The organism is Agromyces terreus, assembly GCF_009749465.1.
Taxonomy (GTDB): Bacteria; Actinomycetota; Actinomycetes; order Actinomycetales; family Microbacteriaceae; genus Agromyces; species Agromyces terreus.
Genome location: NZ_WBIS01000006.1, coordinates 1 through 112,943 on the forward strand (window position 1 = coordinate 1; position 112,943 = coordinate 112,943).

At 71.8% G+C, this 112,943-nt stretch carries 104 protein-coding genes and 1 pseudogene (1 of these 105 running past the window's edge); 25 read left to right on the top strand and 80 right to left on the bottom strand.

Features of this window, described 5'->3' with window-relative positions:
* Positions 1-559: 559 nt before the first annotated feature.
* Positions 560-1,861 carry a tyrosine--tRNA ligase gene (gene tyrS, locus GQQ92_RS12085; protein WP_232057669.1) on the bottom strand — a complete coding sequence of 434 codons (1,302 nt, stop codon included), beginning with the start codon at positions 1,859-1,861 and terminating at the stop codon, positions 560-562.
* A 124-nt stretch (positions 1,862-1,985) separates the two neighbouring features.
* Between tyrS and GQQ92_RS12090 the strand changes: the two genes are divergently transcribed.
* The gene (locus tag GQQ92_RS12090; RefSeq protein ID WP_156999560.1) at positions 1,986-2,648 is read left to right on the top strand and encodes a DNA-binding protein; all 663 of its coding nucleotides are present in this window, start codon (positions 1,986-1,988) and stop codon (positions 2,646-2,648) included.
* A gap of 67 nt (positions 2,649-2,715) precedes the next feature.
* Complete coding sequence (locus GQQ92_RS16590; RefSeq protein ID WP_197738237.1) at positions 2,716-3,321, top strand: hypothetical protein; 606 nt, start codon at positions 2,716-2,718, stop codon at positions 3,319-3,321.
* Positions 3,322-3,373: 52 nt separating this feature from the next.
* Here the strand turns inward: GQQ92_RS16590 and GQQ92_RS12100 are convergent, their stop codons facing one another.
* The 12 genes from GQQ92_RS12100 to GQQ92_RS12155 all read right to left on the bottom strand — a co-directional run bounded on the left by GQQ92_RS12100 (position 3,374) and on the right by GQQ92_RS12155 (position 18,078).
* Positions 3,374-3,997 (bottom strand): DNA-3-methyladenine glycosylase, encoded by a 624-nt coding sequence (locus tag GQQ92_RS12100; protein WP_232057670.1) that lies wholly within the window; start codon positions 3,995-3,997, stop codon positions 3,374-3,376.
* 95 nt (positions 3,998-4,092) lie between these two features.
* Positions 4,093-5,550 (bottom strand): argininosuccinate lyase, encoded by a 1,458-nt coding sequence (gene argH, locus GQQ92_RS12105; protein ID WP_156999562.1) that lies wholly within the window; start codon positions 5,548-5,550, stop codon positions 4,093-4,095.
* On the bottom strand, positions 5,547-6,482 hold the full coding sequence (gene argF, locus GQQ92_RS12110; protein WP_156999563.1) for an ornithine carbamoyltransferase: 936 nt from the start codon (positions 6,480-6,482) through the stop codon (positions 5,547-5,549). Before argF ends, argH begins: the two co-directional genes overlap by 4 nt.
* A 103-nt stretch (positions 6,483-6,585) precedes the next feature.
* Positions 6,586-7,779 carry an acetylornithine transaminase gene (locus GQQ92_RS12115; RefSeq protein ID WP_156999564.1) on the bottom strand — a complete coding sequence of 398 codons (1,194 nt, stop codon included), beginning with the start codon at positions 7,777-7,779 and terminating at the stop codon, positions 6,586-6,588.
* The gene (gene argB, locus GQQ92_RS12120) at positions 7,776-8,687 is read right to left on the bottom strand and encodes an acetylglutamate kinase (protein WP_156999692.1); all 912 of its coding nucleotides are present in this window, start codon (positions 8,685-8,687) and stop codon (positions 7,776-7,778) included. The genes GQQ92_RS12115 and argB overlap by 4 nt, the downstream gene beginning before the upstream one ends.
* Positions 8,688-8,689: 2 nt before the next feature.
* Positions 8,690-9,841 (bottom strand): bifunctional glutamate N-acetyltransferase/amino-acid acetyltransferase ArgJ, encoded by a 1,152-nt coding sequence (gene argJ / locus GQQ92_RS12125; protein WP_156999565.1) that lies wholly within the window; start codon positions 9,839-9,841, stop codon positions 8,690-8,692.
* Positions 9,838-10,881: an N-acetyl-gamma-glutamyl-phosphate reductase gene (gene argC / locus GQQ92_RS12130; RefSeq protein ID WP_156999566.1), complete on the bottom strand. Its 1,044-nt coding sequence runs from the start codon at positions 10,879-10,881 to the stop codon at positions 9,838-9,840. Before argC ends, argJ begins: the two co-directional genes overlap by 4 nt.
* Positions 10,882-11,113: 232 nt before the next feature.
* A complete protein-coding gene (locus GQQ92_RS12135; RefSeq protein ID WP_156999567.1) occupies positions 11,114-12,787 on the bottom strand; it encodes a dipeptide ABC transporter ATP-binding protein in 1,674 nt (557 codons plus the stop codon).
* Positions 12,784-13,647: an ABC transporter permease gene (locus GQQ92_RS12140; RefSeq protein ID WP_156999568.1), complete on the bottom strand. Its 864-nt coding sequence runs from the start codon at positions 13,645-13,647 to the stop codon at positions 12,784-12,786. Before GQQ92_RS12140 ends, GQQ92_RS12135 begins: the two co-directional genes overlap by 4 nt.
* The gene (locus tag GQQ92_RS12145) at positions 13,644-14,651 is read right to left on the bottom strand and encodes an ABC transporter permease (RefSeq protein ID WP_197738238.1); all 1,008 of its coding nucleotides are present in this window, start codon (positions 14,649-14,651) and stop codon (positions 13,644-13,646) included. The genes GQQ92_RS12140 and GQQ92_RS12145 overlap by 4 nt, the downstream gene beginning before the upstream one ends.
* Before the next feature lie 10 nt (positions 14,652-14,661).
* The gene (locus GQQ92_RS12150) at positions 14,662-16,308 is read right to left on the bottom strand and encodes an ABC transporter substrate-binding protein (RefSeq protein WP_156999570.1); all 1,647 of its coding nucleotides are present in this window, start codon (positions 16,306-16,308) and stop codon (positions 14,662-14,664) included.
* Positions 16,309-16,320: 12 nt separating this feature from the next.
* Entirely contained in the window at positions 16,321-18,078 is a 1,758-nt protein-coding gene (locus GQQ92_RS12155) for an amidohydrolase (RefSeq protein ID WP_156999571.1), read from the bottom strand.
* Positions 18,079-18,262: 184 nt separating this feature from the next.
* Between GQQ92_RS12155 and GQQ92_RS12160 the strand changes: the two genes are divergently transcribed.
* Positions 18,263-18,964: a TetR/AcrR family transcriptional regulator gene (locus GQQ92_RS12160; protein WP_156999572.1), complete on the top strand. Its 702-nt coding sequence runs from the start codon at positions 18,263-18,265 to the stop codon at positions 18,962-18,964.
* A gap of 21 nt (positions 18,965-18,985) precedes the next feature.
* On the opposite strand, the gene GQQ92_RS12165 is transcribed toward GQQ92_RS12160, so the two are convergent.
* The 11 genes from GQQ92_RS12165 to infC form a co-directional block, all read right to left on the bottom strand.
* On the bottom strand, positions 18,986-19,390 hold the full coding sequence (locus tag GQQ92_RS12165) for a DUF1801 domain-containing protein (protein ID WP_156999573.1): 405 nt from the start codon (positions 19,388-19,390) through the stop codon (positions 18,986-18,988).
* A 59-nt stretch (positions 19,391-19,449) separates the two neighbouring features.
* Complete coding sequence (pheT, locus tag GQQ92_RS12170; RefSeq protein ID WP_156999574.1) at positions 19,450-21,972, bottom strand: phenylalanine--tRNA ligase subunit beta; 2,523 nt, start codon at positions 21,970-21,972, stop codon at positions 19,450-19,452.
* Between the two features lie 4 nt (positions 21,973-21,976).
* The gene (gene pheS / locus GQQ92_RS12175; RefSeq protein ID WP_156999575.1) at positions 21,977-23,017 is read right to left on the bottom strand and encodes a phenylalanine--tRNA ligase subunit alpha; all 1,041 of its coding nucleotides are present in this window, start codon (positions 23,015-23,017) and stop codon (positions 21,977-21,979) included.
* Between the two features lie 63 nt (positions 23,018-23,080).
* Positions 23,081-24,010 (bottom strand): amino acid ABC transporter permease, encoded by a 930-nt coding sequence (locus GQQ92_RS12180; protein WP_156999576.1) that lies wholly within the window; start codon positions 24,008-24,010, stop codon positions 23,081-23,083.
* A complete protein-coding gene (locus GQQ92_RS12185; RefSeq protein WP_156999577.1) occupies positions 24,007-24,657 on the bottom strand; it encodes an amino acid ABC transporter permease in 651 nt (216 codons plus the stop codon). Before GQQ92_RS12185 ends, GQQ92_RS12180 begins: the two co-directional genes overlap by 4 nt.
* Positions 24,658-24,719: 62 nt before the next feature.
* Entirely contained in the window at positions 24,720-25,580 is an 861-nt protein-coding gene (locus tag GQQ92_RS12190) for a glutamate ABC transporter substrate-binding protein (protein ID WP_156999578.1), read from the bottom strand.
* A gap of 50 nt (positions 25,581-25,630) precedes the next feature.
* The gene (locus GQQ92_RS12195; RefSeq protein ID WP_156999579.1) at positions 25,631-26,419 is read right to left on the bottom strand and encodes an amino acid ABC transporter ATP-binding protein; all 789 of its coding nucleotides are present in this window, start codon (positions 26,417-26,419) and stop codon (positions 25,631-25,633) included.
* An 82-nt stretch (positions 26,420-26,501) separates the two neighbouring features.
* Positions 26,502-27,305, bottom strand: coding sequence for a TrmH family RNA methyltransferase (locus GQQ92_RS12200; RefSeq protein WP_156999580.1), 804 nt, complete (start codon positions 27,303-27,305; stop codon positions 26,502-26,504).
* 127 nt (positions 27,306-27,432) lie between these two features.
* Positions 27,433-27,819 (bottom strand): 50S ribosomal protein L20, encoded by a 387-nt coding sequence (gene rplT, locus GQQ92_RS12205; protein ID WP_022890857.1) that lies wholly within the window; start codon positions 27,817-27,819, stop codon positions 27,433-27,435.
* A 32-nt stretch (positions 27,820-27,851) separates the two neighbouring features.
* A complete protein-coding gene (gene rpmI, locus GQQ92_RS12210; protein WP_092968518.1) occupies positions 27,852-28,046 on the bottom strand; it encodes a 50S ribosomal protein L35 in 195 nt (64 codons plus the stop codon).
* Positions 28,047-28,100: 54 nt separating this feature from the next.
* A complete protein-coding gene (infC, locus tag GQQ92_RS12215; RefSeq protein WP_156999581.1) occupies positions 28,101-28,718 on the bottom strand; it encodes a translation initiation factor IF-3 in 618 nt (205 codons plus the stop codon).
* Positions 28,719-28,996: 278 nt separating this feature from the next.
* Between infC and GQQ92_RS12220 the strand changes: the two genes are divergently transcribed.
* Positions 28,997-29,398 (top strand): DUF1844 domain-containing protein, encoded by a 402-nt coding sequence (locus GQQ92_RS12220; RefSeq protein WP_372493395.1) that lies wholly within the window; start codon positions 28,997-28,999, stop codon positions 29,396-29,398.
* A 39-nt stretch (positions 29,399-29,437) separates the two neighbouring features.
* On the opposite strand, the gene GQQ92_RS12225 is transcribed toward GQQ92_RS12220, so the two are convergent.
* The 9 genes from GQQ92_RS12225 to GQQ92_RS12265 form a co-directional block, all read right to left on the bottom strand.
* On the bottom strand, positions 29,438-30,217 hold the full coding sequence (locus tag GQQ92_RS12225) for a DNA-formamidopyrimidine glycosylase family protein (protein ID WP_156999583.1): 780 nt from the start codon (positions 30,215-30,217) through the stop codon (positions 29,438-29,440).
* Positions 30,204-34,769, bottom strand: coding sequence for an ATP-dependent helicase (locus tag GQQ92_RS12230; protein WP_156999584.1), 4,566 nt, complete (start codon positions 34,767-34,769; stop codon positions 30,204-30,206). Before GQQ92_RS12230 ends, GQQ92_RS12225 begins: the two co-directional genes overlap by 14 nt.
* 62 nt (positions 34,770-34,831) lie before the next feature.
* The gene (locus GQQ92_RS12235; RefSeq protein ID WP_156999585.1) at positions 34,832-36,211 is read right to left on the bottom strand and encodes a pyridoxal phosphate-dependent decarboxylase family protein; all 1,380 of its coding nucleotides are present in this window, start codon (positions 36,209-36,211) and stop codon (positions 34,832-34,834) included.
* A 79-nt stretch (positions 36,212-36,290) separates the two neighbouring features.
* On the bottom strand, positions 36,291-37,205 hold the full coding sequence (locus GQQ92_RS12240) for an SseB family protein (RefSeq protein ID WP_156999586.1): 915 nt from the start codon (positions 37,203-37,205) through the stop codon (positions 36,291-36,293).
* Positions 37,189-37,938 (bottom strand): bifunctional 1-(5-phosphoribosyl)-5-((5-phosphoribosylamino)methylideneamino)imidazole-4-carboxamide isomerase/phosphoribosylanthranilate isomerase PriA, encoded by a 750-nt coding sequence (gene priA, locus GQQ92_RS12245; RefSeq protein ID WP_156999587.1) that lies wholly within the window; start codon positions 37,936-37,938, stop codon positions 37,189-37,191. Before priA ends, GQQ92_RS12240 begins: the two co-directional genes overlap by 17 nt.
* 107 nt (positions 37,939-38,045) lie before the next feature.
* Positions 38,046-38,684 (bottom strand): imidazole glycerol phosphate synthase subunit HisH, encoded by a 639-nt coding sequence (gene hisH, locus GQQ92_RS12250; RefSeq protein WP_156999588.1) that lies wholly within the window; start codon positions 38,682-38,684, stop codon positions 38,046-38,048.
* Positions 38,681-39,295, bottom strand: a complete 615-nt coding sequence (gene hisB / locus GQQ92_RS12255) for an imidazoleglycerol-phosphate dehydratase HisB (protein ID WP_156999589.1) — start codon at positions 39,293-39,295, stop codon at positions 38,681-38,683. The genes hisH and hisB overlap by 4 nt, the downstream gene beginning before the upstream one ends.
* A complete protein-coding gene (locus tag GQQ92_RS12260) occupies positions 39,292-40,452 on the bottom strand; it encodes a histidinol-phosphate transaminase (RefSeq protein WP_156999590.1) in 1,161 nt (386 codons plus the stop codon). Before GQQ92_RS12260 ends, hisB begins: the two co-directional genes overlap by 4 nt.
* 61 nt (positions 40,453-40,513) lie before the next feature.
* A complete protein-coding gene (locus tag GQQ92_RS12265) occupies positions 40,514-40,921 on the bottom strand; it encodes a LysM peptidoglycan-binding domain-containing protein (protein ID WP_232057671.1) in 408 nt (135 codons plus the stop codon).
* Between the two features lie 253 nt (positions 40,922-41,174).
* Between GQQ92_RS12265 and lexA the strand changes: the two genes are divergently transcribed.
* Complete coding sequence (lexA, locus tag GQQ92_RS12270) at positions 41,175-41,864, top strand: transcriptional repressor LexA (protein ID WP_156999591.1); 690 nt, start codon at positions 41,175-41,177, stop codon at positions 41,862-41,864.
* Between the two features lie 122 nt (positions 41,865-41,986).
* On the opposite strand, the gene metE is transcribed toward lexA, so the two are convergent.
* From metE to hflX, 3 genes are all read right to left on the bottom strand, one after another.
* Entirely contained in the window at positions 41,987-44,332 is a 2,346-nt protein-coding gene (gene metE / locus GQQ92_RS12275; RefSeq protein ID WP_156999592.1) for a 5-methyltetrahydropteroyltriglutamate--homocysteine S-methyltransferase, read from the bottom strand.
* Positions 44,329-45,321 (bottom strand): methylenetetrahydrofolate reductase, encoded by a 993-nt coding sequence (locus GQQ92_RS12280; protein WP_156999593.1) that lies wholly within the window; start codon positions 45,319-45,321, stop codon positions 44,329-44,331. Before GQQ92_RS12280 ends, metE begins: the two co-directional genes overlap by 4 nt.
* A 263-nt stretch (positions 45,322-45,584) precedes the next feature.
* The gene (gene hflX, locus GQQ92_RS12285) at positions 45,585-47,105 is read right to left on the bottom strand and encodes a GTPase HflX (RefSeq protein WP_156999594.1); all 1,521 of its coding nucleotides are present in this window, start codon (positions 47,103-47,105) and stop codon (positions 45,585-45,587) included.
* 93 nt (positions 47,106-47,198) lie between these two features.
* Between hflX and GQQ92_RS12290 the strand changes: the two genes are divergently transcribed.
* The gene (locus GQQ92_RS12290) at positions 47,199-47,807 is read left to right on the top strand and encodes a class I SAM-dependent methyltransferase (protein WP_156999595.1); all 609 of its coding nucleotides are present in this window, start codon (positions 47,199-47,201) and stop codon (positions 47,805-47,807) included.
* Between the two features lie 82 nt (positions 47,808-47,889).
* Here GQQ92_RS12290 and dapF read toward each other — a convergent pair whose 3' ends face one another.
* The 17 genes from dapF to GQQ92_RS12370 form a co-directional block, all read right to left on the bottom strand.
* The gene (gene dapF, locus GQQ92_RS12295; RefSeq protein ID WP_156999596.1) at positions 47,890-48,771 is read right to left on the bottom strand and encodes a diaminopimelate epimerase; all 882 of its coding nucleotides are present in this window, start codon (positions 48,769-48,771) and stop codon (positions 47,890-47,892) included.
* Between the two features lie 4 nt (positions 48,772-48,775).
* Complete coding sequence (gene miaA, locus GQQ92_RS12300; RefSeq protein WP_156999597.1) at positions 48,776-49,696, bottom strand: tRNA (adenosine(37)-N6)-dimethylallyltransferase MiaA; 921 nt, start codon at positions 49,694-49,696, stop codon at positions 48,776-48,778.
* Between the two features lie 16 nt (positions 49,697-49,712).
* Complete coding sequence (gene miaB / locus GQQ92_RS12305; protein ID WP_156999598.1) at positions 49,713-51,326, bottom strand: tRNA (N6-isopentenyl adenosine(37)-C2)-methylthiotransferase MiaB; 1,614 nt, start codon at positions 51,324-51,326, stop codon at positions 49,713-49,715.
* 12 nt (positions 51,327-51,338) lie between these two features.
* Positions 51,339-52,019, bottom strand: a complete 681-nt coding sequence (locus tag GQQ92_RS12310; protein ID WP_156999599.1) for a regulatory protein RecX — start codon at positions 52,017-52,019, stop codon at positions 51,339-51,341.
* A 77-nt stretch (positions 52,020-52,096) separates the two neighbouring features.
* On the bottom strand, positions 52,097-53,170 hold the full coding sequence (gene recA, locus GQQ92_RS12315) for a recombinase RecA (protein ID WP_156999600.1): 1,074 nt from the start codon (positions 53,168-53,170) through the stop codon (positions 52,097-52,099).
* Positions 53,171-53,447: 277 nt separating this feature from the next.
* Complete coding sequence (locus GQQ92_RS12320; protein WP_156999601.1) at positions 53,448-53,693, bottom strand: DUF3046 domain-containing protein; 246 nt, start codon at positions 53,691-53,693, stop codon at positions 53,448-53,450.
* An 88-nt stretch (positions 53,694-53,781) separates the two neighbouring features.
* Entirely contained in the window at positions 53,782-54,090 is a 309-nt protein-coding gene (locus tag GQQ92_RS12325) for a helix-turn-helix domain-containing protein (protein ID WP_156999602.1), read from the bottom strand.
* A gap of 228 nt (positions 54,091-54,318) precedes the next feature.
* Entirely contained in the window at positions 54,319-54,828 is a 510-nt protein-coding gene (locus tag GQQ92_RS12330; RefSeq protein ID WP_232057672.1) for a CinA family protein, read from the bottom strand.
* A 2-nt stretch (positions 54,829-54,830) separates the two neighbouring features.
* Complete coding sequence (gene pgsA / locus GQQ92_RS12335) at positions 54,831-55,433, bottom strand: CDP-diacylglycerol--glycerol-3-phosphate 3-phosphatidyltransferase (protein ID WP_156999604.1); 603 nt, start codon at positions 55,431-55,433, stop codon at positions 54,831-54,833.
* Between the two features lie 95 nt (positions 55,434-55,528).
* Complete coding sequence (locus GQQ92_RS12340) at positions 55,529-58,480, bottom strand: FtsK/SpoIIIE family DNA translocase (protein WP_156999605.1); 2,952 nt, start codon at positions 58,478-58,480, stop codon at positions 55,529-55,531.
* 78 nt (positions 58,481-58,558) lie between these two features.
* The gene (locus GQQ92_RS12345; RefSeq protein WP_156999606.1) at positions 58,559-59,050 is read right to left on the bottom strand and encodes a GNAT family N-acetyltransferase; all 492 of its coding nucleotides are present in this window, start codon (positions 59,048-59,050) and stop codon (positions 58,559-58,561) included.
* Positions 59,051-59,128: 78 nt separating this feature from the next.
* Positions 59,129-60,805: a ribonuclease J gene (locus tag GQQ92_RS12350; RefSeq protein ID WP_156999607.1), complete on the bottom strand. Its 1,677-nt coding sequence runs from the start codon at positions 60,803-60,805 to the stop codon at positions 59,129-59,131.
* A gap of 107 nt (positions 60,806-60,912) precedes the next feature.
* A complete protein-coding gene (gene dapA / locus GQQ92_RS12355) occupies positions 60,913-61,887 on the bottom strand; it encodes a 4-hydroxy-tetrahydrodipicolinate synthase (RefSeq protein WP_156999608.1) in 975 nt (324 codons plus the stop codon).
* Positions 61,888-62,082: 195 nt separating this feature from the next.
* Complete coding sequence (locus GQQ92_RS16595; protein ID WP_197738239.1) at positions 62,083-62,367, bottom strand: endonuclease domain-containing protein; 285 nt, start codon at positions 62,365-62,367, stop codon at positions 62,083-62,085.
* Positions 62,319-62,978, bottom strand: a complete 660-nt coding sequence (locus tag GQQ92_RS16600) for a hypothetical protein (RefSeq protein WP_197738240.1) — start codon at positions 62,976-62,978, stop codon at positions 62,319-62,321. Before GQQ92_RS16600 ends, GQQ92_RS16595 begins: the two co-directional genes overlap by 49 nt.
* A 203-nt stretch (positions 62,979-63,181) precedes the next feature.
* Positions 63,182-63,781 carry a dihydrofolate reductase gene (locus GQQ92_RS12365; protein ID WP_156999610.1) on the bottom strand — a complete coding sequence of 200 codons (600 nt, stop codon included), beginning with the start codon at positions 63,779-63,781 and terminating at the stop codon, positions 63,182-63,184.
* 13 nt (positions 63,782-63,794) lie between these two features.
* Positions 63,795-64,604 carry a thymidylate synthase gene (locus GQQ92_RS12370; protein ID WP_156999611.1) on the bottom strand — a complete coding sequence of 270 codons (810 nt, stop codon included), beginning with the start codon at positions 64,602-64,604 and terminating at the stop codon, positions 63,795-63,797.
* A gap of 143 nt (positions 64,605-64,747) precedes the next feature.
* Between GQQ92_RS12370 and GQQ92_RS12375 the strand changes: the two genes are divergently transcribed.
* Together GQQ92_RS12375 and GQQ92_RS12380 are read left to right on the top strand one after the other, a co-directional pair.
* Entirely contained in the window at positions 64,748-65,173 is a 426-nt protein-coding gene (locus GQQ92_RS12375) for an OsmC family peroxiredoxin (RefSeq protein WP_156999612.1), read from the top strand.
* 1 nt (position 65,174) lies between these two features.
* Positions 65,175-66,077 carry a TIGR01777 family oxidoreductase gene (locus tag GQQ92_RS12380; RefSeq protein WP_156999613.1) on the top strand — a complete coding sequence of 301 codons (903 nt, stop codon included), beginning with the start codon at positions 65,175-65,177 and terminating at the stop codon, positions 66,075-66,077.
* Here GQQ92_RS12380 and GQQ92_RS12385 read toward each other — a convergent pair.
* Together GQQ92_RS12385 and dapB are read right to left on the bottom strand one after the other, a co-directional pair.
* On the bottom strand, positions 66,052-66,489 hold the full coding sequence (locus GQQ92_RS12385) for a hypothetical protein (protein WP_156999614.1): 438 nt from the start codon (positions 66,487-66,489) through the stop codon (positions 66,052-66,054). The genes GQQ92_RS12380 and GQQ92_RS12385 overlap by 26 nt on opposite strands.
* Positions 66,490-66,525: 36 nt before the next feature.
* Positions 66,526-67,336: pseudogene (gene dapB / locus GQQ92_RS12390) on the bottom strand (4-hydroxy-tetrahydrodipicolinate reductase); the annotation flags it as partial.
* Between the two features lie 38 nt (positions 67,337-67,374).
* On the opposite strand from dapB, the gene GQQ92_RS12395 reads away from it, so the two are divergent.
* The gene (locus tag GQQ92_RS12395; protein WP_156999616.1) at positions 67,375-67,890 is read left to right on the top strand and encodes a GNAT family N-acetyltransferase; all 516 of its coding nucleotides are present in this window, start codon (positions 67,375-67,377) and stop codon (positions 67,888-67,890) included.
* Between the two features lie 65 nt (positions 67,891-67,955).
* On the opposite strand, the gene GQQ92_RS12400 is transcribed toward GQQ92_RS12395, so the two are convergent.
* The 8 genes from GQQ92_RS12400 to GQQ92_RS12435 all read right to left on the bottom strand — a co-directional run bounded on the left by GQQ92_RS12400 (position 67,956) and on the right by GQQ92_RS12435 (position 77,036).
* Entirely contained in the window at positions 67,956-68,558 is a 603-nt protein-coding gene (locus GQQ92_RS12400) for a histidine phosphatase family protein (RefSeq protein WP_156999617.1), read from the bottom strand.
* A 44-nt stretch (positions 68,559-68,602) separates the two neighbouring features.
* Positions 68,603-69,985 carry a M16 family metallopeptidase gene (locus GQQ92_RS12405; RefSeq protein WP_156999618.1) on the bottom strand — a complete coding sequence of 461 codons (1,383 nt, stop codon included), beginning with the start codon at positions 69,983-69,985 and terminating at the stop codon, positions 68,603-68,605.
* Positions 69,986-70,129: 144 nt separating this feature from the next.
* Entirely contained in the window at positions 70,130-71,248 is a 1,119-nt protein-coding gene (locus GQQ92_RS12410; RefSeq protein ID WP_232057673.1) for an aldo/keto reductase, read from the bottom strand.
* A gap of 224 nt (positions 71,249-71,472) precedes the next feature.
* Entirely contained in the window at positions 71,473-72,309 is an 837-nt protein-coding gene (locus tag GQQ92_RS12415; RefSeq protein WP_156999619.1) for an HpcH/HpaI aldolase/citrate lyase family protein, read from the bottom strand.
* Positions 72,306-72,875: a MaoC family dehydratase gene (locus GQQ92_RS12420; RefSeq protein ID WP_197738241.1), complete on the bottom strand. Its 570-nt coding sequence runs from the start codon at positions 72,873-72,875 to the stop codon at positions 72,306-72,308. Before GQQ92_RS12420 ends, GQQ92_RS12415 begins: the two co-directional genes overlap by 4 nt.
* A gap of 28 nt (positions 72,876-72,903) precedes the next feature.
* Entirely contained in the window at positions 72,904-74,070 is a 1,167-nt protein-coding gene (locus GQQ92_RS12425) for an acyl-CoA dehydrogenase family protein (RefSeq protein ID WP_156999620.1), read from the bottom strand.
* Positions 74,051-76,279 carry an ATP-binding protein gene (locus GQQ92_RS12430; RefSeq protein ID WP_156999621.1) on the bottom strand — a complete coding sequence of 743 codons (2,229 nt, stop codon included), beginning with the start codon at positions 76,277-76,279 and terminating at the stop codon, positions 74,051-74,053. The genes GQQ92_RS12425 and GQQ92_RS12430 overlap by 20 nt, the downstream gene beginning before the upstream one ends.
* Before the next feature lie 124 nt (positions 76,280-76,403).
* Positions 76,404-77,036 (bottom strand): TetR-like C-terminal domain-containing protein, encoded by a 633-nt coding sequence (locus GQQ92_RS12435; RefSeq protein ID WP_156999622.1) that lies wholly within the window; start codon positions 77,034-77,036, stop codon positions 76,404-76,406.
* A 172-nt stretch (positions 77,037-77,208) separates the two neighbouring features.
* Here GQQ92_RS12435 and GQQ92_RS12440 point away from each other — a divergent pair, with 172 nt between their 5' ends.
* A complete protein-coding gene (locus GQQ92_RS12440; RefSeq protein ID WP_156999623.1) occupies positions 77,209-77,934 on the top strand; it encodes an MBL fold metallo-hydrolase in 726 nt (241 codons plus the stop codon).
* 37 nt (positions 77,935-77,971) lie between these two features.
* Here the strand turns inward: GQQ92_RS12440 and GQQ92_RS12445 are convergent, their stop codons facing one another.
* The 3 genes from GQQ92_RS12445 to GQQ92_RS12455 all read right to left on the bottom strand — a co-directional run bounded on the left by GQQ92_RS12445 (position 77,972) and on the right by GQQ92_RS12455 (position 82,031).
* Positions 77,972-78,643: a GAP family protein gene (locus GQQ92_RS12445; protein ID WP_156999624.1), complete on the bottom strand. Its 672-nt coding sequence runs from the start codon at positions 78,641-78,643 to the stop codon at positions 77,972-77,974.
* Positions 78,640-80,322 (bottom strand): SulP family inorganic anion transporter, encoded by a 1,683-nt coding sequence (locus tag GQQ92_RS12450; protein ID WP_156999625.1) that lies wholly within the window; start codon positions 80,320-80,322, stop codon positions 78,640-78,642. Before GQQ92_RS12450 ends, GQQ92_RS12445 begins: the two co-directional genes overlap by 4 nt.
* Before the next feature lie 101 nt (positions 80,323-80,423).
* Entirely contained in the window at positions 80,424-82,031 is a 1,608-nt protein-coding gene (locus tag GQQ92_RS12455; protein ID WP_156999626.1) for a carboxyl transferase domain-containing protein, read from the bottom strand.
* 97 nt (positions 82,032-82,128) lie between these two features.
* On the opposite strand from GQQ92_RS12455, the gene GQQ92_RS12460 reads away from it, so the two are divergent.
* Together GQQ92_RS12460 and GQQ92_RS12465 are read left to right on the top strand one after the other, a co-directional pair.
* Positions 82,129-82,773 (top strand): TetR/AcrR family transcriptional regulator, encoded by a 645-nt coding sequence (locus GQQ92_RS12460; RefSeq protein ID WP_156999627.1) that lies wholly within the window; start codon positions 82,129-82,131, stop codon positions 82,771-82,773.
* Complete coding sequence (locus tag GQQ92_RS12465; protein ID WP_156999628.1) at positions 82,752-83,126, top strand: hypothetical protein; 375 nt, start codon at positions 82,752-82,754, stop codon at positions 83,124-83,126. The genes GQQ92_RS12460 and GQQ92_RS12465 overlap by 22 nt, the downstream gene beginning before the upstream one ends.
* Positions 83,127-83,206: 80 nt before the next feature.
* Here GQQ92_RS12465 and GQQ92_RS12470 read toward each other — a convergent pair whose 3' ends face one another.
* The 3 genes from GQQ92_RS12470 to pdhA are packed head-to-tail and all read right to left on the bottom strand — an operon-like array spanning position 83,207 to position 86,741.
* Entirely contained in the window at positions 83,207-84,613 is a 1,407-nt protein-coding gene (locus GQQ92_RS12470; protein ID WP_156999696.1) for a dihydrolipoamide acetyltransferase family protein, read from the bottom strand.
* A gap of 2 nt (positions 84,614-84,615) precedes the next feature.
* Positions 84,616-85,626: an alpha-ketoacid dehydrogenase subunit beta gene (locus tag GQQ92_RS12475; RefSeq protein WP_156999629.1), complete on the bottom strand. Its 1,011-nt coding sequence runs from the start codon at positions 85,624-85,626 to the stop codon at positions 84,616-84,618.
* Positions 85,623-86,741 (bottom strand): pyruvate dehydrogenase (acetyl-transferring) E1 component subunit alpha, encoded by a 1,119-nt coding sequence (gene pdhA / locus GQQ92_RS12480; RefSeq protein WP_232057683.1) that lies wholly within the window; start codon positions 86,739-86,741, stop codon positions 85,623-85,625. The genes GQQ92_RS12475 and pdhA overlap by 4 nt, the downstream gene beginning before the upstream one ends.
* Positions 86,742-86,920: 179 nt before the next feature.
* On the opposite strand from pdhA, the gene GQQ92_RS12485 reads away from it, so the two are divergent.
* The 3 genes from GQQ92_RS12485 to GQQ92_RS12495 all read left to right on the top strand — a co-directional run bounded on the left by GQQ92_RS12485 (position 86,921) and on the right by GQQ92_RS12495 (position 88,347).
* Complete coding sequence (locus tag GQQ92_RS12485) at positions 86,921-87,379, top strand: Lrp/AsnC family transcriptional regulator (protein WP_156999631.1); 459 nt, start codon at positions 86,921-86,923, stop codon at positions 87,377-87,379.
* Between the two features lie 64 nt (positions 87,380-87,443).
* A complete protein-coding gene (locus GQQ92_RS16605) occupies positions 87,444-88,133 on the top strand; it encodes an ArsR/SmtB family transcription factor (RefSeq protein ID WP_197738242.1) in 690 nt (229 codons plus the stop codon).
* A gap of 1 nt (position 88,134) precedes the next feature.
* Complete coding sequence (locus GQQ92_RS12495; protein ID WP_156999632.1) at positions 88,135-88,347, top strand: hypothetical protein; 213 nt, start codon at positions 88,135-88,137, stop codon at positions 88,345-88,347.
* Between the two features lie 127 nt (positions 88,348-88,474).
* On the opposite strand, the gene GQQ92_RS12500 is transcribed toward GQQ92_RS12495, so the two are convergent.
* The 3 genes from GQQ92_RS12500 to GQQ92_RS12510 form a co-directional block, all read right to left on the bottom strand.
* Entirely contained in the window at positions 88,475-89,371 is an 897-nt protein-coding gene (locus GQQ92_RS12500) for an SGNH/GDSL hydrolase family protein (RefSeq protein WP_156999633.1), read from the bottom strand.
* 114 nt (positions 89,372-89,485) lie between these two features.
* The gene (locus tag GQQ92_RS12505; RefSeq protein ID WP_156999634.1) at positions 89,486-91,768 is read right to left on the bottom strand and encodes a polyribonucleotide nucleotidyltransferase; all 2,283 of its coding nucleotides are present in this window, start codon (positions 91,766-91,768) and stop codon (positions 89,486-89,488) included.
* A gap of 273 nt (positions 91,769-92,041) precedes the next feature.
* Positions 92,042-94,096, bottom strand: coding sequence for a glycosyltransferase (locus GQQ92_RS12510; RefSeq protein ID WP_156999635.1), 2,055 nt, complete (start codon positions 94,094-94,096; stop codon positions 92,042-92,044).
* Positions 94,097-94,220: 124 nt separating this feature from the next.
* Here GQQ92_RS12510 and GQQ92_RS12515 point away from each other — a divergent pair, with 124 nt between their 5' ends.
* The 4 genes from GQQ92_RS12515 to GQQ92_RS12530 are packed head-to-tail and all read left to right on the top strand — an operon-like array spanning position 94,221 to position 97,822.
* Positions 94,221-94,904, top strand: a complete 684-nt coding sequence (locus GQQ92_RS12515; RefSeq protein ID WP_197738243.1) for a TetR/AcrR family transcriptional regulator — start codon at positions 94,221-94,223, stop codon at positions 94,902-94,904.
* 41 nt (positions 94,905-94,945) lie between these two features.
* A complete protein-coding gene (locus GQQ92_RS12520; protein WP_156999636.1) occupies positions 94,946-95,881 on the top strand; it encodes an ABC transporter ATP-binding protein in 936 nt (311 codons plus the stop codon).
* On the top strand, positions 95,878-97,536 hold the full coding sequence (locus tag GQQ92_RS12525; protein ID WP_156999637.1) for an ABC transporter permease: 1,659 nt from the start codon (positions 95,878-95,880) through the stop codon (positions 97,534-97,536). The genes GQQ92_RS12520 and GQQ92_RS12525 overlap by 4 nt, the downstream gene beginning before the upstream one ends.
* A 55-nt stretch (positions 97,537-97,591) precedes the next feature.
* Entirely contained in the window at positions 97,592-97,822 is a 231-nt protein-coding gene (locus GQQ92_RS12530) for a DUF5302 domain-containing protein (protein WP_156999638.1), read from the top strand.
* A gap of 42 nt (positions 97,823-97,864) precedes the next feature.
* On the opposite strand, the gene GQQ92_RS12535 is transcribed toward GQQ92_RS12530, so the two are convergent.
* The 3 genes from GQQ92_RS12535 to GQQ92_RS12545 form a co-directional block, all read right to left on the bottom strand.
* Positions 97,865-98,509, bottom strand: coding sequence for a CE1759 family FMN reductase (locus tag GQQ92_RS12535; RefSeq protein WP_156999639.1), 645 nt, complete (start codon positions 98,507-98,509; stop codon positions 97,865-97,867).
* 24 nt (positions 98,510-98,533) lie between these two features.
* Positions 98,534-99,766, bottom strand: a complete 1,233-nt coding sequence (locus tag GQQ92_RS12540) for an LLM class flavin-dependent oxidoreductase (RefSeq protein ID WP_156999640.1) — start codon at positions 99,764-99,766, stop codon at positions 98,534-98,536.
* 165 nt (positions 99,767-99,931) lie between these two features.
* On the bottom strand, positions 99,932-101,548 hold the full coding sequence (locus GQQ92_RS12545; RefSeq protein ID WP_232057674.1) for a M28 family metallopeptidase: 1,617 nt from the start codon (positions 101,546-101,548) through the stop codon (positions 99,932-99,934).
* 176 nt (positions 101,549-101,724) lie between these two features.
* Between GQQ92_RS12545 and GQQ92_RS12550 the strand changes: the two genes are divergently transcribed.
* On the top strand, positions 101,725-102,111 hold the full coding sequence (locus GQQ92_RS12550) for a thioredoxin family protein (RefSeq protein WP_156999641.1): 387 nt from the start codon (positions 101,725-101,727) through the stop codon (positions 102,109-102,111).
* Positions 102,112-102,114: 3 nt separating this feature from the next.
* Here the strand turns inward: GQQ92_RS12550 and GQQ92_RS12555 are convergent, their stop codons facing one another.
* From GQQ92_RS12555 to GQQ92_RS12565, 3 genes are all read right to left on the bottom strand, one after another.
* On the bottom strand, positions 102,115-102,726 hold the full coding sequence (locus GQQ92_RS12555) for a hypothetical protein (protein ID WP_156999642.1): 612 nt from the start codon (positions 102,724-102,726) through the stop codon (positions 102,115-102,117).
* A gap of 62 nt (positions 102,727-102,788) precedes the next feature.
* Entirely contained in the window at positions 102,789-103,691 is a 903-nt protein-coding gene (locus GQQ92_RS12560) for an LLM class flavin-dependent oxidoreductase (RefSeq protein ID WP_156999643.1), read from the bottom strand.
* Between the two features lie 9 nt (positions 103,692-103,700).
* A complete protein-coding gene (locus tag GQQ92_RS12565; RefSeq protein ID WP_156999644.1) occupies positions 103,701-104,735 on the bottom strand; it encodes an EamA family transporter in 1,035 nt (344 codons plus the stop codon).
* 94 nt (positions 104,736-104,829) lie between these two features.
* On the opposite strand from GQQ92_RS12565, the gene GQQ92_RS12570 reads away from it, so the two are divergent.
* Positions 104,830-105,378, top strand: a complete 549-nt coding sequence (locus GQQ92_RS12570; RefSeq protein WP_156999645.1) for a CGNR zinc finger domain-containing protein — start codon at positions 104,830-104,832, stop codon at positions 105,376-105,378.
* Positions 105,379-105,409: 31 nt separating this feature from the next.
* On the opposite strand, the gene GQQ92_RS12575 is transcribed toward GQQ92_RS12570, so the two are convergent.
* Positions 105,410-106,135 (bottom strand): HNH endonuclease family protein, encoded by a 726-nt coding sequence (locus tag GQQ92_RS12575; RefSeq protein WP_156999646.1) that lies wholly within the window; start codon positions 106,133-106,135, stop codon positions 105,410-105,412.
* Positions 106,136-106,223: 88 nt separating this feature from the next.
* Here GQQ92_RS12575 and GQQ92_RS12580 point away from each other — a divergent pair, with 88 nt between their 5' ends.
* Together GQQ92_RS12580 and GQQ92_RS12585 are read left to right on the top strand one after the other, a co-directional pair.
* The gene (locus GQQ92_RS12580; protein ID WP_156999647.1) at positions 106,224-109,262 is read left to right on the top strand and encodes a hypothetical protein; all 3,039 of its coding nucleotides are present in this window, start codon (positions 106,224-106,226) and stop codon (positions 109,260-109,262) included.
* Entirely contained in the window at positions 109,259-110,032 is a 774-nt protein-coding gene (locus GQQ92_RS12585; RefSeq protein WP_156999648.1) for a hypothetical protein, read from the top strand. The genes GQQ92_RS12580 and GQQ92_RS12585 overlap by 4 nt, the downstream gene beginning before the upstream one ends.
* Before the next feature lie 132 nt (positions 110,033-110,164).
* Here GQQ92_RS12585 and rpsO read toward each other — a convergent pair whose 3' ends face one another.
* On the bottom strand, positions 110,165-110,434 hold the full coding sequence (gene rpsO / locus GQQ92_RS12590; protein ID WP_056658110.1) for a 30S ribosomal protein S15: 270 nt from the start codon (positions 110,432-110,434) through the stop codon (positions 110,165-110,167).
* Between the two features lie 202 nt (positions 110,435-110,636).
* Here rpsO and GQQ92_RS16935 point away from each other — a divergent pair, with 202 nt between their 5' ends.
* Together GQQ92_RS16935 and GQQ92_RS12600 are read left to right on the top strand one after the other, a co-directional pair.
* Positions 110,637-111,806 carry a DUF4190 domain-containing protein gene (locus tag GQQ92_RS16935; protein ID WP_156999649.1) on the top strand — a complete coding sequence of 390 codons (1,170 nt, stop codon included), beginning with the start codon at positions 110,637-110,639 and terminating at the stop codon, positions 111,804-111,806.
* A gap of 80 nt (positions 111,807-111,886) precedes the next feature.
* Positions 111,887-112,943, top strand: the 5' portion of a protein-coding gene (locus GQQ92_RS12600; protein ID WP_156999650.1) for an HNH endonuclease signature motif containing protein. 248 nt of this gene lie beyond the right edge of the window; only the first 1,057 of its 1,305 coding nucleotides appear in the window; the start codon lies at positions 111,887-111,889; its stop codon lies beyond the right edge, outside the window.

Consider the following 112,943-nt stretch of genomic DNA (forward strand, 5'->3'; position numbering starts at 1 on the left):
TTCCGCTTCTCCCTGACCGCCGCGGCGACAAGTAAGAATCTACAAGCCCCCACCCCCACCACACAAATCCACCCCACATCCCGGGCGTGTCGCACCAACCCCACCACCACAAAACCCAGACCAACGGCCCAAAACCCCCAAACCGCCTCCCTCCGCGGTATATGCGCCACCGACCCTCCACACAGCAGCCGCCGGCATGCGGCCGTCGGCACTGATCGATGGAATGACGCCCGACGGTGCGGGAGAGTCAGAGCAGCCGCGGATCTTCACGCCGGCCCGGTCGAAGGGCATGGGCAGCGAGTCGGAGCATCGAGATGCTCCGTCCCGTGACGGGAGAGCTCTTCGATCAGCAGCAGCACGGAGGCGCACGTTCCGCTCACCGGGAGACGCAAGAGTCTGCTCTCTTCGCCTCGAGCTCGGGCCCCTCCTCGGCTCGGCGATCGCCGCAGGGCGCGCTGCGCGTCGACGATGCGCCGGCCGGTTGCGGTGAACGCGACAACGACCCCGCTCCCCTGCCGGATGCAGGTGAACGGGGTCGCCCTCGAGAATTGTCGGATCGCTACACGACGAAGACGCCGGCAAGCGTCTTCTTGCCGCGACGGAGCACGGCCATGCCGCCGGGCGACACACGCCCCTCGATCGTCGCGGTCTCGTCCTCGATCTTGACGTTGTCGAGCGAGACGCCGCCCTGGGCGATCGCGCGGCGGCCCTCGCTCACGGACTTCACGAGGCCGGTGTCGACGAGCAGCTGCGCGATCGGCGCGTCGGGCGAGGTCGTCGTGTTCGGCAGCTCGCGCAACGCCGACTCGAGCGTCGTCTCGTCGAGCGCCGACAGGTCGCCCTGTCCGAAGAGCGCTTCGGACGCCGCGATGACGGCGGCCGTGGCATCCGCCCCATGCACCAGCGTGGTGACCTCGTTCGCCAGCGTTCGCTGGGCCTCACGCCGGAAGGGCTCGCTCTCGACGAGCGCCTCGAGCTCTTCGATGCGCGCGCGGGAGAGGAACGTGAACACCTTGAGCCGCGAGATCACGTCGGCGTCGTCGGTGTTGAGCCAGAACTGGTAGAAGCGGTACGGGCTGCACATCTCGGCGTCGAGCCAGATGGCGTTGCCCTCGCTCTTGCCGAACTTCGTGCCGTCGGAGTTCGTGATCAGCGGCGTGCCGATGGCGTGCACGCTGCGACCCTCGACGCGGTGGATCAGGTCGGTGCCGCTCGTGAGGTTGCCCCACTGATCGCTGCCGCCGGTCTGGAGCACGCAATCGTACTGGCGGAAGAGCTCGAGGTAGTCGAAGCCCTGCAGGATCTGGTAGCTGAACTCGGTGTAGCTGATGCCGGCGTCGGAGTTCAGGCGCGAGGCGACCGCGTCCTTCTTCAGCATGGTGCCGACGCGGTAGTGCTTGCCGATCTCGCGCAGGAAGTCGATGGCGCTGAGCCCGCCGGTCCAGTCGAGGTTGTTGACGAGGCGCACCGCGTTCTCACCCTCGGCAGAGAGGAAGCGGCCGACCTGGCCCTGGAGTCGACCGACCCACTCGACGACGGTCTCCTTGGTGTTCAAGGTGCGCTCCGCGGTCGGTCTCGGATCGCCGATGAGCCCGGTGGAACCGCCGACGAGACCGAGCGGCTTGTGGCCCGCGAGCTGGAGCCGTCGCATGGTGAGCAGCTGCACCAGGTTGCCGAGGTGCAGGCTCGGCGCGGTCGGATCGAATCCGCAGTAGTACGTGATCGGATCGCCGGCGAGGAGTGCCTTCAAGGCGGCTTCGTCGGTCGACACATGCACGAGGCCGCGCCAATGCAGCTCCTCCCAGACGTCTGCGAACGCGTCGTCGTTGTGCTGGGATGCGAGGATCACGGGGGCTGACACCTGAGCAAGGCTACCAGCGCCGTGCCGCCGGTGCGATGAAGCCTGGAGCATTGAGATCAACGGATTAATGTTGTAGCGTTGATTCAACGAGTTCAATGCCAGAGGCTTCAGCGAGAGGGCGACAATGTACGTGATCACCGCAGACCAGGTGTCCAGCCGTCATCAGCCCGACCGCGCCGCGACGCTCATCGAGACGCTGACGTCACGACACGGCCACGCGCTCGTCCTGCCTGCCGACCAGACGGCGGGAGACGAGGTCCAGCTGATCACCGCCTCGGCGCCGACCGCGCTCGCGATCGTGCTCGACGCGACGCGAGACGGCAGTTGGAGCGTCGGACTGGGCATCGGCGAGGTGCGCACCCCCCTCCCCGAGGCCGCGCGCAAGGCCAGCGGGACGGCCTTCATCGCCGCCCGCGAGGCCGTGCAGGCGGCCAAGCGGGCCGACGGGCGGTTCGCGCTGCGCGCGGCATCCGACGTCCAGGACGACGGCGGGCGACGAGAGGGCCTCGATGCCGACGGGGTCGAGGCCCTGGTCCGTCTTCTCGTCCTCCTGCGCGAGCGTCGCACCGACCTCGGGTGGGAGGTCGTGGACCTCGCAGATGCCGGCCACCTGCAGAAGGACATCGCGGCCGTGCTCGGCGTGAGCCCCGCGGCGGTGAGCGCCCGCCTGAAGTCCGCCATGTGGCGTGCCGAAGTCGAGACGTTGCCCGCACTCGAACGCCTGCTCGCCGCGCTCGACGCCGACACCGGCACCGGACGCGAACCCGGACGCGCCGAGCCGACCTGAGCGCCGCGCGTCGGTCGTCCTCGCTACGCTGATCGAGTCCGCCCTGCCGGTCTCGCGAAGGAGCACCGTGTTCGATCTGACCACCGTCGCCGACACCATCGCGTCGATCGCGCTCGTGATCTCCCTCGCGGGTGCATGCGCGATCTCGGTGATCGCCTACCTCCGACCTCGGGCGCTCTTCGTCTGGATCGCCGCAGGCTCCCTCGCGATCGCGCTGATGTGCGCGTCCGCGCTCTCGACGCCGATCGCATCCGGCTTCGCACCGCTGCTCACGGCGCTCGCCCTCGCGGTCGCCGTCTTCGGCGGCAGCCCGGCCGCGGGCACCGCGCTGCGCCTCGCCATGGGGACGAGCGTCTCGCCCGGCATCCACGGCGGCATCCTCATCGCCTCGAAGCCCGTGACCGACGCCGAACGACAGGGCCTCGTCGCCGCCCCGAGGCAGGAAGTGCTACGCGGCGGGCTCGTCATCGGCATCCTCGAACGCATCGCCACGACGGGTGCGATCGTGGCCGGCTTCCCCGAGGCGATCGCCATCATCGTGGCGGTCAAGGGCGTCGGCCGGTTCACCGAGCTCGAAGCAGCCGAAGCACGGGAGCGGTTCATCATCGGCACGCTCGCCAGCCTGATCTGGGCGTGTGCAGCCGGCCTGGTCGTGCACCTCGCCGCGCGCTGAGCGACGAAGTCGCGGTCGTCGTGCCCGACCCTGCAGGCGGGTGAGTGCACGGTCAGGCGTGAGATCGCGCGTGGCGACGGTAGGGCGAGACGCCCGGATCGCCCGGAATCCAGAACCGCCACGGGTACGCCGCTCCCCCGCCGGCGCCGCTGATTCCGGTGCGCGGGCCTGATGAGAACGGCACCGGCGTCTGCACGACGCGAATCGAGAACGGGGCCGACAGGAGATCGGCGCCGCTCGCCGCGAGCGGGACACCGAGGGCGCGGGCGAGGCGGGCCGGACCGCGGGCGAGGTCGCGATCGGATGCCGCGGGGCGGCGGCTCCGCGCGAGCTCGAGTCCCTCGACGACGGTGCCCCCGCGCAGGAGCACGCCCGACGCCGTCCCCTCGTGGCCCGCGACGATGTTGAGGCACGTGTGCATGCCGTAGGTGAAGTAGGCGTAGAGATGCGCCGCCTCGCCGAACATCACCGACGTGCGCGGCGTCCGGCCGCGGAAGGCGTGCGAACCGGGGTCCTCGCCGACTCCCCGATACGCCTCGACCTCCGAGAGGCGGACGGCGACGCTCCCGTCCTCGGCGTCGAACGAGAGCACCGCGCCGAGGAGCAGCGGCGCGAGCTCGACCGGGTCTCGCGCGAAGAACTCCCGTCCGGCCGCGACGACCGTGGGCGCGGCCACGCCCGGTTCGGACCCGGCAGCCGACGGGGCGGGCTCGGGCGGCCGGTCGCCGGGCGGCCGGCCGCGATCGGGGTCGGGTCGCGGCATCCGCTCGCTCAGTCCGCGGTCGGAAGCCCGGCGACGAGGTGCCGCACGCGATCGGCGAGCTTCGAGAACTGCTCGGCGACCCGGTCGGGCGCCGTCCCGCTCACGCCGTCGCGGCTCGCCACCGAACCCTCGACCGTGAGCACTTCGCGCACCTCGGGTGTCAGATGCGGCGAGATCGAGGCGAGCGCGGCGTCGTCGACCTCGTCGAGCTCGATCGAGTGCTCCTCGGCGTGGCGGACGAGCGCCCCGGTGATCTCGTGCGCGTCGCGGAACGGCACGTGCCGCTTGACGAGCCACTCGGCGACGTCGGTCGCCAACGAGAATCCGGCGGGCGCGAGCGCGGCCATACGCTCGGTGTGGAAGGTGAGCGTCGCGATCATTCCGGTGAACGCCGGCAACAGAACCTCGAGCGTCTCGACCGAGTCGAAGACCGGCTCCTTGTCTTCTTGGAGGTCGCGGTTGTACGCCAGCGGCAGCGCCTTGAGCGTCGCGAGCAGCCCCGTGAGGTTGCCGATGAGCCGCCCCGACTTGCCGCGGGCGAGCTCCGCGATGTCGGGATTCTTCTTCTGCGGCATGATCGACGAGCCCGTCGAGTAGCCGTCGTGCAGGGTGACGAAGCCGAACTCCCGCGTGTTCCAGAGGATGATCTCTTCAGCGATACGCGAGAGGTCGATGCCGATCATCGCGGTCACGAACGCGAACTCGGCGACGACGTCGCGGCTCGCGGTGCCGTCGATGGAGTTCTCGCTCGGCGCGGCCAGGCCGAGGTCGCGGGCGACGGATGCCGCGTCGAGGCCGAGCGTCGACCCGGCGAGCGCGCCGCCGCCGTAGGGCGAGACATCCGCTCGCCTCGTCCAGTCGACGAGCCGGTCGAGATCGCGCGAGAGCGCCCAGCCGTGGGCGAGCAGGTGGTGGGCGAGGAGCACGGGCTGTGCATGCTGGAGATGCGTACGGCCCGGCATGATCGCGGTGCGGTGCGCGTCGGCCTGCGATGCGAGCGCGTCGATGAGGTGCACGAGCAGTTGCCCGATGTTCGCCGCGTGGTCCTTGAGATAGAGCCGGACGAGCGTGGCGATCTGATCGTTGCGACTGCGACCGGCACGCAGCTTGCCGCCGAGCTCGGCGCCGACGATGCCGATGAGCGCGGACTCGAGGGCGCCGTGCACGTCCTCGTCGGTGTGGGCCGCCACGATCTCGCCGCTCGCGACCCTCGACTCGAGCGTGTCGAGGCCCGCGAGCATCGCGGCGAGCTCGTCGGCGTCGAGGTATCCGGCGGCCGAGAGCGCACGGGCGTGGGCCCTCGAGCCGGCGATGTCATAGGGGGCCAGCTGCCAATCGAAGTGGGTCGACTTCGAGAGGGCCTGCAGCTCGGGCGACGGACCGCTCGCGAAGCGCGCCCCCCAGAGCGAGCCCTCGTTCGTGCCGTGCGGCTCGGTCACGGCCGCGGGGGCGGTCTCGTCGGTCATCGTGCGTCCTCCTTGTGGGCGAGCAGCCAGGCGAGCAGCGCCTTCTGCGCGTGGAGTCGGTTCTCGGCCTCGTCCCACACGACCGACCGGGGACCGTCGATGACGGAGGCCTCGACCTCGTAGCCCCGATAGGCGGGCAGGCAGTGCAGGAAGATCGCGTCGGCGGATGCCTCGGCCATGAGCGCGTCGTCGACGCCGAAGCCGCCGAACACGGCGATGCGCTCGGCCTTCTCGCCTTCTTGGCCCATGGAGATCCAGGTGTCGGTGACGACGACGTCCGCGCCGCGCGCGGCCGTTCGGGGATCGGTCGTCACGAGCACGGATCCGCCGGTCTCGGCGGCGATGCGACGCGCGTCCTCGACGATGTCGGCGCGCGGCGCGTAGTCGGCGGGTGAACCGATGCGCACGTGCATGCCGGCGGTGGCGCCGGCGAGCAGGTACGAGTGGGCCATGTTGTTCGCTCCGTCGCCCACGTAGACCAAGGAGCGCCCGGCGAGCTCGCCGAAGCGTTCCTTCACCGTCATGAGGTCGGCGAGCAGCTGGCACGGGTGGAAGTCGTCGGAGAGCGCGTTGACGACGGGCACGGTCGTGCCGACCGCCATCTCTTCGAGGCCCGACTGGGCGAAGGTGCGCCAGACGATCGCGGCGACCATGCGCTCGAGCACGCGGGCCGTGTCGGCGACGGACTCCTTGGCCCCGAGCTGGCTGTCGCCCGATGAGGTGATCAGTGGCACGCCCCCGAGATCGGCGATGCCGACGGCGAAGGAGACCCGGGTGCGGGTCGAGGTCTTGTCGAAGAACACGGCGACCGTCTGGGGGCCCTCGAGCGGGCGCTCGGCGAAGCGGTCCGACTTGAGCCGGAGGGCGAGGTCGAGCACCTCGGCCTGTTCGGCGGGCGACAGGTCGTCGTCGCGGAGGAAGTGGCGGGTCATATGTCTTTCCGTTCGGTGGGTCGGGGATGCCGACGCTTCGGTTCGGGGCTTGGTCGCGGCCGCCTCGGCGCTCGGTTTCGGTCGAGTGCGGCCCCGATTTCGGTCAGTCGGTCGCGCGCACCAAGTCGTCGAGCGAGGCGGCGAGTCGTTCGGCGAAGAGCTCGATCTCGGCGTCGCCGATGTTGAGCGGGGGCGCGAGCCGGATCGTCACGTCGTTCGCGGCGTTGACGATCAGGCCGTGCTCGAGCGCCGCTTCGACGACGCGGCCGGCGACGGGCCGGGTGAGTGCGACGCCGATGAGCAGGCCGCGGCCGCGCGTGCCCGCGACGAGCGGCGAACCGAGGCCCTCGATGCGCTCGCGCACCTGGGGTCCGCGTCGTGCCGCGTTCGCGACGAGCTCGGCACGCTCGATCTCGCCGAGCACGGCGTTCGCGACCGCCGTGGCGAGCGGGTTTCCGCCGAAGGTCGAGCCGTGCTGCCCCTTGGAGTACAGGTCGGATGCGGCACCGAAGGTGATGAGTCCGCCGATGGGGATGCCGCCGCCGATGCCCTTCGCGACGGTGATCGCATCGGGCTCGATGCCCGCGTGCTGGAAGCCGAACCACGCGCCGGTGCGCCCGGCGCCGGTCTGGATCTCGTCGACGATGAGCAGCGCGCCGTGCCGGCGGGTGAGCTCGCGTGCCGCCTCGAGATAGCCGGCGGGAAGCTCGACGACGCCGGCCTCGCCCTGGATGGGCTCCACGATGAGGGCTGCCACGGTGCCGTCGATGGCGGCCTCGAGCGCCTCGATCGTCGCGGGAATGTGCTCGACCCCGCCGGCGAGCGGCTCGAACGCCTCGCGCATGTGCGGTTTGCCGGTGAGGGCGAGCGAGCCCATGGTGCGGCCGTGGAACGCGTCGACGAGGGCGAGCACCCGCGTGCGCGCGCCTCCGGAGTTGTTGAGCCTCGCGAGCTTGAACGCGGCCTCGTTGGCCTCGGCGCCGGAGTTGCCGAACCAGGCGCGACCGTGCTCGCCGGCGCCCGAGAGTCGCACGAGACGCTCCGCGAGTTCGAGGGCGGGCTCGGTCGTGAAGTAGTTCGAGACGTGCGCGAGCGTCGCGGCCTGACGGCTCACGGCCTCGACGAACACCGGGTGCGCGTGGCCGAGGGAGTTGACGGCGATGCCGGCGAGGAAGTCGAGGTACTCGCGTCCCTCGTCGTCCCAGACGTGCGCACCGTCGCCCCGTTCGAGCTTCAGGAGCGGCATGCCGATGGAACGCATGATGCGACGGTCGAATCGCTGCTGCCAGTCGTTCATGCCGCCACCACCTCGGTGCCGATGCCCGCGGGCGTGAAGATCTCGAGCAGGATCGAGTGCGGGATGCGGCCGTCGATGATCGCGGCCTTCGCGACGCCGCCTTCGACCGCCTCGAGACAGGCGGTCATCTTGGGGATCATGCCCGACTCGAGCCGGGGCAGGAGATCGGCGAGTTCTCTCGAGTCGATCTGCGAGACGAGCGAGTCGCGGTTCGGCCAGTCGTGGTAGAGCCCGGCGACATCGGTCAGCACGACCAGTTTGGCCGCACCGAGCGCGATCGCGAGCGACGCGGCCGCGGAATCGGCGTTGACGTTGAGCGACTGCCCCGGTTGATCGGCGTCGGGCGCTATGGAGGAGACGACCGGGATGCGCCCCGCCTCGAGCTGCGCGATGACCGCTGCCGGATCCACTTCGACGACGTCGCCCACCTGCCCCAGGTCGAGCTCTTCGCCGTCGACCACGACCCCGCGCCGACGACCGCGGAAGAGGCCCGCGTCCTCTCCGGAGAGTCCGATGGCGAGGGGCCCGTGCTCGTTCACGAGCGAGACGAGCTCGCGGTTCACCTGGCCGGAGAGCACCATGCGCACCACGTCCATCGCCTCCGGCGTGGTGACGCGGTATCCGCCGCGGAACTCGCTGGCGATGCCGAGGCGCTCGAGCATCGACGAGATCTGGGGGCCGCCGCCGTGCACGACGACGGGCTTGATGCCGGCGTACCGGAGGTAGACCATGTCTTCGGCGAACGCCCGCTGCAGTTCGGGGCTCACCATGGCGTTGCCGCCGAACTTCACGACCACGGTCTCGCCGTGGAACCGCTTCAGCCACGGCAGTGCGTCGATGAGGACGTGGGCCTTCGCGGAAGCCGACGATTCCGCGTCGAGGGTCTCGGTCTGTGCGCGCGTCTGCATCATCAGCTCGCGTACGCGCTGTTCTCATGCACGTAGTCGTGCGTGAGGTCGTTGGTGAGGATGGTGGCGGATGCCTCGCCCGCGTGCAGCTCGACGAGCACGTGCGTGGCGCGGGGCGTCAGGTCGACCTCGTCGCGGGCGGCGTCGGGTCGGCCGGCGTGGCACACGCGCACCCCGTTCATCGACACGTCGACGAGGTAGGGGTCGAAGGGCGCCTGCGTCGTGCCGATCGCCGCGAGCACGCGGCCCCAGTTGGGATCGTTGCCGAAGATCGCCGCCTTGAAGAGGTTGTTGCGGGCGACCGAACGGCCCACCTCGACCGCGTCGTCTTCGGTGACGGCACCGCGCACCTCGATGGCGATGTCGTGGCTCGCTCCCTCGGCGTCGGCCTGGAGCTGCTCGGCGAGCGAGCGGCAGGCCGCGGTGAGCGCCGCGCGGAACGCCGCGGCGTCGGGCACGATTCCGGAGGCGCCCGAAGCGAGCAGGGTCACCTGGTCGTTCGTCGACATGCAGCCGTCGGAGTCGAGCCGGTCGAAGGTGACTCGGGTCGCCTCGCGCAGCGCCGCATCGAGCTCGCCGCTCGGCAGGTCGGCGTCGGTGGTGAGCACGACGAGCATGGTCGCGAGCCCGGGCGCGAGCATGCCCGCCCCCTTCGCCATGCCGCCGATGCGCCAGCCGTCGCCGTCGACGACGACCGTCTTCGGCTTCGTGTCGGTCGTCATGATCGCCCGTGCGGCGTCGCCGCCGCCGTCGGCCGAGAGCCGGGCAGCGGCGGAGAGCACGCCCTCTTCGAGCACCTCGCCGTCGAGCTGGTCGCCGATGAGGCCGGTCGAGCAGACGAGCACGTCGCCGGCGGCGATGCCCAGAGCGGATGCCGCGGCCTCGGCCGTGCGATGCGTGACCTGGAACCCCTCGGGGCCCGTGAAGCAGTTCGCGCCGCCCGAGTTGAGGACGATCGCCGACACGACGCCGTCGAGGATCACCTGCTGCGACCAGAGGATCGGGTTCGCCTTGGCGCGGTTGGAGGTGAACACCGCCGCCGCGGCAGCGGACGGACCGCGGTTGACGACGACGGCGAGGTCGAGCGCGCCCGACCGCTTGATGCCGGCGGCGATTCCGGCGGCGTCGAATCCGGCGGGAGAGGTGACGGTCACGGTGCGACTCCATTCAGCGGAAGGCCGGTCGATTCGGCGAGGCCGAGCGCGATGTTCGCCGACTGGATCGCGGCGCCCGCGGTGCCCTTGACGAGGTTGTCGACGGCGGCGACGACGACGACGCGACCGGCGGCCTCGTCGATCGCGAGCCCGATGAGCGCCGTGTTCGCGCCCTGCACGTCGGCGGTGCGCGGGAACTGCCCCTCGGGCAGGAGCTGCACGAACAGCTCGCCGGCGTAGGCGTCCTCCCAGGCGGCCCGCACCGTCGCGGCATCCGTGCCGGGGACGATGCGCGCCGCCGACGTGGCCAGGATGCCGCGGCTCATCGGCACCAGCACGGGCGTGAACGAGATCGTGGGGGCCGCGGCGCCGGCCCAGCGCAGCGCCTGCTGGATCTCGGGGATGTGCCGATGCGTGCCCCCGACGGCGTAGGGATTGGCCGATCCGAGGATCTCGGACGCGAGCAGGTTCGTGCGCAGGCTCTTGCCGGCGCCCGAGGGGCCGACCGCGAGCACGGAGACCAGGTCGACGTCTTCGATGACGCCCGCGCGGATGCCGGGGGCCAGCGAGAGCGCGACCGTCGAGGCGTTGCAGCCGGGAGCGGCGATGCGGCGAGCGCCGGTGAGCCGCTCGCGCTGGGTACCGGAGAGGCGGGGAAGCTCCGGCACTCCGTACGCCCAGGCGCCGTGGTGCTCGCCGCCGTAGAACGAGGCCCAGGCTTCGGAGGACTCGAGGCGGTGGTCGGCGCCGCAGTCGATGACGAGCGTGTCGGCGGACAGCTCGGCGGCCACGGCGCCCGAGGTACCGTGCGGCAGGGCGAGGAAGACGAGGTCGTGGCCCGCGAGGGTCTCGGCGTTCGTCTCGCGGAGCGTGAGGTGCGTGTAGGAACGCAGATGCGGCTGCACGGCGACGAGGGACTGGCCGGCGTTCGAATGCGCGGTGACCGTGCGCACCTCGAACTCGGGATGATCGGCGAGGAGGCGGAGGATCTCTCCTCCGGCATAGCCGGACGCGCCGGAGACGGCGACGGAGTACGTCATGGAAACCACCTTATGGTCTGAACGAGCGGGGCGATGTTCCGGCGACGCCCCGCGTCAGGCCTCAGGCCTTCGCAGGGGTCGCCGACATTCGGCGCTCGCCACGACGTCGGTTGCGCACGACCGAGACACGCGTGACGCGTGCGGCGGCGACGAACCCGATGGCGGACATGCGTCGACCATATCGGCGGCGCGGCGCCGATCGCAAACCGGGGGCCGCCCGACCGACCCGACCTCAGCGCGGGGCGACCACCGAGTCCGCCGGCGCCGCGGGCCGCGGCACCGAGTCGAGGAGCAGCCGGGTGTACGGATGCCGCGGCGCGTCGAGGAGTTCGGCCGTGGCACCCCGCTCGACGACCTCGCCGCGTCGCATGACGAGCGTCTGCTCGCACACCCGCCGCACGACCGCGAGATCGTGGCTGATGAAGAGCAGCGTCAGCCCGCGTTCGCGCCGGAGCCCGGCGACGAGGTCGAGCACCTGCGCCTGCACCGAGACGTCGAGCGCGCTCGTCGCCTCGTCCATGACGAGCACCTCGGGCTCGATCGCGAGGGCACGTGCGATCGCCACGCGCTGTCGCTGTCCGCCCGACAGGGTGCGCGGTCGGGCGGCGGCGTGCTCCGCCGTGAGGCCGACGCGCTCGAGCAGTTCGACCGCCCGGTTGCGCGCCGCTGCGCGCGGCATCCGGGTGTGCAGTCGCAGGGCCTCCTCGATCGACCGGCCGGCCGTGACGCGGGGGTCGAGCGAGAGGTACGGGTCCTGGAACACCATCTGCACGCTGCGGGCGCGCTCGAGCCGCTCGGCTCGGCCGCGTGGGCCCGCCGCGCGGTCGCGCCCGCCGATCGACAGGGTGCCGCCGTCGCTCGGCTCGAGGCCGACGATCATGCGGGCGAGCGTCGACTTGCCGGATCCGGACTCCCCCACCACGGCGAGCGCGCCGCCGCGCTCCAGCTCGAAGGAGGCGTCGGCGACCGCGATGACGGGCGGCCTCCCCCGCGGACGGTAGGTCTTCGACAGGCCCGTCACCGACAGTGCGGGGGCGGGTGCGGCCGACGGCGCATCCGACGATCCGGGGCCCGAGCCGGCCGGAGCGGAGGCGGTGGGCGCTTCGGGAGGCTCGGCGGAGGCAGCCGGGCCGGCGGCGAGCGTCGGCGTCGCCGCGACCAGGCGGCGGGTGTAGTCGGCCTCGGGGGCGACGAGCACGCGCATCGCGGACCCCTCCTCCTCGACGCGGCCGGCGCGCATCACCACGAGGCGGTCGCAGACGGATGCCGCGAGTGCGAGGTCGTGCGTGATGAGCAGCATGCCCATGCCCCGCCCCTCTCGCTGCTCGACGAGCACGCGCATGATCTCGGCCTGCGTCGTGACATCCAACGCCGTCGTCGGCTCGTCGCACACGAGCAGCTTCGGCGCACTCGTGAGCGCGCCCGCGATCATGACCCGCTGCAGCATGCCGCCGGAGAACTCGTGCGGGTACTGGGTCAGATGATCGGCCGGGCGAGGCAGCCGCACGGCGGCGAGCAGGTCGAGCGCGCGCGCCTCGGCGTCGGCGGCCGGAAGCCCGTCGCAGAGCCGGAGCGTCTCGGTCAGGTGGTCGCCGAGGGTGCGCATCGGGTTGATGCCGGCGCGCGGATCCTGGAAGATCATGGCCGCCGAGTGCCGGCGCAGGGCGCGCACCTCGCGCGCGGCCGCGCCGAGCACCTCGTGCCCGTCGAGCATCACGCTGCCGTCGAGCCGCGAACCGGTCGGCGTGAGGCCGAGCACCGCGCGAGCGGTCAGCGACTTGCCCGAGCCGGACTCGCCGACGAGGCCGACGGTCTCGCCCTCGGCGACCCCGAGCGAGATGCCGTGCAGCAGCCTGCGGCCGTCGGCGAGGTCGATTGTCAGGTTGCGGATGTCGAGCAGGCTCATGCCGGCGCACCTCCTCCGATGCGGTCGGAGAGCTCTTCTCCGATGATGTTGACGGCCACGACCGCGATCACCACGGCGACCGCGGGCACGATGGCCGGCAGGAAATGCCCGCCGACGATGCCGGCCTGGGCCTCGTTGATCATGGCGCCCCAGTCCGGCGTCGGGGGCTGCACGCCGAGACCGAGGAACGACAGGCCGGCGAGCTCGGCGAGCACGTAGCCGAAGTTGAGGGTCGACTGGGCGCCGACGATCGGGGTGACGTTGGGGAGCACGCTGCGGAACGCGATGAACGCTCCGCCGAATCCCGCCACCCGGTAGGCGGCGACGTACGGGCGGGTGCGCTCGGCCTTCACGAGCGAGCGCGTCAGCCTGGCGACGAACGGCGCGTAGGCGATGCTCATGGCGATCACCGGGGCGACGAGGCCCTTGCCGAAGAGGGCGACGGCCATGATGGCCAGCAGCAGCGACGGAAACGCGAAGAGCACGTCGAACACCCGGCCGAGGGCGGCGTCGATCCAGCCGCCGCGCCAGCCCGCCAGGAGGCCGAGCAGCATGCCGACGGCCGTCGAGCCGATGACCACGAGCAACGGGCCGAGCAGCGCGGTGCGGGCGCCGTAGAGGAGCCTGCTCAGGAGATCGCGGCCGAGGCCGTCGGTGCCGAGCCAGTGCGCGGGGCTCGGGGGTGCGTTGACCGCGAGGAAGTCGGGGGCGTCGGGCGGGTACGGGGCGATGGCGGGCGCGAACACGGCCCCGAGCGTCATCGCGGCGAGCACGAGGACCGCGACCGTGAAGGTCGGCCGGCCGATGAACGATGCGCGGGGCGCGCGGAGCACGCGCATCGCGAGGGTCGGGGTGGTCATCTGGCACCAGCTCCTGCGGCGGATCGGGGGTCGATCACGGGTTCGAGGACGTCGACGACCGCGTTCACCACGACGAAGGCGGTGACGACGAACATCACGATGGCCTGCACGACCGGGAAGTCGAGCCGGTCGACCGACTGCACGAGCAACGACCCGATGCCCGAGAGACCGAACGCGGCCTCGACGATCGTGCTGGCCACGATGAGTCCGGCGACGAGCACGCCGCTGACCGTGAGGATCGGGCCGAGCGCGTTGCGGAACACGTGCCGGCGGATCACGGTGCCGCGCTTCAGCCCGCGGCTCGTGGCGACCTCGACGTGCTCACGGCCGAGCTGCTCGACCATCGAGGAGCGCGTGACCTTGCCGACGAGCACGACGAACACGATCGCGAGCGCGATCGACGGCAGCACCAGGTGGTACACCATGTCGCCGAACCCGTCCCCGGAACCGAAGGTCGGGAACCAGCCCAGTTGCACCGCGAACACCGAGATGAGCACGATCGAGCCGACGAACGAGGGGATCGCCGAGAGCACGGTGAGCCCGATCAGCGTGACCCGATCGAGCGCCTTCCCCCTGTTGAGCGCCGCGACGATGCCGGCGCCGACCCCGACGACCGCGATGCCGATCCCGGCCATGACGACGAGCATGAGCGTGACCGGCAGCCGGTCGCCGATGACGGTCGCGACATCCTGCCGGAACTGCAGCGACCGGCCGAAATCGCCGTGCAAGGCGCCGACGACCCAGTCGAGGTACTGCTGCCACGGCGGCAGATCGAGCCCGTACTGCGCGGTCACCTGGGCAACGGCCTCGGCACTGGGCTTCCGGCCGCGCAGGAGGAAGCTCACCGGATCGCCTGGCACGAGGAACCGGGAGAAGAACACGAGCAGGGACGCCAGGAACAGGGTGAGCGCGAGACCGCCGAGCTTGCCGGCCACCCTGCGCAACCCGGCGCCGGTGAATCGGCCGTGCGCGCCGGAGCCCGCGGCCGCCTGCGCGGCGGCCACGGCGGTGCGGCTATCGAGCGCCAATGGTCGCAGCCCACGGGAAGTAGAGGAAGGCGATCGACGGTGCGACACCGGTGATGCGCTCGCCCTGGTAGACGGTCGTGGGGCTCGAGGAGAGCGGCAGCCAGGGCAGCTCCTCGTTCGCGATGTGCTGGAGCCGGTCGGCCAGCTTCGCACGGGCCTCGGGGTCCGCGGTGCCGACCGCCTCGGTCGCGATGTCGTCGAACTCGGCGTCGCTCCATCCGCCGTAATTGCTGAACTCCCCCGTGCGGAGCACCGCGAACATCTCGAGCGGGTCGGGGCTGGAGAGGTACCACGTCGTGAAGAAGAGGTCGACGCCCTCGCGCGCGCTCGGGTCGGAGAACAGCGCAGTGTACGCGCTCGGCGTCACGGTCTCGATCTCGGCCTCGAGGCCGATCGATTTCGCCGCGGCGACGGTGGCCTGGGACACCACGGTGAACTCGTTCGTGATCGGCGCCGTGGCGATGACGATCTTCTGCCCGGTCGCACCGGCCTCCTCGATGAGGCGCTTCGCGGCCTCGACATCGTGCGGATACTCCTCGAGCCCGCTGAACGCGTCTTCACGGGTGGCGTCGGATGCCCCGCCCCAGACGGACGGCGTCGTCAGCGCGTTCGACACCTCGCCGTAGCCTCCGGCGCCGGCCGAGAGGATGCCCTCGCGGTCGAGCGCCATGAGCAGCGCCCTGCGCACGCGCACGTCGCCGAGCGGGCCCTCGAGGTTCGAGACGACGAGGTCGTTGACCGCCGTGGTGAGCCCGAACGACACCTCGCCGCCGGTGGCCTGCAGTTGCGGGATGCCGTCGACCGGCAGCATCCAACCGCCGTCGACGTCGCCCGACGTCATCGCGTTGATGCGGGCCGTCGGGTCGCCGAGGAAGACGAACCGCACCTCGCCGGCCTTCGCCTGGAGGGACGGATCCCAGTAGTCGTCGAAGCGGGTCAGCGTGATGGACTCCCCCGACGTCCAGTCGCTGAGCTCGAACGGCCCGGTGCAGTCGACCAGCCCGGTCGAGTTGCCGTAGTCGGCGCCGGCCGCGGCGAGCGCCGCCGCCGACTCGATCACGCCGGCCGCACCGCCGAGGCCCTGGTTGAACTGGCTGTCGGGCACCGCGGTCGTGACGGTCACCTCGAGGTCGCCCGTCTGCTCGATCGACGTGACGTTCTGGTACACCGAGTACCAGAACGAGCCGACGGCCGGGTCGAGGTGGCGCTGCATCGAGGCGACGACGTCGGCCGCGGTGAGCGGCGCGCCGTCGTGGAAGGTCACTCCGGGGCGGATCTCATAGACCCACGTGGTCGGCGTCGGGTTGGCGAAGGACTCCGCGAGCCCGGGCGACAGCGAGTAGTCGGGGTTCAGCCGCAGCAACGACTCGCACACGTTCGACAGGATCTGGTTGTCGGCGTAGTCGAACGCGTAGGCGTAGTCGAGCGAGTACGGCTCGGCGTAGGTCGCCCAGGTGAACGAGTCGATGTCGCCCGAGGGCTCGGTCGTCTGGCTCGTGAGCTCGAACTCGGGGGCAGTGCCCGACGTCTCGGGGGCGGCCGTGCACGCGGTCAGCACGAGCGCGCCGGCGGCGAGCGCTGCCGGGAGCAGGGCCCCGCGGCGTCGGCCGCGGCGGGAACGGATGTCGGTCATGGGCGGGTCTCCTCAGGATGCGGTGGCGGCGGCCGGTTCGGCCGATTCGGACGGATGGTCTCGGGGCGTTCGCCGCTCGGCGTCGGACGTTTCGGCGACACGGACCTCGCCGCCGCGCACGTACACGGGCTCGCCCTCGATCCAGGTCGAGGCGACGGCGGCGGTGTGGATCGCCGCGGCCGGCAGGTCGAACGGATTCGGTTCGACGACGACGAGGTTCGCGAGGTAGCCCTCGCGGACGTGGCCGGTGTCGTGGTCGCGGTGATTCACCCACGCGCTGCCCGAGGTGTAGGCGGCGAAGGCGGTCTCGAGGTCGAGTCGCTGGTGGACACCGCCGAGCGGTTCGGTGCCGGCATCGGCGTCCGGGGCGATGCGCGTCACGGCGATGTGGATCGCGGCGAGCGGGTCGGCCGACGAGACCGGCCAGTCGCTGCCCGCCGCGAGCCGGGCGCCGCCGCGCACGAGGTCGCCGAACGGATACTGCCTGGCCTCGGCACCATCCTCGAGGAACGGAAGGGTGAGCTCGTCGAGCTGCGCCTCATGGGCCGCCCAGAGCGCCTGCAGGTTGGCCGCGGCGTCGAGCGGGGCGAAGCGCGCGGCATCCGACTCGGCGACGATCTGCAGGTGCGCGAGATGGTGCCGGCCGTCGGTCGGACCGTTCGCCGCGCGCGCCGCCTCGACGGCGTCGAGGGCCTCGCGGACGGCGCGGTCGCCGAGGGCGTGGAAGTGCACCTGCATGCCCGCGGCGTCGAGGGCGGCGACCGCCTGCCGCAGCACATCGGGGTCGAGGAAGGAGAGCCCGCGATTGCCGGTGGCGTGCCCGTGGGCGTCACGGTACGGGGCGAGCATCGCGGCCGTCTGGTTCTCGGCCACGCCGTCGACCATGATCTTCGCGGTGCCGAGCGAGAGGCGACGGGGGTCGACGACGGCCGCGACCGCGTCGCGGCGGCGCAGCATGGCGTCGACCTGCTCGAGTCCGGCGGAGCGTTCCCACCACTGCGCGCCGACGACGTGCCCCCGGAGCGTGCCCTCCTCCACCGCCCGCAGGTACGCCGCGGTCGGGTCGGGCGTGGCCGCCGACTCCACAGCGACCATCGCGTCCTGCCAGCCCGTCACGCCGAGCGAGAGCAGCAGCTCCTGCGCACGCAGCAGGCCGCGGTACTTCAGGTCGTCGTCGATCTCGGGCCGCACGCCCGCGAACAGGTCGCCGGCCCCCTCGTGGAACGTGCCCGCCGGGCGCCCGTCGTGCTCGCGCTCGATGCGCCCATCGGACGGGTCGGGCGTGTCCGCGTCGATCCCCGCGAGCCGGATCGCCGCGGAATTCGCCCACGTGCTGTGGTGGTCGCGGCTCATGAGCAGCACCGGACGGTCGGGCACGACCGCGTCGAGCAGGCCCCGCACGGGCGACCCTCCCGGGAAGTCGTGCATCGACCAGCCCCCGCCGAGCACCCAGGGCTCGTCGGGGTGCTCCAGCGCGTACGCGAGGACTCTCGCGACCGCGTCGGCGGCATCCGTCGCACCGGTGAGGTCGCACTGGAGCAGTTCGACGCCGCCGCCGACGGGGTGGATGTGAGCGTCCTGGAACCCAGGGGCGAGCAGTGCGCCGGCGAGGTCGATCACTCGGGTGTCCGCTCCGACGAGGCTCGCGGCCCGCGACTCGGGGACGAGCGCGACGATGCGGCCGTCGCGCACGCCGACGGCGTGACCGTGCACTGGCGAACCGGTGCCGGTGAAGACCGGGCCGCCGGTGAAGAGGATGTCGACCGTCACAGCCGCCTCCGTTCTGAATCGATGTGGAGGCGACAGTACGTCGGTTCGAACAGTGCTGTCAACACTGTTGACAGCACTGTTGTCCAAGTTGTTATCATCGAGGCGACGGCACTCCGGCCATCGCGCGTCCCCCAGCCTCGTCGCGTGGCAGGATGGTGCCACCACGAGCAAGGGAGAGCGCACGATGACGACCGCCACCGGACGCTCCGCGAAGCCCCGCGACGGCGGCAAGGTGCGCCTGGACCGCGAGACGATCGTGGCCGCCGGCCTCGAGCTCGCCGCGGCATCCGGCACCACCGCGCTCTCGGTGCGCGACCTCGGAGCCCGCCTCGGCACCGACCCGACCGCGATCTACCGGCACTTCCGCAACAAGGAGCAGCTCATGCAGGCGCTCCTCGACGAGCTCAACGTCCAGGCCGTCGCCGCCGTCACCGCCGAACCCGCCGACTGGCGCGCACGCCTGCGACAGCTCGCGAGCGCCACGCTCAGCGGATTCACCGCGCACCCCGCGATCGCGGTCGAGGCCGTCGTGCTCACCACGCACGGGCCCGGCGAGCTCGATGCCGTCGAGCTCATGCTCGACGCCTTCTCACGCGCGGGCCTCTCCGACGACGACGTCGTGCATCATTACGCGCTCCTCGCCGGCCACACCCTCTCGACCGCGGCGGGCATCGCCCGCAGCCGAAGCGCCCGGCCCGCCCCCGTCGACGGCACGAGCCCCTGGTTCGACGGCCCCATCCTGGCCGACCCGCGAACTCACCCGCGCATCGCCGCACTCGGCGTGCAGATCACCGAACTCGACGACCGCGACCTGTTCATGCTCGGCGTCGAGTCGATCATCCAGTCGGCGGAACGCACGGCGACCGCCCCGACCGATCGCCCCTGAGCGCGACCGGATGCCGCGGACTCAGCCCCGCGCGTGGATCCAGGAACGGTCGATCAACGACGCGAGCACATCGAGGTCGACCGTCGACAGGCGGCCGACCCACAGGCATTCGGCACCCAGCTTGACCTTGCCGAGACGCTCGACCAGCGCCTCGCCGCCCGGGATCTGCAGCCCGTAGAGCGCCACGTTCGCCTTGCGCGGCGAGAACCCCAGGATGGGCCAATCGCCCTCGCGCCCCGATGCGTAGCGGTACCGCCGCACCCCGTAGCCGACGATCGACGGGCCCCACATGACCGCGTCGGTATCGGTCACGCGATCGAAGAGCTCCCGCAGGATGAGGCCGTCTTCGCGCCGACCGGCCGGCTCGACGGCATCGAGGAAGTCGGCGACGGATGCCCCGGTCGGAACGGTCTTCGGTTCGGCCATGGTTCAGGGTATCGCCGGGCCGCGGCATCCGACAGCCCCGACCCGGCGCCCCCGGCGTCCTACTCGCGGATCGCGGCGCCCGTGCGCTCCCCGGCCAGCGCGGCGCCGGCGAGCTTGGCCTCGCTGGCCTCGGCCGCGGTGAGCGTGCGGTCGGGAGCCCGGAAGCGCAGCGCGAACGTGAGGCTCTTCGACCCGTCGGGCACACCGTGGCCGCGATAGTCGTCGACCAGGTGCAGCTCCTCGAGGAGGTCGCCGGCGCCGTCGCGGACCGCGGCCGCGACCGCCGCGGCCGGCGCCCCTGCGTCGACGACGAGCGAGAGGTCCTGCGTCGCGGCCGGGAACGTGCCGATCGACCGCGCCTCGGGCTGCGGGTCTGCGAGCTCGACGACGGCATCGAGGTCGAGCTCGAGCACGGCGACCACACGGGGCAGGTCGGCCGCCTCGGCGACCGAGGGCAGCAGTTCGCCCGCGAAGCCGACGGCACGGCCGCCGACCCGCAGTTCGGCCGTGCGCCCCGGATGCATCGCGTGATGCGACCCCTGGACGATCTCGAAGTCGGCCCCGGTCGCGAGGCCGATGCGGCGGACCGCGTCGAGCGCGTCGACGATGCCGGCGGGAACGGCGGACTGCCCCGGCTGCTTCGTGACCGCATCGCCCACGAACAGCGCCGCGACGTGGCGGGGCTGCGGCGGGATGCCCGCGTTCAGGACGGCGAGCTCGGCGTCGTCGGGCAGCACGCCGCCGGCCGGCAGCGAACCCGTGCCGTAGTCGCGGCCGATCTCGGGCAGGAAGACGAGCCCGAGCTCGAACAGGGCGAGATCGACGAGTCCGCGCGAACGGTTGCGCTTCGCGGCGCCGAGCAGGCCCGGCAGCAGCGAGCGTCGTAGGAGCGCGTTCGAGGCGTCGAGCGCGTTCGCGAGCCGGACGGATGCCACGGGGCCGCCGTCTGCGCTGCCGTACCGAGCGTTGTCGTCGGCGTTCGCGAACGGGAAGGAGAGAACCTCGGTGGCGCCGCCCGCGGCGAGCACCTCGGCGACCCGGCGGCGGATGCGCTGCGAACGCGTGAGCCCGCGCCCGGGAGGCGCCACGGGCAGCACCGACGGGATGCGCTCGTAGCCGCCGAGCCGGGCGACCTCTTCGACGAGTTCTTCGCGACCCGTGAGGTCGGGCCGCCACGACGGCGGGACGACGGCGAGCCCGCCGTCGACCTCGGTGATCGTGCCGCCGATCTCGGCGAGCGCGTCGTGCACCTCGGCGTCGGAGTAGTCGACGCCGATGACCTTCGAGACGTACCGGTGCGGCAGCACGATGGCATCCCGCTCGTCGACGTCGCGGATCTCGGCGACGCCCTCGGCGACGCCTCCGGCGAGGTCGACCATGAGCTGGGCGACCCGAGCCGACGCAGCCGCCGCGATCGCCGGGTCCACGCCGCGCTCGTTGCGCTTGGACGCCTCGCTCGGGAGCTTGTGCCGTCGTGCCGAGCGGGCGATGGTGACGGGGTCGAAGTTCGCGGCCTCGATGAGCACGTTCGTCGTGGCATCCGACATCTCGGTGTCGGCACCGCCCATGACGCCCGCGATGCCGATGCCGCCGCGGTCGTCGGCGATGAGCAGGTCTTCGACGTGGAGCGTGCGCACCTTCTCGTCGAGCGTCGTGATCGTCTCGCCCTCGACCGCGCGCCGGACCACGATGCCGCCCCGGAGCTTGTCGAGGTCGTACCCGTGGGTCGGCTGACCGAGCTCGAGCATGACGTAGTTGGTGATGTCGACGAGCAGGGAGACCGAACGGATGCCGGCGAGCTTCAGCCGGGCGATCATCCAGGCGGGCGTCGGACGGGTCGCGTCGACGCCGCGCACGATCTGCGTCGTGAACACGGAGGCGCCGGCGCGGTCGCGCACGGGAGCCTCGTCTCGGATCTCGACGGGGAACGGTGCCGACGCGGCATCCGTCACCGGCACGGCCGCGACCGGATCGCGGAACGCGGCGCCCGTCGCGTGGGCGTACTCGCGCGCGACGCCTCGGATCGAGAACGCGTACCCGCGGTCGGGCGTGACGTTCAGCTCGACGGCCGTGTCGTCGAGGCCGAGGAGCTTGATCGCGTCGGTGCCGACCGGCGCATCGATGCCGAGCGTCGAGAGCCGGAGGATGCCGTCGTGGTCTTCGCCGAGGCCGAGTTCGCGCGCCGACGCGATCATGCCGTCGGAGACGTGGCCGTAGGTCTTGCGCGCCGCGATCGGGAACGGGCCGGGCAGCACCGCGCCAGGCAGGGTCACGACGACCTTGTCGCCGACGAAGAAGTTGCGGGCGCCGCAGACGATGCCGTGCACCGCGTCGCCCCCGTCGGCCGCGCGTTCACCCTCGGGCGCGACGCGCACCTGGCACCAGCGGATGGTCTTGCCGTTCGTCTGCGGCTCCTCGACGAACTCGAGCACCTCGCCGACGACGATCGGGCCGACCAGGTCGAACGTGTGCACGTCCTCCTCTTCGAGACCGATCTCGACGAGGGCGGCGTGCACCTGCTCGGGCGTCGTCCCGGGGACGAGCTCGACGTACTCGGCGAGCCAACTCAGCGGCACTCGCATGTCTTCAGACCACCATTCCGAACTGCTGGGAGAAGCGGATGTCTCCCTCGACCATTTCGCGCATGTCCTGCACGTCGTTGCGGAGCATCAGGCCGCGCTCGATGCCCATGCCGAACGCGAACCCCGAGTAGACGTCGGGGTCGATGCCCGCCGAACGCAGCACGTTCGGGTGCACCATGCCGCAGCCGCCCCACTCGATCCAGCGCGGGCCGGACTTGAACGTGGGATGCCAGAAGTCGAGCTCGGCCGACGGCTCGGTGAACGGGAAGTAGCTGGGCCGCAGCCGCACCTTCGCCTCGTCGCCGAAGATCGACTTCACGAAGTGGTCGAGGGTGCCCTTGAGGTGCGCCATGGTGAGGCCCTTGTCGACGGCGAGCCCCTCGAACTGCATGAACACCGGCAGGTGGGTCGCGTCGAACTCGTCGGTGCGGTAGACGCGGCCGGGTGCGAGCACGTAGATCGGCACCTCGCGGTCGAGCATCGAGCGCACCTGCACGGGGCTCGTGTGCGTGCGCATCACGAGGTGCGCCTCGGGCGGGTCGACGAAGAAGGTGTCCTGCATGGCGCGCGCGGGGTGGTCGGCGTCGAAGTTCAGCGCGTCGAAGTTGAACCACTCGCTCTCGACCTCGGGCCCCTCGGCGATCTCCCAGCCCATGCCGGTGAACACATCGCAGACGCGGTCTTCGAGCAGCGAGAGCGGATGCCGCGACCCGACGGCGCCGCGCGACGGCAGCGCCGTGACGTCGACCGCCTCGGCCTCGAGCTGCGCGGCCGCCTCGGCGGCGACGATCTCGGACTCGCGCGCCGCGAACGCCTGATTGACGCGCCCGCGCGCGCCGCCGACCAGTTTGCCGAGCGCGGCCTTCTGGTCGTTGGGGACGTTGCGGAGTTCGGCGTTCAGCTGGGCGAGTTCGCTCTTCTCGCCGGTGTGCTCGGCGCGGACGGCCTTCAGCGCGGCGGAATCGCCGGCCGAGGCGATCGCGGCGAGCGCCGCGGCGACGGCGGACTCGACGGACTGCTCGGTGATTTCACGGGGCTCGGACACGAGAACCGAGTCTACCGGTCGCCCGCGGGCCTCAGCCGCGCGGCGGGGAGCCCCGTCGAGGAGTCAGGGCCTCCTGCCCTCGGCCTCCCGCGCCGCAGCCGTCGCGTCGGCGACGAGCAGCGCCTGATTCGGGTCCTCGTCGGGCTCGGGTGCGGCCTTCGCCGGGTGGAAGCGGCGGTCGGTGCGCTTGGCCAGCCAACGGGCGAACCACGAGAGGGAGAGGTTCATCGCGAGGTACAGCACGAACGCGATGCACCAGAGGGTGAACAGGTAGCGGTTGCCGTAGTAGCTGCCGAGGTTGTTGAGCGTGACGCGCAGCAGTTCGGGATATCCGACGATGTAGGCGAGCGACGTGTCCTTCAGGAGCACGACGAGTTGGGCGACGATGATCGGCAGCATCTGGCGGAACGCCTGCGGGAACTCCACGAGCATCTTCGACTGGAGCGGCCGCATGCCGACGCTGAGCGCCGCCTCGCGCTGGCCCCGCGGCAGTGCGACGAGGCCGGCGCGCAGCGCCTCGCCGATGAGGGCGCCGTTGTAGATCGCGAGGGCGGAGACCACGGCCCAGTACTGGCCGGTGCCCGCGACGAGGAGGATGAAGAGCATCATCAGCAGCACGGGCATGCCGCGGAAGAACTCGATCAGCACGGCCGTCGGGACGCGGATCCAGGCGATCTCGGAACTGCGCAGGAGCGAGAGCACGATGCCGATCGCGATCGCGAGCACCGCGGCGACGGCTGCCGCGCGCAACGTGCCCCACACACCGACGCCGATGATGAAGCCCCACATCTCGGGGTCGAGCACGATGTCCCAGCGGCTCGGATCGAACATGCCCGGCAACGTGATGCCGCCGGACTCGCGGGGGGTGTTCAGCGTGACGATGACCCAGCCGAGACCGGCGACGACGAGGACGGCCGTGACGACCGAGAGGATCCGGGACAGTCGCCGGGCGCGCGGGCCGGGCGCGTCGAACAGCACGCTGGCGTTGCTCATCGCTGCACCACCCACTTCCGTTCGAGTTGGGTCGCGAGCAGGCCGAGCGGCACGGTCACGACGAGGTAGAAGAAGGCGACGCCGATGAGGATCGCGATCACGGCGTCGCCGTGCGCGTTCGCGAGCGTGCGCCCGACGCCGAAGAGCTCGCTCACGAAGCCGACGCCGCCGACGACCGAGGTGTTCTTCGTGAGGGCGATGAAGACGTTGATGAGCGGCGGGATGGTCATGCGGAACGCCTGCGGCAGCACGATCAGCGAGACGGTCTGCGTGAAGCCGAACCCGAGGCTGCGGGCGGCCTCCGCCTGACCGATCGGGACGCCGTTGATGCCGGAGCGCAGCGCCTCGGCGATGAACGGCGCCGTGTAGACCGCGAGCGCGATCATGCCGGCGATGATGAACGGGAGCCGCGAGCCGAGGATCGGCACGATCACGGCGCAGAAGAGGACGACGAGGGTCAGCGGCGTGTTGCGGACGATCTCGGTGTAGACGGTCGCGATCACGCGGAGCGTGGAGATGGGCGAGATGCGCATCGCCGCGATGACCGTGCCGAGCACCAGCGCGCCCGCCCCGCCGACGGCGAGGAGCAGCAGCGTGACGCTGAAGCCCTGCAGGTAGAGCGGGAGATTCGCGATGACGACGTCCACGCGGTTCCTCTCGGGTGGAAGGGAGGTGGACCCGGGCCCCGAGGGGCCCGGATCCGTTCGGATCAGTAGCGGTCGACCGCGGGCGGGTCGACGAACGGCAGCACCGTGCCGGCCGTCGAGTTCCAGGCCTCCTCGTAGCGTCCGTCCTCGTAGGACTCCTCGAGCACGTCGTTGATGAACATGCGGAATTCGGTGTCGTCGAGCTTCACGCCGATGCCGTACGGCTCCTCGGTGAAGGGCTCGCCGACGACCTTGAACTCGCCCTCGTTCTGCGCGGCGAGGCCGGCGAGGATCACGTTGTCGGTCGAGACCGCGACGACGGCGCCGTTGCGGAGCGGCTCGAGGCAGTTCGAGTACGTGTCGGTCTCGAGCACGTCGGCGCCGAGCTCCTTGAGGTTCGCCGCGGGCGTCGAACCCGTGACGGAGCAGACCGGCTGGCCGACGAGGTCGTCCTCGCTCGTGATGTCGTCGTTGTCGGCGAGCACGAGGATCGACTGACCGGCCATGTAGTACGGACCGGCGAACGAGATGACCTTCTTGCGGTCGTCGTTGATCGTGTACGTCGCGACGACCAGGTCGACCTGGCCGTTCTCGATGAACGGCTCACGGTTGGCCGACACGGTCTCGACCCACTTGATGTCGCCCTCGTCGATGCCGAGCTCGGAGGCGATGATCTTGCCGATCTCGACGTCGAAGCCCTCGGGCTCGCCCGACGGCCCGGCCAGGCCGAACAGCGGCTGGTCGAACTTGGTGCCGATCGTGATCGTGCCGGCCTCCTGGAGCGCGGCCATGGTGGTGCCGGCCTCGAAACTGGCTGCGGGCTCGTCGGATGCGTCGTCGCTGCCGCCGTCGCTGGTGCAGCCGGCGAGTGCGATCATCGTGGCCGCCGCTGCGGCGACCAGCGCGATTCTCCTGCGTGTCATGTTCCTGCCTCTTTCTCTTGTGGTTGCCTGCCCGCTCGTGGCGGACGCGGCTAGTGGTCGAGGATCTTGGAGAGGAAGTCCTTCGCGCGATCGGACTTCGGGTGGTCGAAGAAGTCGGCGGGCGTCGCCTCCTCGACGATCTTGCCGTCGGCCATGAACAGCACCCGGTCGGCCGCCTTGCGCGCGAAGCCCATCTCGTGCGTGACGACGATCATCGTCATGCCGTCCTTCGCCAGGCCGACCATGACGTCGAGCACCTCGTTGATCATCTCGGGATCGAGGGCGCTCGTCGGCTCGTCCATGAGGATGAGCTTCGGATTCATCGCGAGCGATCGGGCGATGGCGACGCGCTGCTGCTGCCCGCCCGAGAGCTGGGCCGGGAGCTTCTTCGCCTGGTTGGCCACGCCCACGCGCTCGAGCAGCGTCATCGCCTCGGCCTCGGCCTGCTTGCGCGGCATCCGCTTGACCTTCATCGGCGCGAGCGTGATGTTCTCGAGCACCGTCTTGTGCGCGAACAGGTTGAAGGACTGGAAGACCATGCCGACGTCGGCACGCAGCTTCGCGAGCGCGGCGCCCTCTTCTGGAAGCCGTTGGCCGTCGATGCTGATGGAGCCCGAATCGATCGTCTCGAGCCGGTTGATCGCCCGGCACAGCGTGGACTTGCCCGACCCGCTCGGCCCGATGACCACGACGACCTCGCCGCGATTGACGACCGTGTTGATGTCGTTCAGCACATGGAGTTCGCCGAAATGCTTCTCGACATGCTCGATGACGACGAGCGGCTCGCCCCGACGCACCGAGATGTTGGACGTCGGCGGTGCAGGCTGGGTGGGCTCCATACCCCCAAAACTAGGGTGTGCGGACCTCGCCGCGCGCGGGACGCGGCCTGTTGGTTACCGTTTCGTAACCCGCGAGGAGCCCTCAGCTGCTGCGTTGGGCGAACGCGCTCTCGTACAGGCAGACGGATGCCGCGGTCGCGAGGTTCATCGACTCCGCGTGCCCATAGATCGGCACCGTGACCACCCGATCGGCGAGTTCGAGCTGCTCGTCGAGCAGACCGCGGGCCTCGTTCCCGAACACCCACGCCGTCGGACGGCCGAGCACGCCGTCGGTGCGCAGCTGCAGGAGATCGTCGCCCTTGACGTCGGCGGCGAGCACCGTGAGCCCGGCGGCGCGTGCGCGCCCGAGCACGTCTTCGAGGTCGGCCCCGACCGCGACGGGGACGTGGAAGATGGAGCCCGTCGAGCTGCGCACGACCTTGGGGTTGTACAGGTCGACCGCACGGCCCGTGAAGACGACCGCGTCGGCGCCCGCGGCATCCGCAGCCCTGACGATGGTGCCCGCGTTGCCGGGGTCGCGCACCTCCTCGAGGATCGCGACGAGCTTCGGCGACGACGCGAACACCTCCTTCACGGCCGTCGGGAACTGCCGGCAGACCGCGACGAAGCCCTGCGGGGTGACCGTGTCGGCCATCGCGTCGAGCACCTCCTCGGTCACGTACTCGAGCTCGACGTCGACGCCCTCGGCGGCCTCGGCGATCTCGGGGTGGCGTTCGAGCGCGGTCGGGGTCGCGAACAGCTCGAGCACGAGCTCGGGGCGGAACCGCAACGCCTCGGACACGGCCTGCGGACCCTCGAGCAGGAACAGGCCGCTCTCGGAGCGCGACGCCTTCTTCGCGAGTTTCGCGACGGATCGCACGCGGGGGGAACGGGGGTTCTCGAGCATGCGGCAAGTCTACGGGCGGGGCGCGGTCCTGCCGCGGACCTCCGCGCCGGCCGGCATCGACTGCCGAGGACGCAGAACGGCCCGGCACCACTGGGGTACCGGGCCGTTCAGGGGATCGAGCAGCTGCTTACGCGGCCGTCTTCGGGGCCGAGGTGTCGGCCGGGAGCGCCTTCTTGGCGGACTCGACGAGCGCCGCGAACGTCGCGGGCTCGTTGACCGCGAGCTCCGCGAGGATGCGGCGGTCGACCTCGATGCCCGCAAGGCCGAGGCCCTGGATCAGGCGGTTGTAGGTGAGGCCGTTCGCACGCGAGGCCGCGTTGATCCGCTGGATCCAGAGACGACGGAAGTCGCCCTTCTTCTTGCGGCGGTCGTTGTACGAGTAGACGAGGGAGTGGGTGACCTGCTCCTTGGCCTTGCGGTACAGACGCGAACGCTGGCCGCGGTAACCCTCGGCGCGCTCGAGGATGACCCGGCGCTTCTTGTGGGCGTTGACCGCCCGCTTCACTCTTGCCATGACTCTGTCTCTTCCTTAACGGGTCTCGCGGCTCAGTGGCCGAGAAGCTTCTTGATGACCTTGGCGTCGGGGGCCGACACGACCTTGTCCTGGTTCAGACGGGCCTTGCGCTTGGAGGCCTTGACCTCGAGGTTGTGGCGCATTCCGGCCTGCTGCTTCTTGATCTTGCCGCTGCCGGTGATCTTGAAGCGCTTCTTGGACCCGGAGTGGGTCTTCTGCTTCGGCATCTCGTGTGTCTCCTTGGTTCTGCCGCCAACTCGTGGCGGACGTGGGGGTCTGGCCTACGCCTCTGCGGCGTCGGCCGTCTGCGCCTCTGGCTCGCCGGCGGATTCCGCCGGCCGCGCCTTCGCCGCAGCACGCTGTGCATTCGCCTCGGCCTTGGCCTCGGACTTGTTCTTGAGAGGGGCGATCACCATGACCATGTTGCGACCGTCGATGGTGGGGTTGTGCTCGACCGTGCCGTACTCGGCGACGTCTTCGGCGAACCGGCGCAGGAGGCGCACGCCCATCTCGGGGCGCGACTGCTCGCGGCCGCGGAACAGGATCATGGCCTTGACCTTGTCGCCGGTCTTCAGGAAGCCGATCGCGCGCTTCATCTTGGTCTCGTAGTCGTGCTTGTCGATCTTGAGACGGAACCGGACCTCTTTGAGGATCGTGTTCGCCTGGTTGCGCCGGGCCTCTTTCGCCTTCTGCGCAGCCTCGTACTTGAACTTGCCGTAGTCCATGATCTTGGCCACCGGCGGCTTGGAGTTCGGAGCGACCTCGACGAGGTCGAGATCGGCTTCCTGCGCGAGCCGCAGGGCCACCTCGATCTTCACGACGCCGACCTGCTCTCCGCCAGGACCCACGAGGCGGACCTCGGGAACGCGGATACGGTCATTGGTACGGGGATCGCTGATGCGGGTACTCCTCTACTCAAGCTTCTTCACTCGATGGGAGACCGGATGCCGCCCATCGTTCCGAGAGCGAAGATCCACGCACGCCGCACGGAATCACACCGTGCAACTCTGCGGCCCCCTGTCTACCTCGCGGCCCTGACGGGCGAAGAGGCGGAGGGCGTTCAACCCGGTAACCTTGATGAAGCGGTATGCGCGGGTGGGAGAATCTCCACTTTCGTTGCCGGAACAAATCCCGGCAGACCGGAGCATTGCTCCGGACCGAACGAGTCTAGCAGAGGATGTCTGTGACCAGCAATTCAGGCGAGGCCACCCCGACCGGAGCGCACGAGGGCGAGCACGACGCCCCGCATCACGCGGTCGACGAGGCCACCCGCGACATCGCCGAGGTGCCGGCGGTCGAGATCATCACCACGGCCTCGGTGCACCTCATGAGCGCCGCCGCGGTCAAGGTCGGCCTCGCCGACGACCCGGCGCAGCAGATCGACCTCGACGAGGCCCGAAAGCTCATCAACGCGCTCGCGGGACTCATCACGGCCGGGGCGCCCGAGATCAGCGACATGCACGCGCGCTCCCTGCGCGACGGGCTCCGCTCGCTGCAGCTCGCCTTCCGCGAGGCATCCGTGATCCCCGACCCGATCGGCCAGGGCCCCGGCGAGAAGTGGACCGGCCCGGTCAACTGAGCGCCGCGGCGGCGCGGTCGCCGAGGCATCCGCCCGGCCTCAGCGCTGGCAGTTCGGGCACCAGAACGTGACCCGTTCCTCGAGTTCCGTACGGCCCAGCTCGCCCCGATCGATGCGGGTTCCGCACCGCCGGCACGGCTCGCCCGCGCGGCCGTAGACCCAGAGCCGCTGCCCACGGCGGTCGACGCCGGTGGTGACCCTGGCGGGGCGGTCGCGGTTCGCGACGATCAGCCGGCGCCCGAGGTCGACCGCGGCGGCGAGGTCGGGCACGTCGTTCACGAGGCGCTGCGGTCGGATGCCGCGGAGGAAGCACAGCTCGTTGACGTACACGTTGCCGAGGCCGGCGAGGTTGCGCTGATCGAGCAGGGCGACCCCGATCGCCACGTCCGGCTCGGCCGCGAGGCGACGCTCGGCGGCCGCGGCATCCCAGTCGGGCCCGAGCAGGTCTGGTCCGAGGTGCCCCACCGCCTCGTCTTCGCCCTGCCTCGGCACGACCTCGACCAAGCCGAGCTCGAACCCGACCGCGACGGAATCGGGCGACTCGAGCACCGCGCGAGCCAGATGGGCCGGGCGGTTCCAGCGCTCCCCCGGGCTGAACACGCGCCAACTCCCCTCCATCTTGAGGTGGGAGTGGATCGTCGTCTCGCCGACCCGGATCAGCAGATGCTTGCCCCTCGAGAGCACCTCGTCGACCGTGCCGCCGGCGAGGTCGACCGTCGCGTAGCGCGGCACCCGGAAGTCGGTGCGCGTCAACTGCCGCCCTTCGAGGGCCCGGCGAAGCCGACCGGCCGTCTGGTAGACGGTGTCACCCTCGGGCATCGAGCCGCAGCCCCTTCGGCGTCTCGCCGAACCCGGCGGCCTTCAACGCCGCGCCGAGCGGCGTCGAGAGCACGAACGCGCCGTTGACGGCCTCGACCGCGAGCCGGCGGACCCGACCGCCGCGCACGAGCCCGGCGACCGCTTCGGCCGCGGTGCCGAGCACCTCCGGATCGTCGGCGTACGCCAGCATCGTCTTGCCGCCGCGCTCGACGTAGAGCACCAGTTCGCCGTCGACCAGCACGACCAGCGCGCCGGCCTTGCGAGCCGCACGGTGCGAGCTCTCCCCGGGCGGCTCGGGCCACGGCAGGGCGGCGCCGTAGGCGTTCGCCGGGTCGGTCGCGGCGAGCGCGAGCACCGAGCGCCCACCCGTCGTGCCGTCGGAGCGATCGGCGCGATCGGAATGGGTGCGCAGCCGGTCGACGGCGCCCGTCGCGGCGAACTGCGCCGCACCGAGCCGCTCGATGAAGTATCCGCGCCGCGAACGCCCGGAGTCCTCGAAGCCGCGGAGGGTGCGATAGGCGAGGGCGAATCCGCCGACCACGCCCTCGGCGACCACCGCCCCGCGGGTGACGACGCCGTAGCGGTCGAGCAGCATCTCGCCGAGCGCATGCGCCCGTCGGGTCGCGTCGTCGTCGGGGACGGGCAGGATCGACCATCGGCCGGCCACCGACGGCGGACCGGATCGCATCACGGCCGACGAGGCGCGCGGCAGCGCTGCCCGGCCGCGGAGCATCCGCGACCTCGGCGCCGAGCGTGGGGCGCGGTGTGCGCTGCGGCCGCCGGCGAGCAGCGCCCGAACGGGAGCGAACGTGTCGTTCGTGACGAGCCCCGCCCACACCAACCCCCAGAGGGCCTCGGCGAGTTCGTCGTCGGCGACCGGCTGGTCGAGTTCACCGAATCGCCCGACGGCATCGGCGAGCTGACGGAAGAAGTACGCGCCGCCCGAGCCGAGCGCGACGAGCACCTCGCGCTGGAGCGGCGTGGTCTCCACCCCCGGCGGCGGGTCGAGCGTGAGGGGCGCGGTGTCGGCCAGGTGCAGCGTGATCCAGCCGTCGTCGCCCGCGAGGGCCGCGGCACCGGACCAGACGACCTCTCCGGTGGCCATCAGCTCGTCGAGCATCGCCGGGCTGTAGTCGGCGACGCGCGCCGGCAGCACCAACGACTCCCATGCCGACGCGGGGATGCGTGCGCCCTCGAGCTGCTCGACCGCCGCGAGCACGCCGTCGATGCCGCGCAGCGGCCTGCCGAGATGCTGCCACTCGGGCAGGAACCTCGCGTAGGCCCGTTGCGGCACCGGCTCGACCTCGTGACGGAGCGCCGCGAGCGAACGACGACGAAGGCGTCGGAGCACGTCGGCGTCGCACCACTCGGTCGCGGTGCCGTTCGGACGGAACTCCCCCTCGACGACGCGGCGTTCGTCGGCGAGCCGACGCAGCGCCGCCTTCGCGACGGCGACGCCGATGCCGTAGCGCTGCGCCGCCTCCTCGGCCGAGAACGGCCCGTGGGTGCGTGCATAGCGCCCGACGAGGTCGCCGAGGGGATCGCCGACCTGCTCGGCGAACGCGACCGCGACGCCCGGCGGCACGGGGACGCCCAGCGCGTCGCGGAGGCGCCCGACGTCTTCGACCGCGGCCAGATGGGCTCGGCCCGCGAACGTGAGCCGGACTGCCCGTCGTGCCGCGACGAGCTCATCGGCCGCCGCGGCGGCGTCGGTGCCCTCGGCGACGCGCGCGACCAGCTCGTCGTCGGTGAGCGGGCCGAGCAACCGCAGGAGATCGGCGACGCCCTCGACGCCGCGGACCCGCCAGTCGTCGGCGAGCCGCTGCAGCTCGCGCTCGGTCGTGTCGATGACGCCCGGATCGAGGAGCTCGCGCAGCTCGACCCGCCCGAGGAGTTCCCCGAGCAGGGTCGCATCGATCGCGAGCGCCGCAGCGCGGCGCTCGGCGAGCGGCGAATCGCCCTCGTACATGAACGCGCCGACGTACCCGAAGAGCAGCGAGCTCGCGAACGGGCTCGGCGACTCGGTCGTCGTCTCGACGAGGCGCACCCGACGTGCCGCGACGTCTCGTGCGAGCTCGACGAGGGACGGCACGTCGTAGACGTCCTGGAGCACCTCGCGGACCGTCTCGAGGATGATCGGGAAGGTCGGGAACGCACTCGCGACCTCGAGGAGCTGGGCCGATCGCTGACGCTGCTGCCACAGCGGCGAGCGGCGCCCCGGCCGATAGTTCGGCAGGAGCAGCGCACGTGCCGCGCACTCGCGGAACCGGCTGGCGAACAAGGCGGATCCGCCGACCTCCTCGGTGACGAGCTGCTCGAGCTCGTCGGCTTCGAAGACGAAGAGCTCCGCTCCGGGCGGGTCGATGCCGGTGTCGGGGACGCGCACGATGATGCCGTCGTCGGCCGCCACCGCAGCGCCGTCGACGCCGAGTCGTTCACGCACCCGCGCCGCGACGGCGAGCGCCCACGGCGCGTGCACCGGCATGCCGAACGGGGAATGCAGGATGACCCGCCAGTCGCCGAGTTCGTCGCGGGTTCGCTCCACGACGAGCGTGCGATCGGAGGGGACATGCCCGGTCGCCTTCGCCTGGTCGGCGAGGAAGGCGATCAGGTTGCTCGCCGCGAACGTGTCGAGCCCGGCGCCGGTGATGCGCGTGCGCGCATCGGACTCGGGCGCCGCCGCGATCTCGCGCATGAAGGCGCCGAGCGCGCGGCCGAGCTCTGCGGGGCGGCCGAGGCCGTCGCCCTTCCAGAACGGGACCCGGCCCGGCTGGCCGAACGCCGGGACGACGTTCACGCGGTCGAAGGTGATCTCCTGGATGCGCCAGCTCGTCGCGCCGAGTGCGAACACGTCGCCGACACGGGACTCGTAGACCATCTCCTCGTCGAGCTCGCCGACTCGCCGCCCGCCTGCCTCGTCGCCGACGAGGAACACGCCGAACATGCCGCGGTCGGGGATCGTGCCGCCGCTCGTGACGGCGAGCCGTTGCGCTCCGGGCCTGCCGACGATCGTGCCGGCCTCACGGTCCCAGACGACGCGCGGCCGGAGCTCGCCGAACCGATCGGACGGGTACCGGCCGGCGAGCAGGTCGAGGGTCGCGTCGAACGCCGAACGCGGGAGGCCGCCGAACGGGGCCGCCCGGCGGACGGCGTCGAACCATTTGTCGACGTCGAGCGGTTCGAGCGCGGCCGCGGCGATGGTCTGCTGCGCCAGGATGTCGAGCGGGTTCGCGGGCACGCGCATGGTCTCGATCGCGCCCGCTAGCATGCGCTCGCTCGTCACCGCCGCATGCACGAGATCGGCCCGCTGCTTCGGGAAGATGACCCCGCGCGAGACCTCGCCGACCTGGTGGCCCGCGCGCCCGAGCCGCTGCAGCCCGCTCGAGACCGACGGCGGCGACTCGACCTGCACGACGAGATCGACGGCGCCCATGTCGATGCCGAGCTCGAGGCTCGACGTGGCCACGACGCACCGCAGCCGGCCGCTCTTGAGGTCGTCTTCGATCTCGGCGCGCTGTTCCTTGCTCACCGAACCGTGGTGCGCGCGCGCGAGCACCGCCGGCGCGCCCGCGGTCTGCCCGGACTGCGCCATCACGGCCGCGGGCGGACCGCCCGCCGCGGCCGCCACGACGAGCGCCTCGCGTTCGGACGCCTCGAGCGAGAGCTCGTTGAGCCGTGCCGTCAGCCGCTCGGCGAGCCGCCGCGAGTTCGCGAACACGATCGACGAGCGGTGCGCGAGCACCTGGTCGAGGATGGCCTCCTCGACGTGCGGCCAGATCGAGCCGGTCGCGTCGTCGCTCGCGGGCAGCTGCGCCATGTCTTCGACGGGCACCACGACGCGCAGGTCGAACCGCTTCTCGCTCGGAGGGGCGACGATCTCGACCGGTGCGCTCGCGCAGAGGAACCGCGCCACCTCTTCGACGGGGCGGACGGTCGCCGAGAGCCCGATGCGCTGCGCCGGTTTCGGCAGGAGCGCGTCGAGCCGCTCGAGCGAGAGGGCGAGATGCGCGCCGCGCTTCGTCGCGGCGACCGCGTGGATCTCGTCGACGATGACCGTCTCGACCGCGCGGAGCGTGTCGCGAGCCTGCGAGGTGAGCATGAGGAAGAGCGACTCGGGCGTCGTGATGAGGATGTCGGGCGGCGTGCGCAGGAGTGCACGGCGATCGGCGGCCGGCGTGTCGCCCGAACGGACGCCGACGCTCACCCTCGGCGGCTCGACGCCGAGGCGCTCGGAGACCCGGGCGATGCCCGTGAGCGGGGCCCGCAGGTTGCGTTCGACGTCGACGCCGAGCGCCTTCAGCGGCGAGAGGTAGAGCACGCGTGTTCCAGCGGGAGGCGGCTCGGACCCGGCGGCCGTCGGAGCCGCGTGGAGCCGGTCGATCGCCGAGAGGAACGCCGAGAGCGTCTTGCCCGAGCCGGTGGGCGCGACGACGAGCGCGTGCGCACCGCGCCCGATCGCCTGCCACGCGGCCGCCTGCACGGCCGTGGGCGCGCGGAAGGACTCCGCGAACCAGGTTCGCGTGGCTTCGGAGAAGGCATCGAGCGCGGCCACGTCTCCATCCTGCCGCCACCGACCGACATCCGGGCCGGATGGCCGGGAATCGGGCCGGCGGATCAGCCGAGCGCGCGGCGCACGGCGTCGAGGGCCGTCTCGACGGCCGCGGCATCTGTCGAGCGATTGCTGACGGAGAATCGCAGCACGTCCCGGCCGTGCCAGCGCGACGGATGCGCGAGCGCGGCGCCGTCGGCGTCGAGGGCACGTGCGATCTCGGCCGCCTCCCGGCCGTGGAAGGCCGCGCACACCTGCGTGAAGCAGACCTCGTTGAGCACCTCCACCCCCGGCATCGCCCGGAGCCCGTCGGCCAGCGCCGCCGCGGCGTCGGCGAGTCCGTCGACGAGCGCGACCACGCCGTCGCGGCCGAGCGCGCGCAGGGCCGCGTAGCTCGGCACGCCCCGTGCACGACGCGAGAGCTCCAGCACGCGGTCGGCCGGGTCGACGCCCGACTCCGCGGCCGGGAGGTACGCGGCGTGCATCGTCATCGCCGCCACGAGATGCGAGGGCTCGGCGACCGCGACGATGCCGGCGTCGTACGGCACGTTGAGGGTCTTGTGCGCGTCGGTGGCCCAGGAATCGGCCCGCTCCACCCCCTCGACCAGGCGGCGCAGACGCGGGCTCGCCGCCGCCCACAGTCCGAACGCCCCGTCGACGTGCACCCAGGCGCTCGCGGCGCGGGCGAGGTCGATGGACGCCTCGAACGGGTCGGACGCCCCGGAGTGGATGTTCCCCGCCTGGAGGCAGACGATCGCGGGGCCGTCGACGTCCGCGAGCGCCGCCTCGAGCGCCTCGGGGACCATGCGCCCCTCGGCATCGGCCGCGACGTCGACGGGACGCCCGAGCCCGAGCACCCGCAGGGCGACGTCGACCGAGGGGTGGTGCTCCTCCCCCGCGAGCACCCGGATGCGCGGCGCCCCCTGGATGCCCTCGACCGCGTCGTCCCAGCCGACCCCTGCGAGCACCGCATGACGCGCCGCCGCGAGCGCGACGAGGTTCGCGGTCGTCGCACCGGTCGTGAAGCCCGCGACCGTGCCGCCCGGAAGCCCGAGCAGCTGGCAGACCCACTCGCCCGCGAGTTCCTCGGCCGCGTTCACGCCGGGCGTCACCTCCCGGAGCGCCGCGTTCTGGTCCCACGCGCTCACGAGCCAGTCCGCCGCGAGCGCGGCCGGCGCGGTGCCGCCGATGACCCAGCCGAAGAACCGGGACGACTGCATCGTCATGAGCCCCGGCTCGATCGCCGCCGCGAGCGCTGCGACGACCTCGTCGGCATCGGCGCCGGTCCCGGGCAGTTCGCGCCCGAGGGCGTCCTTGACCGCCTCGATGTCGGACTCGGGCACGATCGCACGCGCCGCCACGCCGTCGAGCCAGGCGCGGGAGAGCGTCGCCGCGGTCTCGAGCGGCGCGCGGTACTCGTCGTCCGATCCGGATGCCCCGCCCATGCGTTCCTCCGGGCGAGAGTCTGCACCCGTGCCGGCGAGGCGGCAACCCCACCAGACGGCCGGGCGCCTCGCGAACGCCTCAGCCCGACGCGGGCGCGGCGCGCAGGCGGACCTTCAACGAGTCGACGCCCGTCGCGATCGCGTCGTCGGCGGCCCAGCGGCGAGCCAGACGCGCGAGCACGATGTCGAGCTCGGATCGGTCGAGCCCCGCGACGAGCGAGAGCTCCACGATCAGCTCGGGCCCCGCGAGCCGCGCTTCGGGATCGCCGGCCTCGAGTTCGAAGCCGAGCACGGCGAGCTCGGTCGACACGGAACGGGCGAAGGCCATGCGCACCTCGGCCGATTCGAACGGCGGATGCCACTGATGCGACTGCGCGACGGCCCAGACGGCCGGCCGGCGAAGCACGAACTCCGTCGGCGAGCCCGGGTCGAGCACGACGAGATCGGTGCCGTCGTCGGCGGCGGCCAGCGCGACGCGGATGCCGTCGGCGGGCACCGGCCGGGCCACGGGGTTCCACGACGACATCGCGTCGACGGAGGCGAACACCGGAAGCACCCGGCGCCCGTCGGGGCCCTCGACGGTCACGATCGAGAGCTCCTGGCTCTTCTCGATCGGGAGCCCGTGCTCGCCGATCTCGGTGCCGCCGGACCCCGCTGAGCCGGAAGGGTCGCCGAGCTCGGCGAGCAAGGGGATCAGCAGGCGGGAGCCGCCGAATTCGGCGACGACCTCGGCCTGACCGCCGCTGCCGTCCCGGAACGCCGCGAGCGCGGCCGCGAGCGGTGCGGGCGCCCGGCCGTCGTCGGCCGAATGCGGGTTCGGCGCGAAGGATCGCCCGGCCCAGGGCACGCCCGCGGAATCGGTGCGGCCGCCGGCCTCGTCGTGCTGCCCGGGCCCGGAACCGGTCGCCGCGTCGGACCCCTGCCCGCCCGCGGCATCCGCTGGACCGGGACGGCCGTGCCCGACGCCGTCGCCGGGGTCAGTGCGACGCGACATCCAGCGCCTCGGGCAGCGTGAACGCGCCCGCGTAGAGCGCCTTGCCCACGATCGCGCCCTCGAGGCCGAGCGGCACGAGCTCGCGGAGCGCCGCGATGTCGTCGAGGTTCGAGATGCCGCCGGATGCCACCACGGGGCGGTGGGTGCGGTCCATGACCTGGCGCAGCAGTTCGAGGTTCGGGCCCTGGAGCGTGCCGTCCTTCGTGACGTCGGTGACGACGTAGCGCGCGGCGCCGGCCTCTTCGAGACGGTCCATGACCTGCCACAGGTCGCCGCCGTCCTTCGTCCAGCCGCGAGCCGCGAGCGTCGTGCCGCGCACGTCGAGCCCGACCGCGATGGCCTCCCCGTACTGGGCGATGACGGATGCCGCCCACTCGGGGTTCTCGAGCGCTGCCGTGCCGAGGTTGATGCGCTTCGCCCCGATCGCGAGCGCGTGCTCGAGCGACTCGTCGTCGCGGATGCCGCCGGACAGCTCGATGTTCACCCGGCCGCGGACCTGTCGGATCGCCTTCTTCAGGATCCCGCCGTTCGACCCGCGCCCGAAGGCCGCGTCGAGGTCGACGAGGTGGATCCACTCGGCGCCCTGATCGGCCCAGTCGACCGCCGCGTCGATCGGGTCGCCGTAATTGGTCTCGGTACCGGCTTCGCCCTTGGTCAGGCGAACGGCCTTGCCGCCCGCCACGTCGACCGCGGGGAGCAGCACGAGGCGGGGGGTCTTGTTGAACTCACTCATCACTGTCCTCGGGAATTCGGATGCCGCAGAACCGCGGCATCGGCACAGTCACAGCATCCTAGTCCGAGGCGGCCGTCGTTCCCGGACCGTGTGACGCGACGGGTCGGTCACCCGAGCGAGCGGATCCAGTTCGACAGCAGCCGGATGCCGGCCTCCGCGGACTTCTCGGGGTGGAACTGGGTGGCCGAGAGCGGCCCGTTCTCGACCGCGGCGAGGAAGGGGGCTCCGTGCTCGGCCCACGTGAGCCGGGGCCGCGGGAACGGCGGCGAGACGTCGAGCGTCCACGACTGGGCGGCGAACGAGTGCACGAAGTAGAACCGCTCGTCGGCGATGCCCTCGAAGAGCACCGAGCCCTCGTCGGGGCGCACCGTGTTCCAGCCCATGTGCGGGAGGACCGGGGCCGGCAGCTCGGAGACGACTCCCGGCCATTCGCCGAGCCCCTCGGTGTCGTTGCCGCGTTCGACGCCGTGCTCGAAGAGCACCTGCATGCCCACGCAGATGCCGAGCACGTGGCGACCGCCCGCCAGCCGGCGGTCGATGATCTCGTCGCCGCGGACCGCCCTCAACCGGTCGGCGACGGCCTGGAAGGCGCCGACGCCGGGCACGAGCAGCCCATCGGCCTCGAGCGCGGCACCGCGGTCGGCGGTGACCTCGACCTCGGCGCCAGCGCGCTCGAGCGCCTTCGCCGCCGAGTGCACGTTGCCCGAGCCGTAGTCGAGCACGACGACGCGTGGGCGACGCGTCACAGCGCGCCCTTGGTGGACGGGATGCCCGACACCAGCGGGTCGAATGCCTTCGCCTGACGGAACGCGCGCGCGAACGCCTTGAACTCGGCCTCGGCGATGTGGTGCGCGTCGCGCCCGCCGAGGACGTTCACGTGCACGGTGAGCCCGGCGTTGTACGTGATCGCCTCGAAGACGTGCCGCACCATCGACCCCGTGAAGTGGCCGCCGATCAGGTGGTACTCGAAGCCCGCAGGCTCACCGGCGTGCACCAGGTAGGGGCGCCCCGAGATGTCGACCACCGCCTGCACGAGCGCCTCGTCGAGCGGAACGAGCGCGTCGCCGTAGCGGGAGATGCCGCGCTTGTCGCCGAGGGCCTGGCGAATCGCCTGACCGAGCACGATGCCGACGTCTTCGACCGTGTGGTGCACGTCGATGTGGGTGTCGCCCGTGGCGCGAACCGTGAGGTCGGTCAACGAGTGCTTGGCGAACGCCGTGAGCAGGTGGTCGTAGAACGGCACCGAGGTCTCGATGTCGCTCGAGCCGGTTCCGTCGAGGTCGATCGAGAGGTCGATGCTGGACTCGCTCGTCTCGCGCTGCACTCGCGCCGTGCGCGGTGCGGTCGAAGTCGTCATGCGTCCATCCTATTCGCGGGTCGATCGGTCGCATCGGGCACCGACGCGGCGCCCGATGCGATCTTCGACGCGTCGTCTCCTCGGGGCGCGAACTCGGCGATCGCCTCGAGGAACGCCGTCGTCTCGGCCTCGGTGCCGGCCGTCACGCGAAGGCATCCGGGCAGCCCGATGTCGCGGATCAGGATGCCGCGGGCGAGCAGCGCCTCGAACACCCGGTGGGGCTCGTCGACGCCGCCGAAGAGCACGAAGTTCGCACCGCTGCGGTACGGGTGGAACCCGAGTCGCGAGAGCTCGTCGGAGATGCGCTCCCGCTGCCCGCGGATGTCGTCGACCATCGCGAGCATCTCGGCGCTGTGGTCGAGCGCCGCGAGCGCCGCCGCCTGCGTGAGCGCCGACAGGTGGTAGGGCAGGCGGACGAGCCGGAGCGCGTCGACGACCGCGGGGTCCGCGGCGAGGTAGCCGACCCGGGCGCCGGCGAACGCGAACGCCTTGCTCATCGTGCGCGACACGATGAGCCGGGGCCGGCCTTCGAGCAGCTCGAGCGCGCTCGGCGTGCCGGGATCGGCGAACTCGTGGTACGCCTCGTCGACCACGACGATGCCGCGGGCGGCGTCGACGACGGCCGCGATCGTCTCGTGCGAGAGCGGGGTGCCGGTGGGGTTGTTCGGCGAGCAGAGCAGCACGAGGTCGGGATCGTGCTCGCGGATCGCGGCGACGGCCGTCTCGGGGCCGAGCTCGAACTCCGCGTCGCGGGGCGCCTCGACCCAGGCGGTGCCGGTGCCGGAGGAGAGCAGCCCGTACATCGAGTAGGTGGGCCCGAAGCCGAGCGCGGTGCGCCCTGGGCCGCCGAACGCCTGCAACACGTGCTGGAGCACCTCGTTGGAGCCGTTGGCCGCCCAGATCTGGGCCGCCCGGAGGTCGTGACCGAGATAGCCGGCGAACGCCGCGCGCAGTTCGGAGAACTCGCGATCGGGGTAGCGGTTCAGCTGGAGGATCGCGGCCGCGACGCGTGCGACGATGTCGTGCGCCACCGCCTCGGGAATCGGATGCGTGTTCTCGTTGACGTTGAGCGCGACGGGAACGGCCTTCTGCGGCGCTCCGTACGGGCTTCTGCCGCGAAGATCATCGCGGATGGGCAGGTCGTCGAGAGTGGTCACCCGATCAATGCTAGCGAGCCGCGGCGCGGCGACTCGGCGCCCACGACACCGGACGACACCTCTACGGCACGGCCGGGAGCGCGAGCCGTTGACCCGGCTGGACGGTCGAGTCTCGGAGCCCGTTGAGCCGCATGATCTCGGAGATGACCTCGCGCGGGTCGCTCGCGGGCGCGATCGACTCGGCGATGGCCCACAACGACTCGCCGTCGGCGACGGTGAGGTAGGAGAGCCCGACGTTCGAGGGCGAATCCATCTCGGCCGCGGCTCCCCCGCTGCCGAGCACGAGGGAGAGGGCGAACACCGTGATGGGAACGGCGGCGAGCGCCGTCAGCACGACGCGCCCGCGCCTGGTGAGGCGGAGCCGGCTGTGCACGGCCCCTCGCAGCGCCTGCGCGTCGAAGCCGGCGGGCACGGAGTCGGTCGCGGGCGAACCGCCGACCATCACGGGACTGACCATCACTGCGCTCATCTCGCACCTCCTGTAGCGAGTCGCATCCGGCCCTCGGCCGGGAGGGCCGGATGCGAAACTCTGTTCCGAATATATCTTCGAATGTCGAAGACCGCAAGAGGATCGACCGAGAAGAAATCGCGGCCGGATCTCGCGACACACTCGAACGGATGTTTGCCGCGCCACTGCGGTGCGGATACAGTTTCGAATGTCCGACGACAGTCGATCAGACACCACCGACATTCGTTCGGCGGATCTACCCCGAGGAGCGACGATGAGCACCGAACTCGACGACCTGCGCGAGTCCGGTCGCAGCCGACGCCGCAAGAGCCTCAGCGCCAAGCAGATCTCGATCCTCGAGGCGATCCAGCGTTCGGTCTCCGATCGCGGGTACCCGCCGAGCATGCGCGAGATCGGCGACGCCGTTGGGCTCTCGTCGCTGTCGAGCGTGACCCACCAGCTCAATCAGCTCGAGCTCGCGGGCTACCTGCGACGCGACCCCAATCGGCCCCGTGCACTCGAGGTGCTCATCGAGCTCCCCGGCGTCGAGCCGCGCCTCCCGTCCGCGGGCGATCCCGCCCCTGTCGGCGACGCCGCCATGGTGCCGCTCGTCGGGCGCATCGCCGCCGGCGTGCCCATCACGGCCGAGCAGCAGGTCGACGAGGTCTTCCCGCTCCCCCGGCAGCTCGTCGGCAAGGGCGAGCTGTTCATGCTGAAGGTCGTCGGCGACTCCATGATCGACGCCGCCATCTGCGACGGCGACTGGGTGGTCGTGCGCTCGCAGCGCACCGCCGAGAACGGCGAGATCGTCGCGGCGATGCTCGACGGCGAGGCGACCGTCAAGGTCTTCCGTCAGCGCGACGGCCACACCTGGCTGCTCCCCCGCAACAGCGCGTTCGAGCCGATCCTGGGCGACGCCGCCGAGGTGCTCGGCAAGATCGTGGCGGTGCTCAGGTCGGTCTGAGCCCCACACCGCAGCGCCTGCGCCAGCGCCAGCGCCAGCGCCAGCGCCAGAGGCACGATCCCTCCGAATGCGGAACGGCGGGCGACGCACGATGCGTCGCCCGCCGTCCGGCGTGAGATCTCCTAGGCCGAGACCGGTTCCCGGACGGCCGAAGCTCGAACCTCGTTCGTCGCGGCGACGAGGTTCTCGAGCGAGGACACCGTCTCCTCGTAGCCGCGGGTCTTCAGGCCGCAGTCGGGATTGACCCAGAGACGCGTCGCGGGGATGCCGCCGACGGCGCGCTCGAGCAGCGCGGTGACCTCGTCGACGCTCGGCACCCTGGGCGAGTGGATGTCGTACACGCCGGGGCCGATGCCGTGGTCGAACCCGCTCGCGGCGAGGTCGTCGACCACCTCCATGCGGCTCCGGGCCGCCTCGATGGAGGTGACATCCGCGTCGAGATCGCGGATCGCGTCGATGACGACCCCGAACTCGGAGTAGCAGAGGTGCGTGTGGATCTGCGTCGCCGGGTGCGCGCCGGCCGTCGCGAGACGGAACGAGCCCACGGACCAGTCGAGGTAGGCCGCCTGGTCGGCCAGCTTCAACGGCAGGAGCTCGCGCAGCGCGGGCTCGTCGACCTGGATGATGCGGATGCCCGCCGACTCGAGGTCGCCGATCTCGTCGCGCAGCGCGAGGGCCACCTGGCGTGCGGTGTCGGCGAGCGGCTGGTCGTCGCGCACGAACGACCAGGCGAGGATCGTCACGGGGCCGGTGAGCATGCCCTTGACGGACTTCTCGGTCAGCGACTGCGCGTAGGCCGCCCACTCGACCGTCATGGGTTCGGGGCGCGAGACGTCGCCCCAGAGGATCGAGGGGCGCGTGCACCGCGACCCGTACGACTGGACCCAGCCGTTCACGGTCACGGCGAAGCCGTCGAGGAGCTCGGCGAAGTACTGCACCATGTCGTTGCGTTCGGGTTCGCCGTGCACGAGCACGTCGAGGCCGATGCGCTCCTGCAGCCGGATGACCCGCTCGATCTCCTCGCGCATCTGCGCGCGGTACCCCTCGGCCGAGACGGCGCCGCTCAGGAGGCCAGCCCGTGCGCGGCGGATCTCAGCGGTCTGGGGGAACGAGCCGATGGTCGTCGTCGGAAGCTCCGGGAGGTCGAGGGAGGCCTGCGCCGCGACCCGCTCCTCGTACGCGGTGCGCGAGAAGTCGGCGTCCTCGAGCGCCGCGAGACGGTCGCGAACACGCGGAATGCGCACGCCGGGCGCCTGCACGCGGTCACGGAGCGCCGCGGATGCCGCGTCGAGGTCGGCCTCGACGGCCGCGCGCCCCTCGGCGAGGCCGCGCGCGAGCACCGTGACCTGCGCCACCTTCTGGTCGGCGAACGCGAGCCAGCTCGCGAGCCGGGGGTCGAGCTGCGGCTCGTCGGCCACGTCGTGCGGCACGTGCAGCAGCGAGGTCGAGGTCGACACCGCGACCGAACCTGCGAGCGAGCGCACCGCCTCGACGCGCGCGAACGCGTCGGCCAGGTCGCCGCGCCAGATGTTGTGGCCGTCGACGACGCCCGCGACGAGCGTCTTCGCGGCGAGCGACTCGGCGGTGGCGGGATCGAACGCGTCGGGCAGCGATCCTCGCACGAGGTCGAGCCCGATGGCCTCGACCGGTGTCGCGGCGAGGGCGGGCAGCGCCTCGTCGAGCGAGCCGTAGGGCGCGGCGACGAAGATCGAGGGCCGGGCGTCGAGCGCGCCGAGCGCCCCGTAGACGCCGCCCACGGCAGCGACGAGGCGCGCGCGCGGCTCGTCGAGGCTCTCGCTGACGAGCGCGGGCTCGTCGAGCTGCACCCATTCGGCCCCGGCCTCGGCGAGCTGCTCGAACAGCCCGGCGTAGACGGGCACGAGGTCGTCGAGCCGATCGAGCGGGCGGAAGCCCTCGGGAGCGCCGTCGGCCGGCTTCGCGAGCGCGAGGAAGGTGATCGGGCCGACGATCACGGGGCGCGTGAGGTACCCGGCTTCGCGTGCCTCGAGGAAGCCCGCGACGATGCGCTCGGCGTGCAGCGAGAACGCGGTCGTCGGCGAGATCTCGGGAACGAGGTAGTGGTAGTTCGAGTCGAACCACTTCGTCATCTCGAGCGGTGCGTGCTCGCCTTCGCCCCGCGCGACGGTGAAGAGGCCCGCGAGGTCGACGCGGCCGTCGGCGTCGACGAGATGCGCGAACCTCGGCGGAACGGCGCCGACCGCGATCGCGGCGTCGAGCACCTGGTCGTAGAACGAGAACGACTCGGGGATCGAGGAGTCCTCGCGGCCGAGCCCGAGACCCGCGAGGCGTTCGCGCGTCGCGGCCCGCAGGTCCGCGGCGACGGATTCGAGCTCGCCGGCATCGATGCGGCCGGCCCAGAACGCCTCGACGGCGCGCTTGAGCTCTCGGCGTCGCCCGATCCGCGGGTACCCGATGATCGTTCCGGTGGGGAAGGTGCGTGCGGTCATCGTCTCGTGACGTTCCTCTCGTTGGCGGTCTGGGTCTTCGGCATCAGCCCGAGCCGGTCGACGACGTCGAGCACGGCCTCGTGGCGGTTGTACGTGTAGAGGTGCAGGCCCGGCGCCCCGCCCGCGAGCACCTCGGCCGCGAGGTCCGTCGCGAACGAGATGCCGATGTCGGTCTGACCGGCGGCATCCGGTTCGATCTCGAGCGCGATCGAGTACTCCGCGGGCGGTTCGACGCCGGTGAGCTCGGTGAGCTTCGCCAGCCGGGCGGGCGTCGTGGTCGGCATGATGCCCGGAAGGATGGGGATGCTCACCCCGGCCGCGCGAGCGCGCTCGACGAAGGACAGGTAGTCGTCGGCCTCCCAGAACAGCTGGGTGATCGCGAGGTTCGCTCCCGAGACCTCCTTCGCGAGCAGCACGTCGACGTCGCGGGCGGCGTCCTTGGAACGAGGGTGGCCGGTCGGGAAGGCCGCGACGGCGACCCGCGTGCGGTCGGCACGCTTCCGGATGCGGCGCGCACCCGGGTTGCCCGGGACCGCCACCTGCGCGAACGGCTCGCGTTCCTGCTGCACCCGGTGGATGAGCTGGACGAGCTCCGCCGCGGTCGCCAGGTCGCCGAGCGGCGCATCCTCACCGGCGCCGGCGGGCGGGTCGCCGCGGAGCGCGAGGAAGCTGCGGATGCCGGCGTCGAGGAAACGGCGCACGAGCTCGTTCGCCTCGGCGTGGGAGGAGCCGACGCAGGTGAGGTGGGCCATCGGCTCGATGTCGGTGTTCTCGAGGATGTAGCGGAGCACGGTCAGCGAGCGGTCGCGCGAGGACCCGCCGGCGCCGAAGGTCACCGAGATGAACGCCGGATCGACCTGCGCGAGGCGGTCGATGGTGCGGCCGAGCGCGATCGCGGCGGCGTCGGTTCGCGGCGGGTAGAGCTCGAACGACACCGGCGTCTGCGGTGCACCGCTCGATGCGGTCGTCTCGTCTCGGTGCTGCGCCATGCTCTGCTCCCCGGTGGACACCGTGGGGCGGGGCGGGCACACAGGCCGCGCACCCCGGCCGTCACGGCTGGTGGTCTCGCGGGCGGGTGCCGGGCTCGGCTGTCGCTCCAGGTGTTCGGCATCGGGCCGCACACGTTTCGATCAAGATCAGACCATACGCGGATGTCGCGGACCACCGCACGGGATGTGACGCACTTTGACGCCGGACGACGTGATGCGTCGGACGAGCACCCCGTGCGGCGCGGGAAGTCGCGGTCGGTTTCTCAGGAGGCCGATGCGGCGGAGAAGACGTCGAGCTGGGCGGCCTGCTCGGGTGAGACGAGCGCCCGCACCCTCGTGCCGTCTTCGGCGTAGTCGACCGAGACGACCCGGGCCGACTCGTGCAGCGTCGAGACGACGTCGCCGCGGTCGTACGGCACGAGGAGGTCGATCTCGACCGACGGGTCGGGCAGCATGCGCGTGATCGCGGCGAGCACCTCGTCGACGCCCTCGCCCGTGCGCGCCGAGGCGAAGACCGCGTCGGCGGCGAGCCCGCGCAGCACGAGACGCTCCTCGGGCCCGACGAGGTCCGCCTTGTTGAAGACGATGAGCTCGGGGATGTCGCGGGCGCCGACATCGCCGATGACGTCGCGGACCGTGGCGATCTGGCCTGCGGGGTCGGGGTGCGCGGCGTCGACGACGTGGACGATCAGGTCGGCGTCGCCGACCTCTTCGAGCGTCGACCGGAACGCCTCGACGAGCTGGTGCGGGAGGTTGCGGACGAACCCGACGGTGTCGGCGATCGTGTAGACGCGGCCGTCGGCGGTCGTGTTGCGTCGCACGGTCGCGTCGAGCGTCGCGAAGAGGGCGTTCTCGACGAGCAGCCCCGCACCCGTGATGCGGTTGAGCAGGCTCGACTTGCCCGCGTTCGTGTATCCCGCGATCGCGACCGACGGCACGGCGTTGCGACGCCGGTTGGCGCGCTTCGCGTCGCGCGCGGGCTTCATGCCGACGATCTGCTTGCGCAGCTTCGCCATGCGCGAGTGGATGCGGCGGCGATCGAGTTCGATCTTCGTCTCGCCCGGACCGCGGGAGCCCATGCCCGCGCCGGCGCCGCCGACCTGGCCGCCGGCCTGACGCGACATCGACTCGCCCCAGCCGCGGAGGCGAGGGAGCAGGTACTCGAGCTGCGCGAGCTCGACCTGGGCCTTGCCCTCACGGCTCTTGGCGTGCTGGCTGAAGATGTCGAGGATCACGGCCGTGCGGTCGATGACCTTGACCTTCACCACGTCTTCGAGCGCACGCCGCTGACTCGGTGCGAGCTCGGTGTCGGCGATGACCGTGTCGGCGCCGACGGCGGCGACGACGTGGCGCAGCTCTTCGGCCTTGCCTCGCCCGAGGTAGGTGCTGGGGTCGGGGTGCGGCCGGCGCTGCAGGAGCCCGTCGAGCACCCGGGCGCCGGCGGTCTCGGCGAGGGCCGCGAGCTCGCGCATCGAGTTCTCGGCGTCCTCTTGGGAGCCCTGCGAGTACACGCCGATGAGCACGACGTTCTCGAGGCGCAGCTGGCGGTACTCGACCTCGGTGACGTCCTCGAGCTCGGTCGACAGGCCCGCCACGCGCCGCAGCGCCGCACGGTCTTCGCGCTCGAACTGGTCGCCGTCGGTCGTGGAGCGGCTCGCGGCATCCGTTCGCATGATGGCGGATGCCTCGCCCGCGCCGAACCGCGCCACGCTCGCGGTCGGCTCCGCGTTGCGCAGCACCCGGTCGACGGCGTCGTCGGTGGGGCGGTCTTCGGCTTCGTTCATTCTGTCAACCCTACTTCGCTCTCGGTTCCCGGTCGGCCTGCGGTCCCGGTTCGCTCACGGCCCGTGTCGATCACGGTGCGCTACCGTGCTGCCATGGGCTCCGACCACTACTTCTCCGCATCCCCCCGGAGCGACTCGCGCACCCGGACCATCCGCGTGCACCTCGCCGGTCGCGACGTCGACCTCGCGACCGCCGCCGGAGTGTTCAGCCCCGACCATCTCGATCAGGGCACCCGCGTGCTCCTCGAGGCCGTGCCGGCGCCGCCCGCCTCCGGGCATCTGCTCGACCTCGGCGCCGGGTGGGGCCCCATCGCGCTCGCGATGGCGCTCCAGGCTCCGGATGCCACGGTGTGGGCGGTCGACGTCAACGAGCGCGCCCTCGAACTCGTGCGAGCCAACGCGGCGCGCCTCGGCCTCGACAACGTCAACGCGGTGCTGCCCTCGGATGTTCCCGACGACCTCGCGTTCGCGACGATCTGGTCGAACCCGCCGATCCGCGTCGGAAAGCAGGAGCTGCACGCGATGCTCTCGACCTGGCTCCCCCGGCTCGACGAGGACGCGGCCGCGTGGCTCGTCGTCGCCAAGCACCTCGGCGCGGAGTCGCTGCAGCGGTGGCTCGCCGAAGAGCTCTCGTTCGACGTCGAACGCGCCCAGACGTCGAAGGGCTTCCGCGTGCTCGCCGCCGCGCGGCCCGTCGGCTGACGCCGGCGACGGAGGATTCCGGTCGGCCCGCGGCGACCGCCCAGCGCGCGCCGGAGCGACGATCAGGCGAGCGCCGAAGCCTTCACGCGAGCGCCAGGACGCCGTCGAACACGAGCTCGGCCGGACCCGAGAGCGCCACGTGCTCGCCGTCGGCGCCGTCGAACATGCGCACGCCGACGATGCCCCCCGGCACCTGCACGCGCCAGTCGTTCGGCGCCCCCGCCCCGGCCCAGTGCCGCACGGCGAGCGCCGAGGCCACCGCCCCGGTGCCGCACGAGAGCGTCTCGCCCGAGCCGCGTTCGTGGACGCGCATGCGGATGCGACCGACGCCCGCCTCGACGAGCGGCTCGGCCGGAACCACGAACTCGACGTTCGCGCCGGCCGAAGGGGCGGGATCGAGGATCGGCAGGTACCCGAGGTCGAGGCCCGCGAGCTCGTCGTCGTCGGCGAGGGCCACGACGACGTGCGGATTGCCCACATCGATGCCGAGACCCGGACGCGCGACCGGAAGGCCCTTGGCACGCACGAGCGGCTCGGCCCCGTCGAGCCGCCAGGCGCCCATGTCGACCTCGAATCCATGCTCGGAACGGCTCACCCGACGAACTCCCGCGCGCGTGCCGATCGCGATCGACCCGCCGGGCGCGAGCTCGACGAGCCCCTGATCGAGCAGGAACCGGGTGAACACCCGGACGCCGTTGCCGCACATCTCGGACGCGGAGCCGTCGGCATTCCAGTAGTCCATGAACCAGACCGCGTCGGGGGCTTCGGCCACGATCGAGGCACCCGCTGCGAGCTTCGTCGAGCGCACCGCGCGGATGAACCCGTCTGCGCCGACGCCGAAGTGACGGTCGCACACCGCGGCGATCTGCGTCGGCGTGAGCTCGGTGCCGCCCTCGGGGTCGGCGAACAGCACGAAGTCGTTGCCGGTGCCGTGGCCCTTGGTGAAGCGCAGGTCGAAGGACATCTGCTCAGTCTAGGGCCGTCAGCCGCGCCAGTTCCCGGGCGCGGGCGGCGCCGTCGGCGGCGTCGAGGTCGGCCGCAGCGCGGTATCGGCGGAACCACCCGACCTGTCGGCGGGCGTAGGTGCGCGTGAGCTGCTGGGTCTCTGCGACGGCCTCGGCGCGCGACATCCGCCCCTCGAGTTCTGCGAGCGCCTGCGCGTAGCCGATCGCCCGGCGCGCCGTCACCCCCGACTCCAGGCCGAGCGGCAGCAGCGCGCGCACCTCGTCGACGAGCCCGACGTCGAACATCCGGGCGGCGCGGGCGTCGAGACGGCCGATCAGCTCGGCGCGGTCGCTCCGCAGGTGCACGATGCGGTGCGCGCGCCACGGAACCGGCTCGTCGGGCAGGCGCGCGGCCTTCGGCTCGCCCGTGAGCTCGATGACCTCGAGCGCCCGCACGAGCCGACGCCCGTTCGACGGGTCGACCGCCTGCGCCGTCTCGGCGTCGATCTCGCGCAGGCGGGCGTGCAGCAGGCCGGGGCCCAGCTCGGCGAGATCGGCCTCGAGACGCGCGCGCACCGCGGCATCCGTTCCCGGGAACCGGAAATCGTGGATCACCGACGACACGTACAGACCGGAGCCCCCGACGAGCAGCGCCACGTCGCCGCGATCGACGATCTCGTCGACCGCGCGTCTCGCGTCCCGCTGGTACGCCGCGACGGATGCCTCGTCGGCGACCTCGAGCACGTCGAGCAGGTGATGCGGGATACCGCGCCGCTCGTCGGGCGCGAGCTTGGCCGTGCCGATGTCCATGCCGCGGTAGAGCTGCATGGCATCGGCGTTGACCACCTCGGCCGATCGACCGGCGCGGGCGAAGGATTCGGCGAGGTCGAGCGCGAAGTCCGACTTGCCGGTGCCGGTCGCGCCGACGACCGCGATGAGCGTCATGCGATGCCCTCCGCGATCAGCGGAGGTCGTCGTCGAGGTCGTAGATGGGGAAGGTTCCGAAGCCGGGCTTGATGAGCGGCTCGGCCGTCGAGGGCAGCACGCGCACCGTCGGAAGCCCGAGCGAGACGCGGGCGCCGCCCCCGCCCGAAGCGTCTGCGCCGGGAGAGGCGGGAACGCCGCAGCTCTCGGCCTGCGAGCGATCCCATGCGTCGCCCGAGCGCGTGCGGCGGATGCGCAGGGGCGCACCGGCGGGTGCGTCGGCGATGAGGTGGAACGGCGCCGCCTGCGTGATGACCACGGACACCACGTCGCCCGGACGAGGCATCGCGGAGCCGTTCGGCACCTCGAAGTGCACGAGCCTGCTGTCTTCGGCGCGGCCGCTCAGGCGGTGCGTCTCGGCGTCCTTCTTGCCCTCGCCCGTGGACACGAGCACCTCGACCGCACGCCCCACGAGCTTCTGGTTCTCCTCCCAGGAGATGCGCTCCTGCAGCGCGGTGAGACGCTCGTAGCGCTCTTGCACGACCTCTTTCGGGATCTGGTCGTCCATGGTCGCGGCGGGCGTGCCGGGGCGGATGGAGTACTGGAACGTGAAGGCGGAGGCGAACCGCGCCGCCTCGACCACGCGCATGGTCTCGAGGAAGTCCTCCTCGGTCTCGCCGGGGAACCCGACGATGATGTCGGTCGAGATGGCCGCGTTCGGGATCTTCGCACGCACCCGGTCGAGGATGCCGAGGAACTTCTCGGAGCGGTACGACCGGCGCATCGCCTTCAGGACGCGGTCGGATCCGGACTGCAACGGCATGTGCAGCTGCGGCATGACGGCGGGGGTCTCGGCCATCGCGTCGATGACGTCGTCGGTGAAGGCGGCCGGATGCGGGCTGGTGAACCGGATGCGCTCGAGGCCCTCGATCCGGCCGGCCGCCCGCAGCAGCTTGCCGAACGCCTGACGGTCGCCGAACTCGACGCCGTAGGAGTTCACGTTCTGCCCCAGGAGCGTGACCTCCATCGCGCCGTCGTCGACGAGCGCCTGCACCTCGGCGAGCACGTCGCCCGGTCGACGGTCCTTCTCCTTGCCGCGCAGCGACGGCACGATGCAGAACGTGCAGGTGTTGTTGCAGCCGACCGAGATCGACACCCAGCCGCTGTAGGTCGAGTCGCGCTTGGTCGGCAGCGTGGACGGGAACACCTCGAGGGCGTCGAGGATCTCGAGCTGGGCCTCGTCGTTGTGGCGCGCCCGTTCGAGCAGGCTCGGCAGCGAGCCCATGTTGTGCGTGCCGAACACGACATCGACCCAGGGTGCCTTCTCGAGGATGACGTTCTTGTCCTTCTGGGCGAGGCAGCCGCCGACGGCGATCTGCATGCCCGCGTGACGCCGCTTGACCCCGGCGAGGTGGCCGAGGTTGCCGTAGAGCTTGTTGTCGGCGTTCTCGCGGACCGCGCAGGTGTTGATGACGACGATGTCGGCCTCGGCGCCGTCGGCCGGGACGTAGCCCGCCGCCTCGAGCGACCCCGAGAGGCGTTCGGAATCGTGCACGTTCATCTGGCAGCCGAAGGTGCGCACCTCGTAGGTGCGGGGTGCGGGCGCGGCGCCGTGGGCCTCGGCGACCGAGACGTCGTCAGTGATGCTCATGATGACTCCAGTTTACGAGCCCTCGGCTGCGAGCGCCTGCGTCACCGCCTGACGGACGACCTCGCCCGAGTACCCGCGGCGCTGGAGGAAGGCGGAGAGGCGGCGCTCGGCCACCTGGTGCTCGAGCCCCCGCAACTGGCGCACGCGACGCTCGGCCACCGCGAGCGCGTTCTCGAACTCGGTCTCGGGGTCGAGGCCGTCGAGCGCGGCCCGGGCCGCCTCGGCGTCCACGCCGCGACGAGAGAGCTCTTGGAGAATGGCGCCGCTGCCCTTGCCCCGCCGACCCGCGTTGACGTGCACGAGCTGCTCGGCGAGGCGTGCGTCGTCGAGGTACCCGAAGCGCTCGTACCGCTCGATCCACTCCTCGATCTCGGCCGCGTCGAGCCCGTGCTCGACGAGGGCCGAACGCACCTCGGCGACGGACAGCGACGACCGGCGCAGTCGCGCGACGATGATGCGATCGATGCGCTCGTCGCGCTCGGGCCCGGTCTCGCGGTCGACGTCGGGATCGGCCTCGTCGTCGCGCTCGGGCCCGGGGTCGACCGCCGTCATGACCGGCCGGCGTCGGCCGCCCGAGCGGGAACCCCCGACCCGGGCAGCCGGGGCCGCAGGGGCAGCGCCCTCGGACTCGCGCCCGGGTTTCGCCCAGGGCAGGTACGAGACCGGTGCGATGTGCTCTGCTTCGTCGTTCATCGACGCTCCCCCGGTCTCGTACCCGATCCGCCGGCATGCCGGTCGGCCATGATCGTCACCGCACTGCGGCGGTTCGCTCAGGCGCCCTTGCGCCCGAGCTTCGGCGCGATCGGCTCGACGTTGACGGGCGCCGCGGCGGCACCGGCCGCGCCGGCAGCACCGATGCCGAGCTTGACGAGGATCTTCGTCTCGATGTCGGCCGCGATGTCGGGGTTGGACAACAGGAAGTTGCGGGCGTTCTCTTTGCCCTGGCCCAGCTGATCGCCGTCGTAGGTGTACCACGCGCCCGACTTCTTGACGATGCCCTGATCGACGCCGTAGTCGATGAGACTGCCCTCTCGCGAGATGCCGACGCCGTACAGGATGTCGAACTCGGCCTGCTTGAACGGCGGCGCCATCTTGTTCTTGACGACCTTGACGCGCGTGCGGTTGCCGACCGCGTCGGTGCCGTCCTTCAGCGTCTCGATACGACGGATGTCGAGCCGGACCGAGGCGTAGAACTTGAGCGCCTTGCCGCCCGCCGTCGTCTCGGGGCTGCCGAAGAAGACGCCGATCTTCTCACGCAGCTGGTTGATGAAGATCATCGTGGTGTTGGTCTGGTTGAGCCCGCCCGTGAGCTTGCGAAGCGCCTGCGACATGAGGCGCGCCTGCAGGCCGACGTGCGAGTCGCCCATCTCGCCCTCGATCTCGGCACGCGGCACGAGTGCCGCGACGGAGTCGATCACGATGAGGTCGATCGACCCCGACCGCACGAGCATGTCGGCGATCTCGAGCGCCTGCTCGCCCGTGTCGGGCTGCGACACCAGCAGCGCGTCGATGTCGACGCCGAGCTTCTTGGCGTATTCGGGGTCGAGCGCGTGCTCGGCGTCGACGAACGCGGCGATGCCGCCCGCGCGCTGGGCGTTGGCGATCGCGTGGAGCGTGAGCGTGGTCTTGCCCGAGGACTCGGGACCGTAGATCTCGATGATGCGGCCGCGGGGCAGGCCGCCGACGCCGAGCGCGACGTCGAGCGCGATCGAACCCGTGGGGATCACCTCGACGGGGGCACGGTCTTCGCTGCCGAGGCGCATCACCGAGCCCTTGCCGAACTGGCGGTCGATCTGGGCGAGTGCGGTCTCGAGTGCTTTCTCGCGGTCTACTGCTGATGGCATGATTGGCTCCTTCGTGGGCGATGCGGCTGCCTCTAGGCTGTCGTTGCTCGGGTGGGTCGTGACCCGCGCCGTGCGGCGACAAGGCGGTTGCGGTGTGTTCCGACGTCAGAACCGTATGGCCGACCACCGACATCCGTCGGGCGAACCGTCGAGATGTGGAGAGTCGCGTCGAAGCTCCTGCTGTTGAGGAGCGTATCGGATCGACCGAACAGATGTTCGATCGCCGCCCCGCGTGTCGAACATGCCTTCGGCGCACGTTCGATCGGAGATCGTCGCCTCAGCGCGTGCCGTGCGCGCCCGACGCCCCCGGCGTCGGTCTGCCGACGCCGTGCCGGCGCTCCTCCGGCACATCCGCCGCATCGCAGAGGGCGAACCACACCGTGCGCGCCGGCACCCCGGCCGCGAGCGCCTCGCGCGCCGTGCGCCCGCCGACGCCCGCCAGCGCCAGGTCGGCGACCACCACGGCGCCGTACCCCGCGCCGAACTCGTGATCGACGGCGAACCGGAACTCGCTCAACTTCACTGGGACTCCTGTGGACGAGACGGGCGGGAGACGAACGATCGGCCGGTCGAAGGACCGGCCGATCGTTGATCGTGAGACGTGTGGGAGCTCAGCGCACCATCATGCCCGCGTCGAACTCGGCGACGAGCTCGTCGGGCAGGCTGTCGGGCACGACCGAGAGGCTCTCGAGCACGGCGAGCCGATCGCCGACCTCGTGCATGATCACCGAGATGGGCGTGTCGAGCGCTTCTGCGACCGATGCGAGGATCTCGGAGGAGGCCTCTTTCTGACCGCGCTCCACCTCGCTCAGATAGCCGAGCGCGACGCTCGCCTTGGACGCGACCTGACGAAGGGTACGACCCTTCTGCAGTCGGAAGTCCCTCAGAACATCGCCGATCTCCTGTCGAACCAGAACCATCGGGAACCTCCTTCGTACTGCCTGCGACTCCGCCGGAGCCGGAAACGGGAGCGTCAGTCTACCTGAAACTCGGTGCTTCCAATCTAGCGTCGCACACTGGGGCTTTCGTGTGAACCTGGCAGATGTAACAGGGTCTTCACGATCGGTATTCCGCGGTTCGCGAGACCGATCCGAAGTGCGGTCGGATGCCGCGGCGCAGCCGGTCGATCGACCGATGCGGGTCGATGGTCAGAGTCGCTCGAGCACGGCCGACAGGGCCGCGGCCACCGTCGCCCGCCGGATGCCGGCGCGATCGCCGTGCAGGCCGAGCTCGATCGCCTCCACCCGGTCGCCCGCGGCGACGGCCACGAAGACCGTGCCCGGCGGCTTGCCGTCCTGCGGATCCGGTCCGGCGACGCCGGTGGTCGCGACGCCGAGGTCGGCGGGCCGCCCGTCGATCGCGAGCGCACGCCGCACCCCGACGGCCATCTGGCGCGCCACCTCGGGATGCACCGCGCCCTCCTGTTCGAGGAGCGCGGCCGAGACGCCGAGCAACGAACGCTTCACGGCCGAGTCGTAGGCCACGACTCCCCCGTTGAGCACGGCGGAGGCGCCGGGGACATCCGCGATCCGAGCCGCGACGAGGCCGCCCGTCAACGACTCGGCGACCGCGATGCGCAGGCCCCGCCGCGCCAACTCGGCGACCAGCCGGGTGGCGTCCGGATCCACCTCGTCGGGCCGCGGCATCCGCTCGACCATGCTCAGGACGCGGGCCGGTCGCTGCGGGCCAACCGCACCGCGTCACGCACGTAGAGCAGACCCGACCAGAGCGTCAGCACGACGGCCGCGGTCATGAGCACGAGGTTCACCCAGTGCACCCACTCGCCGAACACGGTCCAGAGCGGAACGAGGGCGAACGAGATCGCGACGGCCTGGACGAGGGTCTTCAGCTTGCCGCCCGAGGAGGCGGGCACGACGTTGCCGCGTCGCAGCTCGACGAACCGCCAGACCGTGATGCCGACCTCGCGCACGACGATGAGCGCGGTCACCCACCACGGCAGCTCGCCGAGGATCGACAGGCACACGAGCGCGCCGCTCGTGAGCAGCTTGTCGGCGATCGGGTCGAGGAGCTTGCCGAGATCGGTGACGAGGCCCCGCGAGCGGGCGATGTGGCCGTCGATGCCGTCGGTCGCGATGGCGATGATGAAGAGGGCCGCGGCGGCCCAGCGGAGCCATCCGTCGGCGCCGTCGTCGGCGAGCAGCATCCAGAAGAAGACCGGAGCGAGCAGGATGCGGACGATCGTGATCGCGTTCGGGAGGTTCCAGTTCGCCGATCGCCCTGGGCTTGCGGCGGAGGAGGTCATGCTCGAAAGGATACCGGCCCGACGCGGCCCGGGCGCGACATCAGCCCGCGCGCGGCAACGGAGCGGGAGAACCGGCCGTCACGCACCGACCGGGCTCAATCGCGGCCGGTGAGGCCCCACGCGTCTTCATCGTCGTCGCCCTCGACCTCGGGCAGGCCCTGCGTGGCCCTCGCGACCGGGTCGTCGTCATAGCGGTCGTCGGGCGCGCCGTAGCCGTCGGCCGGCGACGTCGGCTGCGACGAGGTCGCGCCGACCGGCGCTGCGCCCTGGACCGCCTGCGCCGGCTGCGGCGCCGGTGCGGTTGCGGCCGGTGCGCCCGGCTCGCCGCGCAGCCGCGCGAGCACGCCGGGGAGCTGTTCGGCGGTGACGAGCACGTCGCGCGCCTTGGAGCCCTCGGACGGGCCGACGATCTCGCGGGACTCGAGCAGGTCCATCAGGCGGCCCGCCTTGGCGAAGCCGACCCGGAGCTTCCGCTGCAGCATCGACGTCGAACCGAACTGGGTCGACACGACGAGCTCGGCCGCCGCGAGCAGCAGTTCGAGGTCGTCGCCGATGTCGGCGTCGATCTCCTTCTTCTCGACCGACGCCGCGACATCCTGCCGATACTCGGGCCGAGCCTGCCGAGTGACGTGCTTGACGACCTTCTCGATCTCGGTCTCGCTCACCCATGCGCCCTGCACGCGCACCGGCTTGGAGGCGCCCATCGGGAGGAACAGTCCGTCGCCCTGCCCGATGAGCTTGTCGGCGCCGGGCTGGTCGAGGATGACCCTGGAGTCGGTGACGCTCGTGACCGCGAAGGCCAGACGCGAGGGCACGTTCGCCTTGATGAGCCCCGTCACGACGTCGACCGACGGCCGCTGCGTGGCGAGCACGAGATGGATGCCCGACGCACGGGCCAACTGCGTGATGCGGACGATCGAATCCTCGACGTCGCGGGGGGCGACCATCATGAGGTCGGCGAGCTCGTCGACGACGACCAGGAGGTAGGGGTACGGCTTCAGCTGGCGCTCACTGCCGGCGGGGAGCACGATCTCGTCGTTCACGACGGCCTTGTTGAAGTCGTCGATGTGCCGGAACCCGAACGACGCCAGGTCGTCGTAGCGCATGTCCATCTCTTTCACGACCCACTGCAGCGCCTCGGCCGCCTTCTTGGGGTTCGTGATGATGGGCGTGATCAGGTGCGGGACGCCCGCGTAGGGCGCGAGCTCGACGCGCTTGGGGTCGATGAGCACCATGCGCACGTCGGCCGGCTTGGCGCGCATGAGCAACGAGGTGATCATCGAGTTCACGAAGCTCGACTTGCCGGAACCGGTCGAGCCGGCGACGAGCAGGTGGGGCATCTTCGCGAGGTTGGCGACGACGTGCCCGCCGCCCACGTCTTTGCCGACGCCGATCGTCATCGGATGCTTCGCGTTCACGGCGGCCGTGGAGCGGAGGATGTCGCCGAGCGTCACGATCTCGCGGTCGGCGTTCGGGATCTCGACGCCGATCGCGCTCTTGCCGGGGATCGGCGAGAGGATGCGCACCTCGTTGGACGCGACGGCGTACGCGAGGTTCTTCGACAGGGCGATGACGCGCTCGACCTTGACGCCCGGCCCGAGCTCGATCTCGTACTGCGTGACGGTGGGGCCGCGCGAGAACCCGGTGACCTTCGCGTCGACGCCGAACTGGTCGAGCACGCCCGTGATCTGGCGCACGACCTCGTCGTTCGCCGCCGAACGCGACTTCGCGGGCGCTCCGGCCGCGAGCGTGGACGACGCGGGCAGATTGTAGGGCCGGTCGGGCTCGGGTTCTGCGGGAAGGCCCGCACCGGGGAGCGGCGCTCCGGCCGCGCCGCCCGCCGCGAGGTCTGCCGCGGCCGCGTCGTCGAAGACGTCGAACGCGCCGGTCGCACCCGCGTCGTCGCCGCGGAGCCCGGTGCCGCCGTGCTGCACGTCGCCCGTGAACCGCTGCAGGGCCGACTCGGCCCGCTCGAGGTCGCCGACCACCTCGGCGCCGTACCCCGCCGCCCCGCCGACGCCCTCGATGGGCGACTCGAAACTGCCTTCGGCCGACCCAGCGCCGAACACGGCCGTGATGCCGTCTGCGCCGGGCGCCGCGAACTCGGGATCGACCTCGCGGTTGGAATCGTTGCGCCGCCACCACGGCAGCATGCCGCCCTTGCCGGGCGCCTCGTCGTCGCCCGACGCCTCGAGCGCGTCGATGCCGTCGAGTTCGACCGGCACCGACTTGCGACCGTGCTTGGGCTTCTCGGCCTTCGCCGGGGTATCGGACGCGTCGACGTGCTCGGGCTCGCCGAACAGCCAGGCGTACAGTTCGCGGAACCGTGCCGGGATGCGGTTCGGCGGGGTCTTCGTGATGATGAGCAGCGACAGCAGCAGCAGCACGATGACGACCGCCGTGGCTCCGACCGGGGTGATGAGCAGCGCGAGGGGCTCGGCGAGCATCCACCCGAGGATGCCGCCCGCGCGCGCGAGCACCGGCATGCCTTCGCTGGGCGCCGGACGACCGCCGAAGAGATGGCAGAGGCCCGACACGGTCAGGAGCAGGATGGCCAGGCCGATGCCGATGCGCGTGTTGTCGTGCACCGAACTCGGGTGGCGGAACAGCCACACCGCGAAGAGCACCATGATGACGGGCAGCGCGAACGCGACGCGACCGACGAGCAGCCCGAAGGTCCAGGAGTCGAGGTTCTGGGCGAACGGCTCGTTGATGAAGAACCACTCGACCACGGCGCCCGCGATCGCGAGGAGCACGAGGAAGAACGGCAATCCGTCGCGACGCTCCTCTTTCGAGAGCGACTCGGGCCCGAGGGCGCGGGCGGCGCCGCCCGTGACGTGGGCCATGCCCATCCACATGCGGACGAGCACGTTCGGACGATCGGATGCCGCGGGGCTCGACTTCGTCGAAGCGCCCCGCGTCGTGGCGGCCGGCAGCTTCTTCGTCGGCGTCGTCCTGGACGCCGCCGTCTTCGACGTCGACGTCTTCGAACCACCGCGCGCGGATGCGCTCGGGGCGCGCCCGTTCGACCTGGTGCTCGTAGCCATACCCACTACGTTAGGGCCGACGGCCGACAGCGGGCCGCTGATCCCCGCGAGTGTCCGCGATCGTCGGCGGGCGGGGGCCTACCCCAGGCGGCGGACCATGGTGTCTCGTCCGCCGCGCGACGCGACCACGGCGAACCCCTCGCTGCGATACAGGCTCTCGGCATGGTTGCCGTGCTCCACGCTCAGCGCGATCCGCGAGAATCCCGCCGCGTGCGCGGCATCCGTCAGCGCCTGGAGGAGCGCGCGGCCGACGCCCTGCGCACGCCAGACCGGCGTCACGCCGATGATGAGCTCCGGCACGCCCGCCGCCACGAACCCGTGCGCCGGCACGTCGGCCGCGAGCAGGCGATACCAGGCCGCTCCCACCGGCCGCTGCTGCGGGTCGTCGGCGACGAATCCGCGATCGGCCGGGCGCGGCCACCCCGCGATGTAGTTGCGGTACACGGGATCGCTCAGCACCGCCGGCCTCGGACGCGTCGAGGTGCCGTGCCAGTTCGCCGCCTCGACCACCATGTCGGCGAGGAAGGACCCATCGCCGACACCGGCCGGGCGGATCGTGAAGTCCGCCATGGCCGGAGGATACGCCACGACGGTTTCGGCGGTGTTTCGCCGCTGCCGCCGACGCCGCTGCCGCCGACGCCGCCGGTGTTACGCCTCGATGACGAGCGGCACGAGCATCGGACGCCGGCGCAGGCGACGGCTCACCCACGTTCCGACCGTGCGGCGCACGATCTGCTGGAGCGTGTGCGCGTCGCGGGTGCCGTTCTGCGCGGCCTCGAGCAACGCCGCCGAGATCTTCGGCTTCACGTCCTCGAAGACCGAGTCGTCTTCGGCGAACCCGCGGGCGTGGATCTCGGGACCGACGATGATGCGCCCGGTCGCGGCATCCACCACGATGATGATCGAGATGAAGCCCTCTTCACCCAGGATGCGGCGGTCCTTGAGGTCGGCGTCGGTGATCTCGCCCACCGTGGAGCCGTCGACGTAGACGAACCCGAGATCGAGTTGGCCCGCGACCTTCATGTCGCCGTCGAGCAGGTCGTAGACCGTGCCGTTCTCGCCGATGAACGTGTTCGCCTCGGGGATGCCCGTGTCGTGCGCGAGCTTCGCGTTCGCGAACAGGTGACGGTACTCGCCGTGGATCGGCAGCACGTTGCGCGGCTTGAGGATGTTGTAGCAGTAGAGGAGCTCGCCCGCGGCCGCGTGGCCCGAGACGTGCACCTTCGCGTTGCCCTTGTGCACGACGTTCGCGCCGAGCTTCGTGAGCCCGTCGATCACGCGGTACACGGCGTTCTCGTTGCCCGGGATCAGGCTCGACGCGAGGATCACGGTGTCGCCCTCGCCCACCTCGATCTGGTGGTCGCGGTTCGCCATGCGGCTGAGCACCGCCATCGGCTCGCCCTGCGAACCCGTCGACATGTAGACGATCTCGTCGTCGGGGATGTCGCCCGCCTTCTTGTAGTCGACGAGCACGCCCTCGGGCACCTTGAGGTAGCCGAGATCGGCGGCGATGGTCATGTTGCGCACCATGCTGCGCCCGAGCAGGGCCACCCGCCGCCCGTTCTGGTGCGCCGCGTCGAGCACCTGCTGCACGCGGTGCACGTGGCTCGAGAAGCTCGCCACGATCACCCGACGCGGGGCGCGGGCGATGACCTCGTCGAGCACGGGGCCGATCGCGCGCTCGAGCGGCGTGAAGCCCGGGACATCCGCATTGGTCGAATCGACCATGAACAGGTCGACGCCCTCCTCGCCGAGGCGGGCGAACTCGCGCAGGTCGGTCAGGCGGCCGTCGAGCGGCAGCTGGTCCATCTTGAAGTCGCCCGTCGCGAGCACCGTGCCCGCATCGGTGTGGATCGCGACGGCCAGCGCATCGGGGATCGAGTGGTTGACCGCGACGAATTCGAGGTCGAACGGGCCGATCTGCTCGTCTTGGCCCTCTCGCACCGTGAGGCTGTACGGCTGGATGCGGTGCTCCTTGAGCTTCGCCTCGACCAGCGCGAGCGTCAGCTGCGACCCGATCAGCGGGATGTCGGCGCGCATGCGCAGCAGGTACGGCACGCCGCCGATGTGGTCCTCGTGGCCGTGGGTGAGCACGACGCCGACGATGTCGTCGACGCGATCGCGCAGGAACCCGAAGTCGGGCAGGATCAGGTCGACGCCCGGCTGGTGCTCCTCGGGGAAGAGCACGCCGCAGTCGACGATGAGGATCTTGCCGTCGATCTCGTAGCTCGTCATGTTGCGGCCGACCTCGCCGAGGCCGCCGATCGGGATGATGCGAAGGGTTCCGGGGGTCAGCGGGGCAGGATCGATGATGGCGTCGGGCATGGGCCCTCCTTCGGTTCGGTGTTCAGTTCGGTGCCGGCCCTGTGACCGGCGGATGTCTCGGGGCGGATGCCTGCGCGCACGGCGGCGCGCCGCGGCATCCGCTCGTCTTATCTGGTGGTGCCTGCGACCTTCGGCAGCGCACCGCCGGCGGCCGCGTTGCGGTCGGGCCGGAAGTTGCGGAAGTCGACGCCCGGGATGCCCCGCACGTGATCGATCTCGTCTTCGATGAGCGCCGCCTCCCACTCTTCGGGACCGACGAGCGGCAGACGCACGCGCGGGCTCGAGATGCGGCCGAGGCCGTGCAGGATGTACTTGGCCGCGACCGTGCCCGGCACGTGCGTCATGACGGCGCGCACGAGCGGCTCGAGCTGCTGGTGGGCGGCCGTCGCCGCGGCCAGGTCGCCGCGGTTCACGGCGTCGACGATGGTGCGGTACGGCGCCGGCGCGATGTTCGCGGTGACGCCGATGAGCCCCGTCGCCCCGATCGACAGGTGCGGCAGCGCGTTCGCGTCGTCGCCCGAGAAGTACATGAGGTCGGTCTGGTTGAGCACCCGGCTGACCTCGGAGAAGTCGCCCTTCGCGTCTTTGACGGCGAGGATGTTCGGATGCTTCGCGAGCCGCAGGATCGTCTCGTACTTGATCGGCACGCCCGTGCGGCCCGGGATGTCGTAGAGGATGACCGGCAGGTCGGTCGCGTCGGCGACCATGCGGAAGTGGGTGAGGATGCCCGCCTGCGTCGGCTTGTTGTAGTACGGCGTGACGATCATGATGCCGTCGGCGCCCGCCTGCTCGGAGTGCTTGTAGAGCTCGATGGCGTGCGCGGTCTCGTTCGAACCGCCGCCCGTGATGATCTTCGCGCGCCCCGCGGCCACCTCTTTGCCGACCTCGACGAGGCGGATCTTCTCGGGGTCGGTCAGGGTCGACGTCTCGCCCGTGGTGCCCGTGACGACGATGCCGTCGGCACCGCCCTCGATCAGGTGGTCGATGTGCTTCTCGACCCCGGGCCAGTCGACTTCGCCGTCAGCCGTGAACGGGGTGACGAGCGCGACGAGTACCTGTCCGAAGGGGTTTTCCTGAGTCACGCCTTACAGGCTATCGGGTCGGGCGGATGTCGCGGGGCACGGTCGCACGAGGGCAGGGGCGTCGTCGTGCTCCCGATGCCTGTCGGTGTCTGTGTCGGTGTCGGCTGGCCGCGGGCGCGGCTCGCCGACCGGGTGCCCGGCACAATCGGCGTGTCGGCCGCGGGGCCAGCCCTCACCAACCAGATGTCGACGGCGTCACACGCTCAGGTGCAGGCCGCGGTCGAGCGCCGCGAGCACCGCCGCCTCCACGAGCGGCCAATCGTGCAGGATCTGGGCGGTGTCGAACCGGAGCGTCACGAAGCCGAGCGCCATCGCCGTCGCATCGCGCACCCGGTCTCGGTGACGTCCGTCGCCGTCGTGCGTGCCGCCGTCGGCCTCGAGGATCAGGCAGTCGCCGATGACGAAGTCGACCCGGCCCACGCCGCCGATCGTCACCTGGCAGCGCACGCCGATGCCGAGCCTGCGCAGACGGAACCGCACCACGGATTCGAGGCGCGCTCCGCATCGGCCCGGGCGAAGTCGACCAGCCGCCGCGCATTCGCCGGGAGCGACGCCCGCAACCGCTCGCGATCGTGCGGGCCGAGCATCCGCTGCCGGAGCGCCGACTCGAGTGCGGCGACGAACGCCTCGTCGCCCTTGCATGAACGGATGGCCGCGAGCGCGTCGACCACGCCCACCGACATCCGCCCGGCCGGCTCGATCATGCGGTGGCGGTGCGAGACGCAGCGGCATCCGGATTCCCCGTCGTCGTTCGCGACGCACACGGCTCGGCGGTCCCCCACACGCGCATTCCGGGAGGACGGGATCCGGACGTGGACCGGTTCGGCCGCACCCTCGTCGAGCGTCCAGAGGCCGTGCAGCCGTGCAGCCGAGACGCAGTCGAGCACACCGCGGTGCGCCGACGCGGCGGCGACCCCGTCGGGTGCGTCCGCCACCACGAACACGCCCTCCCTCGACCGGAGCAGCGTTCCCGCGACGACCGCGGCCCTGAGGCTCCTCGCGGTCTCCCCCGCGGCCAGCAGTTCGGCGGTGGTGGCGACCCCGCCCAGGGTCCGGCAGTGCTCGGCGGCGCGCATCGGCGAAGGTGGCATGCCACGAGGGTGCCGGAACGGGGCGGTCCGGTCCGGGAATCGGGGCCCGTTCGGGCACGGGTTTTGGGGAGCGGTCGGCGTGGAGGAGGAGTCGACGGTCAGCCTGGGCTGGGATTCAGGCGACACGCCGCGCCACGATGCGGCCCGTGCGCGTGTCGGCCGGATACGCAGCCCTCACCGACGGCCGCGTTGCGGTTCGCCGCTCAGGAGCGGGTGTACGCCACGAAGCGGTAGCGGATGCCGCCGGCCGACGCCTGCTCGGGTCCGCGCACGGCCTCGAACCCGGGCCCGACGTTCGGCGCGAGCACGTCGCCCGGCCGCGACGCGAAGCCGTCGGGGTGGCGCAGCTCGGTGACCTCGAGCCGATCGGCGAGGTCGAGCGTCGCGCGGAACAGCTCGGACCCGCCGATGACCCACACGCGCTCGACATCGCCGGCGAGCGCGAGCGCCGCGTCGACGGATGCCGCGACCTCGGCGCCGTCGGCCGACCACTCGGGCTGCCGGGTGACGACGATGTTGCGGCGACCCGGCAGCGGACGGAAGCGCGGGTTCAGCGAGTCCCACGTCTTGCGGCCCATCACGACGGGTGCGCCGAGCGTGACCTGCTTGAAGTGCGCGAGGTCCTCGGGCACATGCCAGGGCATGCCGCCGTCGCGGCCGATCACGCCGCCCTCGGCCTGGGCCCAGATGAGCCCGATCCTCGGACGGGATGCCTCGCCGGCGGTGCTGCCCGCGTCGCCGTCGCCGGTCGCACCCGGAGCGGGAACGGGATCGGGCTCGCCCGCGGCATCCGCCCGGCTCATGATGCGGGTCCGTTCATACGGCGACGGCGCCGCGGATGGCGGGGTGATGCCGGTAGTCCTCGACGACGAAGTCCTCGTACTCGTAGTCGAAGACCGAGTCGGGTGTGCGCGCGAGCCGCAGCGTCGGAGCCGGGAAGGGCTCGCGCTCGAGCTGGGTGCGCACCTGCTCGACGTGGTTGTCGTAGATGTGGCAGTCGCCGCCCGTCCACACGAAGTCGCCGACCTCGAGCCCGGTCTGCGCGGCGATCATGTGGGTGAGCAGCGCGTAGGAGGCGATGTTGAACGGCACGCCGAGGAAGAGATCGGCGCTGCGCTGGTAGAGCTGGCAGCTGAGCCGGCCGTCGGCGACGTAGAACTGGAAGAGCGCGTGGCACGGGGCGAGCGCCATGTCGGGGATGTCGGCCGGGTTCCAGGCCGAGACGATGAGGCGACGCGAATCGGGCGTCGTGCGGATCTGCTCGATCACGTCGCTGATCTGGTCGACGACCTCGCCCGACGGGGTGGGCCACGAGCGCCACTGCACGCCGTACACCGGGCCGAGCTCGCCGTCGGCGTCGGCCCATTCGTCCCAGATGGTGACGCCGTGCTCGCGCAGCCAACCGACGTTCGACGAGCCCCGGAGGAACCACAGCAGCTCGTAGGCGATCGACTTGAAGTGCACGCGCTTGGTCGTGATGAGCGGGAACCCCTCGGACAGGTCGAACCGCAGCTGGCGACCGAACACGCTCGTCGTGCCCGTGCCGGTGCGGTCGGTCTTGCGCGTGCCGTGCTCGAGCACGTCGCGCAGCAGGTCTTCGTATGGGGTCGCAATCGTCTCGGACATCGGTTCGATGCTAACCCCGGCCCCGGACATCGGGCGGATGCCGCGACGCGGCGATTCCCGGTTCCCGCGCGGATCCCGCGGCGGGCCTGTCAGCCGGCCGCCGTCGCGGCTAGGCTGGAAATCCGGCTCGACGAGGAGGACCCATGGCCGTCACGAGTGAATCGACCACCGTCTGGACCGGCACCCTCGCGGGCGGCTCGGGCACGACCAAGCTGGACTCGTCGGGCGTCGCCGAGTTCCCCGTGAACTGGAAGGCGCGTTCCGAGGGCGAGGCCGGCACGACCAACCCCGAGGAGCTCCTCGGAGCGTCGCATTCGGCGTGCTACTCGATGGCGCTGGCGCACGCGCTCACCGGGGCCGGGCACGCGCCCGAGTCGATCCAGACCACGGCCGCCATCACGTTCGAGGCGGGGCGCGGCGTGCTCGGCAGCCACCTGCTCGTGAGCGCCAGGGTCCCCGGGCTCTCCGAGGAGGAGTTCGAGACGTTCGCCGAGGACGCGAAGGCGAACTGCCCGATCTCGCAGGCACTCGCCGGCATCCCGATCACGATCGAAGCCGAACTCGCCTGACGTGCGGGTGCTCATCGCCGGGGCATCCGGATTCATCGGCACCGCCCTCGTCGATCGCCTGACGGGCGACGGGCACGAGGTGACGAAGCTCGTCCGGCGGCGGGCGCAGTCGGACGACGAGGTCGCCTGGTCGCCGGCGGCGGGCATCATCGACTTCACCGTCATGGACCGCGTCGACGCGGTCGTGAACCTCTCGGGCGCCTCGCTCGCGCATCTGCCGTGGACGAAGGGGTACCGGACCGAGATCCTCGAGTCCCGCGTGAGCGCGACCCGCACGCTGGCCGACGCCATGCGCAAGGCGCGCACTCCCCCGGCGGTGTTCCTCAGCGGGTCGGCCGTGGGCTTCTACGGCGACCGGCCGGGCGAACTGCTCGCCGAGTCGTCGCCCGTCGGCTCCGGGTTCCTCGCCGAGGTGGTGCAGAAGTGGGAGCACGCGGCGCGGCTGGCGCCGTCCGAGACGCGCACGGTCGAGTTCCGCACGGGCCTCGTGATCGGCGACGGCGGGGCGATGCGACGCGTCGGCACGCTCACGAAGCTGGGCGTCTCCGCCCGCCTCGGAACCGGCGGCCAGCACTGGCCGTGGGTGGCCCTCGACGACGAGGTCGGCGCGATCGTGCACCTGCTCGACTCCGAGCTCACAGGGCCGGTGAACCTCGTCGGCCCGACGCCGGCGACCGCCGACCGGGTCATGCGCGCGATGGCCGAGCGGATGCATCGTCCGTACGCGCTCGCGGTGCCCGAGCGGGTGCTCGAGCTCGCGTTGGGCCAGGCGGCCGAGGAGCTGCTGCTCGCGAGCCAGAAGGTGACCTCGCAGCGCCTCGTCGACGACGGGTTCGCGTTCGCCCACACGAGCGTCGAGTCGGCCGTCGACGCGATGCTCAGCCGGCCCGTTCCAGTTCGATAGCGCGACGCACGGCCGACCGCGCGCGCCGGCGATCGCCGGCGGCGTCGTAGGCCATGCCGAGACGGAGCCATGCCCGCCAGGAGTCGGGTTCGGCCTCGGCCTCGGCACGGAACCGCGCGAACTCCGCATCGGCCGAGGCGCGGTCGGCGCGCCCGCTCTCGCGGGTCTCGATGCCGAGATCGGTGCCGCCCTCGGCCTCGAGCCGTTTGACGAGCGCCTGCGAGCGGATGCCGAACGCGAGTTCGCGCCAGATGGCCCAGACCGCGATGACCGGCATGACGAGCAACGCGATGCCGATGCCGATCGCGATGGGCTGCCCGGTGCCGAGGAACTGGACGGCCCGCCAGCCGACGAGCGCCACGTAGATGACGAGGAGCACCGCCATGGCGAGCGCGCCGATCTTCGCGCTCATCGGATGCCTCGGCGGCACGCCGCCATGACCGGGGCGCGTCGGGCTGCCCTCGCTCCGGAGGCCGGGCGGTGCGCCGCCGCGCGTGCGATCACTCGCCGCCGCCGGCGGTCGGGAGGTCGAGCCCGATGAGCGTGCCGAGCCCGACGGTGACGCCGACGGCCTCGGGGGCGTGGCGCAGCGCGAGCAGGATGCCGGCCTCGTACGAGCTCGGGGAGAGCGTGGAGTGGGCGATCGTGAGGGTCTCGCCGTCGCCGCCGAGCACGACGCGCTGCTCGGCGAGCAGGCCGCTCATGCGCAGGCTGTGCACCGGGATGCCGGAGACGAGCTGCCCTCGAGCGCGCTGGTCGGCGTGCGGGGCCGCCACCGGCCCCTTGCCGGCGCGCGCCTCGCCGACGAGCTCCGCGGTGCGGACGGCGGTGCCCGACGGCGAGTCGACCTTGCCGGCGTGGTGGGCCTCGACGATCTCGATGGAGTCGAACCAGGGTGCGGCCAGTGCGGCGAAGGCGGTGCCGAGCACGCTGCCGATCGAGAAGTTCGGGATGAAGAGCACGGCGCCCGCCTCTTCGTGGTCGCGGACGAAGCGCTCGATGTCGGCGATGCGCTCGGAGGACCAGCCGGAGGTGCCCACGACGATGGGGATGCCGGCGCCCGCGGAGAACTCGACGATGCCGGCGCTGGCGGCGGGGTGGGAGACGTCGAGGGCGACGTCGGCGCCCAGCATCTCGTCGAGCTCCGACTTCGACGAGAGCGCCGCGTGCAGCTCGAGATCGTCGGATGCCTCGATGAGGTCGAGTGCCAGCCTGCCCATCTTGCCGGTGGCCCCGGCCACGGCGACCCGTATCGTCACGGGATTCACCCTAGCAAGCCGCGTTTAGGCTGGATGCCATGCGGTTCAGGACGGCACAGGTCTCGGGCGCCGAGGCGCACGGCATGCTCACGGCGTACTTCGCCGAACGCGCGGCCGGGTTCCCGGCCGAGCAGGGCGAGTACCGCCCGACGTTCCCGGTCGATGCCGCCTTCACCCCGCCCGACGGCGTGTTCCTCATCGTCGAGGCAGAGGCAGAGTCGGAGGCAGAGGCGGAGGGCGAGGGCGAGGCGCCGCCGATCGGGTGCGGCGGCATCCGCCGCATCTCCGCGGACCCCGAGACCGGGCTCGTCCGCTTCGAGGTCAAGCACCTGTGGCTGACGGATGCCGCCCGCGGGCGCGGCACGGGTCGGGCGCTGCTCGACGAGCTCGAACGCCGCGCGCGCGGGTTCGGCGCCGAAGAGCTCGTCCTCGACACGAACGCCAGCCTCGCGGCCGCGGGCGGCCTCTACCGCTCGAGCGGGTTCGTCGAGATCGCCCCCTACAACGACAACCCGAACGCGACGACCTGGTTCGCGAAGCGGCTGACGGGCTGACATCCGGGCGCGCCGACCTCCGTGCACGGCGCCGCGCCGCGGCATCCGCTCGCGTGAGGAGCGACTCAGACCGCGTAGGGCTCGGGAAGCCCGGTGCGCAGTTCGAACGGCAGATGCCCGAGGTCGTTGTGCACGACGAGGTTCCACGGACGACCCGACTTCTGCGTCAGCACCGTGAGGCCGCAGTTGGCCTGATTGATCGACAGCCAGCGCCAGTCGGGCGCGCCGAGCACCTCGCGCACGAACCATCCGATGACGAAGTTGTGCGTGATGAGCAGGTCGTGACGGTCGTCGCGATGCGAGCGGAGGAACTCCGCCGCGGCGTCCTCCATCTGCGCGGTGCCGGCCTCGATCTCGGCCTCGGTCACCGATCCGAAGAAGGCGTCGTACGCCTTCGGCGTCGCGGGCGCGGGCCCCGACGGCACGCAGTCGAAGAGCAGCGCCGAGGGCTCGGGCGAGAGCGACGGCATCTTCGCCGCGATGATCTCGGCCGTCTCGGTGGCGCGTTGCAGGGGGGAATGCCAAGCGTTGTCGAACGGGATGCCGCCGAGGCGTTCGCCGAGCAGCTCGGCCTGCCGCCTGCCACGCGGGGACAGCGGGCCGTCGCCCATGCCGTGCTCGGCATCGAGCTGTTCGCCGTGGCGGACGAGGTACAGATGATGTGGCACGGTGTGCATCCCTCGAGAGGTCGGAGCGGTCTGGGCGGCGGCGGTCAGGCCGCGTCGGATCGGGGCGGGCCGTTGACGAGCCCCTCGAAGTCGGATTCCTCGCTCGCGCCGACGGCGACGAGCGAGAACGGGCGGGACGCGAGGTCTGCGGCGAGCGCACGGACGTCGTCGGCGCTCACCCGGGCGATGCGCCGCAGCGCCTCGTCGAGGTCGACGAACTCGCCGAGGGTGAGCTCGGCCCGTCCGAGTCGCGACATGCGGGTGTCGGAGTCTTCGAGCGCGAGGGCGGATGCCCCGGCGAGCTGGCCGCTCGCGCGTCGGAGCTCGTCTTCGGTGACGCCGTCGCGCGCGACGCGGTCGAGCTCGGACCGCATGAGCTCGGCGACCGTCGGGGCCTTCGAGGGCGCGCACCCCGCGTACATGCCGAAGAGGCCGGCGTCGGAGTAGGAGGGCGAGAACGAGTAGACCGCGTACGCGAGCCCTCGGCGCTCGCGCACCTCTTGGAAGAGGCGCGACGACATGCCCGACCCGAACACGGTGTTCAGCACGCTCATGGTGGACCGGCGGGCATCGGTCGCGACGAGGCCCGGAACGCCGAGCAGCAGGTTGACCTGCTCGATCGGCCGCTGCACGACCGTGAGTTCCCGGGTGGGGGCCAGCGGTGCGGGCGCGTTCGCGCGGCGCTCGACCGGGGCGGCCTCGAGCGCCGGGTTCCACCCGCCCGCGGCGAGCGCGCGCTCGAGCCCCGCGACGAGCTCGTCGTGGTCGAGCGCGCCCGCGGCCGTGACGACGAGGTCGTTCGGCCGATAGTTCGCGACGTAGTGCTCGTGCACGGCTTCGCGGGTGGCCTGGTTGATGGTGTCGGCGCTGCCACCGATGGGCCGCCCGAGCGGATGCTCGCCGAGGATCGCCTCGAAGAAGCGCTCGTTCGCGACGTCGCCGGGGTCGTCGCCGGCCATCGAGAGCTCCTCGAGGATGACGCCGCGCTCGTTGTCGAACTCGACCGGGTCGAGCAGCGACGAGGTGAACATGTCGGCGAGCACCTCGACGGCCATGGGCAGGTCGCGATCCTGCACCTTGGCGTAGTAGCAGGTGTACTCCTTCGCGGTGAGCGCGTTGTGCTCGCCGCCGACGGCGTCGAAGGAGATCGCGATGTCGAGGGCCGTGCGCGTCGGGGTGCCCTTGAAGAGCAGGTGCTCGAGGAAGTGCGTCGACCCGAAGGTGGACGGGCGGGTCGCGTCGGCCGCGGCCTCGTCGCGGGAGCCGACCGCGACCCAGAACCCGACGGTCGCGCTCCGGCTGCCCGGCACCTGCTCGGTGAGCACCCGCACGCCGGACGGAAGGATGCTGCGTCGCACCCTGGCCTCACCGGCGGCGGTGAAGGAGAGTTCGGCAGCGCCGAGGGGAAGTTCGACGGCACCGTTCATCCTGACCACCCTATGCCAAGGGCCGCGGCGATGGGGCGGCGCGTGGCGGGAACCGACCGGCGAGGTCGGCGCGAACGACCGGCCGTCCCGCGTCACTGCGAGGCTCGGCGTCAGTGCGAGCTCGGCGTCAGTGCGAGCTCGGCGTCAGTGCGAGGCCCGGTCGAGCTCCACGAGCTCGGAACGATGCAGCTCGAGCGAGGCCGACGCGATGAGCGCGTCGAGCTGTTCGGGCGTCGAGGCGCTCGCGACGGGGGCGATCACGGACGGCTTCGCGAGCAGCCACGCCAGGGCCACCGTCGCCGGCGCGACCTGGTGGGCGCGGGCGATGCCGTCGAGCACGGCGAGCACCTTCGTGCCGCGGCGCCCGAGGTGCGCGGCCGCGCGTTCGCCTCTCGCGTCGTGGCGCACGTCGGCGCGGCGTCGGATGCCGCCGCCGAGGAAGCCGTTGGCGAGCGGGAAGTAGGGCAGCACCGCGAGCCCCTGCGCGTGCGCGACGAGTTCGGTGGCGCCCTCGAACCCGCTCCGTTCCATGAGGCTGTACCGGGTCGTGAGCGCCTGGAACCGCGGGAGGCCGTTCGCGGCGAGCACGCGCGCCTCGATGAGCCGCTCGGGACTGAAGTCGCTCGCGCCGATCGCGCGCACCTTGCCCGCCGCCACGAGGGCGCCGATCGCGCCGAGCGATTCTTCGAGCGGCACCTCGGGGTCTTCGCCGTGGAGGAAGAGCACGTCGATGCGATCGGTGCCCAACCGTTGCAGGCTGCCGTCCACGGCGGCGACGATCGCCTCGGGCGAGAGACCGGGGTGCTCGACCGAGCGGCCGACCTTGGTCATCACGTGCATGCGGTCGCGCGTCTTGCGAGAGGCCATCCAGGAGCCGATGATCGACTCACTGCGGCCCGAGGCGTAGCTGTCGGCGGTGTCGACGAGGTCGCCGCCCGTGCCGGCGAAGCGGTCGAGCACGGCGAAGGCGTCATCGTCCCCGAGGGTCCACCCGAAGGTGCTCGAGCCGAGCGCGAGCGGGTGCACGAGCATGTCGGTGTCGCCGAGTCGGGCGCGGAAGGGCACGAGGATGGGGCCGGAGAACGTGTTCGACGGGATGGTCTCGGCGAGGTGCGCGGGCGTCGTGCGCGCCGCGCGATCCGCGATGCCCGAAGCATCCGCGCTCGGGAATGCGTTGTTCGCACCGCGTTCGGGCTCGCGTTCGGCGAGAGCCACCCTCGTGTCGCCGGCTTCGCGAACGCCCGCCATGTGTCGTCGTGCCACGTCCGTCCTCCTCCCCAGGATTGAATCGACCATACGATGCCGCCGACGTCGGATTGATGCCGCCACGGGAATTCCGAATGAACTGTTACCCAATCGTTTCGCCGCGACCCCCGAATGAGGGCTGATCGGCCGGTTTCGAAGGTGATTCGGTGCGGAGGCGCGATCGGATGGGTCCGGATGCCGCGACCTTCCGCCCGTGCGCCGAGCGCGTCGCCGTGGGTCCGTCAGCCGTTCGCGTCGGCGCGCCGCGCGATCGCCTCCGCCTGCCGGAGCAGCGGCGCGTCGATCATGCGACCGCGGAACGCGAACACCCCCGGCCCCCCGGTCGCCTCGGCGAGCACGGCGTGCGCCCAATCGACCTGCTCGGCCGTCGGCCGGTACGCGGCCCGCACCTCGTCGACCTGCGACGGGTGGATGCACGCGGTGGCGGCGAACCCGAGCGCCGCGGCGTCGCGCGCCTCGGCGGACAGGCCGGCGAGGTCGCCGAGGTCGAGGTGCACCGCGTCGATCGCGGCGACGCCGTGGGCTGCCGCGGCGAGCTGCACGTGCGCCCGTGCATACCCGGCGACGCCGCGGTAGACGCCGTCGTCGTCGCGGCTGGAGGACCCGCCGAGCGAGGCGACGAGGTCTTCGGCGCCCCACATCAGCGCCATGACGTCGGGGATCGCGGCGATCGCCGGCGCGGCGAGCACGCCCCGCGCCGTCTCGCAGAGCGCGATGACCTCCAGGCCGACGAGGTCGATCAGGTCGGCGGTGCCCTCGCACTTCGCGAGCATGACGGTGCGGTACGCCGTCTCGCCGAGCATGGCGACGTCGGCCGCGAACTCGGGAGACGATGCGGGGTTGACCCGCACGATCACACGCCCGGGGTCGAGCGCGCCGGGTCCGGACGCGGATGCCGCGACGGCACGCCGTGCGTCGGCCTTCGCCTCGGGCGCGACGGCGTCCTCGAGGTCGAGGATCACGGCGTCGGCACGTTCGACGGCCTTGGCGAACCGGTCGGGCCGGTCGGCCGGGCAGAAGAGGAGCGCAGGACCGAAGCGGAACGTCGGATGCGTCATCCGCTCGCTCCCGGTTCGGCCGCCCGCTCCGCCGCGGCGCGTTCCCCCGCCTCGCGCGTGAGCACGAGCATGCTGCGGGAGGCCGTCGCGACGACGACCCCCGCCTCGTTGCGGGCCGTGTGCTCGAGGACCACGATGCCCTCGCCCGGCCGCGAGGACGAGCGGCGCTTGGAGGCCACCACGCTCTCGCCGTACAGCGTGTCCCCCACGAAGACCGGGTTCGGGAACGCGACCTCGCCGAATCCCAGGTTCGCGACGAGCGTCCCCTGCGTGAGCTGGCCGACCGACTGGCCCACGAGGGTCGACAGGGTGAACAGCGAGTTCACGAGGATGCGGCCGAACGGCTGCGTCGCCGCGAACGCCGCATCGAGGTGCAGCGGCTGCGGGTTCATCGTGAGCGTCGTGAAGAGCACGTTGTCGGCCTCGGTGACCGTGCGGCCCGGGCGGTGCAGGTAGCGCACGCCCTCCTCGAACTCCTCGAACCAGAGGCCGCGCTGCACGACCTCGCGCATCGGGGCGGCCTCCCCCGCGGCATCCGTCGTCGGCCCCGTCGTGGCATCCGTCATCTGCTGCTGCTCCCCCTCGGCCCGCCGGTTACGCGACGAGGCCGAGCTCGCGCGTGATGATCATGAGCTGCACCTCGGTCGTGCCCTCGCCGATCTCGAGGATCTTCGAGTCGCGGTAGTGGCGGGCGACGGCGTTCTCGTTCATGAAGCCGTAGCCGCCGAAGATCTGCGTCGCGTCGCGTGCGTTGTCCATGGCCGCCTCCCCCGAGACCATCTTCGCGATGGATGCCTCGAGTGTGAAGGGCTTGCCCGCGTCGAGCTTGCGCGCCGCGTCGTGCCACGCGAGCCGGGCCTGGTGCACGCGCGCCTGCATCCTCGCGATCTTGAAGGCGATGTGCTGGTTCGAGCCGATGTTCGTGCCGAACACCTTGCGCTCCTTCGAGTAGCGCAGCGCCTCCTCGAGGCATCCCTGCGCAGCACCCGTCGCGAGCGCCGCGAACGCGACCCGTCCCTCGTTGAGCGTGCGGAGGAAGTTCGCGTACCCCCGGCCTCGTTCGCCGAGCAGGTTCGTCTCGGGCACGCGCACATCGCGGAGGGTCAGCGGATGCGTGTCGGAGGTGTGCCAGCCCACCTTGTCGTAGCTCGGCTCGACCGTGAAGCCCGGAGTGTCGTTCGGCACGATGATCGTCGAGAGCTCGGGCTTCGTGCCGCCGTCGGCGCCCGTGCGCCGCCCCGTGACCGCGGTGATCGTCACGAAACGGGTGATCGGCGTGCCCGAGTTGGTGATGAACTGCTTCGAGCCGTTGATCACCCACTCGCCGCCGTCGAGTTCGGCCGTCGTGGCCGTGGCGCCCGCGTCGCTGCCCGCGCCCGCCTCGGTGAGGCCGAAGCCCGCCAGCGCGCGCCCCGTGACGAGGTCCGGCAGGTACTCGGCCTGCTGCTCGGGCGTGCCGTGGCGGTAGATCGGCATGACGCCGAGCCCCACGCCCGCCTCGAGGGTCACGCCGATCGACTGGTCGACCCGGCCCAGCGCCTCGACCGCGAGGCAGAGTTCGAAGTAGCTGCGGCCCTGACCGCCGACCTCCTTCGGGAACGGCAGGCCGAAGAGTCCCATGTCGCCCATCTGCGCGATGATCTCCATCGGCAGCCGCCGCTCGGTGTCGTACTCGTACGCGGCGGGCGCGACGACGCGGTCGGCGAAGTCCGCGACGTCGTCGGAGAGGCGCTGCTCGGCGTCACTGAGGTCGTACTGCATGCGGGTGCTCCTGTTCGTCGGCGGCCCGGGTCACGGGCCGCTCGGGGTGGGCGCGGGCGGCCGGGTCGCTGGTGGCGACCGGTTCGGCCTGGTCGGGTTCAGGATCGGCCGCGAGCTCGATGCGCGCCACGGCCTGGTCGCGCGAGACCAGGTCGCCGACGGATGCCGCGAGGTGCACGATGCCGTCGGAGGTCGCCGTGATGCGGTGCTCCATCTTCATGGCCTCGACGGCGAGGACCGGGTCGCCGGCCGCGACGGCGCCTCCGTCGACGACGAACACGGCCGTGACGGTGCCCGGCATGGGCGCCCGCAGGTCGAGGTTCGCCGCGGCGCCGCCACGTTCCGCGAGGGCACGGCGGGCCTCGGCGGCCGCACGACGGTCGACGACGACGAAGGCCGCGGTGCCGGATGCGTCGTGCACCCAGATCGTGCCGTCGGCGGCGTCACGGACGGCTGACGGATGCGGCGACACTCCGTCGGCGGCGGGATGGGGCGGCGTGTCGGGGCGATCGTCAGCCCGGACGGACACACCTTGCGGTGCAGAGGAGGGGACGGGGGAGGGGACGGGTGTGGGGGTGTCGGTAGGGACGGGGGTGAGGACGTCGGTGGGGACTGGGGTGAGGATGTCGGTGGGGACGGCGACGGGCACGACCGAGGCCGGGTCGTCGCGGGGGGCGAGCAGCACCGTCGGCGGGCGGTGCGCGCCGAGGCGCCAACCCGCGGCATCCGACCAGGCGGCCGGTCCCCCGTCGGTCGCATCGCGGCGGGCCCGTGCGAGATCGGCGAGCACGACGGATGCCGCGGCGGCGAGCTGCCCGGCCGACGGGGTCGCGGCGGCGGGCTGCGGCATCCGCCCGATGAGGCCGGTGTCGAGCGCGCCGGAGCGCACGTCGGGTTCGGCGAGGAGGCGCCCGAGGAATCCGAGGTTCGTGTCGACGCCGAGCACCACGGTCTCGGCGAGCGCGGCGTCGAGCCGTTCGAGCGCCTCGGCACGGTCTGCTCCGTAGGCGATGATCTTCGCGAGCATGGGGTCGTAGTCGGCGGTGACGACCTGCCCCGTGCGGATGCCGGCATCGACGCGCACCCCGTCGCCGGTCGGCGGCGCCCAGGCCAGCACCTCGCCCGTCGAGGGCAGGAACCCGCGCTCGGGCGACTCAGCGTAGACGCGCGCCTCGATCGCATGGCCGGTGAGGCGCACGTCGGGCTGCCCGAAGCCGAGCGGCTGCCCGGCGGCGATGCGCAACTGCTGCTCGACGAGGTCGATGCCCGTGACGAGTTCGGTCACGGGGTGCTCGACCTGGAGCCGGGTGTTCATCTCGATGAAGAAGAACTCGTCTGGCGCGGCATCCGACACGAGGAATTCGACCGTGCCGGCACCCAGGTAGTCGACGCTTCGGGCGGCGTCGCACGCGGCCCGGCCGATGCGCTCGCGGGTCGCCTCGTCGAGCAGCGGCGACGGCGCCTCTTCGACGACCTTCTGGTGGCGACGCTGCAGCGAGCACTCGCGCTCGCCGAGGTGCAGGACCGCGCCGAACGCGTCGGCGAGTACCTGCACCTCGATATGGCGGGGTCGTTCGATGAGGCGCTCGAGCAGCAGCGTGTCGTCGCCGAACGAGGTGCGCGCCACCCGGCGGGCGGCCGGCACGGCCTCGGCGAGCTCGGCGCGGTCGCGCGCGATCTGCATGCCCTTGCCGCCGCCGCCCGCCGACGGCTTGACGAGGAGCGGGAATCCGACCTGCTCCCCCGCGGCCACCAGCGCGGCGTCGTCGAGGTCGGGGTCTGAGACGCCCGGCACCACGGGTACGCCGGATGCCGCGACATGCCGCTTCGCCCGGATCTTGTCGCCCATGACGGCCAGCGCCTCGTCGCCCGGCCCGATGAACACGATGCCGGCGGCGCGGCAGGCCGCGGCGAAGCCCGCGTGCTCGGAGAGGAACCCGTAGCCGGGGTGCACGGCCTGCGCGCCGGTCTCGAGGGCCGCGGCGACGAGCCGGTCGGGGTCGAGGTAGCTCTGGGCGGCCGGCGCGGGGCCGACGCGCACCGCCTCGTCGGCGAGGCGCACGTGCGGGGCATCGGCATCGGCGTCGGAGAAGACGGCGATCGAGCGGATGCCGAGCCGGCGCAGCGTGCGGATGACGCGCACGGCGATCTCGCCGCGGTTGGCGACGAGCACGCGCTCGAAGGGTCGGATGCCGGCGGTCGTGCCCATCTCTCGCGTCATCCGCCTCTCTGCGGGTTCCGCGCGCACCATCTCGGTTAACGCGCACTAACTGGATCTGATGTTAGTGAGTGTTAACTGAAACCGCAAGGACGCCCGCGGTCGCGGTTCGCGTTCAGATGCCGGCCGACCCGGCGCCGGCCGACCCGGCGCCGGCCGACCCGGCGACCGTCGACCCGGCGACCGTCGACCCGGCGACGGCTCCGACGAGCGCCTCGACCCCGAACTCGAACGCCCGGTCGACATCGCCCCCGAGCCGGAAGGCGCCGGCGAGCTCCATGCCGATGAAGCCGTTCGCCCAGGCCGTGAAGGTGCGCGCCGCGTCGAGCGCATGATCCGCGCCGGCGAGCTCGGCCGTCGCCGCGAGCACTGGCGCGGCCGCGGCCTCGAGTCGCTCGGGGGCGAGGCGGAGCTCGGAGCCGGGTGCGAACACGAGGCCGAATGCGGCCGGGCGGTCGCGGGCGAACGCGCGCACCGCGCGGGCCAGCGCACGCAGGCGATCGCGAGGATCCGCGCCGGCGGCGTCGGCGGCCCGTTGCACGACCGCGGCGAGGTCGCGGAGCGTCGCGTCGGCCACCAGCGCGATGAGCGCTTCCCGACCGGTCACCCGCTTGTAGAGCGACGGCGCTCGCACGCCGACCCGCGCGGCGACGGCCTGCATCGTGAGCCCGTCGAGGCCCCCGAGCTCGAGCAGTTCGCGGCCCGCGCCGACGATCTCGGGGAGGGAGGTTCGATCGGGTGTCGGCATCTGGGCTCCTCGGCTGATCGAACGGATGCCCGCTCGTGATGGCTATTGACGTTCGCCATCATAGCTATGTAACGTAGCCATCGCCAACCGCACCCCGCCGACCGCCGACCGCCGACCCCGACCGCCGACCCGGCTCCCCGCGAAGGCCCGAGACGAAGGACCCGTGCTCATCATGCAGCTCGCACCCTCACTGCACCGCATCGGCAACGAAATAGTCGCCGCCTACCTCGTCGAGGCGCCCGACGGCGTCACCGTGATCGATGCCGGACTCGCCGGCCAGTGGACGGAGCTCGTCGCCGAGCTCGAGGCGATGGGCCGGACGCTCGACGACGTCCGGGGCGTCGTGCTCACCCACGGCGACGGCGACCACATCGGCTTCGCCGAGCGCCTGCGCCGCGAGCACGCCGTGCCCGTGCACGTGCACGAGGCCGATGCGGCCCGCGCCCGCGGGGAGGTGTCGAGCAGGCCCGCGTGGGGACGCATGCGGATCGGCGCGACGGCGAGCTTCCTCTGGTACGCGCTGCGGAAGAACGGCCTGCGCACGACCCCGCTCAGCGAGGTCGTCACCGTGCGCGACGGCGAGGTGCTCGACCTTCCGGGCTCCCCCGAGATCATCGGCCTGCCCGGGCACTCCCCCGGCAGCATCGCGATCCACGTGCCGTCGGTCGACGCGGTCTTCGTCGGCGACGGGCTCACGACCCGGCATGTGCTCACGGGCGTCGAGGGTCCGCAGCCCGCACCGTTCACCGACGATCCGGCCGAGGCGCTCGCGTCGCTGCGTCGCATCTCGGGGCTCGGCGCCGCGTGGGTGCTTCCGGGGCACGGGGCGCCCTGGCACGGCGGGGTCGAGCGAGCCGTCGCCGAGGTCGAGCGCGCGGCCGCGGCATCCGGCGCCTGACGCCCCGAACCGGCGGCCCGGGGGCCGCCCGCCGAACTCAGAAGCTGCCGATGCCCTTGCCGAGCATCGAGACGCCGATCACCAGCAGCAGCACGGCCATGATGAGCGCGTTCTCCTGCGCGAGCCACACGCGCAGGGCGTCGAGCGGGCCGCGCAGCTTGTCGGCCGCGATGAGGTACGCGATCACGGGAATCGCCACCGTGCTGGCCGCGATGACGACGTAGATCGCGATCACGAGCACGATGCCGCCGCCCGTCAGTTGCGCCGCGCCGATCGCGGTGCCGGCCCCTGCGGCCATGATCAGGTTCTTCGGGTTCAGCGCCGAGAGCAGGAACCCGAGTCCGAAGGCCCCGAAGAAGCTGATCTTGTCGATCGCCTGCATCCACTTCGGCAGCACGGGCTCCTCGCCCTTCTTCGGGCGCTTGCGCCACTGCCCCACCGCGAGCACGAGCAGCAGGAGGCCGAGTACGAGCTGGATGACGCCCTGGATCGGCTTCGACGCACCGGGGTCCTCTTCGGGGAGGACCGCCGCGAGCGCCGTGAACACGGACACGGCGACGATGATGCCGACGAGCCAGCCGAGCAGGAATCCCACGCTCGTCACTCGCGCCTTCGGGGAGAGCAGCATGAGGATCGCCGCGATGATCGGGACCGGGCTGATCGCGACGCCGAGTGCGAGTGGGAGGATGCCGCCGATGGCGCCGTTCATGGAGTGCTCTTCTCTGTGGGGGTGGTCTCGTTCGGTTCGCCGGACTGCAGTGCGATGATCGCGGCGCGGTTGGTCTCGAAGATCTTCGCATCGCCGAGCAGCCCCAGCTTCTGCATGCGCAGGCGTGCCGGTTCGCGCATGCGGCTGAAGGACAGCCGTACGCCGTTGCCGGCGAGCCACACGCGAAGGGCCTCGAACTCCTCGGCGCCGGTGACGTCGATGTCGGTCACGGCCTCCATGTCGATGACCACGTCGTGCACCGGCTCGCCTTCGACCGAGGTCACGGCGCGCTCGACGGCGGAGGTGAACACGCTGCCGTTCGCGAAGAACAGGGGTGCCGCGAGTCGGACGACGACGACGCCGGGCACCGTGGTCGAACCCGCGGGAACGTCTTCGAGCAGCGACTCGCCGGGATCGCCAGAGCCCTCGAGCACGTCGATCGCGGGATTCGCTGCTCGCTTGGCCATGTTGATGAGGGCGAGGGTGAACGCGAGGACGATGCCGGGAATCGCGCCGATGAAGAGCGTCGCCAGGAAGCAGGAAGCGCCGACCACGAACTCGAAGCGGTCCTTGCGCCAGAGATCGGCGAAGTCGCGGAAGCCCAGCAGCGGGATGATCGCGACGCCGACGACGGCGCCGATGGCCGGCGAGGGAATGTCGGCGAGCAGCGCGGTGCCGAAGACGAGGAGCAGCAGGGTGCCCACGGCCAGGACCAGCGAGGGCAGCTGGGTGCGCGAGCGCGCCTGGTCCATCGCGGCGGTGCGCGAGGTCGAGGAGCCGACCGCGAAGCTGCCCTGCGCGCCCGCGGCGATGTTCGAGAGGCCGAACGCCATGAGGTCGCGGTTCGCGTGGAACGGATAGCGGTGCTTCTCGGAGTACGAGCGCGAGACGAGCAGGCCCTCGGCCGTGGTCACGAGGGTGAGCGCCATCGCCGAGGGGATGAGGGCGAGCCAGACGGTCCAGTCGAGCATCGGCCAGGTCAGCGCGGGCGGACCGGCGGGCACCTCGCCGAGCACGTCGACGCCCGCGTCGTCGAGGTTCGCCGCCACCACGACGATCGTGGTGACCACGAGCACGACGAGCGCCCAGGGCACGGCCCCGAGGAACCGCTTGCCGAGCAGGAGCACGGCGACCGAGCCCGCCGAGATCGCGAGCGACCAGAGATTCGTGGTGCCGAGGCCGCTCAGCAGCCCGCCGAGCTTGTCGACGAACTCGCCGCCCGAGTCGATCTTCACGCCGAGCATCTTCGCGATCTGGCTGACCATGATGTCGAGCGCGAGGCCGCCGACGAAGCCGATGAGGATCGGCTTGGAGAGGAAGTTCGCGAGGAACCCGAGCTTGAACACCGCGAGCAGCACGAACATGACGCCGCAGATGATCGCCTGCGCGAGCGCGAGCGTCGCGTAGTCGGCGCTGCCGGCCGCCGCGAGGCCGCCGATCGAGGAGGCCACGAGCGCGGCCGCGGCGGCATCGGGCGAGGCCACGAGCTGCCGCGACGAGACGACGAGCGCGTAGACGACGGTGGGCACGATGAGCGCGTAGAGGCCCGCGGTGGCGGGGAGGCCCGCGATCTGCGCATAGCCGATGTTCAGCGGGATCGCGATCGCGATCAGGGTGACCCCCGCCGTCAGCTCGGTCGCGAGGTTCTTCTTCGTCAGGCCGGCCAGTGGTCGCTGCATCGTGCTCCCTCACGTGATCCGTGTACGGGAATACTCTGGCATGCCGCGGTGGCCGAGGGGCGACCGATCGGAGTCGGCGCGGCGTCGCGCGTCGTCTGGCGTCACATGCGGAAGAGCCCGAACCTCGGCTCGGGCAGCGGGGTGCGGCTCGCGAGCTCGAGCGCCATCGCGAGCACGGTGCGCGTGTGGGCCGGGTCGATGATGCCGTCGTCCCAGAGCCGCGCGGTCGAGTGGTAGGGACTGCCCTGCGCCTCGTACTGCGCACGGATCGGGGCCTTGAACGCCTCGGCCGCGGCATCCGACCACGGCTCGCCCTTCACGGCGAGCTGATCGCCCTTCACGGTCGAGAGCACGGATGCCGCCTGCTCGCCGCCCATGACCGAGATGCGCGCGTTCGGCCACATGAACAGGAACCGCGGCGAGTACGCGCGCCCGCACATGGAGTAGTTGCCCGCACCGAAGGACCCCCCGATCACGACGGTGAGCTTCGGCACGCGGGTCGTGGCGACGGCGGTGACCATCTTCGCGCCGTGCTTGGCGATGCCGCCCGCCTCGGCGTCGCGGCCGACCATGAAGCCCGAGATGTTCTGGAGGAACACCAGGGGGATGCCGCGCTGGTCGCAGAGCTCGATGAAGTGCGCGCCCTTCATCGCCGACTCGCTGAAGAGCACGCCGTTGTTCGCGACGATGCCGACGGGGTGCCCGTCGAGATGGGCGAACCCGGTCACGAGCGTGTCGCCGTAGTCCGGCTTGAACTCCGCGAACTCGCTGCCGTCGACGAGGCGGGCGATCACCTCGTGCACGTCGTACGGCTGCTGCACGTCGACCGGCACCGCCGCCGTGAGGCCCGCCGGGTCGACGACGGGCGCGCGGGGCTCGCGCACCGTCCACGCGCGCGGCGCGGGCTCCGGCAGGGTCGCGACCATGTCGCGCAGCAGCTCGAGCGCGTGCTCGTCGTCGTCGGCGAGATGGTCGGCGACGCCGGAGACGCGGGCGTGCAGCTCGCCGCCGCCGAGCTCCTCGGGGGTGACGACCTCGCCGATCGCGGCCTTCACGAGGGGCGGGCCGCCGAGGAAGATCGTGCCCTGCTCGCGCACGATGACCGACTCGTCGCTCATCGCGGGCACGTAGGCGCCGCCCGCCGTGCACGATCCGAGCACGGCCGCGAGCTGGGGGATGCGCATCGACGAGAGCTGCGCCTGGTTGAAGAAGATGCGGCCGAAGTGCTCGCGATCCGGGAACACGTCGTCCTGCATGGGCAGGAACGCGCCGCCCGAATCGACGAGGTAGATGCACGGCAGGCGGTGCTCGCGGGCGACCTCCTGCGCGCGAAGGTGCTTCTTGACCGTCATCGGGTAGTAGGTTCCGCCCTTGACGGTCGCGTCGTTGCAGACCACCACGACCGCGCGGCCGTGCACGAGCCCGACGCCGGTGATGATGCCGGCGCCCGGCGTGTCGTCGTCGTACAGGCCGTCGGCCGCGAGCGGGGAGAGCTCGAGGAACGGGCTGCCCTCGTCGAGCAGGCGGTCGACGCGATCGCGCGGCAGCAGCTTGCCGCGGGCGACGTGGCGGTCTCGGGATGCCTCGGGGCCGCCGAGGGCGGCAGCGGCGAGCCGCGCGCGCAGCTCGGCGACGAGCTCGGCGTGCTGCTCGGCGTTGCGCCGTGCGGCGTCGCCGTTCGGATCCACCTCGGTCGTGAGTGTCGGCATCGGCCCTCCGCGTGCGCGCGGCGCCCTTGTGCGTCGTCGCGATTTTCGGTTAGTGTTCACTAACTCGATTTCCCGAGCGTAACGAGCAGGCAGGCGAATGGCAAGCACACCGACGTCGACGACGATGGGGTTCACGGGCGAACCGCCGGCCGCGCCGCGCACCGATCGCGAACGGCAGAAGGCCGACCGACGCGCCGCGATCCTCACCGCCGCCGCACGCCTGTTCGCCGAACGCGGCTACGCGGGCGTCACGATCGAAGACCTCGGCACCGCCGTGGGCGTCAGCGGTCCCGCCGTGTACCGGCACTTCCCCGGCAAGTCCGCCGTGCTCGCCGCGATCCTCGAGGGCGCCAGCCGCTCGCTCCTCGACGGCGCCGACCGCGTGCGCATCGAAGCCCCCGATGCGGCATCCGCCCTGCGCGCGCTCATCGCCTTCCACGTGGACTTCGCGCTCGCCGACGCCGACGTCATCGCCGTGCAGGACCGCGAACTCGAACAGCTCGACCCCGGCGTGCGGCACGAGGTGCGCTCGCTGCAGCGCCGCTACGTCGAGCACTGGGTCGCCACCCTCGCAGAGCTCAGGCCCGATCGGGCCGAGATGGAGCTGCGGTTCCGGGCACACGCCGCCTTCGGACTGCTGAACTCCACACCCCACAGCGCCCGCACCCCTGGGCGCAGACCCGCCGACGGCGCAGTCCGCGGCATCCTCGAGGAGATGGCATGGGCGAGCCTGCTGTCGTGACCCTTCGCGCGACCCGCGACACGGATCTCGACACCCTGCACCGGATCACGCACGAGGCCGGGCACGGCCCCGACCACGACCCCGGCGACGACCTCGAGTGGCGCACGGTGCGCGCCGACGGCGAGATCGTCGGCCGGGTCACGAGCCGGCGCGAGGGCGGCGACGTGTTCGTCGCCGTCTCGCTCCCGCCGTCCGCGAGCGAGGCCGTGGGCGTGCGCGCGCTGCGCCTGTTCGCCGACACGTTGCCCCGCCCCCTGCACGCCAAGGTCGCCGCTGCCGACGAGGCATCCGCCGCCATGCTCGAACACTGCGGGTTCCGTCGCGTCGACGCGGGTCTCTACCGCCTCGACTGAGCCAACTGCCGGAAGGATCGGACGCCACGCCGCCTCGGCCACGACTCCGATCGGCGTGTCGCCCGGATCTTCCTGCAGCCTCAGATCATCGTGAGCGCGCGGGCCGGGTCGCGGAGGAGCCCGCCCACCTCGGTCAGGAACCGTGCCCCCTGCTCGCCGTCGACCAGGCGATGGTCGAACGACAGGCTCAACGTCATGACCTCGCGCAACGCGATCTCGCCGCGGAACTCCCACGGCTGCCGACGCACCGCGCCCATCGCGAGGATCGCCGCCTCGCCCGGGTTCAGGATCGGCGTGCCGGCGTCGATGCCGAACACCCCGACGTTCGTGATCGAGAGCGTTCCTCCGGCCAGGTCGGACGGCGGGGTGCGGCCCTCGCGCGCGGCGCCCGCGAGTTCGCCGATCGCGTCGGCGAGCTCGACGAGGGTCAGTCGCTCGGCGCCGTTCACGTTGGGCACGACGAGCCCCCGCTCCGTCGCCGCGGCGATGCCGAGGTTCAGCCCGGTGAACTGCACGATCTCCTGCGCGTCCTCGTCCCAGCGCGCGTTCACCTCGGGCGTGCGGCGCACGGCGAGGCACACGGCCTTCGCGACGACCGCGAGCGGCGTGATGCGGTGGCCGGCGAACGCGCGGTCCTCGCGAAGGGCGCGCACGAGGTCCATCGTCGCGGTCACGTCGACCGTGAGGAACTCGGTGACGTGCGGGGCGGTGAACGCGCTGCGCACCATAGCCCGCGCCGTGTGCTTGCGCACCCCGCGGATCGGGATGCGGGTTCCGGCCGGCTCGCGACCGCCGTCGGCCGCGGACTCGCCGACGCGGCCATGGGCGGATGCCGCGGGCTCGGCCCCTGCCGCGGCCTCGACGTCGTGGCGCGTGATGAGCCCCCGCTCCCCCGTGCCCCGCACCGCGTCGAGGTCGACGCCGAGGTCGCGGGCGAGCTTGCGCACCGGCGGCGTCGAGCGCGGGCGCTCCGGCCGATCGGCGACGTCCGGCGCCTCGCGGGCGGGGCCCGGCTCCGGCCCTGACTCCGGCCCCGGCTCCGGCACGAGATCGGCGACGAGCGCCGAACGGCGGGCCCGCCGTCGCGGTCCGCCCTCGTCGCGGGCGCCGTAGCCCACGAGGTTCGGCCCCGGCGCGGCATCCGCACCGGCCGTGGAGTCCGACGCCGGCGGCGTCGATTCCGCGGCAGGCGGAGGCGCCGCGTCACCGGCCGGCCCCGCGGCATCCGCCCCCGCCGCACCGCCCGCGTCCGCCGTGTCGCAGGAGAAGAGCGGCTCGCCGACGTTGACGGTCTCGCCCTCGCCGGCGTGCAGCGCGGTGATGACGCCGGCGTACGGCGACGGCAGCTCGACCACGGCCTTCGCGGTCTCGACGTCGGCGATGATCTGGTTGAGCTCGACCCGATCGCCGACGGCGACGCGCCAGGCGACGATCTCGGACTCGGTCAGGCCCTCGCCGAGATCGGGCAGCGGGAACTCGCGGATCATGCTCACGCCTCCACTCCGCTCAGCGAATTCGGGCGGCCGAGCGCGCGGTCGACCCCGTCGAGGATGCGGTCGAGGTCGGGCAGGTGGTGCCGTTCGAGCTTGGCCGGCGGGTACGGGATGTCGTGGCCGGTGACGCGCACGGGCGCGGCCTCGAGGAACTCGAAGCAGCGCTCGGTGATGCTCGCCGCGATCTCGGCGCCGAGCCCGACCTGCTGCCCCGCCTCGTGGGCGATCACGAGCCGGCCGGTGCGGCGAACCGAGGACGCGACGGTCGTCAGGTCCATCGGGGAGAGCGAGCGCAGGTCGATGACCTCGATCGAGACCCCGTCGTCCTGGGCGGCGATGGCCGCGTCTCGTGCGGTCTGCACGAGGGCGCCATACGTCACGAGCGTGACGTCGGTGCCGGATGCCACGACCGAGGCCACGCCGAGCGGCTTCGCGTCGGCGAGGCTCGCGCTCTCGTCGACCTCGCCCTTCACGTGGTAGCGGCGCTTGGGTTCGAAGAAGAGCACGGGGTCGTCGCTCGCGATGGCCTGCTGGATCATGACGTACGCGTCCGCGGCATCCGAGCAGGCGACGACGCGCAGGCCCGCGGTGTGCGCGAAGTACGCCTCGGGCGACTCCGAGTGGTGCTCGGCCGCGCCGATGCCGCCGCCGAACGGCACCCGGATCGTGATCGGCATGCGCACGTTGCCGCGCGAGCGGTAGTGGAGCTTGGCGACCTGGGCGACGATCTGGTCGAATCCGGGGTAGATGAAGCCGTCGAACTGGATCTCGACGACCGGGCGGTAGCCGCGGTACGCGAGCCCGACGGCGGTGCCGATGATGCCCGCCTCCGAGAGCGGCGTGTCGACGACGCGATGCGCGCCGAACTCGGCCTTGAGCCCGTCGGTGATGCGGAAGACGCCGCCGAGCGTGCCGATGTCCTCGCCGAGCAGCACGACCCGGTCGTCGCCGGCGAGCGAGCGGCGGAGCCCGGCGTTCAGCGCGCCGCCGAGGGTGAGCGCGGTCATCGCGCACCTCCTTCGAACTGGTCGAGGTAGCGCGTGTAGTGCTCGCGCTGGCGCTCAAGGTGCGCGTGGGGTTCGGCGTAGACGTGGTCGAAGACGCTCAGCGGCTCGGGGTCGGCGATCGAGGTGATGGCCGCGCGCAGCTCGGCGGCCATGCGGTCGGCCCGCTCGGCCGCCTCGCGCTCGAGGGCCTCGACGTCGGCTCCGGATGCCTCGAGCAACGCCCTGACCCGCGCGATCGGGTCGCGCTCGCGCCACGACGCGAGCTCCTCCTCGCCGCGGTAGCGCTTCGGGTCGTCCGCCGTGGTGTGCGGACCCATGCGATAGGTGACCGCCTCGATGAAGGTCGGACCCTCGCCGCGGCGCGCCCGGTCGAGGGCCATCCGCGTGGTCGCCATCACGGCGAGCACGTCGTTGCCGTCGACGCGGATGCCCGGGATGCCGAACCCGTCGGCGCGGCGGGCCAGCGGCTGCCTGGACTGCAGGCCCACCGGCTCGGAGATGGCCCACTGGTTGTTCTGGCAGAGGAACACGACGGGCGCGTCGAAGCTCGCCGCGAAGACGAGCGCCTCGTTCACATCGCCCTCGCTCGTCGCGCCGTCGCCGAAGTACGCGACGGCCGCGGCATCCGAGCCCTCCCACTTCGCGCCCATGGCCCAGCCGGTCGCGTGCAGCGCCTGCGCGCCGATGATGATCTGCGGCACGGCCATGCCGTGCTCGAACGGGTTCCAGCCGGATGCCGCGGCCCCGCGCCAGACGCGCAGCAGATCGGCGGGACCGACGCCGCGCACCCAGGCGACGGCGTGCTCGCGGTAGCTCGTGAACGCGAAGTCGTCGTCGCGGAGCGCCCGCGCGGAGCCGATCTGCGCGGCCTCCTGCCCCGCGAGCGGCGGCCAGAGGCCGAGCTCGCCCTGGCGCTGGAGCGCCGTCGCCTCGGTGTCGAGTCGTCGCACGACCGACATGTCCAGGTGCAGCGCCCGGAGCGCGTCGAGGTCGACGTCCTCGACCCAGCGGTCGAGTTCGGAGTCGTGGCGCCGCTCGCCCGAGGGGGTGATGAGCTGCAGGAACTCGTCGGGCTTCGTCAGGAGCCCGGTGGCATGTCGGTCGGGTGGGGTCATCGCGGATGTGGTCATCGCAGGATCCTCGCGCTCGGCGACCGCCTCGTGAGCCGTCGCACCGGCGGCGTTGCCGGATACCCCGGAGACTACGTGGATCCAGCACTGCGCTCAAGCATCTCGGAACCGGTTGAGCATGTTGCTCAATCACGACCCCCGTTGCGGTGCTAACGTGTGGCGGTATGACCGCCTACGACAGCGTGGACCGCGCCCTCCTCCTCGCCCTCGGCTCCGACCCGCGCGCGACCGTCGTCGCCCTCGCCGACGGGCTCGGCCTGTCGCGCAACACGGTGCAGGCGCGCATGGCCCGGCTCGAGGCATCCGGCGCCTTCCTCTCCTTCGAGCGCAGCATCGACCCGGCCCCGCTCGGGTTCCCGCTGGAGGCGTTCATCTCGGTGCACGTGCGGCAGCGGGAGCTCGGCGAGGTCGTCGAGGCGCTTCGCGGGATCCCCGAGGTCATCCAGGCGCACGGGCTCTCGGGCTCCGTCGACCTGCTCGTGCGCGTGGTCTGCCGCGACGCGCACGACCTGTTCCGCATCGACGGCGAGATCCTCGCCGTCGACGGGGTCGAGCGCACCGAGACCTCGCTCGCGATGGGCGAGCTCATCCCCTTCAGACTGGGGCCGCTGCTCGAACGCTGAGGCGAGGCCGACGTCCTGCAAAGAAACACTTGCAAAGCAATCTTTGCAGCGATACCTTTGCATCATGTCAGCGAACGAACCCCGCGATCTCTCGACGGAGCCGAGCAGCACCCGGCACCCGGGCATCGACCACGTCCTGCCGTCGGCGAGCCTGAAGTCGCTCGCGCACCCGCTGCGCGTGCGCATCTACGATGAGCTCTCGGCCTACGGGCCGCTCACGGCGAGCGGACTCGGTGAACGCCTCGGCGAATCGAGCGGGGCGACGAGCTACCACCTGCGACAGCTCGAGCGCGCCGGCCTGGTTCGCGAGGACACCGCGCGCGGCAAGGGCCGCGAACGCTGGTGGGAGCGCACGCCGGGCTCGATCGCGATCCCCGACGCCCGGTCGCTCCCGCCCGGCAGCGCCGACCGGCTCGCGGTCAAGCTCGTCGAGGACGAGTGGTTCCGCGCACGCGAGCAGAACTTCCGCGACTACCTCGCCGAGGGCGAGCACATGTTCGGCGACGACTGGCTCGACACGGCCACGAGCGACACCATCAACCTCCGCCTCACGGCCGAGCAGCTCGCCGAACTCGTGGCCGACATCGACGGCGTGCTCAAGAAGCACATCGACGCGCACAAGCGAACGCCGTCGCCCGGCTCCTGGCCGGTGCAGATCCACGTCAACGCCTTCCCGCTCGTGCGCGGCGAAGCCACCCCGGATGCCGCGCCCCCGTCGCGTCCTCAGACCGAATCGCCCACGAAGGAGCCGTGAGATGAGCACCGCCACCCTCTCCCCCGCATCCGGCGTCCTCGCCGCCATCGCCGTGAACGGCGGACTCAAGGTCGCCGAATGGGGCCTGCGCCGCGCGGCGCGGCGCAGCGACCCCGACCGCGTCCGGCGCCGCATCGAGGCCCGCAAGCTCGCCGAGGCCGCACTGGCCGAACGCGACGCGATGATCCGCAGCAGCGTCGCGCAGCTCTTCTGACCGGCGGCGACGGCGGCACCCCGCCCCGCACACGACGGATGCCCCGCCACACGACGGATGCCCCGCCCGAGCCGCGATGGCGTCGAACGGGGCATCCGCCCGGGGGCCGATCTCCGGCCGGGGGCTCTCAGCGCGAGAGCACCCGGTCGTTCGCGAGCGCACGCGCGTAGCCGAAGGCGTTGCCCAGTGCGTTCGGGTGGAAGTTCGCCGGCGCCAGCACGTTGCCGGGGTCGAACGAGATGTACGGCAGCTTGGCACCGATGCCGTGGCCCGAGAACTCCTGCGTCACGTCGACGAGCGAGACCCTCGGGTTCCCGGTGGCCGCGACGGCGCCGGCGATCACGGCGTTCAATCCGTCGCTCGCGGTGTTGACGAGGTCGCCGAGCGGCGCGACGCCCGGGTTGAACAGGCGCGGGTAGTTCAGCACCACGACCTTCGCGTTCGGCAGCGTCGCCGCGATCGTCGAGTAGAGCCCCACGAGCTGCGGACCGAGCGCGGCGAGCTTCGCGGCGCTCGCGGCGAGCGCGGTCTTGCACGGCTCCGCGTTCGGGTCGGGATTGAGCCCGCAGGCGGCGAGCACGTCGTTCGAGCCCGCGTCGATGCCGCCGACCGTGAGCGTGACGAGCTTGGTCTGGGCGCTCACCCCCGTGAGCTGCGCCATCGCGTCGGCGACCGTCGCCCCCGAGCACGCGCGGTTCTCGGTGAGCCGGTACAGGCTGAACACGGCGGCCACCGTCGGGTAGCTCGTGTATCGGCTCTGCTTGCAGTCGTTCGACCGGTACGGCGGCGCACCCTGCCCGGCGGTGAACGAGTCGCCGAGCGCGACGTAGGCGCGGGCGGCGGGCGGGCTCCAGCCGGTCGCGGCGGAGGACGTCGCGCCCGGGGCGGTCGCGGCCGGGGCGGTCGCGGCCGGGAGGGCCGCTGCCGGGGCGGCGGCGAAGCCCGCGACCAGCGCGGTCGAGATGAGCACGAGGGCGCCGAGGCGAGACGGAATCCCTCTCTTGACATGAGGATTCTTCATCATGGCGCGCACGCTACGCCCGGTACGGAGCCGCGGCCAGCCCCCCTTCGCGTGCCAGACGACGGATGCCCCGCCCGAACGAATTCGGGCGGGGCATCCGCGGTGCGACGGGGTGACTTACGCGTCGGCGCCCTCTGCGGGCTCCTCCGAGTGCGTGCCGGCGGTCTCTCGACCCTCGGTGTCGGCCTCGTCGGCGATGACCGGGGCGAGCGAGAGCTTGCCGCGGTCGTCGATCTTCGTGATCTCGACGAGGATCTTCTGGCCGACGCCGAGCACGTCTTCGACGTTCTCGACGCGCTTGCCGCCGGCGAGCTTGCGCACCTCGCTGATGTGCAGCAGGCCGTCCTTGCCGGGGAGCAGCGAGACGAACGCGCCGAACGCCGCGATCTTGACGACGGTTCCGAGGAACTGCTCGCCGACCTCGGGGTTGGTGGGGTTCGCGATCGCGTTGACCTGGGCGCGCGCGGCCTCGGCCGACGGGCCGTCGACGGCGCCGATGTAGACGGTGCCGTCCTCCTCGATGGAGATGTCGGCGCCGGTCTCGTCCTGGATCGCGTTGATCGTCTTGCCCTTCGGGCCGATCAGCTCGCCGATCTTGTCGACGGGGATCTGCACCGAGATCACGCGGGGCGCGGTCGGGGCCATCTCGTCGGGCGCGTCGATGGCGGCGTTCAGCACGGAGAGGATCGTCGTGCGAGCCTCCTTGGCCTGCGTCAGCGCGCCGGCGAGCACCGAGGCGGGGATGCCGTCGAGCTTCGTGTCGAGCTGGATCGCCGTGACGAACTCGGAGGTGCCGGCGACCTTGAAGTCCATGTCGCCGAGCGCGTCTTCGGCACCGAGGATGTCGGTGAGGGCCGCGTAGCGGGTCTCACCGTCGATGGTGTCGGAGATGAGGCCCATCGCGATGCCCGCGACGGGAGCGCGCAGCGGCACGCCCGCGTTCAGCAGCGACAGGGTCGATGCGCAGACCGAGCCCATCGAGGTCGAGCCGTTGGAGCCGAGCGCCTCGGAGACCTGACGGATCGCGTAGGGGAACTCCTCGCGCGTGGGCAGCACCGGCACGAGGGCGCGCTCGGCGAGTGCGCCGTGCCCGATCTCGCGACGCTTCGGCGACCCGACGCGGCCGGTCTCACCGGTCGAGTAGGGCGGGAAGTTGTAGTTGTGCATGTAGCGCTTCTTCGTCACCGGCGAGAGCGAGTCGATCGACTGCTCGAGCTTCAGCATGTTCAGCGTGGTGATGCCCAGGATCTGGGTCTCGCCGCGCTGGAAGATGGCCGAGCCGTGCACGCGGGGCACGACCTGCACCTCGGCGTCGAGCGGACGGATGTCGGCGAGGCCGCGGCCGTCGATGCGGACGCCCTCTTCGAGCACGCGCGTGCGCATGACCTTCTTGGTGACCGACTTGTAGGCCGCGGAGACCTCGCCGTTGGCCGACTCGGGCAGCTCGCCCGCCTCGACCTTGGCGGCGACGTGCTCCTTGACGCGCGCCTTGAGCGCGTCGTCGGCGTCCTGACGCTCGACCTTGCCGGCGATCTTGTAGACGTCCTTGAGCTCCTCGCTCGCGAACGCCTCGACGGCGGCCTTGACCTCGGCCTGGTAGGGCGGGAAGGTCGGGTAGTCGGCGGTGGGCTTCGCGGCGGTCTTCGCGACCTGCTGCTGCGCCTCGACGAGCTGCTTGATGAAGGGCTTCGACGCCTCGATGCCCTGCGCGATGACCTCTTCGTTCGGCTTGACGGCGCCGGCCTGGATGAGGTTCCACGCGTTGTCGGTCGCCTCGGCCTCGATCATCATGATCGCGACGTCGTGCGAGCCGTCGGCCTCGGTGATGACGCGGCCCGCGACGACCATGCTGAAGACGGCGTCTTCGAGCTGGCTGTGCTTGGGGAACGCGACCCACTGGCCGTCGATGAGCGCGACGCGGACGCCGGCGACGGGGCCCGAGAACGGCAGGCCCGAGAGCTGCGTCGAGAGCGACGCGGCGTTGATGGCGAGCACGTCGTAGAGCTCGTCGGGCTCGATGGCGAGCACCGTGACGACGACCTGGACCTCGTTGCGGAGACCCTCGACGAACGAGGGGCGCAGGGGGCGGTCGATGAGACGGCAGGTGAGGATCGCCTCGGTCGAGGGGCGGCCCTCGCGACGGAAGAACGAGCCCGGGATGCGACCCGCGGCGTACATGCGCTCTTCGACGTCGATGGTCAGCGGGAAGAAGTCGAAGTGATCCTTCGGCTGCTTCGAGACGGACGTCGCCGAGAGCAGCATGGTCTCTTCGTCGATGTAGGCGACGGCCGAGCCCTGCGCCTGCTGCGCGAGGCGGCCGGTCTCGAAGCGGATGGTGCGGGTGCCGAACTTGCCGTTGTCGATGACGGTTTCGGCGAACGTGATTTCAGGACCTTCCAAGAGGTCTCTCTCCTTTGTTTTTCGTCGCACCCCGTGTGGGCACGACTCGTACGTCAGGAGCAGGAACAGGCAATACGAATCGCATCAGGACGATGCGTTCACGCTGGCCACCAGTAGAAGCCCACCATTCGAGACGTGTCTTGCGCGTTCGATTGGTGATCCACCACAGGGGACCAGCTTCCTGCCGGCCTGCTCCGTCAGCCGCCGTATGGCACCGCGCACCTGCGCAGCCACCACGGGCGACTGCATCCAGCCTAGCAGAGGGGGTGTTTTTCACCTGTGAACAGCGGATGTCGCGGCGGTGAGCACCGGCAGCAGCTCGGGTCGCTTGGCCACGCGACCGTCGCCGGCGGTGCGTCCGCGCAGGCGGCGGGCGACCCACGGCAGCGCGTGCTGCGAGATCCACGCGGCGTCGCCGAGGTGCCGGTCGGCGTCGGGGTCGACGTCGTGGGCCGCGAGCTCGAGGGCGCCGAGCGCCGCGGCATCCGGAACCCCGAGCCGGTGCGCGGCCTCGTAGGCGAGGGCGCGGTGCCCGGCCGAGTTCAGGTGCACGCGGTCCTCGGCCCACATGCCCCTGACGGTGAGCGCGGGCAGCGCGGCGACGTCGAGCACGAGCGCGCCGGTGTCGTGGCCGATGCCGACGATGCGGTCGGCGAAGGCGGCGAACCGCGACTCGTACAGCCTCGAGGCGGGCCGTTGCGGCATGAACGGGGTCACGAGGAGCACATCGGCCCCGGTCCCGCGCGCGCCCGCGACCGCGTCGGCGAGCCGATCGGCGAGCCGATGCACGTCGGGGCGAGGGCCGACGAGGTCGTTCGCGCCGATCAGCACGCTCACGAGGTCGGCGCCGAGCGCGAGCGCGGCCGGCAGCTGCACGTCGACGACGTCGGCGACCTTGCGGCTGCGGACCGCGAGGTTGGCGTAGCCGACGCGGTCTCCCGCCGGGCTCGCGAGGGCGAGCAGCATCGCGAGCCGGTCGGCCCATCCGCGGTACTCCCCCGCGGCCATCCTCGACGTGTCGCAGAGCCCCTCGCTGAGCGAGTCGCCGACGGCGGCGTAGCGCAGCCATCGGGGTGGGGCGGATGCCGCGGCCGCCGTCCGCCCGGCACCCGGCGCCGCGGCGGGCGCGGGCGCCGCCCCGCGGTCGCGCACCTCGGCGGCTCGAGGCGGGTCCGCGGCGACGCCCGTGCCGCGCCCGACGGCCTCGGCCGCGCGCGTGTAGTGCCCGAGCAGCTCGTCGCCCAGCACATCCCATCCGCGTCCGAGCACGCGCTGCCTGGCGCGCTCGGCGAACGCGCGCCGCTTCGCGTCGTCGCCCACGAGGTCGCGAACCCGGTCGCGCAGCGCGTGCAGGTCGCCCGGGCGGTACAGCCAACCGTCGACGCTGCTCTCGACGAGGTCGAGGGGGCCGCCGCGGCCGGTCGCGACGACGGGCACGCCGCTCGCGTGCGCCTCCTGCACGGTCTGGCAGAACGTCTCGCTCTCGCCGGGGTGCACGAACACGTCGAACCCGGCCATGGCCTCGGCGAGCGCGTCGCCGCCGAGGAATCCGGTGAACACGGCGTCCGGCAGCATCCGCTCGAGCAGGGCGCGCGAGGGTCCGTCGCCGACGATGACGAGCCGCGTGCGCGGCAGGTCGGCGATGGCGCGCAGGTCCTCGACCTGCTTCTCGGGGGCGAGCCGCCCGACGTACCCGACGACGACGTCGCCGTCCTCCGCGCGGGCCGTGCGCCGGCGCCATTCGTCGCTGCGACGCCCGGGAGCGAACCGTTCGGTGTCGACGCCGCGACGCCACACGGCGATGCGGTCGGGGTCGACGTCGAGCGCGGCGAGACGGTCGACGGCCGAGGTCGACGGCGCGAGGGTGAGGGCGGCCCGGCGGTGCAGGCGGCCGAGGTGGCGTGCGAGCGCGGGCGCCGCGCCGGCGACGCCGTAGCGCTCGGCGTAGGCGGGGATGTCGGTCTGGTACACGGCGACACTCGGCAGGCCGAGCGACTCGGCGGCGGCGAGTCCGTGCCAACCGAGCACGAACGGCGAGGCGAGGTGCACGACGTCGGCCTCGTGCTCGCGGAGGAGCCCCGCGAGCCGGTGCGCCCCCGCGAGGGTCACGCGCACGTCGGGGTAGGTGGGCAGCGGAACGGAGGGCAGCAGCACGGTGCGGGCCCCGTGCAGGGCCGAGGCGAAGTCGGGCTCGGCGAACCCGGTGCGCGGGGCGATGACGAGCGCGTCGTGGCCGCGGCGCTCGAGGTGGCGGAGCACCTGGAGCAGGGAATGGGTCACGCCGTTCATGTGCGGGAGGAACGATTCTGCGAGGAGTGCGACCTTCACGAGACCAGCGTGGCCCCTGATCGGACGCGGATCCGCCGCGGCGGGGCGGGATCGCCGAACGTTCACCTGCTCGTCGCGGGCCGTTGGGTGCTGTGGACAAGGGTTGTGGACGGCGGCTATACACGTGAGTAGTATCCGATACATGCGTATTGCGGATGCCTCGACCGGCGGAGCCCCGAGCGAGTTCACGACCCGTGCGCGCCTGCGCGACGCCGCCATCCAGTGCTTCGCCGCCGAGGGATTCGGTGCATCCGTCCGCACCATCGCCGCCCGTGCCGGAGTGAGCGCGGGTCTCATCCGCCACCACTTCGGCTCGAAGGACGCGCTGCGGGCCGAGTGCGACGCGGCGGTGCTCGAACGCCACCGCTCGCTCAAGACCGAGGGGCTCGTGGCCCCGGCGAACGCGATGGCCCAGCTCGCCGAGTCCGACGAGCACGGGGCGACGCTCGTCTACATCCTCCGCAGCGTGCAGGACGGCAGCGCTGCGGGCACCGCGTTCATCGAGCGGCTCATCGACGACGCGGTCGTCTACTCCGAGGAGGCCGTCGCCGCCGGCATCCTGCGCCCGAGCGCCGACCCGGTGGGGCGCGCGCGCCTGCTCGTGACCAACTCCGTCGGCGGGCTCATCGTGCTGCTCTCGATGCACCCCGAGATCTCGCTCACCGACTTCAAGACCGTGCTCGCGAAGACGTTCGAGCAGATCGCGCTCCCGTCGCTCGAGCTCTACACCTACGGCGTCTTCGCCGACAGCTCGTATCTCGATCAGTACCTGCTCTACATCGGCGACCCGCCGGGCTCCCGCGTGTGACGCGACCCGATTCGAGAACCGATCATCTGCAAGGAGCAACCATGTCAGCATCAACCCCGGCGATCGAGGTCGCCGGCCTCGTGAAGCGCTTCGGCGCCGTCACCGCCCTCGACGGGCTCGACCTGCGCGTCGAGCAGGGCCAGGTCATGGGCTTCCTCGGGCCCAACGGCTCGGGCAAGTCGACCACGATCCGCATCCTCCTCGGAATCGCCCGGGCGGATGCCGGGTCCGCACGACTCCTCGGCGGCGATCCGTGGCGCGAGGCGGTCGAACTGCACCGCCGCATCGCTTACGTCCCCGGCGACGTGAACCTCTGGCCGAACCTCACCGGCGGCCAGGCCATCGACATCCTCTCGCGGCTGCGCGGCGGCATCGACCGCACGAGGCGGGACGCCCTCGTCGAGCGCTTCGACCTCGACCCCACGAAGAAGGCGCGCACCTACTCGAAGGGCAACCGGCAGAAGATCGCGCTCGTCGCCGCGCTCGCCTCCGATGCCGAGCTGCTCATCCTCGACGAGCCGACGTCGGGCCTCGACCCGCTCATGGAGGGGGTGTTCACCGACACGGTGCGCGAACTCGCGCGCGAGGGCCGCAGTGTGCTGCTCTCGAGCCACATCTTCGCCGAGGTCGAGAAGCTCTGCGACCAGGTGACGATCATCCGCGCGGGGCGCACCGTCGAGTCGGGGTCGCTCGCAGACCTCCGCCACCTGCACCGCACCTCCGTGTCGGTCGTGCTGCCCGGCGGCATCGGGTCGTTCGCCGAGCGCACCGACCTGCACGACCTCTCGGCCGACGGCGAGCACGTGAGCTTCACCGTCGAGGACGCCGACCTCGGCGCCGTGCTCGTCGACCTCGCCGCACGGGCGCCGCGGTCGCTCGTGTCGACGCCGCCGTCGCTCGAGGACCTGTTCCTGCGCCACTACGGCATCGACCTGCCGGCCGCCGGCGCCGACGCTGCGGCGGTGAACGCGTCATGACCGCGCTCGCGCCCGCACGCCCGAGCGCCGCGACGCCGGGCCGCACCGCGCCGGTCGCGACCTTCGCGGGGTTCCCCGACCTCACCGCCTTCATCGTGCGCCGCAACTGGCTGCGGCTGACCCTCTGGGTCGTGATCCTCGTCGGCATGGTCGCGATGGTCTTCGAGTCGCAGCGGGTCGCCTTCCCGACGCAGGAGTCGCGCGACGCGTACGCCGCCATCGCGAACACCCCGGCGGTCGCCGCGCTCACCGGTCTGCCCTACGGGGCGGGCACGCTCGGCGGCATCCTGAATATCAAGATCTGGATGACGCTCGCGGTCTCGATCGGGTTCGCCTCGATCTTCCTGCTGACGCGCAACGGCCGCGCAGAGGAGGAGGCCGGGCGCACCGAGCTGATCCGCGCCGGCGCCGTCGGGCACCACGCCTACAGCCTCGCGAACCAGCTCGTCGTGGGCGGCCTCAGCGTCGTCGTCGGGCTGCTGATCGGGCTGACGTGCATCGGCCTCGGGCTGCCCGCCGAGGGATCGCTCGCGATGGGCGCCTCGATCGCGGGGGTCGGCATCGCGTTCCTCGGCATCGCCGCCGTCGCCGGCCAGCTCACCTCCACGAGCCGCGCCGCGAACTCCCTCGCGTCGATCGTGCTCGGCGTCTCCTATCTCGTGCGGGCGATCGCCGACGTGCGCGCCGAGGGCGAGACGCCCGACGCGCTGAGCTGGGCATCGCCGATCGGGTGGGCGCAGAACATGCGATCGTTCGGCGAGAACACCTGGTGGCCGCTGCTCCTGCTCGTCGGCGTCGGCGTCGGCGGATGCCTCGTGGCCGCGGCCGTCGAGTCCCGTCGCGACGTCGGGGCCGGCGTGCTGCCCGACCGCGCGGGGCCTCCGCGGGCGAGCCGGCGGCTCACCACGACGCTCGGCCTGGCCGTGCGCCTGCAGCGCGGCCCGATGATCGGCTGGCTCCTCGGGGGCATGGTCGGCGGCGCGTTCTACGGCGGCGTCGCGAACGCGATGGCCGACCTGCTCGCGTCCGGAAATCCGATGGGCGAGGTCTTCGCCGGCGGAGCCGACACGATGCTCGACGGCCTGCTCGGCCTCTTCCTCATGGTCTCGGCGATGGTGGCGGCGGGCTACACCGTGCAGGCCGCGACCGCGGTGCGCCTCGAAGAGGCGTCCGGCCGACTGGAGCCGCAGGTCGCCGGTGCCGTCTCCCGCACGCGGTGGGCGTCGGTGCACTACCTGCTCGGGGCTGTCTGGGGCGTCGTGATCCTCGCGGCATCCGGTCTCGTCTTCGGCGTCGCCTTCGCGTTCACCGCGTCGGATCCGGCGCAGGTCTGGCGCATCTTCGCCGCGTCGCTCGCCTACGTGCCGACGCTGTTCGTGCTCGCGGGCGTCGCCGTGTTCCTGACCGGCTGGCTGCCACGGGCGACGGTGCTGGTGTCGTGGATCGTGTTCGGCGCGAGTGCCGTGATCGCGATCTTCGGCCCGCTGTTCTCGCTCTCAGAGGAGGCGATCGCCGCGACCCCGTTCGCGGCCACGCCGAGGGTGCCCGGCGTGGAGTTCGAGGCGCTCCCGCTCGTGGTCCTCTCGCTCGTCGCGCTCGCCCTCTGGGCGCTGGGGCTCGCCCGGTTCCGGGCGCGCGACCTGACGCTCGCCTGACCCGCGCGGCCCGGGCACCCGGTGACGGGTGTCCGGCCGCGCCTAGACTGGGCGCATGACTTCCGACGACGACCAGACGACCGCGGGCGCGAACGACGCGGGCGGCGCGAGCGGCGAGGCGAAGGCCGGCCCCTCCGACGACGTCAAGCGCAAGTTCCGCGAAGCGCTCGAGCGCAAGAACAAGCAGCAGCACCGGGGCGAGGCGCACCTCGACGGTCGCGGCGCGGTCGACCACGCCCAGGGCAACGCCGCGACGAAGCAGGAGTTCCGCCGCAAGAGCGGCTGAGCCAGGCCGTGCCCCGAAGACGCCGCCGATGCGGCGCCGTGCTCACTCCCCCGCGAGGCCGCCGATGAGGTGCCCGCTCGGGCCCTCGAGCGCGAACGGGTCGCGCACGAGGCTCGACCGGTCGGTGCGCTCGACGAGGTCGGCGAAGTCCTTCGCGCCGCGGTAGATGCGGTCGGGCAGGGAGCGCACGCCGTCGCCCTCGCCCGCGGCCCCGGTGCCGCCCCAGTCGCTCGTGGCGGCGTAGACGCCCGTGGTCACCGGCTGCGCGTGCAGGTAGGTGAACAGCGGCCGGATTGCGTAGTCGATCGCGAGCGAGTGCCGCGGGGTGCCGCCGGTCGCGCCGATCAGCACGGGCAGGTCGGTGAGCGCCTGGGTGTCGACCACGTCGATGAACGACTTGAACAGGCCCGCATAGCTCGTGGTGAAGATCGGCGTGACGGCGATGAGCCCGTCGGCCGCGGCCACCGCGTCGAGCGCGGCCTCGAGCTTGGGCGGCGCGAAGCCGAGCAGCAGGTTGTTCGTGATGTCGTGGGCGAGGTCGCGCAGCTCGAAGGTCTGCACCTCGGCCTCGACGCCGCGGCCGGCGAGGATGCTCACGGCGTCGGCCGCGAGCCGGTCGGCGAGCTGGCGCGTCGAGCTCGGGGTCGACAGGCCCGACGAGACGACGACGATGCGCTTGGCGGTCATGGTGTGCTCCTTCTCGGGTCGGGGTCAGCGGGTCGCGGCGGGGCCGAAGGCCGAGCCGGTCTTGACGGGGGCGGATCCCGCGGGCGCGGCGGCCGGGGTGGCCTTCGCGTCCTGGTAGGGCGAGGGTCCGGCGAGGTTGTCGCCGCGGTTCGCCTTCGGGGTCGCCTGGCGCGGGGCCTCGTCGCCGTACGTCGCGGCGACGAGCGAGGCGTGGGTCGGGGCATCCGGAACCTCGGCGGGGCGGTTCTCGGCGAACTCGCGGCGCAGCACCGGAACGACCTCTTCACCCAGCAGGTCGAGCTGCTCGAGCACGGTCTTCAGCGGCAGGCCGGCGTGGTCGATGAGCCACAGCTGGCGCTGGTAGTCGCCGACGTAGTCGCGGAAGCCGAGCGTCTTGTCGATGACCTCCTGCGGGCTGCCGACGGTGAGCGGGGTCTGCTGCGTGAAGTCCTCGAGGCTCGGGCCGTGGCCGTAGACGGGGGCGTTGTCGAAGTACGGACGGAAGTCGCGCACCGCGTCCTGCGAGTTCTTGCGCATGAACACCTGGCCGCCGAGCCCGACGATCGCCTGCGCGGCGGTGCCGTGCCCGTGGTGCTCGAAGCGCTGGCGGTACAGCGCGATCATGCGCTGGGTGTGGGATGCCGGCCAGAAGATGTGGTTGGCGAAGAAGCCGTCGCCGTACGAGGCGGCCTGCTCGGCGACCTCGGGGGTGCGGATCGAGCCGTGCCAGACGAACGGCGGCACGCCGTCGAGCGGGCGAGGCGTCGAGGTGAAGCCCTGCAGCGGCGTGCGGAACCGGCCCTGCCAGTCGACGACGTCTTCGCGCCAGAGGCGGTGCAGCAGCTCGTAGTTCTCCATGGCGAGGGGCAGGCCCTGCCGGATGTCCTTGCCGAACCACGGGTAGACGGGACCGGTGTTGCCGCGGCCGAGCATGAGGTCGACCCGGCCGCCCGACACGTGCTGGAGCATCGCGAAGTCCTCGGCGATCTTGACCGGGTCGTTCGTGGTGATGAGCGTGGTCGCGGTGGTCAGCTGCAGCGTCGAGGTCTGCCCGGCGATGTAGGCGAGCGTCGTGGTGGGCGAGCTCGACCAGAACGGCGGGTTGTGGTGCTCGCCCAGGGCGAAGACGTCGAGGCCGACCTCCTCGGCGTGCTTGGCGATCGTCAGCGTGGCCTGGATGCGCTCGGCCTCGGTCGGGGTGCGCCCGGTCGTCGGGTCCTCGGTGATGTCGCTGACGGTGAAGATTCCGAATTGCATGGCGCCCCTCCTGGGTGTCTCCTGCTCTGCTGCAATCATATGCGTTTGCATATATCCGGTCCAACGGATGCCGGGTGCATCGTATTCCCGGCCGCATTCGCGCCCCGCGCACGAACGAGCGGGAGCACCCGGAGGCACTCCCGCTCGCTCGTCGAACCGCTGGACTCAGGAGCCCTCGAGCGGCCCGTGGTCGTGGCCGTGGTCGGGGGCGAGGCCACCGCCCCCGGCGCTCCAGGACATCTCGGGCCCCGCGGGCGTCGGCAGCGTCAGGCCGCCCGGCACCCGCTTGCCCGCGACGCCGTTGACCGATTCGGTCGAGTACGAGTACGCGAGCACGGCCAGCGCGATCGCGTCGATGTTCACCTCGAGCGCCTCGGTGCTGACGTTCCCGATCGTGTCGCAGGCCTGGTGGTAGCACTGGTCGAAGGACTCGCCCGCGACGCCGCCCCAGACGGCAGCCTGCTCCTCGCTCTTCACCACTTCGGCGCCCGTGAACAGGCCGCCCGCCGGGATCCCGTTGAGGATGAACGCCTGGTAGTCGCTCCGACCGCTGAACTCCGCATCGTCGTACGGGACGCCCATCTGGGTGAAGTAGCTCTCGAAGAGGTCCTCGATCTGCACGGAACCATCGGGAACCACGACCGGAGCCGCGAACCCGGACTCATCGCCGTCGTAGACCATGAAGATGTGGTTCGGCGAGGCGACCATGTCGAAGTTGAGGTAGAGCGCGATGCGATCCTTCTCCTCCTGGCTCAGCCCGGCGACGTACGCGGTCGATCCGACGAGGCCCGCCTCCTCGGCGCCCCACCATGCGAGTCGCACCGTGTTCTGCGGCTTGACCTTGGCCATCTGCTGGGCGAGCTCGAGCAACGAGGCCGAGCCGCTGCCGTTGTCGTTGATGCCGGGTCCGGCCTGCACCGAATCCAGGTGCGCCCCGGCCATCACGACGTTGTCGTCGTTCACCCCGGGAAGCTCGGCGATGACGTTGCGTTGCGGCCGCGACTCGGGAGCCGGCACGAACACGCGCGCGACCGAGCCCGCCTCGGCGAGCTGCACGCCCTGCTGGTAGCTCGCACCCACGACGGGGATCCCGACGATGTCGGAGCCGCCGAGCGTGCCCACGATGAGGCCCTGTCGGTCGTCGCCCTCGGTGTTGCCCTGGTTGAAGAGGATCACGCCCGACGCCCCGGCCGCCTCCGCGTTCAGCGCCTTCGTTCCGAAGGGGCAGGTTCCGCGTTGGATGAGCGCGAGGTCGCCGGCCGGGAAGCCGGCGAAGTCCTCCGCCTCGCAGCCGCTCGTGCTCGCGTTGCCGAGCCCGAGCGCCAGGTCGACCGGAGTCACGGATGCGGTCACGTCGCCCGGGCCGCTTCCGGTGAACGGCCCCGTCTCGTAGTCGCCGTAGGGTGCGGAGATCTGGGTCAGCGTCGACGGCCCCACGTAGGTGAACGGGAATTCGTCGAACGACACCTCCCAGCCCGCGGCCTCGAGCGTCTCGGCCACGTAGTCGACGCTCGCCTCGTACCCGGCGGTTCCGGCCGCGCGATTGCCGTCGTTGGCATCGCCGATCGACTGGAGCGCCTCGAGGTGCTCCATCGCACCGTCGGCGTCGACGCAGGTGAGCAGTTTCGAGACGGTGTTGTTGTTGCGCTTGTCGCACGCGTTGCCGGATGCCGCGACCGCGGCTCCCGTCGGCGCGACGAGGACCGCGAACGCCACCGCAGCGGCGGACGTGAGCGCGAGGGTTCGGACGGATCTGGATCGTGGTGCTGTCGTGCGCATCATCTTCCTTCCTCACGGACGTCACCCGTTGACGCCCGTTTGGGGGGCAAGCATATGAGGACGACCGCTTCCGCGGAAGCGTCCTGCCGAGGATCGGGTCGCCGACGCAGGATTCCTGCGCGGGGCGCGGGCGGACGGCGATCAGCCGACTCCCACGCAGGAGAACGTAGGCTCGATGCATGGCTACCGTCGCACTGACCCTGGAGACCTTCGAGAAGACGATCCTCGAGGGCGGCACCGTCTTCGTCGATTTCTGGGCCGGATGGTGCGGCCCGTGCATGCAGTTCGCGCCCAACTACGAGGCCGCGTCCGAGGCCAACCCCGACCTCGTCTTCGCGAAGGTCGACACCGAAGACCAGCAGCAGCTCGCCGCGGCGATGAACATCACGTCGATCCCGACGATCATGGCCTTCAAGGACGGCATCGGCGTCTTCGCGCAGGCCGGCGCGCTCCCCCGCCCGGTCTTCGACGACCTCGTCTCGCAGGTGCGCGACCTCGACATGGACCAGGTGCGCGCCCAGATCGCCGCCGAGCAGTCCGACCAGGGCGCGCCCGTCGAGTCCTGAGGCTCAGCGCTCCGCGAGCACTCGCTCGAGACCGCTCGTGTCGAGGTCGACGCCGAACGGGCGCGACTCCCCCGTGATGAGCGCCGGCACCCGCACGAACACGCCCTCGGTGCGGAGCGCGTCGAGTCGGTCGCGCCAGGGTTCGCCGGCGGCATCCGGGAGGAATCCCGCATGACGCGGGCGGTCGCCGCCGACGAGCTGCACGCCCACCCGGTACCGGCGCGAGAGCCACCGGCTCGCCCGCGGCACGAGCACCGCATGCTGCTCGGCGCCGCCGTGGATGCGGGCGAGGTCGATCGCCGCCTGATGCCGCCGCACGTCGGCCACCGGAACCACGGTGCGCACCTCGCGTTCGCGCCGCGGCGCGTCGAGCAGCTCGAGCCCGTCGAGGCTCGACAGATCGCCCCACCGATCGGGGTTCGCGACGCCCCGGCGGTCGCGCACGAGCGGCACGACGAGCCAGACGAGCGTCGCCGCGAGCGCCGCCGAATACGGCCAGAACAGCCACGGCGACGAGCTCGGCCGCACGAGCCCGGTGAACATCAGCAGCGCGATGAGCACGAGATACGGCGCCGGCTCCCACGCCAGGAGGGGCTTCGAGCGGGGTGCGGGCATGCCTGTCAGGCTATCGCGACCGCTGCGACCGCCGAAAACGCCGGTCGGGGCATCCGCTCGGTTCAGCGCAGCGACGGCAGGCGCGACGCGACCTCGTCGAGCACGGCGCGATCGCCCGCGTAGATGCCGTGCTCGCGCGGCCAGTGGGCGACGACGTCGGTGAAGCCGAGGGTGGCGGCGCGCCCGACGGCGTCCTCGAAGGCGTCGACGCTCGCGAGCGCGTAGCGCGCCGACGAGTCGAGCAGCAGCGTGCGCGGCACGGTCGCGGCGTCGCGCCCCGCGCTCGCGCAGGCGTCCTCGAACCGACGCGACAGCACGCCCGCGTAGGCCCACCACTGCTCGGTATCGTCGACGGAGCCCGCGGTGGTCACCCATCCGTCGCCGAGGCGCACCGCGAGCGCCATGGCCTTCGGCCCGTCGGCGGCGACGTGCAGCGGCATGCGGGGCGCCTGCGCGGGGGCGCCGACCATGCGGGCGTTCACGGCCCGATACCAGTCGCCCTCGTACGAGATGCCGGGAGCATCGGATGCCGCAGCCGCGGGATCCTCGAAGCGCAGCAGCCCGTCGAGCGCCTCCGTGAACTCCGCGAACCGCTCGAAGCGCTCGAGCGGCGTGAGGAGCGGCTCGCCGAGGACGGTCGCGTCCCAGCCCGTGCCGCCTGAGCCGATGCCGAGCAGGAGGCGGCCGCCCGCGATCTGGTCGACGCTCGCGATGTCCTTCGCGAACGGCACCGGATGCCGGTAGTTGGGCGACGCGACGAACGTGCCGAGCTGGATGCGCTCGGTCACCATGGCGGCCGCCGTCAGCGTCGGCACGGTCGCGTGCCAGCGTTCGCCCGCGAGGTCGCGCCACGAGAGGTGGTCGTACGTCCAGGCGTGATCGAAGCCGTACTCCTCGGCGCCGCGCCAGAGCTCGGCGGCGGCCGGCCAGTCGGCCTGGGGCAGGATGCAGATTCCGAAGCGCATGCCGGAAGCCTAGATGCCCTGGCGTTCGACGGAGCCGGTCACCGCCGGGAACTGGTGCGGCGGATCGGCCTCCACCGGGATGTCGAGCGGCATCGGCTCGGCGCCGAGCGGGAGGTCGGGCTCCGCCGCGACGAGACCCGGCGCCGGCCGCTCGAACCGCACGAGCACGATGCCGCCGAGGATCAGCGCCCCGCCGAGGAACTGGATCGGGCCGATCGCCTCCCCGAGCAGGATCCAGGCGACGACGGCCGCGAAGACGACCTCGGACAGCCCGAGGAAGGACGCGAGCCTCGTGCCGAGGATCTGGATCGCCATGATGCCGGACACGTACGCGAACGCGGTCGACAGGACGCCGACCGTGATCACGGGCGCCCACCAGGGGGCCGACGTGCCGAAGAACGCGACCTCGCCGAAGTGCGCCTCGAAGGGCACGACGCCGATGACGAGCGAGAGCCCGAGCACGAGGCATCCGATGAACAGGCCGACCGCCGCGAGCGCGATCGGCGGGATGCCGGCGTCGCTGCGTTCGCCGATGACGTAGTACACCGCGACGCCGACCATGGCGACGGCGGCGAAGGCGATGCCGAGCGGGTCGATCGCGCCGCCCGCCGGCCCGATGACGAGGACGAGGCCGGTGATCGCGACGACCGAGCCCGCGAGGACGACGACCTGCGGCATGTGCCGCGTGCGCATCCAGGCGAACGCGACGAGCGCGACCGGGGCCAGGTACTCGATGAGCAGCGCCGTGCTCACGGGGATGCGCGCGATCGACATGTAGAACGCGAGCTGCACGCCGGCGACCGCGACGACCGAGTACACGAGCACGGTCCACTTCGCGCGCCAGAGCGGGCGCAGGTCGAACCGCAGCGCGATCAGCCCGGGCACGAGGAGCACGATCGCCCCGACGAGCACCCGGAAGAACACGGCCGCGCCTGGCGACCAGCCGGACTCGAGCAGGGGCTTCACGATCGCGCCGCCCGCGCCGAAGGCGAGGCCCGAGGCCAGGCCGATCATGATCCCGAGGATGCCGCGTGAAGCACGCATTCCGACACCGTTCCATCCGCTCGCGAGTCGACCCCCGTCATGGTCGAAACTCGTTATGCTCGTGACAGTACTCGTGAAGATCGTCAGGAGTCAAATGTTTTTCACCCATGACACCGAGGCGGCGCTCGCCTTCGCCGCGGCCCTCACCGACACCGCGCCCGCGGCATCCGATTCCGGAGACGACGAACTCCGCACCGTCGCCGGCCTCAGCGACCTGCTGAGCCGATGGGGGTTCTCCGGCCGACACGACCGAGACGCCCGCGAACTCGCCGAGGTGCGTGAGGCCCGCGACGTGCTCCGCGGGCTCTGGCTCCTCGAACGCGACGCCGCCGCCGACGCCGTCAACGACCTGCTCGCCGAGGCGCAGGCGCTCCCCCGGCTCGTGCGCCACGACGACCTCGACTGGCACATCCACGCCGTCGCCCTGGACGAGCCGCTCGCCACCCGCATCCTCGTCGAGGCCGCGATGGCCTTCGTCGACGTCATCCGCTCCGACCAGATGGAACGCCTCCGCATCTGCGACGCCGACGACTGCGAGAGCCTCTACGTCGACCTCTCGAAGAACGGTTCGCGCCGCTTCTGCACCAGCCGATGCGGCAACCGCATGGCCGTGCGGGCCTATCGCGCCCGCGGCGAGGACTGACGCGCGGCGACGGCCTCGACGACGCGGCCGGTCAGCACCCGGCGTCGACGCGCACGATCGCGTCGAGGTCGCCGGGCGACACGGTGAGCTCGTAGGAGAGGAGCACCGCGGCGAACCGGTCGACGTAGGTGCAGGCGTACCCGGTCGCCGGCGGCATCCACTCGGCCGGGCCCGAGTCGGACTTCGCCTGATTCGCGGGGCCGTCGACCGCGAGCAGGTTCGCCGGGTCGTTCGCGAACGCGGCCCGGCGATCGTCGGTCCAGGTCGAGGCGCCGTGCTGCCACGCGTACGACAGCGGCACGACGTGGTCGATCTGCACGGCATCGGACGTGTCGGGCCCGCGCACGAACGAGATGACCGTGTTCGTGTACGGGTCGGTGAGCGTGCCCGTGCGCACGACGCAGTCCGCGCTGTCGGAGCGGAAGCGCACGTCGGCCAGATCGCGGATCAGCACGTCGTTGCGGGTGTCGCAGCCGTTGCCGTCGACGTCGAGCCAGGCCTCGCCGAACCGGTCGCGATCGTACGGCTGCGTCGCACCGCCCTCGGCCACGACGAGCCGCGCGAGGTCGGGGTCGACCGTGCCCGCGCCGTCGCCGGGCCCGCCGGCCCCGTCGCTCGCGGCCGGCGGGAGCCACGCGTCGCCGGCCTCCGAGCGCATGCCGTCGGGCCCGTACAGGTACACCCATGCCGCCACGACGACCAGGGCGATGACGAGCATGGGCGCCGTGATGCGGCGGGAACGTCGGCGACGGGGCATCCGACCATTCTCCCGCGGCCCGACGGGTCCGGCCGACATGGCCGCGCGCGCGAGCCCGGGGCCCGCGATGCCGAATAGAATCGGCCGGGTGACTCGCCAAGACCGACCCGACGACGAGTCCGCCCCCGATCGTTCCGCGGCCGCCGGGGCGATGCCCGCCGAGGCGATCGCCGACGAGCGGCCGAGGCACACGCCGCTCTGGTCCCTGCTCTCCGGCTGGCTGCTCGGGCTCGAGGCGTGGCTGCGCTCGCACGGCGGCAGAGGCCTCCGCCGCGGCATCCGCGTCTTCTGGGCGGCCGTCGCAGCGGCCGGCGTGTGGCTGCTGATCGGGCCCGTGATCAACGCGCCGCTCACCCTCGACGACATCACCTCGTCGGCGGGCTCGGCGACCGACGACTGGATCGCACGGGAGTTCGCGGCCGACTACCGCATCTCGCGCGACGACGACGGCCGGCTTCGGGCCGAGGTCGAGGAGCGCATCGACGCGTTCTTCCCCCACGACGTCGACGAGACGGGCATCGAGCGGGTGCTCGCGACCGAGTACGAGGGCCACGCCCTGGAGCCATCGGCGATCAGCGCCGAGCTCGACGGCGAACCGGTCGCGGTCGAGATCGAGCGCGGCCCCACGACGCTCACGGTCGCGATCGACGCCGGCGAGCGCCTCACCGGCGACCACGACGTCGTGCTGCGATACCGCATGCAGGATCTCGCATATCCCGCCGACGACGAGGCGACCGGCACGACCGTCGACCTCTTGGAGTGGGACGTGTTCGGCCCGTCGTGGCCGCAGGCCTTCGCCGGGCTCGACGTCGCGATCACGATGCCCGACGAACTCGCCGACGAGCTCATCCGGCCCCCGCGCGGTGCGCTCGCGTGGTTGCTCGTCGGCGGCGGCGAGTGGCTGGAGCCCGAGGCCGACAGCCCTGCCGGGTCGACGACCTTCCGCCTGGTGAACGACCAGAACATCCCGCCGCACGCGCAGGCGTGGTTCACGATGAGCTTCGAGTCCGGCACCTTCACGATGCCGCCGAACTCGCCGTGGTTCATCGTGCAGACGTTCGGGCCGGTCGTTCCGCTCGTGCTCCTCGCGGTCGCCCTGCTGTTCGCGCTGGCCGCCCGCGCGGTGGCGTGGGCGGATGCCAGGGGCCGGCCCTGGTTCCTCGCCCGCCACGACCCTCCCGACACGTCGCCCGCGATCGCGGCGCATGTGCTCGGCGCACCGCTGGCGATGGAGCTCGCGGTATCGCTCGACCGCATCCCGTCGAAGCCGGTGCGCGGCGTCGAAGGCCGGGCGCAGCGCATCGACGCCGCGCGGGCCGCGCGCCGCACCGGCCGGCTCGGCAACCTGCCCCGCGCGCTCGCACGGTACTGGTTCGGCGCCGAGCGGCGGGCCGTGGTCGCCGACGGGCTGCGCCGTGTGCCGAGGGGATTCGTGCGCGACGCGTTCCTCGCCGCTCCCCCGGCGCTCATGCTCGTGCAGTGGGGGCTCGTCCGACAGCTCTCGCATCAGACGACGCTCTCGATCGTCTGGTGGCCCGTCGCGTTCGTGCTCGTCTCGACCGTGCTCGCGGCGCTCGTCATGTGGATCGCCTGGTCCTCGCGCCCGCTCACGCGGCGCGGCGCACTGCTGAAGCAGGACCTGCTCGGCGTCGAGGTGTACGCCGAGCGCACGCAATTGCTCGACCGCGGGCCGGCGACCGACCCTGCGATGCCGTATGCGGTGCTCGGCGGCGACGCCGGATCGAGCGGCCGCCGGGTGGGTGCGCTGCTCGAGGCCGAACTCGGCGACGTCGAGCTCGCGAAGGGCTGGCAGACCCCCGGATACCTCGGCTGGGCCCGCCTGCTCGTGATCGGCGCCTCGGTGCTGCTGCTCCCGGCCATGATCGTGCTCATGGCTCGCGTGCCGAATCCGTACGACACGTACCGCGAGTACGCCGCCTACGACCAGGACGTCCCCGGCACCCTCTGGACGAACGTCGAGTCGGCGGACATCGTGGGCGAGCTCACCCGGGGCGCCGACGGCGCGGCCGTGGTCGAGGTCACCGAGCGCTACACGGTGGCGTTCGACGACTCGAGCAGCCAGGTGCCCCAGTTCGCGAATCAGTGGCCCGACCTCGTCGACGGCCAGTCGCTCGGGCTGCGGGTCGATGCGGTGCGCCTCGACGGTGCGGATGCCCCGTACCTCACGACACGCGACGGCGACACGCTCCTGATGCGCACCGCGTTCACCGAGGTGCTCTCCGGCACGCACGACCTCGAGATCGACTACACCCTCGGTTCCGCGGCGTTCGCCGTGCCGGGCGATGACGGCGGCCCGAGATCCGGGCCGATCGTCGACCGGGTGCGCTGGGCGGCGCTCATCGAGGACTGGCACTACAGCGGGCTCTGGCGCGATCCCGAGACGCACGAGTTCGCGCCGACCCGGGTCGAGTTCCGCATCGGCGAGGAGCTCTCGGCGCTCGCCCTGCAGTCGGGCTGGATCACCCTCGACACGAGCGGCGACGGCCCGGCCGCGCAATGGCCCGAGACGGTCGTGCCCTTCGGCGAGGTCGACGGCGGGTACCCCGGTGTCGAGCTCTCCGAGCACGGCACCGAGGAGACCGTCGACGAGTCCGACGGCGAGCTCACCGCCTCCCTGGCGCTCGAGGACACGGAGTACGGGCTCCCCTTGCAGATCACGGCCGACGACCTCGGCGTTCGCCTCGACTTCCCGGCGGGCACCTTCACCGGCCCCGACGAGCGGGCGATGCACGAGAGCCGGGCGATCGCCGCCCTGCCGTTCACCGTCGTGCTGGGTCTCGAGCTGCTCGCCATCGCGATCGGGGCGGCGGGCATCCTCGTCGGCCTCCGGCGCGCCCCGATGGGCTTCCGGCGCGGGGTGTTCCGCGACCTGCTGGTGTGGACCGCACCGCTGGCCACGCTCACGGCCTTCGTCGGGTTCGTGTGGCTGACCGGCGACATCCCGGCCGACCACCCCGTGATCCCGCAGATCGGCTGGCCGTTGCTCGTCGCCGCGGTCACGACGGTCGCGGCGCTCGTGCTCACCCGGCGGGGCCGTGCTCCCGGTGCGCCGCGGCGATCGAAGGCGCGGGCCGGGTCGGCCTCCACGCCGAAGGGACGGTCGTGAACGGCCGCCGCCTCGCCGCCGCAGGGGCGGTCGTGGCGGTCGCCCTGCTGCTGAGCGGGTGCGTCCCCGAGTACTTCGCCAAGATCAACGCCGGCCAGCAGCGTGTCGACACGGAGGTCGAGGAGGCCGGACTCGAGGCATCCGTCGATGCCGATTATTCCTGCACGGGCGCGCTGCCCTTCACCGCGACCACGTGCCGCGCAGCCGTGACCGTGACGACCGACGACCTCGACGTCATCGAGAGGGCCGCGGAGCTCGAGGCCCTGCGCGCCGAGACCGACGGGCGTTCGTGGACCGTCGTCTACCGCGGAACGACCTACTGGGCGGAGCCCGACAACCTCGCCCAGCTGCCCGTGGTCGACGGCACCCTGCCCACGGGCGTCACGATCGACCGGGTCGAGATCGGCGACGCTCGGGTCGGCATCGCGCTGACGGATGTCACGAGCTTCGAGCAACTCTGCGCCCTCGGCGAGGAGCAGACCTCAGCCGGCATCATCACGTCGCGCGTGGAGGGCCGCACCGATCTCGAAGTCCGACTCGACGCCGTGGATGACGCCGCCTTCGCCGACGCATGCGACCTCGGCGACGCGGCCATCGACTCGCTCGGCCTGAGCACACTGACCAGGGTCGGCATCGGACCCGACGACGCGGGCGGGCTGACGCTCACGATCATCCCGAAGACGCAGGACGCGCTCGATGCCGCACGCGAGTGGGTCGCCGCCGTCGCGATTCCGGAGGGCGTCGACGTCGACGCGTCGGTCTACTACTGAGTGCATGACGAAGGCCGGGCGCATGACGAGGGCCGGGCGCATGACGAAGGCCCCCGGCCGGCTCGTGAGAGCGGGGCGGGGGCCTTCGCAAGAAGTTCGCGGTATCAGCGAGAGCCGCGTCGGGAACGACGCTTAGCGGCGCAGACCGAGACGCTCGATGAGCTTGCGGTAGCGGTTGATGTCGACATCGGCGAGGTAGCCGAGGAGACGACGGCGCTGACCGACCAGGAGGAGCAGGCCACGACGCGAGTGGTGGTCGTGCTTGTGCTCCTTCAGGTGCTCGGTGAGGTCCTTGATTCGCTTCGTGAGGAGCGCGATCTGGACCTCGGGGGATCCGGTGTCACCGGGGTGGGTCGCGTACTCTTCGATGATCGCCTTCTTGACGTCTGCTTCAAGTGCCATAGATGGGATCCCCTTTCTCATTCGTTGCGCGCTGCCCGGGGCGGATTGCCTGAGCTCTCTTGATGCGCGGCCGTTTCACGGCAACCTGAAGAGTCTACCAGAGCGGATGCCTCGCGGCCGCCGCCGCGTGAACCGACCTCTCGCGCCCGTGGGATACTTTCGCGACCGGGTCGCCGACCACGCCCCGGAGAGGAGCACCGACGTGACCGAGACGCCGAACCGGCCCGAGGACGACCGACCCGCGGACGACCGGCTCGCGACGCCGTCGGGCGACGGCGCGGTGCCGCCGATCCCGACCCCCGCCGACCTCGGATTCACGGCGGCGCCGGTCGAGCCCGCCGCACCCGCGGCGACTCCGGTGCCGCCGTACGGACCGCCGCCGACCGAGTACGGGGCTCCGCCGGCCTACGGCGCGCCGCAGGCCTACGGGGCTCCGTCGACCTACCCGGCGCCCCAGGCCTACGCGGCACCGTCGGCCTACCCGGCGCCCCCGACCTACGGCGCACCGCCGGCCTACGGCTCGCCCGCGGCATCCGCCCCCTCCCCTTCGGCGAGGAACCCGTTCGGGCTCACCGCCCTCATCACCGGCATCGTGGCGATCGTGCTGGCCGCGATCCCGTTCGCGGCGTTCATCGCCTGGCTGCCGGCGATCGCGGCGGTGGCCTTCGGCATCGCCGCGCTCGTGACGAAGCGCTCGGCGAAGCGTGGCCAAGGGCTCACCGGACTCATCCTCGGCTCGATCGCCTTCGTGCTCTCGATCATCATGAGCGTCGTGTCGGTCTTCCTGGTGGCGGCGGTGTCGATCAACGCGGTGAACGACTCGATCGAGTCGGGCTTCGACTCCGGCTACACCGGCGACGACACGGACGTCGAGGGCGATCCGTCGTACGAGGCCGACACGCAGATCGTCGGCGGATCCGCAGCCGGCACGGCCGAGGATCCGTTCCCCATCGGCGAGACCGTCGAGATCGCACGCCTCGGCGAGCCGCTCTACTCGATCACCATCGTCGCGCCGAACCTCGACGCCGACGACCTCGTCGCCGCCGAGGCCGACGACAACGACTCCGCGCCCGACGGCTCCTCGTACGTGCTCGTCCCGGTGACGGTGACGTACCACGACGACGCCCTGAGCCCCGGTTCGCCCGTGTCGGCCTGGGAGGACCTCTACCTCACGTTCGTCACGGCCGACGGCGAGGAGATCGAGGAGAACTACGGCGCGATCCCCGACGCGTTCTTCGACCTCCCCGACCTGCAGCCGGGCGAGAGCGGCACCGGCAACTACGCGTTCATCGTGCCCGACGACGCGATCGCCGACGGCACCTGGCTCGTCTCGGTCGGCTGGGAGTTGGAGTACCACGTCGACGCGCGGTAGCGCCGAATTGGCGTTCGACCTGCGGTTTCTCGCTCCGACCGGCGTGTTCGAATGTCGGTGGGTCCTGTTTGGATGAAGACATGCCCGCCATCATCGACGCCCCGCCGCTCACGGCGCTGCAGTTCAGATTGGCGGCGATCTCGGCGTACGACGGCATGATCCGTCAGGCGCAGGCAGATCAGTACCGGCACGTCCAGCTCGCTCGCGAGGCCGCAGCCGAGGTCGAGGGCGTCACGGCCGCGAGCAGCGCCGCCGAACGCGATCTCGCGACCCGGTCGTTCGTCGCCGAGCTCGCGACGACCCTCGGTCGGCACGAGGCATCCGCGTCTCGTCTCGTCAGCGAGGCCGAGCGACTCACCGGGCCGCGCGCGGCGACGCTCGCGGCGCTCGAGTCGGGCGTTCTCGGGCTCACGCAGGTGCGGTCGGTGCTCGAACTCACGCAGGGCGTGCCCGCCGAGGTCGCCGACGCCGTCGAGCGGGTCGCCCTCGACGCGGCCGAGGCGGCGTCGGCCGACGGCACGGTCTCGACGAACGCCGACCTGCGCCGGCGCATGCGGCGGGTTCGCGAACGACTGCACCCCGAACCCCTGGTCGATCGCCGGGCACGTGCGGCCGTCGAACGACGCATCTGCCTCGAACCCGCGCACGACGGCATGGCCTGGCTCAGCCTGTACCTCGAGGCCGAGCGGGCGGTCGCGATCGAGCGTCGGCTCGAGGCGTTGGCGCATCGGGATCCGGCGGCGGGCGACCTCCGCACCCTCGCGCAGCGCGGGCTCGATGCTGCGGCCGAACTCCTGCTCGGCGAGGCCTCCGGCACGGCGTCCGGTGCGGTCACCGGCACCGCGTCCGGTGCGGTCACCGGCGTCGTCCAACCGCGCATCAACGTCACGGTGCCCGTGCTCACGCTGCTCGGTCTCGACGACGAACCCGCCGACCTCGAGGGGTACGGCCCGATCGACGCCGAAACCGCTCGGCGGTTGACCGCGCACGCCCCGTCGATGCGACGCATCCTCGTGCATCCAGAGTCGGGCGCGCTGCTCAGCTATGGTCGCGACACCTACCGAGCACCCGCCGACCTCGCCGGGTTCGTGCGTGTGCGCGACGGACGATGCCGCTTTCCGGGCTGCTCACGACGAG

What these genes read in the sequence shown, in the direction of transcription:
- GQQ92_RS12455 (WP_156999626.1), bottom strand. Translation starts at nt 82,031, where the DNA reads ATGCCGACACTCACGACCGAGGTGGATCCGAACGGCGACGCCGCACGG.
- GQQ92_RS12325 (WP_156999602.1), bottom strand. Translation starts at nt 54,090, where the DNA reads ATGGTTCTGGTTCGACAGGAGATCGGCGATGTTCTGAGGGACTTCCGA.
- GQQ92_RS12340 (WP_156999605.1), bottom strand. Translation starts at nt 58,480, where the DNA reads ATGGCTACGAGCACCAGGTCGAACGGGCGCGCCCCGAGCGCATCCGCG.
- GQQ92_RS12530 (WP_156999638.1), top strand. Translation starts at nt 97,592, where the DNA reads ATGACTTCCGACGACGACCAGACGACCGCGGGCGCGAACGACGCGGGC.
- GQQ92_RS12240 (WP_156999586.1), bottom strand. Translation starts at nt 37,205, where the DNA reads ATGTCGCGTCGCACTGACCCCGGCGACGGCGTCGGGCACGGCCGTCCC.
- GQQ92_RS12350 (WP_156999607.1), bottom strand. Translation starts at nt 60,805, where the DNA reads ATGCCCGACGCCATCATCGATCCTGCCCCGCTGACCCCCGGAACCCTT.
- GQQ92_RS12370 (WP_156999611.1), bottom strand. Translation starts at nt 64,604, where the DNA reads ATGTCCGAGACGATTGCGACCCCATACGAAGACCTGCTGCGCGACGTG.
- GQQ92_RS12500 (WP_156999633.1), bottom strand. Translation starts at nt 89,371, where the DNA reads ATGATGAAGAATCCTCATGTCAAGAGAGGGATTCCGTCTCGCCTCGGC.
- GQQ92_RS12220 (WP_372493395.1), top strand. Translation starts at nt 28,997, where the DNA reads ATGTCTGTGACCAGCAATTCAGGCGAGGCCACCCCGACCGGAGCGCAC.
- rpsO (WP_056658110.1), bottom strand. Translation starts at nt 110,434, where the DNA reads ATGGCACTTGAAGCAGACGTCAAGAAGGCGATCATCGAAGAGTACGCG.
- recA (WP_156999600.1), bottom strand. Translation starts at nt 53,170, where the DNA reads ATGCCATCAGCAGTAGACCGCGAGAAAGCACTCGAGACCGCACTCGCC.
- GQQ92_RS12525 (WP_156999637.1), top strand. Translation starts at nt 95,878, where the DNA reads ATGACCGCGCTCGCGCCCGCACGCCCGAGCGCCGCGACGCCGGGCCGC.
- GQQ92_RS12235 (WP_156999585.1), bottom strand. Translation starts at nt 36,211, where the DNA reads ATGGGCGGGGCATCCGGATCGGACGACGAGTACCGCGCGCCGCTCGAG.
- GQQ92_RS12470 (WP_156999696.1), bottom strand. Translation starts at nt 84,613, where the DNA reads ATGATCCGCGAGTTCCCGCTGCCCGATCTCGGCGAGGGCCTGACCGAG.
- GQQ92_RS12560 (WP_156999643.1), bottom strand. Translation starts at nt 103,691, where the DNA reads ATGCGCTTCGGAATCTGCATCCTGCCCCAGGCCGACTGGCCGGCCGCC.
- GQQ92_RS12365 (WP_156999610.1), bottom strand. Translation starts at nt 63,781, where the DNA reads ATGAGCCGGGCGGATGCCGCGGGCGAGCCCGATCCCGTTCCCGCTCCG.
- GQQ92_RS12345 (WP_156999606.1), bottom strand. Translation starts at nt 59,050, where the DNA reads ATGGCGGACTTCACGATCCGCCCGGCCGGTGTCGGCGATGGGTCCTTC.
- GQQ92_RS12190 (WP_156999578.1), bottom strand. Translation starts at nt 25,580, where the DNA reads ATGACACGCAGGAGAATCGCGCTGGTCGCCGCAGCGGCGGCCACGATG.
- GQQ92_RS12445 (WP_156999624.1), bottom strand. Translation starts at nt 78,643, where the DNA reads ATGAACGGCGCCATCGGCGGCATCCTCCCACTCGCACTCGGCGTCGCG.
- dapF (WP_156999596.1), bottom strand. Translation starts at nt 48,771, where the DNA reads ATGTCCTTCGACCTGCGCTTCACCAAGGGCCACGGCACCGGCAACGAC.
- GQQ92_RS12160 (WP_156999572.1), top strand. Translation starts at nt 18,263, where the DNA reads ATGACGACCGCCACCGGACGCTCCGCGAAGCCCCGCGACGGCGGCAAG.
- GQQ92_RS12555 (WP_156999642.1), bottom strand. Translation starts at nt 102,726, where the DNA reads ATGCCCGCACCCCGCTCGAAGCCCCTCCTGGCGTGGGAGCCGGCGCCG.
- GQQ92_RS12200 (WP_156999580.1), bottom strand. Translation starts at nt 27,305, where the DNA reads ATGCTCGAGAACCCCCGTTCCCCCCGCGTGCGATCCGTCGCGAAACTC.
- GQQ92_RS12570 (WP_156999645.1), top strand. Translation starts at nt 104,830, where the DNA reads ATGTTTTTCACCCATGACACCGAGGCGGCGCTCGCCTTCGCCGCGGCC.
- GQQ92_RS12535 (WP_156999639.1), bottom strand. Translation starts at nt 98,509, where the DNA reads ATGACCGCCAAGCGCATCGTCGTCGTCTCGTCGGGCCTGTCGACCCCG.
- hflX (WP_156999594.1), bottom strand. Translation starts at nt 47,105, where the DNA reads ATGAACGAAGCCGAAGACCGCCCCACCGACGACGCCGTCGACCGGGTG.
- GQQ92_RS12575 (WP_156999646.1), bottom strand. Translation starts at nt 106,135, where the DNA reads ATGCCCCGTCGCCGACGTTCCCGCCGCATCACGGCGCCCATGCTCGTC.
- GQQ92_RS12440 (WP_156999623.1), top strand. Translation starts at nt 77,209, where the DNA reads ATGCAGCTCGCACCCTCACTGCACCGCATCGGCAACGAAATAGTCGCC.
- pheT (WP_156999574.1), bottom strand. Translation starts at nt 21,972, where the DNA reads ATGCGAGTGCCGCTGAGTTGGCTCGCCGAGTACGTCGAGCTCGTCCCC.
- GQQ92_RS12290 (WP_156999595.1), top strand. Translation starts at nt 47,199, where the DNA reads ATGGGCTCCGACCACTACTTCTCCGCATCCCCCCGGAGCGACTCGCGC.
- GQQ92_RS12425 (WP_156999620.1), bottom strand. Translation starts at nt 74,070, where the DNA reads ATGCAGTACGACCTCAGTGACGCCGAGCAGCGCCTCTCCGACGACGTC.
- GQQ92_RS12520 (WP_156999636.1), top strand. Translation starts at nt 94,946, where the DNA reads ATGTCAGCATCAACCCCGGCGATCGAGGTCGCCGGCCTCGTGAAGCGC.
- GQQ92_RS12550 (WP_156999641.1), top strand. Translation starts at nt 101,725, where the DNA reads ATGGCTACCGTCGCACTGACCCTGGAGACCTTCGAGAAGACGATCCTC.
- GQQ92_RS12565 (WP_156999644.1), bottom strand. Translation starts at nt 104,735, where the DNA reads ATGCGTGCTTCACGCGGCATCCTCGGGATCATGATCGGCCTGGCCTCG.
- argC (WP_156999566.1), bottom strand. Translation starts at nt 10,881, where the DNA reads ATGACGTACTCCGTCGCCGTCTCCGGCGCGTCCGGCTATGCCGGAGGA.
- argB (WP_156999692.1), bottom strand. Translation starts at nt 8,687, where the DNA reads ATGCAGACGCGCGCACAGACCGAGACCCTCGACGCGGAATCGTCGGCT.
- miaB (WP_156999598.1), bottom strand. Translation starts at nt 51,326, where the DNA reads ATGAGCATCACTGACGACGTCTCGGTCGCCGAGGCCCACGGCGCCGCG.
- GQQ92_RS16605 (WP_197738242.1), top strand. Translation starts at nt 87,444, where the DNA reads ATGTCAGCGAACGAACCCCGCGATCTCTCGACGGAGCCGAGCAGCACC.
- GQQ92_RS12485 (WP_156999631.1), top strand. Translation starts at nt 86,921, where the DNA reads ATGACCGCCTACGACAGCGTGGACCGCGCCCTCCTCCTCGCCCTCGGC.
- GQQ92_RS12195 (WP_156999579.1), bottom strand. Translation starts at nt 26,419, where the DNA reads ATGGAGCCCACCCAGCCTGCACCGCCGACGTCCAACATCTCGGTGCGT.
- lexA (WP_156999591.1), top strand. Translation starts at nt 41,175, where the DNA reads ATGAGCACCGAACTCGACGACCTGCGCGAGTCCGGTCGCAGCCGACGC.
- GQQ92_RS12415 (WP_156999619.1), bottom strand. Translation starts at nt 72,309, where the DNA reads ATGACGCATCCGACGTTCCGCTTCGGTCCTGCGCTCCTCTTCTGCCCG.
- GQQ92_RS12165 (WP_156999573.1), bottom strand. Translation starts at nt 19,390, where the DNA reads ATGGCCGAACCGAAGACCGTTCCGACCGGGGCATCCGTCGCCGACTTC.
- GQQ92_RS12330 (WP_232057672.1), bottom strand. Translation starts at nt 54,828, where the DNA reads ATGGTCGAGCGGATGCCGCGGCCCGACGAGGTGGATCCGGACGCCACC.
- GQQ92_RS12280 (WP_156999593.1), bottom strand. Translation starts at nt 45,321, where the DNA reads ATGGCGCAGCACCGAGACGAGACGACCGCATCGAGCGGTGCACCGCAG.
- priA (WP_156999587.1), bottom strand. Translation starts at nt 37,938, where the DNA reads ATGAGTGAGTTCAACAAGACCCCCCGCCTCGTGCTGCTCCCCGCGGTC.
- GQQ92_RS12430 (WP_156999621.1), bottom strand. Translation starts at nt 76,279, where the DNA reads ATGGGCACGACCGCCGGCATCCGACCCTTCGAGCGCGTGCTCGTCGCC.
- GQQ92_RS12180 (WP_156999576.1), bottom strand. Translation starts at nt 24,010, where the DNA reads ATGAGCAACGCCAGCGTGCTGTTCGACGCGCCCGGCCCGCGCGCCCGG.
- GQQ92_RS12420 (WP_197738241.1), bottom strand. Translation starts at nt 72,875, where the DNA reads ATGACGGATGCCACGACGGGGCCGACGACGGATGCCGCGGGGGAGGCC.
- GQQ92_RS12450 (WP_156999625.1), bottom strand. Translation starts at nt 80,322, where the DNA reads ATGCAGCGACCACTGGCCGGCCTGACGAAGAAGAACCTCGCGACCGAG.
- metE (WP_156999592.1), bottom strand. Translation starts at nt 44,332, where the DNA reads ATGACCGCACGCACCTTCCCCACCGGAACGATCATCGGGTACCCGCGG.
- rpmI (WP_092968518.1), bottom strand. Translation starts at nt 28,046, where the DNA reads ATGCCGAAGCAGAAGACCCACTCCGGGTCCAAGAAGCGCTTCAAGATC.
- GQQ92_RS12150 (WP_156999570.1), bottom strand. Translation starts at nt 16,308, where the DNA reads ATGACCGACATCCGTTCCCGCCGCGGCCGACGCCGCGGGGCCCTGCTC.
- GQQ92_RS12405 (WP_156999618.1), bottom strand. Translation starts at nt 69,985, where the DNA reads ATGAACGGTGCCGTCGAACTTCCCCTCGGCGCTGCCGAACTCTCCTTC.
- GQQ92_RS12385 (WP_156999614.1), bottom strand. Translation starts at nt 66,489, where the DNA reads ATGAGCGCGAAGATCGGCGCGCTCGCCATGGCGGTGCTCCTCGTCATC.
- rplT (WP_022890857.1), bottom strand. Translation starts at nt 27,819, where the DNA reads ATGGCAAGAGTGAAGCGGGCGGTCAACGCCCACAAGAAGCGCCGGGTC.
- GQQ92_RS12140 (WP_156999568.1), bottom strand. Translation starts at nt 13,647, where the DNA reads ATGACCACCCCGACCCTCGCGATGCGCGTGCTCCGCGCGCCCCGCGCA.
- GQQ92_RS12540 (WP_156999640.1), bottom strand. Translation starts at nt 99,766, where the DNA reads ATGCAATTCGGAATCTTCACCGTCAGCGACATCACCGAGGACCCGACG.
- GQQ92_RS16600 (WP_197738240.1), bottom strand. Translation starts at nt 62,978, where the DNA reads ATGCCACCTTCGCCGATGCGCGCCGCCGAGCACTGCCGGACCCTGGGC.
- GQQ92_RS12090 (WP_156999560.1), top strand. Translation starts at nt 1,986, where the DNA reads ATGTACGTGATCACCGCAGACCAGGTGTCCAGCCGTCATCAGCCCGAC.
- GQQ92_RS12475 (WP_156999629.1), bottom strand. Translation starts at nt 85,626, where the DNA reads ATGACCGCGCTCACCCTCGGCGGCGCGCTGAACGCCGGGCTCCGCCGC.
- miaA (WP_156999597.1), bottom strand. Translation starts at nt 49,696, where the DNA reads ATGACGCTCATCGCGGTCGTCGGCGCGACCGGCACCGGCAAGTCGGAC.
- GQQ92_RS12545 (WP_232057674.1), bottom strand. Translation starts at nt 101,548, where the DNA reads ATGATGCGCACGACAGCACCACGATCCAGATCCGTCCGAACCCTCGCG.
- pdhA (WP_232057683.1), bottom strand. Translation starts at nt 86,741, where the DNA reads ATGACCCCACCCGACCGACATGCCACCGGGCTCCTGACGAAGCCCGAC.
- argH (WP_156999562.1), bottom strand. Translation starts at nt 5,550, where the DNA reads ATGACCGACGAGACCGCCCCCGCGGCCGTGACCGAGCCGCACGGCACG.
- GQQ92_RS12460 (WP_156999627.1), top strand. Translation starts at nt 82,129, where the DNA reads ATGGCAAGCACACCGACGTCGACGACGATGGGGTTCACGGGCGAACCG.
- argF (WP_156999563.1), bottom strand. Translation starts at nt 6,482, where the DNA reads ATGACCCGCCACTTCCTCCGCGACGACGACCTGTCGCCCGCCGAACAG.
- GQQ92_RS12115 (WP_156999564.1), bottom strand. Translation starts at nt 7,779, where the DNA reads ATGAACGACTGGCAGCAGCGATTCGACCGTCGCATCATGCGTTCCATC.
- GQQ92_RS12495 (WP_156999632.1), top strand. Translation starts at nt 88,135, where the DNA reads ATGAGCACCGCCACCCTCTCCCCCGCATCCGGCGTCCTCGCCGCCATC.
- GQQ92_RS12265 (WP_232057671.1), bottom strand. Translation starts at nt 40,921, where the DNA reads ATGAGCGCAGTGATGGTCAGTCCCGTGATGGTCGGCGGTTCGCCCGCG.
- pgsA (WP_156999604.1), bottom strand. Translation starts at nt 55,433, where the DNA reads ATGACCTCCTCCGCCGCAAGCCCAGGGCGATCGGCGAACTGGAACCTC.
- GQQ92_RS12435 (WP_156999622.1), bottom strand. Translation starts at nt 77,036, where the DNA reads ATGCCGACACCCGATCGAACCTCCCTCCCCGAGATCGTCGGCGCGGGC.
- GQQ92_RS12395 (WP_156999616.1), top strand. Translation starts at nt 67,375, where the DNA reads ATGCGGTTCAGGACGGCACAGGTCTCGGGCGCCGAGGCGCACGGCATG.
- GQQ92_RS12465 (WP_156999628.1), top strand. Translation starts at nt 82,752, where the DNA reads ATGGGCGAGCCTGCTGTCGTGACCCTTCGCGCGACCCGCGACACGGAT.
- GQQ92_RS12310 (WP_156999599.1), bottom strand. Translation starts at nt 52,019, where the DNA reads ATGAACGACGAAGCAGAGCACATCGCACCGGTCTCGTACCTGCCCTGG.
- hisB (WP_156999589.1), bottom strand. Translation starts at nt 39,295, where the DNA reads ATGACGACTTCGACCGCACCGCGCACGGCGCGAGTGCAGCGCGAGACG.
- GQQ92_RS12135 (WP_156999567.1), bottom strand. Translation starts at nt 12,787, where the DNA reads ATGAGCCTGCTCGACATCCGCAACCTGACAATCGACCTCGCCGACGGC.
- GQQ92_RS12225 (WP_156999583.1), bottom strand. Translation starts at nt 30,217, where the DNA reads ATGCCCGAGGGTGACACCGTCTACCAGACGGCCGGTCGGCTTCGCCGG.
- GQQ92_RS12375 (WP_156999612.1), top strand. Translation starts at nt 64,748, where the DNA reads ATGGCCGTCACGAGTGAATCGACCACCGTCTGGACCGGCACCCTCGCG.